Origin of the sequence: Streptomyces sp. NPDC048637 (genome assembly GCF_040650675.1) — a bacterium.
Taxonomy (GTDB): Bacteria; Actinomycetota; Actinomycetes; order Streptomycetales; family Streptomycetaceae; genus Streptomyces.
This window is the reverse complement of record NZ_JBEZHQ010000002.1, coordinates 423,548-538,890: the sequence shown is the minus strand read 5'-3', so window position 1 is coordinate 538,890 and position 115,343 is coordinate 423,548. Positions and strand designations below refer to the sequence as shown.

92 protein-coding genes, 1 tRNA gene and 1 pseudogene (1 of these 94 cut by a window edge) are annotated in these 115,343 nt (G+C 71.0%); 52 read left to right on the top strand and 42 right to left on the bottom strand.

Annotated elements, in window-relative coordinates; genetic code table 11:
• Nucleotides 1-607 carry the start of a D-alanyl-D-alanine carboxypeptidase/D-alanyl-D-alanine-endopeptidase gene (dacB, locus tag AB0C46_RS05220; protein WP_362825777.1) on the bottom strand. 968 nt of this gene lie to the left of the window's left edge, so only the first 607 of its 1,575 coding nucleotides appear in the window; it begins with the start codon at nt 605-607; the stop codon falls past the left edge of the window.
• Nucleotides 608-693: 86 nt separating this feature from the next.
• Here dacB and AB0C46_RS05215 point away from each other — a divergent pair, with 86 nt between their 5' ends.
• Entirely contained in the window at nt 694-1,188 is a 495-nt protein-coding gene (locus tag AB0C46_RS05215; RefSeq protein WP_108151010.1) for an inorganic diphosphatase, read from the top strand.
• 151 nt (nt 1,189-1,339) lie between these two features.
• Here AB0C46_RS05215 and AB0C46_RS05210 read toward each other — a convergent pair whose 3' ends face one another.
• Both AB0C46_RS05210 and AB0C46_RS05205 read right to left on the bottom strand, forming a co-directional pair.
• Entirely contained in the window at nt 1,340-3,094 is a 1,755-nt protein-coding gene (locus AB0C46_RS05210; protein ID WP_362825775.1) for a threonine/serine exporter family protein, read from the bottom strand.
• Between the two features lie 140 nt (nt 3,095-3,234).
• Nucleotides 3,235-3,942 carry a VTT domain-containing protein gene (locus AB0C46_RS05205; protein WP_362825773.1) on the bottom strand — a complete coding sequence of 236 codons (708 nt, stop codon included), beginning with the start codon at nt 3,940-3,942 and terminating at the stop codon, nt 3,235-3,237.
• 204 nt (nt 3,943-4,146) lie between these two features.
• Here AB0C46_RS05205 and AB0C46_RS05200 point away from each other — a divergent pair, with 204 nt between their 5' ends.
• The gene (locus tag AB0C46_RS05200; protein ID WP_362825772.1) at nt 4,147-4,515 is read left to right on the top strand and encodes a YbjQ family protein; all 369 of its coding nucleotides are present in this window, start codon (nt 4,147-4,149) and stop codon (nt 4,513-4,515) included.
• Between the two features lie 53 nt (nt 4,516-4,568).
• Here the strand turns inward: AB0C46_RS05200 and AB0C46_RS05195 are convergent, their stop codons facing one another.
• Entirely contained in the window at nt 4,569-5,327 is a 759-nt protein-coding gene (locus tag AB0C46_RS05195) for a MerR family transcriptional regulator (RefSeq protein ID WP_362825771.1), read from the bottom strand.
• Between the two features lie 115 nt (nt 5,328-5,442).
• On the opposite strand from AB0C46_RS05195, the gene leuE reads away from it, so the two are divergent.
• The 3 genes from leuE to AB0C46_RS05180 all read left to right on the top strand — a co-directional run bounded on the left by leuE (nt 5,443) and on the right by AB0C46_RS05180 (nt 8,306).
• Nucleotides 5,443-6,108, top strand: a complete 666-nt coding sequence (leuE, locus tag AB0C46_RS05190; protein WP_362825769.1) for a leucine efflux protein LeuE — start codon at nt 5,443-5,445, stop codon at nt 6,106-6,108.
• Nucleotides 6,109-6,250: 142 nt separating this feature from the next.
• Nucleotides 6,251-6,874: an NAD(P)H:quinone oxidoreductase gene (gene wrbA, locus AB0C46_RS05185; protein ID WP_362825768.1), complete on the top strand. Its 624-nt coding sequence runs from the start codon at nt 6,251-6,253 to the stop codon at nt 6,872-6,874.
• 16 nt (nt 6,875-6,890) lie between these two features.
• Nucleotides 6,891-8,306, top strand: coding sequence for a glutamate decarboxylase (locus tag AB0C46_RS05180; protein ID WP_362825767.1), 1,416 nt, complete (start codon nt 6,891-6,893; stop codon nt 8,304-8,306).
• A gap of 65 nt (nt 8,307-8,371) precedes the next feature.
• Here AB0C46_RS05180 and AB0C46_RS05175 read toward each other — a convergent pair whose 3' ends face one another.
• The 4 genes from AB0C46_RS05175 to AB0C46_RS05160 form a co-directional block, all read right to left on the bottom strand.
• Complete coding sequence (locus tag AB0C46_RS05175; protein WP_362825816.1) at nt 8,372-9,088, bottom strand: PadR family transcriptional regulator; 717 nt, start codon at nt 9,086-9,088, stop codon at nt 8,372-8,374.
• A 63-nt stretch (nt 9,089-9,151) separates the two neighbouring features.
• Nucleotides 9,152-9,697, bottom strand: a complete 546-nt coding sequence (locus AB0C46_RS05170) for a DinB family protein (protein ID WP_362825765.1) — start codon at nt 9,695-9,697, stop codon at nt 9,152-9,154.
• 129 nt (nt 9,698-9,826) lie between these two features.
• Nucleotides 9,827-11,284, bottom strand: coding sequence for an aldehyde dehydrogenase family protein (locus AB0C46_RS05165; RefSeq protein WP_362825763.1), 1,458 nt, complete (start codon nt 11,282-11,284; stop codon nt 9,827-9,829).
• Between the two features lie 84 nt (nt 11,285-11,368).
• On the bottom strand, nt 11,369-12,232 hold the full coding sequence (locus AB0C46_RS05160; RefSeq protein WP_362825761.1) for a helix-turn-helix transcriptional regulator: 864 nt from the start codon (nt 12,230-12,232) through the stop codon (nt 11,369-11,371).
• A 313-nt stretch (nt 12,233-12,545) separates the two neighbouring features.
• Here AB0C46_RS05160 and AB0C46_RS05155 point away from each other — a divergent pair, with 313 nt between their 5' ends.
• Nucleotides 12,546-13,028 carry an ATP-binding protein gene (locus tag AB0C46_RS05155; protein WP_362825759.1) on the top strand — a complete coding sequence of 161 codons (483 nt, stop codon included), beginning with the start codon at nt 12,546-12,548 and terminating at the stop codon, nt 13,026-13,028.
• A 154-nt stretch (nt 13,029-13,182) separates the two neighbouring features.
• On the opposite strand, the gene AB0C46_RS05150 is transcribed toward AB0C46_RS05155, so the two are convergent.
• From AB0C46_RS05150 to rpmG, 5 genes are all read right to left on the bottom strand, one after another.
• A complete protein-coding gene (locus AB0C46_RS05150; RefSeq protein WP_362825758.1) occupies nt 13,183-13,422 on the bottom strand; it encodes a DUF397 domain-containing protein in 240 nt (79 codons plus the stop codon).
• A 379-nt stretch (nt 13,423-13,801) separates the two neighbouring features.
• Nucleotides 13,802-14,038: a 30S ribosomal protein S18 gene (rpsR, locus tag AB0C46_RS05145; RefSeq protein WP_362825756.1), complete on the bottom strand. Its 237-nt coding sequence runs from the start codon at nt 14,036-14,038 to the stop codon at nt 13,802-13,804.
• Between the two features lie 60 nt (nt 14,039-14,098).
• Complete coding sequence (locus AB0C46_RS05140; RefSeq protein WP_362825755.1) at nt 14,099-15,247, bottom strand: GTP-binding protein; 1,149 nt, start codon at nt 15,245-15,247, stop codon at nt 14,099-14,101.
• On the bottom strand, nt 15,247-15,501 hold the full coding sequence (locus AB0C46_RS05135; RefSeq protein ID WP_362825753.1) for a type B 50S ribosomal protein L31: 255 nt from the start codon (nt 15,499-15,501) through the stop codon (nt 15,247-15,249). The genes AB0C46_RS05140 and AB0C46_RS05135 overlap by 1 nt, the downstream gene beginning before the upstream one ends.
• Before the next feature lie 5 nt (nt 15,502-15,506).
• On the bottom strand, nt 15,507-15,671 hold the full coding sequence (gene rpmG, locus AB0C46_RS05130; RefSeq protein WP_006604069.1) for a 50S ribosomal protein L33: 165 nt from the start codon (nt 15,669-15,671) through the stop codon (nt 15,507-15,509).
• A 73-nt stretch (nt 15,672-15,744) separates the two neighbouring features.
• Between rpmG and rpmB the strand changes: the two genes are divergently transcribed.
• From rpmB to tatA, 3 genes are all read left to right on the top strand, one after another.
• Nucleotides 15,745-15,981 carry a 50S ribosomal protein L28 gene (gene rpmB, locus AB0C46_RS05125; protein WP_362825751.1) on the top strand — a complete coding sequence of 79 codons (237 nt, stop codon included), beginning with the start codon at nt 15,745-15,747 and terminating at the stop codon, nt 15,979-15,981.
• A complete protein-coding gene (gene rpsN / locus AB0C46_RS05120) occupies nt 15,981-16,286 on the top strand; it encodes a 30S ribosomal protein S14 (RefSeq protein WP_159486954.1) in 306 nt (101 codons plus the stop codon). Before rpmB ends, rpsN begins: the two co-directional genes overlap by 1 nt.
• A 110-nt stretch (nt 16,287-16,396) precedes the next feature.
• A complete protein-coding gene (gene tatA, locus AB0C46_RS05115) occupies nt 16,397-16,594 on the top strand; it encodes a Sec-independent protein translocase subunit TatA (protein ID WP_362825750.1) in 198 nt (65 codons plus the stop codon).
• Between the two features lie 18 nt (nt 16,595-16,612).
• Here the strand turns inward: tatA and AB0C46_RS05110 are convergent, their stop codons facing one another.
• From AB0C46_RS05110 to AB0C46_RS05075, 8 genes are all read right to left on the bottom strand, one after another.
• Nucleotides 16,613-17,458 (bottom strand): nitrilase-related carbon-nitrogen hydrolase, encoded by an 846-nt coding sequence (locus AB0C46_RS05110; RefSeq protein ID WP_362825749.1) that lies wholly within the window; start codon nt 17,456-17,458, stop codon nt 16,613-16,615.
• Between the two features lie 399 nt (nt 17,459-17,857).
• Nucleotides 17,858-18,511, bottom strand: coding sequence for a chaplin (locus AB0C46_RS05105; protein ID WP_362825747.1), 654 nt, complete (start codon nt 18,509-18,511; stop codon nt 17,858-17,860).
• A gap of 141 nt (nt 18,512-18,652) precedes the next feature.
• On the bottom strand, nt 18,653-19,036 hold the full coding sequence (locus AB0C46_RS05100) for a rodlin (RefSeq protein ID WP_362825745.1): 384 nt from the start codon (nt 19,034-19,036) through the stop codon (nt 18,653-18,655).
• Nucleotides 19,037-19,508: 472 nt separating this feature from the next.
• Nucleotides 19,509-19,895, bottom strand: a complete 387-nt coding sequence (locus AB0C46_RS05095; protein ID WP_208681810.1) for a rodlin — start codon at nt 19,893-19,895, stop codon at nt 19,509-19,511.
• Nucleotides 19,896-20,181: 286 nt separating this feature from the next.
• Nucleotides 20,182-20,472 (bottom strand): hypothetical protein, encoded by a 291-nt coding sequence (locus tag AB0C46_RS05090; RefSeq protein WP_362825743.1) that lies wholly within the window; start codon nt 20,470-20,472, stop codon nt 20,182-20,184.
• 297 nt (nt 20,473-20,769) lie between these two features.
• Nucleotides 20,770-21,003 (bottom strand): chaplin, encoded by a 234-nt coding sequence (locus tag AB0C46_RS05085; protein WP_208687944.1) that lies wholly within the window; start codon nt 21,001-21,003, stop codon nt 20,770-20,772.
• A 361-nt stretch (nt 21,004-21,364) separates the two neighbouring features.
• Nucleotides 21,365-21,751, bottom strand: a complete 387-nt coding sequence (locus AB0C46_RS05080; RefSeq protein ID WP_362825741.1) for a rodlin — start codon at nt 21,749-21,751, stop codon at nt 21,365-21,367.
• Between the two features lie 242 nt (nt 21,752-21,993).
• On the bottom strand, nt 21,994-22,239 hold the full coding sequence (locus tag AB0C46_RS05075) for a chaplin (RefSeq protein ID WP_362825739.1): 246 nt from the start codon (nt 22,237-22,239) through the stop codon (nt 21,994-21,996).
• A 106-nt stretch (nt 22,240-22,345) separates the two neighbouring features.
• On the opposite strand from AB0C46_RS05075, the pseudogene AB0C46_RS05070 reads away from it, so the two are divergent.
• The 3 genes and pseudogenes from AB0C46_RS05070 to AB0C46_RS05060 form a co-directional block, all read left to right on the top strand.
• Nucleotides 22,346-22,879: pseudogene (locus tag AB0C46_RS05070) on the top strand (crosslink repair DNA glycosylase YcaQ family protein); the annotation flags it as partial.
• A 351-nt stretch (nt 22,880-23,230) separates the two neighbouring features.
• Nucleotides 23,231-24,907, top strand: a complete 1,677-nt coding sequence (locus AB0C46_RS05065) for a bifunctional 3'-5' exonuclease/DNA polymerase (protein ID WP_362825814.1) — start codon at nt 23,231-23,233, stop codon at nt 24,905-24,907.
• A 137-nt stretch (nt 24,908-25,044) separates the two neighbouring features.
• Complete coding sequence (locus AB0C46_RS05060; protein WP_362825738.1) at nt 25,045-26,133, top strand: alpha/beta hydrolase; 1,089 nt, start codon at nt 25,045-25,047, stop codon at nt 26,131-26,133.
• Nucleotides 26,134-26,310: 177 nt separating this feature from the next.
• Here AB0C46_RS05060 and AB0C46_RS05055 read toward each other — a convergent pair whose 3' ends face one another.
• Nucleotides 26,311-27,006: a TetR/AcrR family transcriptional regulator gene (locus tag AB0C46_RS05055; protein WP_362825737.1), complete on the bottom strand. Its 696-nt coding sequence runs from the start codon at nt 27,004-27,006 to the stop codon at nt 26,311-26,313.
• 100 nt (nt 27,007-27,106) lie between these two features.
• Here AB0C46_RS05055 and AB0C46_RS05050 point away from each other — a divergent pair, with 100 nt between their 5' ends.
• On the top strand, nt 27,107-27,835 hold the full coding sequence (locus AB0C46_RS05050; RefSeq protein WP_362825735.1) for a spheroidene monooxygenase: 729 nt from the start codon (nt 27,107-27,109) through the stop codon (nt 27,833-27,835).
• 639 nt (nt 27,836-28,474) lie between these two features.
• Complete coding sequence (locus tag AB0C46_RS05045) at nt 28,475-28,867, top strand: RidA family protein (protein ID WP_362825812.1); 393 nt, start codon at nt 28,475-28,477, stop codon at nt 28,865-28,867.
• A gap of 512 nt (nt 28,868-29,379) precedes the next feature.
• Here the strand turns inward: AB0C46_RS05045 and AB0C46_RS05040 are convergent.
• Together AB0C46_RS05040 and AB0C46_RS05035 are read right to left on the bottom strand one after the other, a co-directional pair.
• A complete protein-coding gene (locus AB0C46_RS05040) occupies nt 29,380-30,618 on the bottom strand; it encodes an acyltransferase family protein (protein WP_362825811.1) in 1,239 nt (412 codons plus the stop codon).
• A 362-nt stretch (nt 30,619-30,980) separates the two neighbouring features.
• Entirely contained in the window at nt 30,981-31,865 is an 885-nt protein-coding gene (locus AB0C46_RS05035) for a glycerophosphodiester phosphodiesterase family protein (RefSeq protein ID WP_362825734.1), read from the bottom strand.
• A gap of 646 nt (nt 31,866-32,511) precedes the next feature.
• Here AB0C46_RS05035 and AB0C46_RS05030 point away from each other — a divergent pair.
• From AB0C46_RS05030 to AB0C46_RS05010, 5 genes are all read left to right on the top strand, one after another.
• Entirely contained in the window at nt 32,512-33,000 is a 489-nt protein-coding gene (locus AB0C46_RS05030; protein WP_362825733.1) for a hypothetical protein, read from the top strand.
• A 12-nt stretch (nt 33,001-33,012) separates the two neighbouring features.
• Nucleotides 33,013-33,459, top strand: coding sequence for a hypothetical protein (locus AB0C46_RS05025; RefSeq protein ID WP_362825732.1), 447 nt, complete (start codon nt 33,013-33,015; stop codon nt 33,457-33,459).
• 12 nt (nt 33,460-33,471) lie between these two features.
• Nucleotides 33,472-34,149 carry a two-component system response regulator CseB gene (gene cseB / locus AB0C46_RS05020; protein ID WP_362825731.1) on the top strand — a complete coding sequence of 226 codons (678 nt, stop codon included), beginning with the start codon at nt 33,472-33,474 and terminating at the stop codon, nt 34,147-34,149.
• 5 nt (nt 34,150-34,154) lie between these two features.
• The gene (locus tag AB0C46_RS05015; RefSeq protein WP_362825730.1) at nt 34,155-35,357 is read left to right on the top strand and encodes a HAMP domain-containing sensor histidine kinase; all 1,203 of its coding nucleotides are present in this window, start codon (nt 34,155-34,157) and stop codon (nt 35,355-35,357) included.
• A 205-nt stretch (nt 35,358-35,562) separates the two neighbouring features.
• A complete protein-coding gene (locus AB0C46_RS05010) occupies nt 35,563-36,138 on the top strand; it encodes an NUDIX hydrolase (protein WP_362825729.1) in 576 nt (191 codons plus the stop codon).
• A 93-nt stretch (nt 36,139-36,231) separates the two neighbouring features.
• Here the strand turns inward: AB0C46_RS05010 and AB0C46_RS05005 are convergent, their stop codons facing one another.
• The 3 genes from AB0C46_RS05005 to AB0C46_RS04995 form a co-directional block, all read right to left on the bottom strand.
• On the bottom strand, nt 36,232-36,936 hold the full coding sequence (locus AB0C46_RS05005; RefSeq protein ID WP_362825728.1) for a class I SAM-dependent methyltransferase: 705 nt from the start codon (nt 36,934-36,936) through the stop codon (nt 36,232-36,234).
• Nucleotides 36,937-37,033: 97 nt separating this feature from the next.
• Nucleotides 37,034-38,326, bottom strand: coding sequence for an acyltransferase (locus AB0C46_RS05000; protein WP_362825726.1), 1,293 nt, complete (start codon nt 38,324-38,326; stop codon nt 37,034-37,036).
• The gene (locus AB0C46_RS04995; protein ID WP_362825724.1) at nt 38,319-39,281 is read right to left on the bottom strand and encodes an alpha/beta hydrolase; all 963 of its coding nucleotides are present in this window, start codon (nt 39,279-39,281) and stop codon (nt 38,319-38,321) included. The genes AB0C46_RS05000 and AB0C46_RS04995 overlap by 8 nt, the downstream gene beginning before the upstream one ends.
• 922 nt (nt 39,282-40,203) lie before the next feature.
• Here AB0C46_RS04995 and AB0C46_RS04990 point away from each other — a divergent pair.
• The 13 genes from AB0C46_RS04990 (at nt 40,204) to AB0C46_RS04930 (ending at nt 56,991) form a co-directional block, all read left to right on the top strand.
• Nucleotides 40,204-43,173, top strand: coding sequence for a BTAD domain-containing putative transcriptional regulator (locus AB0C46_RS04990; RefSeq protein ID WP_362825723.1), 2,970 nt, complete (start codon nt 40,204-40,206; stop codon nt 43,171-43,173).
• Nucleotides 43,174-43,270: 97 nt separating this feature from the next.
• The gene (locus tag AB0C46_RS04985) at nt 43,271-44,452 is read left to right on the top strand and encodes a cytochrome P450 (protein ID WP_362825722.1); all 1,182 of its coding nucleotides are present in this window, start codon (nt 43,271-43,273) and stop codon (nt 44,450-44,452) included.
• A gap of 113 nt (nt 44,453-44,565) precedes the next feature.
• On the top strand, nt 44,566-46,110 hold the full coding sequence (locus AB0C46_RS04980; protein ID WP_362825721.1) for a tryptophan halogenase family protein: 1,545 nt from the start codon (nt 44,566-44,568) through the stop codon (nt 46,108-46,110).
• A 148-nt stretch (nt 46,111-46,258) separates the two neighbouring features.
• The gene (locus AB0C46_RS04975; RefSeq protein WP_362825720.1) at nt 46,259-46,837 is read left to right on the top strand and encodes a flavin reductase family protein; all 579 of its coding nucleotides are present in this window, start codon (nt 46,259-46,261) and stop codon (nt 46,835-46,837) included.
• Nucleotides 46,831-48,213, top strand: coding sequence for a cation:proton antiporter (locus AB0C46_RS04970; RefSeq protein ID WP_362825719.1), 1,383 nt, complete (start codon nt 46,831-46,833; stop codon nt 48,211-48,213). The genes AB0C46_RS04975 and AB0C46_RS04970 overlap by 7 nt, the downstream gene beginning before the upstream one ends.
• Before the next feature lie 199 nt (nt 48,214-48,412).
• Nucleotides 48,413-50,917: an amino acid adenylation domain-containing protein gene (locus AB0C46_RS04965; protein ID WP_362825718.1), complete on the top strand. Its 2,505-nt coding sequence runs from the start codon at nt 48,413-48,415 to the stop codon at nt 50,915-50,917.
• A complete protein-coding gene (locus tag AB0C46_RS04960) occupies nt 50,901-51,896 on the top strand; it encodes a TauD/TfdA family dioxygenase (protein ID WP_362825717.1) in 996 nt (331 codons plus the stop codon). Before AB0C46_RS04965 ends, AB0C46_RS04960 begins: the two co-directional genes overlap by 17 nt.
• A gap of 68 nt (nt 51,897-51,964) precedes the next feature.
• Nucleotides 51,965-53,002 carry a 2,3-diaminopropionate biosynthesis protein SbnB gene (gene sbnB / locus AB0C46_RS04955; RefSeq protein ID WP_362825715.1) on the top strand — a complete coding sequence of 346 codons (1,038 nt, stop codon included), beginning with the start codon at nt 51,965-51,967 and terminating at the stop codon, nt 53,000-53,002.
• 14 nt (nt 53,003-53,016) lie between these two features.
• A complete protein-coding gene (gene sbnA, locus AB0C46_RS04950; protein WP_362825713.1) occupies nt 53,017-54,012 on the top strand; it encodes a 2,3-diaminopropionate biosynthesis protein SbnA in 996 nt (331 codons plus the stop codon).
• Entirely contained in the window at nt 54,009-54,245 is a 237-nt protein-coding gene (locus tag AB0C46_RS04945; protein ID WP_362825711.1) for an MbtH family protein, read from the top strand. Before sbnA ends, AB0C46_RS04945 begins: the two co-directional genes overlap by 4 nt.
• Nucleotides 54,245-55,228: a clavaminate synthase family protein gene (locus AB0C46_RS04940; RefSeq protein WP_362825710.1), complete on the top strand. Its 984-nt coding sequence runs from the start codon at nt 54,245-54,247 to the stop codon at nt 55,226-55,228. The genes AB0C46_RS04945 and AB0C46_RS04940 overlap by 1 nt, the downstream gene beginning before the upstream one ends.
• Before the next feature lie 39 nt (nt 55,229-55,267).
• Complete coding sequence (locus AB0C46_RS04935; protein ID WP_362825708.1) at nt 55,268-56,236, top strand: ATP-binding cassette domain-containing protein; 969 nt, start codon at nt 55,268-55,270, stop codon at nt 56,234-56,236.
• Nucleotides 56,233-56,991 (top strand): ABC transporter permease, encoded by a 759-nt coding sequence (locus AB0C46_RS04930; RefSeq protein ID WP_362825706.1) that lies wholly within the window; start codon nt 56,233-56,235, stop codon nt 56,989-56,991. The genes AB0C46_RS04935 and AB0C46_RS04930 overlap by 4 nt, the downstream gene beginning before the upstream one ends.
• Before the next feature lie 333 nt (nt 56,992-57,324).
• On the opposite strand, the gene AB0C46_RS04925 is transcribed toward AB0C46_RS04930, so the two are convergent.
• Both AB0C46_RS04925 and AB0C46_RS04920 read right to left on the bottom strand, forming a co-directional pair.
• The gene (locus tag AB0C46_RS04925) at nt 57,325-57,738 is read right to left on the bottom strand and encodes an NUDIX hydrolase (RefSeq protein ID WP_362825705.1); all 414 of its coding nucleotides are present in this window, start codon (nt 57,736-57,738) and stop codon (nt 57,325-57,327) included.
• Entirely contained in the window at nt 57,735-58,394 is a 660-nt protein-coding gene (locus AB0C46_RS04920; protein WP_362825704.1) for an NUDIX hydrolase, read from the bottom strand. Before AB0C46_RS04920 ends, AB0C46_RS04925 begins: the two co-directional genes overlap by 4 nt.
• Nucleotides 58,395-58,798: 404 nt before the next feature.
• Here AB0C46_RS04920 and AB0C46_RS04915 point away from each other — a divergent pair, with 404 nt between their 5' ends.
• The 11 genes from AB0C46_RS04915 to AB0C46_RS04865 all read left to right on the top strand — a co-directional run bounded on the left by AB0C46_RS04915 (nt 58,799) and on the right by AB0C46_RS04865 (nt 87,018).
• Nucleotides 58,799-59,308, top strand: a complete 510-nt coding sequence (locus AB0C46_RS04915; protein WP_362825703.1) for a nucleoside-diphosphate kinase — start codon at nt 58,799-58,801, stop codon at nt 59,306-59,308.
• A gap of 80 nt (nt 59,309-59,388) precedes the next feature.
• The gene (locus AB0C46_RS04910) at nt 59,389-59,688 is read left to right on the top strand and encodes a hypothetical protein (protein ID WP_362825701.1); all 300 of its coding nucleotides are present in this window, start codon (nt 59,389-59,391) and stop codon (nt 59,686-59,688) included.
• A 158-nt stretch (nt 59,689-59,846) separates the two neighbouring features.
• Nucleotides 59,847-60,431 (top strand): hypothetical protein, encoded by a 585-nt coding sequence (locus tag AB0C46_RS04905; protein WP_362825700.1) that lies wholly within the window; start codon nt 59,847-59,849, stop codon nt 60,429-60,431.
• Between the two features lie 40 nt (nt 60,432-60,471).
• Complete coding sequence (locus AB0C46_RS04900; RefSeq protein WP_362825699.1) at nt 60,472-61,236, top strand: hypothetical protein; 765 nt, start codon at nt 60,472-60,474, stop codon at nt 61,234-61,236.
• A gap of 2 nt (nt 61,237-61,238) precedes the next feature.
• On the top strand, nt 61,239-62,633 hold the full coding sequence (locus tag AB0C46_RS04895; protein ID WP_362825698.1) for a hypothetical protein: 1,395 nt from the start codon (nt 61,239-61,241) through the stop codon (nt 62,631-62,633).
• A 64-nt stretch (nt 62,634-62,697) separates the two neighbouring features.
• Complete coding sequence (locus AB0C46_RS04890; protein ID WP_362825696.1) at nt 62,698-63,435, top strand: methyltransferase domain-containing protein; 738 nt, start codon at nt 62,698-62,700, stop codon at nt 63,433-63,435.
• A 73-nt stretch (nt 63,436-63,508) separates the two neighbouring features.
• Nucleotides 63,509-64,039, top strand: a complete 531-nt coding sequence (locus tag AB0C46_RS04885) for an ATP-binding protein (RefSeq protein WP_362825694.1) — start codon at nt 63,509-63,511, stop codon at nt 64,037-64,039.
• A gap of 408 nt (nt 64,040-64,447) precedes the next feature.
• A complete protein-coding gene (locus AB0C46_RS04880) occupies nt 64,448-72,652 on the top strand; it encodes an amino acid adenylation domain-containing protein (protein WP_362825693.1) in 8,205 nt (2,734 codons plus the stop codon).
• Between the two features lie 70 nt (nt 72,653-72,722).
• Nucleotides 72,723-80,600, top strand: a complete 7,878-nt coding sequence (locus AB0C46_RS04875) for an amino acid adenylation domain-containing protein (RefSeq protein ID WP_362825810.1) — start codon at nt 72,723-72,725, stop codon at nt 80,598-80,600.
• Complete coding sequence (locus AB0C46_RS04870; RefSeq protein ID WP_362825692.1) at nt 80,600-86,263, top strand: amino acid adenylation domain-containing protein; 5,664 nt, start codon at nt 80,600-80,602, stop codon at nt 86,261-86,263. Before AB0C46_RS04875 ends, AB0C46_RS04870 begins: the two co-directional genes overlap by 1 nt.
• Nucleotides 86,260-87,018 (top strand): amino acid racemase, encoded by a 759-nt coding sequence (locus tag AB0C46_RS04865; protein ID WP_362825691.1) that lies wholly within the window; start codon nt 86,260-86,262, stop codon nt 87,016-87,018. Before AB0C46_RS04870 ends, AB0C46_RS04865 begins: the two co-directional genes overlap by 4 nt.
• Here the strand turns inward: AB0C46_RS04865 and AB0C46_RS04860 are convergent.
• Nucleotides 86,976-87,755 (bottom strand): alpha/beta fold hydrolase, encoded by a 780-nt coding sequence (locus tag AB0C46_RS04860; protein WP_362825689.1) that lies wholly within the window; start codon nt 87,753-87,755, stop codon nt 86,976-86,978. The genes AB0C46_RS04865 and AB0C46_RS04860 overlap by 43 nt on opposite strands.
• Before the next feature lie 226 nt (nt 87,756-87,981).
• Here AB0C46_RS04860 and AB0C46_RS04855 point away from each other — a divergent pair, with 226 nt between their 5' ends.
• The 6 genes from AB0C46_RS04855 to AB0C46_RS04830 all read left to right on the top strand — a co-directional run bounded on the left by AB0C46_RS04855 (nt 87,982) and on the right by AB0C46_RS04830 (nt 93,149).
• Entirely contained in the window at nt 87,982-89,181 is a 1,200-nt protein-coding gene (locus AB0C46_RS04855) for an NAD(P)/FAD-dependent oxidoreductase (protein WP_362825688.1), read from the top strand.
• Nucleotides 89,182-89,437: 256 nt separating this feature from the next.
• A complete protein-coding gene (locus AB0C46_RS04850; protein ID WP_158744766.1) occupies nt 89,438-89,572 on the top strand; it encodes a lasso RiPP family leader peptide-containing protein in 135 nt (44 codons plus the stop codon).
• Between the two features lie 38 nt (nt 89,573-89,610).
• On the top strand, nt 89,611-91,449 hold the full coding sequence (locus AB0C46_RS04845) for a lasso peptide isopeptide bond-forming cyclase (protein WP_362825687.1): 1,839 nt from the start codon (nt 89,611-89,613) through the stop codon (nt 91,447-91,449).
• Nucleotides 91,427-91,684, top strand: coding sequence for a lasso peptide biosynthesis PqqD family chaperone (locus AB0C46_RS04840; RefSeq protein ID WP_362825685.1), 258 nt, complete (start codon nt 91,427-91,429; stop codon nt 91,682-91,684). Before AB0C46_RS04845 ends, AB0C46_RS04840 begins: the two co-directional genes overlap by 23 nt.
• Nucleotides 91,681-92,112: a lasso peptide biosynthesis B2 protein gene (locus AB0C46_RS04835; protein WP_362825683.1), complete on the top strand. Its 432-nt coding sequence runs from the start codon at nt 91,681-91,683 to the stop codon at nt 92,110-92,112. The genes AB0C46_RS04840 and AB0C46_RS04835 overlap by 4 nt, the downstream gene beginning before the upstream one ends.
• A gap of 143 nt (nt 92,113-92,255) precedes the next feature.
• Nucleotides 92,256-93,149 carry a hypothetical protein gene (locus AB0C46_RS04830; RefSeq protein ID WP_362825682.1) on the top strand — a complete coding sequence of 298 codons (894 nt, stop codon included), beginning with the start codon at nt 92,256-92,258 and terminating at the stop codon, nt 93,147-93,149.
• Between the two features lie 257 nt (nt 93,150-93,406).
• Here the strand turns inward: AB0C46_RS04830 and AB0C46_RS04825 are convergent.
• The 5 genes from AB0C46_RS04825 to topA all read right to left on the bottom strand — a co-directional run bounded on the left by AB0C46_RS04825 (nt 93,407) and on the right by topA (nt 103,424).
• Nucleotides 93,407-93,480: transfer RNA gene (locus AB0C46_RS04825), tRNA-Thr, on the bottom strand.
• Nucleotides 93,481-93,583: 103 nt separating this feature from the next.
• Entirely contained in the window at nt 93,584-95,173 is a 1,590-nt protein-coding gene (locus AB0C46_RS04820; protein WP_362825680.1) for an alpha/beta hydrolase, read from the bottom strand.
• A 439-nt stretch (nt 95,174-95,612) separates the two neighbouring features.
• The gene (locus tag AB0C46_RS04815; RefSeq protein WP_362825678.1) at nt 95,613-96,863 is read right to left on the bottom strand and encodes a DNA polymerase III subunit delta'; all 1,251 of its coding nucleotides are present in this window, start codon (nt 96,861-96,863) and stop codon (nt 95,613-95,615) included.
• A 239-nt stretch (nt 96,864-97,102) separates the two neighbouring features.
• Nucleotides 97,103-100,441 carry a dTMP kinase gene (tmk, locus tag AB0C46_RS04810; protein WP_362825677.1) on the bottom strand — a complete coding sequence of 1,113 codons (3,339 nt, stop codon included), beginning with the start codon at nt 100,439-100,441 and terminating at the stop codon, nt 97,103-97,105.
• Nucleotides 100,442-100,571: 130 nt separating this feature from the next.
• Complete coding sequence (gene topA / locus AB0C46_RS04805; protein WP_362825675.1) at nt 100,572-103,424, bottom strand: type I DNA topoisomerase; 2,853 nt, start codon at nt 103,422-103,424, stop codon at nt 100,572-100,574.
• 507 nt (nt 103,425-103,931) lie between these two features.
• Between topA and AB0C46_RS04800 the strand changes: the two genes are divergently transcribed.
• Together AB0C46_RS04800 and AB0C46_RS04795 are read left to right on the top strand one after the other, a co-directional pair.
• Nucleotides 103,932-104,558: a hypothetical protein gene (locus AB0C46_RS04800; protein ID WP_362825674.1), complete on the top strand. Its 627-nt coding sequence runs from the start codon at nt 103,932-103,934 to the stop codon at nt 104,556-104,558.
• On the top strand, nt 104,555-104,995 hold the full coding sequence (locus AB0C46_RS04795) for a DUF2752 domain-containing protein (RefSeq protein ID WP_362825673.1): 441 nt from the start codon (nt 104,555-104,557) through the stop codon (nt 104,993-104,995). The genes AB0C46_RS04800 and AB0C46_RS04795 overlap by 4 nt, the downstream gene beginning before the upstream one ends.
• A 65-nt stretch (nt 104,996-105,060) precedes the next feature.
• Here the strand turns inward: AB0C46_RS04795 and AB0C46_RS04790 are convergent, their stop codons facing one another.
• The 7 genes from AB0C46_RS04790 to bldG all read right to left on the bottom strand — a co-directional run bounded on the left by AB0C46_RS04790 (nt 105,061) and on the right by bldG (nt 112,774).
• Complete coding sequence (locus AB0C46_RS04790; RefSeq protein ID WP_362825671.1) at nt 105,061-105,465, bottom strand: hypothetical protein; 405 nt, start codon at nt 105,463-105,465, stop codon at nt 105,061-105,063.
• A 233-nt stretch (nt 105,466-105,698) separates the two neighbouring features.
• On the bottom strand, nt 105,699-105,896 hold the full coding sequence (locus tag AB0C46_RS04785; RefSeq protein WP_362825670.1) for a hypothetical protein: 198 nt from the start codon (nt 105,894-105,896) through the stop codon (nt 105,699-105,701).
• A gap of 114 nt (nt 105,897-106,010) precedes the next feature.
• Nucleotides 106,011-107,549 carry a methyltransferase gene (locus AB0C46_RS04780; RefSeq protein WP_362825669.1) on the bottom strand — a complete coding sequence of 513 codons (1,539 nt, stop codon included), beginning with the start codon at nt 107,547-107,549 and terminating at the stop codon, nt 106,011-106,013.
• Between the two features lie 139 nt (nt 107,550-107,688).
• Nucleotides 107,689-108,273 carry a small secreted protein gene (locus AB0C46_RS04775; protein WP_362825667.1) on the bottom strand — a complete coding sequence of 195 codons (585 nt, stop codon included), beginning with the start codon at nt 108,271-108,273 and terminating at the stop codon, nt 107,689-107,691.
• A 218-nt stretch (nt 108,274-108,491) separates the two neighbouring features.
• Nucleotides 108,492-110,897, bottom strand: coding sequence for a sodium-translocating pyrophosphatase (locus AB0C46_RS04770; protein ID WP_362825666.1), 2,406 nt, complete (start codon nt 110,895-110,897; stop codon nt 108,492-108,494).
• Nucleotides 110,898-111,884: 987 nt separating this feature from the next.
• Nucleotides 111,885-112,322, bottom strand: coding sequence for an ATP-binding protein (locus AB0C46_RS04765; protein ID WP_362825664.1), 438 nt, complete (start codon nt 112,320-112,322; stop codon nt 111,885-111,887).
• 110 nt (nt 112,323-112,432) lie between these two features.
• Nucleotides 112,433-112,774, bottom strand: coding sequence for an anti-sigma factor antagonist BldG (bldG, locus tag AB0C46_RS04760; protein WP_018089983.1), 342 nt, complete (start codon nt 112,772-112,774; stop codon nt 112,433-112,435).
• A gap of 162 nt (nt 112,775-112,936) precedes the next feature.
• On the opposite strand from bldG, the gene AB0C46_RS04755 reads away from it, so the two are divergent.
• Nucleotides 112,937-115,300: a DEAD/DEAH box helicase gene (locus AB0C46_RS04755; RefSeq protein WP_362825662.1), complete on the top strand. Its 2,364-nt coding sequence runs from the start codon at nt 112,937-112,939 to the stop codon at nt 115,298-115,300.
• The last annotated feature ends 43 nt before the right edge of the window (nt 115,301-115,343 follow it).

The window sequence follows — 115,343 nt, the reverse complement described above, 5'->3', positions numbered from 1 at the left end:
CGGTGGTGTCGATGCGGTGGTCGGGGCCGAGCGCGGAGAGCGCGGCGACGGCGGTGGCGAGCTTGACGGTGGAGGCGGGGGTGGCGGCCTTGCCCTGGTCGGCGCCGAAGACCTCCCGGCCGGCGGCCGCGTCCAGGACGGAAGCCGTCCGCAGCGGGCCGAGCGCCGGGTCCTTCAGCAGCGGTGCGAGCGCGTCGGCCAGCCCCGCGTCGGTGGGCGCGGGGGCCACGCCACGGCCCGCGGGGCCGGGCGTGCGGCCGCCGAGCGCGGACAGCACGGGCGGTGCGCTGGGCGCCGGCCGGGCCTCCGGAGCGTGATGCTCGCCACTGGCACCGTCCATCTCGGCCGCCTCCGCACGCTCGGCCGTACGCTGACCCGAGTCCCACGGCCCGGACGCCGCCACCGCGACGATCGCGACCGCCAGACCGGTGGCTGCGGAGACCGCCGTCAGCCGCCATGTCTGCTGGGTATGGCGCGGTGTGGCCTGCCAGGCCTGCCGCGTGGCATCGACCGCCGTCTGCGCCGACCGGACCGCCGCGCGCGTCGCCGACCGCGCGGACCGTGCCGCCGACTGCCATCTGACCTGCCACTTTCCGGTCTCCGGCACCTCGGACCAGCCCCTTTCGCCACCACACACCTGCGTGGGGGACACTTAATCACCAGACGTATGTGTTGATCATGGAGGAGCCACCCGTGGAGTTCGACGTCACCATCGAGATCCCGAAGGGTTCGCGGAACAAGTACGAGGTGGACCACGAGACCGGTCGGATCCGCCTGGACCGTCGACTCTTCACCTCGACCAGCTACCCGGCCGACTACGGCTTTGTCGAGAACACCCTGGGCGAGGACGGCGACCCGCTGGACGCGCTGGTCATCCTGGATGAGCCGACCTTCCCCGGCTGCCTCATCAAGTGCCGTGCCATCGGCATGTTCCGGATGACGGACGAGGCCGGCGGCGACGACAAGCTGCTGTGCGTGCCGGCGTCCGACCCGCGAGTGGAGCACCTGCGGGACATCCACCACGTGTCGGAGTTCGACCGCCTGGAGATCCAGCACTTCTTCGAGGTCTACAAGGACCTGGAGCCCGGCAAGTCCGTCGAGGGCGCCAACTGGGTCGGCCGCACCGAGGCCGAGGCCGAGATCGAGGCCTCGTACAAGCGCCTTGAGGCGCAGGGCGGCGCGCACTGACGCAGCGTCGTCGGTCCGGCGTCCGGCGGGGTTTCCCTGACCGCCGTGCCCGGGCCCGCGCGCGCTGATTTTCGTACGCGAACGGGCGGCACCCAGTCGGGTTGCCGCCCGTTCGTGCGTGTCGGGGCCGGGCGACCGGCCCCGACGGGCCCTAGAAGCCGCGGGTGCGCTTGGCGGCCCGGCGTCCGGTGCCGGGCTCCTCGACGCCTGGCGCACGCAGGAACAGCCGCGCGACCTCGGCACCGAGGTTGACCCCCACCGCGATGGCCAGCGCCAGCGAGGCGGCCTGCACCAGGGACGTGAGGCCCTCCGGCAGATGGCCCTGGGCGAAGTTGAGCAGGCCGAAGTACGTGGCGCTACCGGGCAGCAGCGGGCCGACGGCCGCGGTGACGTACGGCAGGGCCGACGCATAGCGGTAGCGGGAGAGCAACTGGCCGAAGAGGCCGACCAGTCCGGCCCCGATGGCGGTGGCGGGCACCGGGTTTATCCCGGCCACGTAGTGCAGGGCGCCGTAGACCACCCAGGCGACGCCGCCGTTCAGGGTCGCAAACGCCACGGTGTGACGTTCCTGCTGGAGCAGCACGCAGAACGACAGCGCCAGCAGCATGGACGCGGTGATCTGCACCAGCGGCTCGTTGTACGCCCCCAGCGCCTGCTCGGGGTTGAGCCGCCGCAGGCCGGGGTTCAGCTGGAGCCCGATGTAGAGCACGCTGAGGACGCCGACGACGATGCCGACGATGAGGTAGCCGACCTCCAGCAGACGGGCGGCGGCGGTGATGTAATAGCCGGTCAGCCCGTCGTGGACGCCGGCGACCAGGGCCCGTCCCGGGATCAGCGCGAACAGTCCACCGGTGATCACCGCGGACGCCTGCACATTGAGGTGGGCCAGGCCGAAGGCGACACCCACCGCGGCGGGCGGCATCGCCGCGACCACGAACTGGTAGAACTCCGGCAGCCCGCGCCCGGACGCGAGCCAGGCCAGCCGGTCGCCGAGCATCGAGCCCAGAGCTGCCGCGAGGAACACCCGCAGCTCGCCGCCGACCAGCATCGAAGCCGCACCGGACAGCAGCCCGGAGGCCACCGTCAGCGCCCAGCTCGGGTACGGGTGGCGGTTACGGCGGATCTCGGCGAGGCCGCGGTAGGCCTCTTCGAGGGTGATGCCCTCGGAGGTGATGTCGTCGACGAGCCGGAAGACCGCGGACAGCCGGGTGTAGTCGACGCCGCGGCGCCGTACCGTCCGGCTGGCCGTGACCGGGTCGTGGACCAGCGACGGCTGGTAGGAGATCGACAGCAGGGTGAAGGTGACGGTCGGCTCGACCCGTTCCAGCCCGTAGGCGTGCCCGACGCCGAACATCGCGGCCTCGACGTCCTCCGCACCCTCACCGCCGGCGAGCAGGATCTCGCCGATACGGAGCGTCAGGTCGAGTACGCGGGGGACGGCCGGGCCGGTCTCTTCGTCGCCGCGCTCGGGGCGCTCGGGGACCGGGCGCTCGTGGACCGGCATCCGGAGCATGGTCCGCATCCGGTCCTGCCAGGGAGCTTCCTTGGTGAGGCTGACGGCGGGGATGCCGTGCGGCGGGGTGAAGGCGCTCATCGCCGTGGCGCCCACGGGGGCGGGCAGCGGAGTCTGGCCGGTGGTACTGCTCGGCTGGCTGAAGGCCGAGCCCTCCTGCTCGGCCGGCGTCTCCGGGCGCAGGCCGGCGGGCACCGCGAATTCGGAGGTGGGGTGCTCGTCCTCGGGAAGCGGCGGGTAGGGCACGCCCAGTGGCGGCGTGAAGGCGCTGTGGGCCTCGTCCGACTGGGGCTTGTGGTCCTCGGGACCGGTCTGATCCAAGGCGCCGCCGCTGCCGCTGCTGCCGTTCGTGCCGCGCTGGCCGCGCTGGCCGCGCTGTGGGTCCGACGCCACTGGTCTTCGCTCTCCTCGTAAGCCTCCTGACGGATGTCAAGGACACGATGCCTGATGAGGATGCGGGACGCTTGCACGGGGGCGAAATTTTCGGACGGCCGGCGTCTCCCGTGGCGGGTGGGGTCTTCTCCCGGCTGGTGTCAGCGCTTGGCGTGGCGGCCGCGGCGGGTGTCGGTGGGGGCGCCGTGCGGGCGGTCAGCGGGGTGCGGCGGGGCGGACTGTTCCTTCTTCGCCTTGCCGCGTGCGCGGAGGTACTCGATGGCGATCGGTACGACGGAGATCAGCACGATCGCGACGAGGATCAGCTCGATGTGCTTGTGGACGAACTCGATCTTCCCCAGCGAGGCGCCGAGCAGCGTGACACCGGCGCCCCACAAGGCGCCGCCGATGACGTTGAAGGTGATGAAGGAGCGGTAGTTCATCCGGCTCACACCGGCGATGATCGGCGTGAAGGTGCGCACGATCGGTACGAAGCGGGCCAGGATCAGCGACTTGGGGCCGTGCTTCTCGAAGAACTCGTGCGCCTTCTCGACGTTCTCCTGCTTGAAGAGGCGGGAGTCGGGGCGCTTGAAGAGCGAGGGGCCGACCTTGCGGCCGAAGAGATAGCCGGCCTGGTCGCCGAGGACGGCGGCCAGGACGATCAGGGAGCACACCATCCACAGCGGCCGGTCGAGCTTGTTCGTCGTCACCAGCAGACCGGTGGTGAACAGGAGCGAGTCGCCCGGCAGGAAGAAGCCGATCAGCAGGCCGGACTCCGCGAAGACGATGACCAGGACACCGATCAGGCCGAATGTCGCGATCAGATAGTCCGGGTCCAGCCACTGGGGGCCGAGCGCGAGAGTATTCACGGGGTGAAGGCTCCTGGGTCGAGGGCGCCGGATCGTGCGGTGCGACGGGCGAAGCGAGGGGGTGCAGGCGCGTGTGCGGCCAAAACTATCAACGCCGAGCGACCCGCCTTGGTTCCAGGCGGCCCCCGGGCCCCACCCGACGGCCCCCGACCGCTGGCCGCCCCCACCGGGCCGGGTGATCCTGGCCGTAAGGAGGTGCGCGCCATGAGCATCGAGGAATTCGGCGGTGGACAGCATGCGCAGTCCGACGTCCTGGTGGTGACGACCAACGACGTCCCGGGGTTTCACGTGGAACGGGTGATCGGCGAGGTCTTCGGCCTGACGGTGCGCTCACGGCACCTCGGCAGCCAGATCGGCGCGGGCCTGAAGTCGATGATCGGCGGCGAGCTGCGGGGCCTGACCAAGACCCTGGTGCAGACCCGTAACCAGGCGATGGAACGGCTGGTGGAGCAGGCCCGCTCGCGCGGTGCGAACGCGGTGCTGATGTTCCGCTTCGATGTCACGGAGGCCGCCGACGTGGGCACCGAGGTGTGCGCCTACGGGACGGCCGTGGTGCTCTCGCCCCAGAGCTGACCCCAGAAAAGAGCACCGTACGGGCCGGGGGCGCGCTCCCCGGCCCGTACGGATCACTGGTGGCGGTCCGCGTTGGCCCGCATCGCGTCCCGCATGTAGACGGCGAGGCCGGGCCTGATCGCCTCGTAGGTGGCGGTGAAGCGCTCATCGGTGACATACATCTCGCCGAAGCAGGTGTGGAGCTCATAGGTGCAGTCGCCGTACGCACCGACGATGAACTGCCGGTGTTCCTCGGCGACATCCATGGCCGCCTCCGAGTCCGCCGGCACACCCTGCGCGAGCAGATCCGCCATCTTGCGGTGGATGGCGTCGAGCTCCGCCGTCACCCGCTTCCAGTCGTCCTTGGTGTACGCGGCCGTCCTGCGCTGCGACTCCTTGTAGTACTCGGTGTGGCCCCAGCGCTCCTCGACCTCCGCGGCATGCTCGTCGGGGTCGAAGTCCCCGAAGACCTCGAACTTCTCCTCCGGTGTGAGCCGTACATTCATCCTGCGTGCCTCCATCGCGTGTTCGACGGCGGCGGCCATCTTCTGGAGTTTGCCGATCCGCTCGGTCAGCAGGTCGTGCTGGCGCCGCAGATGCTGCTGCGGGTCCACGTGCGGATCGTCCAGGAGGGCCGCGACCTCGTCGAGCGGAAAGCCGAGCTCCCGGTAGAACAGGATCTGCTGCAGCCGGTCCAGGTCGTCGTCGCCGTAGCGCCGGTGACCTGCGTAGTTGCGTTCGCCGGGCTGGAGCAGCCCGATCTCGTCGTAGTGGTGCAGGGTGCGCACCGTCACGCCGGCAAAGGCCGCGACCTGCCCTACCGAATAGCTCACTTCCGCTCCCTTCTGGGTACGCGTTCCACGATGTGACCTCACGCCGCGTGAGGTGCAAGTCCGCATCCTGAAAACCCGGTGAGGCGGCGGATCGGGGGGTGAGATCCTGCCGCACATGCTGGGGATAACGGATCTGTCCACGTATCTGGTGGGGCTCGCGCTGATCATTCTGCTGCCGGGTCCGAATTCGCTGTACGTCGTGTCGGTGGCGGCCCGCCGCGGCCCGCGGGTGGCGTACCGGGCGGCGGCCGGGGTGCTGTGCGGTGACACGGTGCTGATGACGCTGTCGGCGGGCGGGGTGGCCTCGCTGCTGCAGACCACCCCGGTGCTGTTCACCGTCGTCAAGTTCGCCGGTGCCGGCTATCTGACGTGGCTGGCGGTCGGGATGCTGCGCGGCGCCTGGGCGCTGTGGCGCGGCCGGGAGGCACGCCGGGCCGGGCGGGGCGACGGAGCCGCCGAGGCGCCGAAGGAGGCCGTGGAGCGGCCGTACCGCAGGGCGCTGGTGGTCAGTCTGCTCAACCCGAAGGCGATTCTGTTCTTCATCTCCTTCTTCGTGCAGTTCGTGGACCCGTCCTATGCCCACCCGGTGCTGTCGTTCCTGACGCTGGGCGCCTGGGCGCAGCTGTTCAGCTTCACGTATCTGTCGGTCCTGATCTTCAGCGGGACGTTTCTGGCGGCTACCTTCCGCCGCCGCAAGCGGCTGACGGCCGGGCTGTCCGCGGGGGCCGGCGCGGCGTTCCTCGGCTTCGCCGCGAAGCTGTCGCTGGCCAGCGCGAGCTGACGGGGGCCCGGCGGCCGGATCTGGTGTACGGGCGGGTGGCGGCCCTTCGGGGCAGCCGCCCGCCCGTTGCGCTTCCACTGGGTGAACCCTGGAGGCCACGTACCCCTTATGCCCTTATTGTCGGGCTCGAGGAGGTGCGCCGATGCCCGTGCATGACGTCCATGTCGCCGTCATCTACTACTCGTCGACCGGCACCGTCGCCGAGCTCGCCCGGCTGATCGCGGACGCCGCCGAGCACGCCGGAGCCGAGGTACGCCTGCGCCGCGCCGCGGAACTCGCCCCGCAGGCCGCGATCGACGCCAACCCGGCCTGGGCGGCCAATGCCGCGGCCACCGCCGACATCATGGAGGCCACCCACGAGGACGTGCTCTGGGCGGACGCGGCGATCTTCGGGACGCCCACCCGCTTCGGCAATGTGACCTCGCAGCTCAAGCAGTACCTCGACACCCTGGGCGGCCTCTGGCAGCAGGGCAGACTGGCCGACAAGGTCTACAGCGGCTTCACCGCGAGCGCCACCAAGCACGGCGGCCAGGAGTCCACACTGCTCGCGCTCTACCAGACCGTCCACCACTTCGGCGGCATCCTCGTGACGCCGGGCTACACCGACCCGGCGAAGTTCCACGACGGCAATCCCTACGGCACCTCCCATGTCGGCGGCCCCGATACCCCGCTCGACGACGAGGCACGCACCGCCGCCCGCATCCAGGCGGAGCGCGTGGTGAAGTTCACAAAAGCCATCAAACACGGCCTTTCGCAAGGCAGTTGACGGGTAGGCGCGACAGATGACTCTGCACAAAGGCGCATCGCCTTCCGACCGCAAGCAGTCCGGGCATCCGGTCAATCCCTTCTACGGCGAGGCCGACCCGGTCGCCGGAATGGAGACCGCGCCACCGCGGCACGCCCTGCCCGACGGCCCCATCTCCCCGCACACCGCCTATCAGTTCGTGCACGACGAGCTGATGCTGGACGGCAACTCCCGGCTGAATCTGGCAACGTTCGTCACGACCTGGATGGAGCCGCAGGCCGGCGTCCTGATGGCGGAGTGCCGGGACAAGAACATGATCGACAAGGACGAGTACCCGCGCACCGCCGAACTGGAGAAGCGGTGTGTGGCGATGCTCGCCGACCTGTGGCACGCCCCCGATCCGGCGGCCGCCGTCGGCTGCTCCACCACCGGGTCCAGCGAGGCCTGCATGCTCGCCGGGATGGCCCTCAAGCGCCGGTGGATGCAGAGGAACAAGGACCGGTATCCGGGGCAGGCCCGGCCCAACCTCATCATGGGCGCCAACGTCCAGGTCTGCTGGGAGAAGTTCTGCAACTTCTGGGAGGTCGAGGCGCGCATGGTCCCGATGGAGGGCGACCGCTTCCATCTGGACGCGGCCTCCGCCGCCGCGCTGTGCGACGAGAACACCATCGGCGTGGTGGCGATCCTCGGCTCGACCTTCGACGGGTCGTACGAGCCGGTGGCCGGGATCTGCGCGGCGCTCGACGAGGTCCACCAGCAGCACGGCTGGGACATCCCGGTCCATGTGGACGGTGCGTCCGGCGCCATGATCGCGCCGTTCATCGACCCGGAGCTGGTCTGGGACTTCCGGCTGCCCCGGGTCGCCTCCATCAACACCTCGGGGCACAAGTACGGCCTGGTCTACCCGGGCGTCGGCTGGGCGCTGTGGCGCGATACGGAGGCGCTGCCGGAGGAGCTGGTCTTCCGGGTCAACTACCTGGGCGGCGACATGCCGACCTTCGCCCTCAACTTCTCCCGCCCCGGCGCCCAGGTCGTGGCGCAGTACTACACCTTTCTGCGACTCGGCCGGGCCGGCTTCCGCGCCGTACAGCAGGCGACCCGTGACGTGGCCCGCTCGATGGCCGACCGGATCGGCGCACTGGACGACTTCAGGCTGCTGACCCAGGGCGACCAGCTGCCGGTCTTCGCCTTCACCACCGCGGACCATGTCACCGCCTTCGACGTCTTCGACGTCTCCCGGCGGATGAAGGAGCGCGGCTGGCTGCTCCCCGCCTACACCTTCCCGGAGAACCGCGAGGACCTCTCCGTCCTACGGGTGGTCTGCCGCAACGGCTTCTCCCTGGACCTCGCCGACCTGTTCCTGGCGGACCTGGGAGCGCTGCTGCCCGAACTCCGGGACCAGCCCGGCCCGATGCAGCGCCCGGAGAGCGTGGCGACGGCGTTCCATCACTGATCCCGGTCCGGTCCCGCCGGCCGGCCCCCTCGCCTGCCCGGCGCGGCAGGACGCGGAGGCTCCGTTCAACGAGCTTCCGCGGCGCCGCCGCCTTCACCCGCGCCGCCTTCACCCGCACCGCCTTCACCCGCGCCGCCGCCCCCGCCCTCACCCGGATCATCCGCGTCCTTCGTCGCGTACGGGTTCACCTGCCCGTCCGCGAGTACGCCGACGAACGGCTCCCCTTCGCCGGCGAAGACGTACGCCCCGCCCTCGATCCGCTCGATCAGTCCCTGGGTCCACTCGGCGCCGCTGTCCGCGGAGTGCACCCACATATGCATGATCTCGCCGATATGGCCGAGCTGTTCAGGCCCTCCCTCGGGGGTGTAGTAGCCGGTGACCGTGCCGCGCCACTCCTTCAGCGCCCGCACCCGCTCCTTGAGCAGTGCCACCGCCTCGGCCCGCGGCAGATCGACGACGAAGCCGATGCCCGCGCTGAGCATGTCGGCCTTCTGGTCGTGCTGCGAGAGCGCGGCGCGCAGCAGCGCGAAGAACTCCGCCTCGCCCGCCGGGGTCAGCTCGTACTCGGTCCGCGGCGGGCCGCCGACGGTGCTGGGCGCGATGTCATGGGCGCGCAGCAGCCCTTGCTTGGCCATCTGCTTGAGCGCGTGGTAGATCGAGCCGGGTTTGGCGTTGGACCACTCGTGGGCGCCCCAGTACTCCAGGTCGTTGCGCACCTGGTAGCCGTGCGCCCGGCCGTGCTGCCGCACGGCGCCCAGTACCAACAGCCGGATCGCCGACACCGTCTCCTCCATCCCTCACGCGCCCTTGCCGCCAGCCTAGAGCGCCCCGGCAGGGACCCGGCCCTACCCCTGGGCCGCGCGCTCCTCGTCCACCAGGACAAAGGCCGTCTTGCCGTCGAGGGACTCGCGGAGGATGTCGGCGTGGCCGGCGTGCCGGGCCGTCTCCTCGATCAGATGCAGCACCAGCCAGCGCATCGACTGCCGGGCCTCCGCCGGGAACCACGGCGCCGCGGGCAGCGGGAAGGTGTCGTTCAGGCTGGGCACAGAGCGGATGAACTCCTCCGTCCGCTTCGCCACGCCGTCCCAGAAGGCCAGCACCCCGGCCAGGGTCTCGCCGTCCGCCAGCTGGAAGCTCAGATGCCAGGTGTCCTGGGTCCGCTCGATGGAGTGCGGCAGCTCCTGCGCGGTCTCGACCCAGCCCTGCTCGGTCTCCGCGACATGCTTGACCAGTCCGGCCAGTGACAGCTCACTGGCGCTCGGCCGCTGGTTCGCCCGGTCGTCGGTCAGCCCCAGGACCGCCCGGCGCAGTCCGCCGCGCTGGGCTTCCAGGAAGGCCAGCAGCGCGCCGGTCTCGTCGCCGTGGGCCTCGGCAGGAACGTGAGTGGGCATGGGGTCCACCTTTCGTGACATCCTCGGCGGCCGGCATCGTCGCCGTCCGCCTTCCGACATCACTCAACGTAGGAGCCCTTGCGGTCAGCTTCTGTCCGCAACTCGCAGCGGATCCCTGGATCCGTCCGCTCAGAACGGGAACTGCGACCGCCCGTGCTGGATGGAGATCCACTTGGTCGTGGTGAAGGCCTCCACCATCGCATCGCCGTTCAGCCGCCCCACTCCGGAGCTCTTCTCACCGCCGAAGGGCACGATCGGCTCGTCGTGCACGGTGGCGTCGTTGACGTGGAACATCCCGGTGTCGATGCGCTTGGCGAACCGCACCCCGCGCTCGATGTCGCCGGTGTGCACGGCGCCGCTGAGTCCGAACGAGGTCGCGTTGGTCAGCCGCACCGCCTCCTCGTCACCGTCGAACGGCACCAGCAGCACGACGGGCCCGAAGATCTCCTGCCGCAGCAGCGGGGAGTCCTCCGGCAGACCGCTCAGCACACTCGGTGCGACCAGCGTGCCGTGGGTCTCGCCATGGAGGAGCGCCGAGGCGCCGTCCGCGACCGCCCGGTCCACCAGCGCGGCGATCGCCTCGGCCTGGCCCTCGTTGATCAGCGGACCGATATGGGTCTGCGGATCGGTGGGGTCACCCACCTTCAATGACGCGACCTTGGCGACGAACTTCTCGGTGAACTCCCGCTCCACGGCGCGGTCCACGAGCACCCGGTTGGCGGCCATACAGACCTGGCCCTGGTGGACGAAGCGGCTGAAGACGGCGGCGTCCACGGCGTAGTCGACATCGGCGTCGTCGAGGACGACCAGCGCGCTGTTGCCGCCCAACTCCAGCACGGTGTGCTTGAAGTTGGCGGCGGCGACCGTCGCGACATGCCGGCCGACCTTCTCGGAGCCGGTGAAGGAGATGGTCTTGGGCACCGGGTGCTCGATGAGCGCATCGCCGATCTCGGCGATGTCCGTGACGACGACGTTCAGCAGCCCCGCCGGCAGCCCGGCCTCCTCGAAGATCCTGGCGACCAGACCGCCGCCGCAGACCGGGGTGTTCTGGTGCGGCTTGAGGACGACGGCGTTGCCGAGCGCGAGGGCCGGCGCGACGGACTTGATCGACAGCAGGAAGGGGAAGTTGAAGGGGCTGATAACGCCGACGACACCGACCGGCAGCCGGTAGAGGCGGTTCTCCTTGCCGTCGATGGGCGAGGGCAGGATGCGGCCCTCGGCGCGCAGCGCCAGCTGAATGGCCTCGCGCAGGAACTCCCTGGCCAGATGGAGCTCGAAGCCCACCTTGGCGAGCGTGCCACCGACCTCCGCGGCGATCGCCTCGCCGAGCTCCGCCTCACGGTCGTCGATGATCCGCAGCGCCCGCTCGAAGACGAGCCGCCGCGTGTACGGATTGGTGGCGCCCCACTCCCGCTGTGCGCGCTCGGCTGCACGGTAGGCCTGGTCGATCTCCTCTACCGTGGCGACGGGTATGGAGGTCAGTTTCTCGCCGTTGTACGGATTGAAATCGACGATGTCCCACGAGCCGCTGCCGGACCGCCACTCACCGTCGATGAACTGAAACGCCAACTCGTCGAAGTAGGACATGCCATCCCGATCTGGAGAACAGGGCGCTCAGGGCGCCGCATTGGGGGGTGCTGACTCCTGATGGTGCGCCATCCTACCGACGCGTCACATCAGTTGGAGCAGCCCACGCAACAGGTCCCTGCTCTCGGCCGGATTCGGCCCTTCTTCCTGGAGGCGGTCCATCACCCGTGCGTACTGGGCCACTTCCTCGGGCTTGTCCACATACAGCGCGCTCGTCAGCTGTTCCAGATAGACGACGTCCGGCAGACCCGACTCCTGGAAGCCGAGCATGGTGAAGGCGCCGCTCTCCCCGGCATGCCCGCCCAGACTGAAGGGCATCACCTGGAGCCGCACATTGGGCCGCTCCGACACCTCGATCAGGTGCTTCAGCTGTTCGCGCATCACCGCGCGTTCGCCGTACGGTCGCCGGAGCGCAGCCTCGTCCAGCACACAGTGGAACTGCGCCGACCGCTCGGCCACCAGCAGCTTCTGGCGCTCCATGCGGAGCGCGACCCGTCTCTCGATCTCCGCGGGCCCGGCGTCGGGCATGCCGCGTCTGACGACGGCCTGGGCATAGCCCTCCGTCTGCAGCAGCCCGTGGACGAACTGGACTTCATAGACCCGGAGAAGGGACGTGGCGCCTTCCAGGCCCACATACGTCTGGAACCACCCGGGCAGCACATCGCTGTAGCTGTGCCACCAGCCGGCGACGTTCGCCTCACGTGCCAGGGAGAGCAGCGCCTCGCGTTCCTGGGCGTCTCCGACCCCGTACAGGGTGAGCAGATCCTCCACATCCCGTGCCTTGAAGCTCACGCGGCCCAACTCCATGCGGCTGATCTTCGATTCGGATGCACGGATCGAGTAGCCGGCCGCCTCGCGGGTTATCCCGCGCGATTCACGCAGCCGACGGAGCTGCGACCCGAGCAGGATTCGCCGCACCACCGACCCGCTCGACTCACTTGCGGACACCTCTCAGACCCTCCTGTGACCCCACCCCGTCCAACAGTGGGCCGCAGTCTGCCATGTTCGGGCTTCGTTGAGTGCTCATCCGGTTACTGATACGTGCGACCCCCGCAAGCCCTCCACAAGAAGCCGCAGGAAGAATCCCGAGCAAATCGGTGCGGGCAGGGGCAAACATGGCGCGTGCACGTGCATCTGCCCTTGCATCTGTCTCGCACATTGGGAACCATAGGCGTCGCACGCATGCACGCTCGTGAAAGATCCGCCAGATCCGGCTGACCGGCCAGGGTCATGACGTCCGCGAACGCCAGGAGTGCCTCGCATGGGGACCAAGGTTTTGACCATGCTCGAGCCGTTATGGCAGGGCTTTCCTCCCGTCGACCCCCTGGCCGTCTCCGGATCCGCCTCCCGCACGCTCCCACCGCGCTATGAATCGGTGCGCTGTGCACGGGCGTTCACCCGCGAGACCCTGCAGGGCTGGGAGCTGGACGAGCTCTTCGACTCGGTCGCCCTGGTCGTCTCCGAACTCGTCACCAATGCCCTGCGGCATGCGATCCTCGCGGCCCCGGAGCACGCCGACGCCACCCCGCCCGCCCGGCTCCATCTGATGCGCTGGTCCTCCCGGCTGGTCTGCGCCGTACGGGACCCGAGCGATGACTCACCGGTCGCCGGCGAGGCGGATTCCGCCGCGGAATCGGGGCGCGGGCTGTATCTCGTGGACTCCTTCAGCGACAGCTGGGGCTGGCATCCGCTGGCCGGCGCCGCACACGGCAAGATCGTGTGGGCACTCTTCCGGCTGCCGTAGCCGTTCCCACACCGGGCGCACCGTGCGAAGCGGGGCGCCCGGTTGCCCTTTGCGGGCGCTTCACCGCCTACGGGTGCCCGCTCCCCCAGGGCCGCCCGCTCCCCCAGGGCCGCCCGGCCCCGTACGGGCGCCCGGTTCCGGACGAGACGGACCCTCAGTCCCTGACGAGATGGTCGAACTCGCCGTCCTTGATGCCGAGCAGCATCGCCTGCACCTCGGCCGGCGTGTAGACGAGCGCCGGGCCGTCCGGGAAGCGGGAGTTGCGCACCGCGATATCACCCCCGGGCAGCTTGGCGAACTCCACACAGGAGCCCTGGGAGTTGCTGTGCCTGCTCTTCTGCCATGCCACATCACGGAGATCTGTGGCGGCCATGCCGTTGTATGCGTGGGGCACAGGGGTCTCCCGGTGATAAATGGTGTCAACTGCCCGGGATCATAGCTGCGTTCACATGCGGATGCATGCGCAGATGCACGTGCACGACACCGGGTGTCAATGCCGTCACAGCTCGTCGAGCACCGTCACCGGCCCCTCACGCACGGTCGTCCGCCGGACGCCGCTCGTGACACGATGCGCCGTCACCTGGTAGGGATCGACGGGGCCCAAGCCCTCACACCCGAGGAAAAGACGTGTGTCACGCCCTTCGGGTTCCGGATCCGGGCGATCCGTCCGCCCGGACGAAGGCCCTGCCCTTCAGCACACCCCCGGACAAACGAAGGAGGTTCCCTGCGCGACAGACGTAGGGAACCTCCTGTTCCTCAGCGGACTGCGGCCGTCAACGGGACGCGTAGGGGAGCAGCGCCATCTCCCGCGCGTTCTTGATCGCACGGGCCAGCTGCCGCTGCTGCTGCGCAGTGACCCGGGTGACCCGGCGACTGCGGATCTTGCCGCGGTCCGAAAGGAACTTCCGCAGCAGATCGGTGTCCTTGTAATCGACGTAGGTGATGCCCGCCGCGTCCAGCGGATTACGGCGGGGCGTGGGCGTCCGGCGCGGGTCGTGCCGTCGGGGCATGGGAGAGCTTCCTTGTGCGTACTGAGGGGGCCGGTTCCGTGCATACGGACGCGGCCGTTCTTACGAGACGGGGTCGAGGAGTGCGTCGAAGGCGGGCGGCAGGCTCTTCCAGGCCGGCGGGCCACCCGCGTACTCGGCGTCGGTGAGCAGGCAGGAGTCCAGCAGGGACCGCAGGCCCTCCCGGTCCAGGCCCGGCGAGGTGAAGACCAGATGCTGGGTGCGGTCACCGTGCTCGGGGTGCCAGTCCAGCGCGGCGGCGGCCCGGCGCGCCGGCGGCACCATCTCCCAGGCGGCGTCCGGCAGTGAGGCCAGCCACGGCCCGGTGTTCTCCACACACAGCGCACCGCCGGCCGCGTCCCAGGACAGCAGCGTGTCCGGGCGGTCGGCCAGCCAGAACCGGCCCCGGCTGCGCGCGGCCGCACAGGTCAGATCCTCCAGCGCGGCGTAGAGCCGCTCGGGGTGGAAGGGCCGGCCCTGCCGCCAGACGAGCGTGGCGACGCCCTCCGCGTCGGCCTCCTGCGGCAGCAGCGCACAGGCCGGGTGCTGGCGGTCCGCGGCCGCGGACACATCGAAGCCGGCCGTCGCGGCGGTCGCCAACTCCCCTGATTCCACGGAGACCTGACGTGCCATCGGGTGCAGCTGGTCGAGCAGCGCGAGGTCGGCCGGCTCCGCCGGCTCCTCCCCCGTCGCGATCGCCAGCACCGGCGCATACTCCAGCTGCCGCGCCCAGGTGTCGGCGACCGTGCGCTGGTCGGAGGCCGCGGCGGCGAGGCCCGCCTCCGCGAGATCGTCGCCGCACCCGAGGTAGGGCAGCAGCAGCGCCGGGTCGACGGCGGTGAGCACGCCGGTCAGCGCGAGACTCTCACTGCCGCAGGCGGTGACCACCTCGGCCATCGCCTTGGGCTCGACCGAGTCCCACAGTTCGACGATCGCCAGCCGGCAGGTCCGCCCGGCGGCCAGCCGCTCCAGCTCGGGCACCAGATCCTCGCGCAGCGCACAGCAGGCGCAGTCGTTGACCAGCGGTGCGTCCCCGGTGTCGAGGGTGCCGCCCGCGTCGCGGACGGTGCGCCGCACGGTGCCTTCGGCGGCCGAGGCGAGGTCGTGATGGAGGGCGACGCTGCCGGGAACGGTCCGCAGCAGCCGCTCGACGGCGGCCTGCCGCGCGTCCGCGTGCAGGCCGCCCACCAGGACGACGTTGAGCCGCTCCATCAGCGGGCCCCGCGTGCGCCGTAGCGGCGCTCGAACCGCTCCACGCGGCCCGCGGTGTCCAGCACCCGGGCGGTGCCCGTGTAGAAGGGGTGGCTCGCCGAGGAGATCTCGACGTCGATGACGGGATAGGTGTTCCCGTCCTCCCACTCCACCGTCTTCTCACTGGTGGCGGTCGAGCGGGTCAGAAAGGCGAAGTCGGCGGCCAGGTCGCGGAAGACGACCGGCCCGTAGGAGGGGTGGATTCCAGGCTTCACGGTGCTCAGCGCTCCTCTCGGAAGGCGACGTGCCGGCCGGCCACCGGGTCGTACTTGCGCAGTTCCAGGCGGTCGGGGTCGTTACGGCGGTTCTTGCGGGTCACGTAGGTGTAGCCGGTGCCGGCGGTGGACCGGAGCTTGACGACCGGGCGTAGTTCGTTGCGGGCCATGCGGTTAGTATACGGAAATGGTTTCCATTTTCAATAGGCCCTCGTCCGGGCCGACGACCGAAGGGATCGCACTGTGTCCGCCCACTGCCAGCTGACCGGCCGCTCGCCGGGCTTCGGCAAAGCCATCTCCCACTCGCACCGCCGCACCCCCCGCCGCTTCGACCCCAACATCCAGCGCAAGCGCTACTGGCTGGAGAGCGAGGGCCGGCACATCCGGCTCACGCTGAGCGCCAAGGGCATCAAGACCGTGGACACGATCGGGATCGAGGCGGCCGTCGCCCGCATCCGCGCACGAGGAGGAAAGGCCTGATGGCCAAGCAGAGCAAGATCGCCAAGAACGAGAAGCGCCGCGCGACGGTCGCCCGCTACGCGGCCCGGCGCGCCGTCCTCAAGACCCTCATCCGCAGCCCGCACACGCCGGAGGAGGAGCGCACCGCCGCCCGGCGTGAGCTGTCCCGCCAGCCGCGGGACGCCAGCGCCACCCGGGTACGCAACCGCGACAGCGTCGACGGCCGCCCGCGCGGCTACTTCCGCACCTTCGGCCTGTCCCGCGTACGGCTGCGCGAACAGGCACACGCGGGCTATCTGCCGGGTGTCCGCAAGTCCAGCTGGTAGCCACACCGCCGGCCGTCCGGCTCCGGGGCGCCCCCTGGACCGGACGGCCGGACCGTTCGGGTAATACTGGACAGAACGTCCGCCGTCCCCCGACGAAAGCGAGCGCGCCCATGCTCCGCAACGCCTTCGAGCCCTGGCACCTGATCCTGATCATCGCGGTCCTGGTACTGCTCTTCGGCTCGAAGAAGCTGCCCGACATGGCGCGCGGCCTGGGCCGCTCGATGCGCATCCTCAAAGCCGAGGCGCGGGCCGTCAAGGACGACGAGCCGGCCGAGGCGCCCCGCCCGGAGTCCGCCGCCCGGCACTGACGCCGGGGCGCCCGGCCCTCAGTGGTCGCCGCCCTCGTCGATCAGCCGCCGCACCTCGCGGTCGATCAGCCCCAGCCGGGCCTCGGCGACCAGCGGCACCGCACGGCGCTGCCGCCGCGCCTCGGCGAGATCGATCTCCACGGTGACCAGCGCGGACTCCCACTTCGGCGCCTGCGCCACCACGGCCCCCCGCGGGTCCACCACCCGCGAGCCGCCCCAGAACGCCGCCCCGTGCTCACTACCCACCCGGTTGACGAAGACCACCCAGCACTGCAGCATCCGCGCCGTATAGGACAGCAGGGTGTCCCAGTACAGGCCGGTGTCCATCGCCTCCGGATCCAGGCTCGCCGCGCTGTTGGTCGGGACGAACAGCACCTCGGCGCCGTCCTGCACCGCCAGCCACGGCAGCGCCGGCTGCCAGGCGTCATTGCACACCAGCGTGGCCCCCCGGCCGCCGCTGCTGGCCCGCTTCAGCTCGTACGCCCGCAGCGACTGCCCCGGACTGACGTGCTTACGCTCCTCCCAGGCCAGGTAGTTGGGGAGATACAGCTTGCGGTGCGCATGCACCAGCTCACCGCCCGAATAGTGCGCCGCGGTGTTGTACGCCCGCAGACTGGTGTGCTCGTGGAAACCGACCAGCACATCGGGGCCACGGGTGCTCAGCTCCAGCAGCCGGGGATCGTTCGCCCCGATGGACTCATCGCGCTCCAGGGCACCCAAGTGATAGCCGTGCAGGCTCAGTTCGGGGAACACCACGACGTCCGCGTCCTGCGCCGCCGCCTGCTCGATCTGCTCGCGGGCAATGACGAGATTCTCCTCGACGTCACCCAGCACACAGTCGGTCTGCGCCAGCGCAATGAGCATGTCCCCACCTCATCGACTCATCACTTTTGTGACTTTCACCCCAATTTTGCCAGAGGCCGGAGGCAGCGGCATTGCCCCGCGGAGCTTCCGGTTCCGCCCCCTTTCAAACACCCGGAAGACGGGTCCCCACCAATGAGCGAAAGAACGATCCTTCCCGTGCCGAACACGGGTTTCCCACGTTGATCCGCACGATCCGCCGTACCTCCGCGGGGCCGCTTCCAGCCGCAGCTCGCCCGGCGACACAGCGGTACGACGGCGCGCGGTCGAACCGTCCGGCGATGCCGACGGACGGCTCGACCGGGCGGCCGGGGCCGAGCGGCCCGCCGGACCCGCTCGGCCGGCCGCCGAGCCCCCGGGAACGCCAGGAGCCGCCCGGCCGCCCGTACGCGGCCCGCCCGCTCACCTGCGTCGCGTATGCGCCCGGCGCAGCAGCAGCGCTCCGCCCACCAGCAGCCCGCCGCCGACCGCGGCCACCGCGCCCAGCTCCTCCGCCCCGGTGGCCGCCAGCAGCGCGGAGCCCGCAGAGGCCCCGGCCCGCGCCACCGCACCCACCCGCGCCACCTGCGCGGGCCGCGCGGCGGACCCGGGAGCGTGCCTGGCCACCTGCCCTGGCGCGTGCCCCGGCGCGTGCTCGTCCGGCGCCGTGGCAGGGCGCTCGGCCCGCTCCGGGACCGGTCGCCGCACCGGCTCCGCGCGGTGCTCCCGCTCCGGGGCCGTCCAGTGCACGCCCGGTGCCTGCTCCGCGCCCGCCGGCCGCTGGGCCACCGGCGCCCGCTGCGCCGGCGGCGCCTGGCGAAAGGCCTCCGCGGGCGGCGCGCCGTTCCCGCACGCGTTGCCCATGGCCGGGTTGAGCGCCGCACCCGCGTCGACCGAATTGCCGCACGCGTTGACCGGCGCGTCCACGGTCACCTGGATGCTGTTCCCGGACAGCACTCCGGGAGAGTTCCTCGCTCCTCCCCCGGCGCCGGCATCCGCGTACGCCGCGCTGCCGCTCGCACCGAGCACACCCGACGCGGCCGCCACGAACACACATGCCTTCAGGCTCTGTCGCATCTCTCATCCCTCCTCTGCGGTCACGGCGTACGGGCCGCCGCCCGCACCCCCGTTCCCTCGCACGACCGGGCGGCCGACGACGCATACGCGGCGCCGACCGCCCGGAGTCGCAAGCGGTGGAACGGCCGAGACCGTTGATCCTCAGCGGTTGGCAACCCCGTTGCCGGACAGCACCGCGATGTCGTCCAGGATGTGCGACAGCGCCTCGTCGCCCTTCGCCTGGCTCGAGTTCTCGACGCACTGCTGGTTCTGCGGCGACGACAGCACGTTGATGTCCTGGGCGACCGCCGCAAGGTTGACCTTCGGAAGGCCCAGGCAGAGGTCGTTCAGGGAGCCCTGCACGAGCCCGAGCTGGGTGCTCAGATTGCCGTGCGTGGTGGAGTTGCCGTAAATCGACTTGGAACCATTGCCGTTGACCGTGGACGTGCCGTGATCGTTGCCGATCGCCATGGCCTGCGGCGCGGCCGCCGCGGTCATTCCCACGAGCGACGCCGCAATCGCCGCGCCCGCCATCATCTTCTTCATCGTGCAAACCCTTCAGGAGAAGGAACTCCCGGCACGGGAGCCCTGTTTGAATAACCCGTCACAGCCGCACGAGTTCCGCATCATCACCCGAACAGATGGCGATGGAATTCCCGAAAGATGTCACGTGCATCACTGGGCCGATATCCCCCGCACGCTCACCGAGGATGCTCCGGGCGGACGGTATGACAAAGGACCTACGCCCGATAAACGGACTAGTAGGCCCCGTCCTGCGTTTCCGGCCGGCGCGCCAATGCCCCGGCAACCCCATCAATCACACAAGGGCATTGGCGCGCTTCCCTCCACACATCATTCTTAACGATCCGGTGCACCGCATATCGGTCACGGGGAAATAACAATGCAGCGCCGAAGGCCACCGCTTCCCGCACCTGCCCCGGCTTTGCACGGCGAGGCAGCAAAAACCCGGGCCGCCCAGAAGAAGGAGGACTGGGCAGCCCGGGCCTTACTCAGCCGCTCAGCGGTTGCCGGCGCCGTTGGCGGAGAGCACCGCGATGTCGTCCAGGATGTGCGACAGCGGCTCGTCGCCCTTGGCCTGGGTCGAGTTCTCGGTGCACTGCTGGTTCTGCGGCGACGACAGGACGTTGATGTCCTGGAGGCCCGCCAGGCCGTTGATCTTGGGCAGGGCGAGGCACGGCTTGTTGAGAGAGCCCTGGATCAGGCCGATCTGCGGGCTCATGTAGCCGTACGTGGTGGAGTTGCCGTAAATCTGCCGGGCACCGTTGCCGTTGACGGTGGAGGTGCCCTGGTCGTTACCGGTGGCCATCGCCTGCGGGGCGGCAGCGACGGCAATGCCGACAATGGACACAGCCGCAGCTGCGGTCGCCAGCGTCTTCTTGATCATTGCTAGTCCTTCGTGTTTCGGGTTGCCCTTGGGACGGACAAGCTGCCCAACTCGAAAGAATTGAGTTGGGTTGTGCTGATTCACTCCAATGAGCTTTCCCCTGAATGGTCGTACCGACAGGGGAAGCGCCCGGGAGATACGGGCGGGATTCATCCGGTGGGCCGCCGCACCCCGCCCGGTGACTTCGACCGGGACCGTGAAGCATTCGGCAGCCGCGGTATCGACGGAAACGATGAGATGCGAATATCCACGCCGCGGCCGGCGGGCGAGCCCGTGCGCCCGGGAATTACTTACCGAGCGGCAGACCACCGAGCAGCGAAGTCTTCTTGGTGGCTCCGGCGACGCTCCCGAGAAGTTTCTTCGCGCTGGTCGACTTGACCTTGTCCTTCGTGGTCTTGACCATCTTGACCAGCGGTGCGATCTGGTGGCCGTCCAGCTGCTTGCTGTTCAGCGCGTCCGTCAGGCCGCCGTTGAGGCTCATGGTCGGAGCGCCGGGCTGGGCGGCGAAAGCGGGCACGGCCGCACTCAGCGCCATGACGGAACCAACAGCAACTGCGGCAGACTTCGCGTACTTCACTTTCAACTGTCCCTTCTCGGGCGGTGCTTGAAGGTCCCGCGGCACAAGTGCCGCGTGAGCACTCACTTCGCTGCTCGGATCACCGCATTCACCCTGATAACGAGTACCGCCGCACGGAGAAACTCTGAAGTTCCACCTTCTTGACAACGCCGCGCAAAAGATGCGGACTTTTGCGATTACGGCGGTCGACTACGGCGGTCGATTGCGGCGGCCGGGGCCGAACACCGACCGGCCCCGGTGCGCAGACGTCCGCGCACCGGGGCCGGATCAGATGTCACGGCTCGAAATTTCTTCGAGTCAGTGGTTCAGGCAGTTGTTGCCGAACGCCGGGTTCAGCAGAGCAACGATGTTGATGGTGTTGCCGCACAGGTTGATCGGAATGTGAACCGGCACCTGGATGGCGTTGCCGGAGAGCACACCGGGGGAGTTCTTGGCGCCACCTGCGGCACCCGCGTCGGCGAACGCCGGCGCAGCCGAGCCCACCGCCATGAGGGTTCCGGCAGTGACTGCTGCGACCTTTGCGTACTTCACTTTCAGCCCTTCCTGCAGCGGGTCCGTAGCGAACACGACCATCGTGTCGCTCGGGCGCTGATCTGCTCGCCCGTAACGCCGCTGCCGATATTGGTAACGATTTCTCCTCGTGGACGAAACTCTTCCCGAGAAGTTTTCGGAGGAATCGCCCAAACGATGCAAGACCATTTCAGGAGATTGCCACCGCGCATACGACGCGGAAAAAACACCGGAGTTCGAACGTACGAGGTATCCGCCGAATACGAATTCCTACCGAACAAGCCGCGAAAATCCTCGGCTTCACGGTTCGTAGGAGGGTGTCGCGGGCCCGGACCGCTCAGGAAGCGAAAGCCTGCGGCCGGGCCTGCAGCCGATGGCCGGTTCAGCGGTTGCCGACACCGTTGGCGGCGAGCACCGCGATGTCGTCCAGGATGTGCGACAGCGCCTCGTCGCCCTTCGCCTGGCTCGAGTTCTCGACGCACTGCTGGTTCTGCGGCGACGACAGCACGTTGATGTCCTGGGCGATCGCCGCAAGGTTGACCTTGGGCAGGGCCAGGCACAGCTTGTTCAACGAGCCCTGGATGAGCTCCAGCTGCGGGCTCATGCTGCCGCGGGTGGTGGAGTTGCCGAACGCCGACGTGGCGCCGTTGCCGTTGACCGTGGAGGTGCCCGTGTCGTTGCCGGTAGCCATCGCCTGGGGGGCGGCTGTCGCCGAGATTCCGACGACGGACGCGGCTACGGCCGTCGTGGCCAGGACCTTCTTGATCACGATTTACCCTTCTCGAAGCGGAGTGCCCGTATCCGGAGCTCCCTGGTCAACTCCCTTCTGGGGGTGCGGTTTCGCCGTTTCACCCGAATGCCACGAAACGATAGATACATATCACTACGGCCGGGCAGCATTGCGGTCCGCAGAGGTTTTGCACGGCAAAGGCCGGTACGAATTATTCGTACCGGCCTTTGCCGTGGAGCGGGCCGCCCGAATGCGGTCCGGCCTCAAGAGCTATACGTTGATCAGACGTTGAGGCAGGTGTTGCCGAACGCCGGGTTCAGCAGGGCGATGATGTTGACGGTGTTGCCACAGACGTTGACCGGCACATCGACCGGGACCTGGATGAGGTTGCCGGAGACAACGCCGGGCGAGAACTGGGCAACTCCCGCCGCGCCGGCGCCGCCGTGCGCACTGGCCACACCGGCTCCGCCCACAACGGCGACACCCGCGGCGGCGGACAGGACGGCGGCCTTGGAAACAAACTTCACGGTGAACCTCTTCACTGAGCAGCAAGCAGAAATCTGTACGCGCCCCTTAGAGCGACAAGCTGCTCAACTCATCAACCACGCCAAAAGTAGCGGTTCAATCGGGTGAATGCGCGGGCGGCAACTACGGGGCGGGAGGCATTGGCGAGAGGGAGATATCCGGTGTCCGGTGACAGCCCAACATGCGGTCGCGCAAAGGCAGATTGTCAGTTCCGTCGTGCAATGGCGTCATGAAGGTGCCCCATGCGCAGGTGGGGGCCCGGCTGTTGCGGCAGCAGAGTCCGGTGCCGCGGACGGACGCCCCGGTCTAGGAGCTGTCGGGCGGCCGGCGGGTGTGCAGGCGCAGGTCGGCTCCGCCGCCGAACTCGCGGTTGCGGTACGGCAGAAGACGCCACCCGCCGGGGCCGTGCCGTCGGCGCGCGCCGCGCGTTCGCTGGTCAGGACCTGGGCGGTGCCGGGCACGCTGCATCTGTCGCCGGCCGAGGGGATGGCGGCGTATCTGGCGCTGCTCGGGGCGGCGCGTACATGGGAAGAACCCGCCTGGCAGCGGACTTTCGGGGTGGAGCCACGGCAGATGGCGGCGCCCGGGGAGGCCGTCGACGACATCCTGGACGGTCAGGTGCTGAGCCGGCCGGAGCTGATCGCGGCGGTGTCAGCGCGCGTCGGACCGGAAGGGCTGGGCGAGCAGCTGTCCTCCGGTTGGGCCCGTCCTCAAACCGCTCGCCTGGACGGGGCGGCTGTGCCAGGGGCCGCCCCGGGGGCAGCACGTGACCTTCACCTCGTGCGTGCGGCTCAGGGCCGGTCCGTCGGGTCAGGGGCGTGTGGGCCGCGGTGGTGGGGCCTCGTGGTGCCTCGCCGGACGGCTCGGGTCCGGTCGGGTCGCGCTGTGCCCGGCCGTGATTCGGTCGGTCATGACCGGACTCCACGGGCGTCGGCATCGGGTCGTCCGTGCTGGTCAGGGCGATTGTCAGACCCTGGTGCAAGACTCAATGGCATGAGATGGGCGGTGGTGGAGACGGGCGACGGGGGTGCTCGTCTCTGCCCGCTCGCCCAGGACGGCCGGCCCGCCGGGCCGGTGCTGCAGGAGACCTCGCTCGCGGCGGCGGTGCGCTCCCGTCCCGAGGTCGAGCGGTGGGTGTGGCGGTCCACCTCGGAGATCTACCGGCGACTACTGGCGGCGGGGGTGCGGGTCGAGCGTTGCTATGACGTGGAGGCCGCGGAGGCGCTGCTGATTGGCCATGAGGAGGGCCAGTCGGGCCAGCCGCATTCGCTGGCGGCCGCCTGGGCGCGGCTGCACGGCCTGCCCGTCCCGGTGGACGCGCCGGTCCGTACGGCCGAGACCCAGCCGTCACTGTTCGATCCGGGCCCGGTGCCGCTGCCGCCCGGTACGGACGAGCTGACGGCGCTGCTGGAGGTCTACGCCGGCCATGTGGCGCGCGCGGCGAAGGCCGAACACCCGGACCGGATGCGGCTGCTGCTGGCCTCGGAGTCCGCGGGCATGCTGGTCGCCACGGAGATGGGGCGGGCCGGGGTGCCCTGGCGGGCGGATGTGCACCGCACCATGCTCGACGGGCTGCTGGGCGAGCGCTATCCGGGCGGGCTGGAGCCGCGCCGGATGGCGGAGCTGGCCGATGAGGTGTCCCGGGCCTTCGGGGCGGGTGCGCGGGTGCGCCCGGATCTGCCGAACGACATCATCAAGGCCTTTGCCCGCGCCGGGATTTCCCTCACCTCGACCCGTAAATGGGAGCTGCAGCAGATCGATCATCCGGCGGTGGCGCCTCTGCTGGAGTACAAGAAGCTCTACCGTCTGCACACCGCCCATGGATGGGCCTGGCTGCAGCAGTGGGTGCACGACGGCCGCTTCCGCCCCGAGTATCTGCCCGGTGGCACCGTCTCCGGACGCTGGACCGCCAACGGCGGCGGCGCACTGCAGATCCCCAAGGTGGTCCGGCAGGCCGTGCGCGCCGATCCGGGGTGGCGCCTGGTGGTCGCCGACGCCGACCAGATGGAGCCGCGGGTGCTGGCGGCCGTCTCCCGTGACCGGGGGCTGATGGAGGTGGCCGGCAGCGGCGAGGATCTGTACGCGGATCTGGCGGCCCGTGCGTTCGGCGGGGACCGCGCCCAGGCCAAGCTCGGTCTGCTGGGCGCCATTTACGGGCAGACGTCCGGCGACGCCCTCAAGCACATGGCCGATCTTCGCCGCCGCTATCCGGCCGCGGTGGCGTATGTGGACGACGCGGCGCGCGCCGGCGAGGAGGGCCGGCTGGTACGCACCTGGATGGGCCGCACCTGCCCGCCCGCGTCCGTGGTGCCGCCCGATGAGGCGGGTCTCCCCCAGGAGGAGCCCACGGGGTACGGCGGCAGCTCGGCGGCCGCCCGTGCCCGCGGCCGGTTCACCCGCAACTTCGTCGTACAGGGCAGCGCCGCCGACTGGGCGTTGCTGATGCTGGCCGCGCTGCGCCACTCGCTGTGGGAGGGCGGATTCCGCGCCGAACTGGTCTTCTTCCAGCACGACGAGGTGATCGTGCACTGCCCCGCGCAGGAGGCGGCGGCGGTCTCCGAAGCGATCACGGCGGCGGCCGATACGGCGGGGCGGATCGCGTTCGGGGAGATTCCGGTCCGCTTCCCGTTCACCACGGTGGTGGTGGAGTGCTATGCGGAGGCGAAGTGAGGGCGGGGCCCGTGCCGGGCGGTGTGGTGCGAAACACCGGCGGGACAGCGGCGGAGCGGGCGTGCGGAGCGCGGATCGTGAGCAGAAGGCCGGGGAGACACCTCCTAGTACGTCCGTTCTGAGCGAGGAGTGCCTGTATGACCGTCCAGCCCGAGAGGCAGGTCCGGACCGCGATGCGGGTGCATCCCGAACTCGTCCCGGTCTTCGAGTCGTTGCCGCAGTTCTCCGATCCGTACGAGGACATCGAGGGCACTCGCGAGAGATTCGACGAGATGCTGGCCGCGTTTCCGGCCGACCGTACGGGCGTGGGCAGCGAGCGGTTCGACATCCCGCGGGGGGACGGCAGTGCGCTGACGGTCGAGGTCTACCGCCCGGAGAGCGGGGCGGGCACCGGGCCGGGGCAGGACCCGCGGGGAGCCGCCCCCGAGGGGACCGGTGGCGCGCTGCCCGCCGTGCTGCACTTCCACGGTGGCGGGTACGCCTTCGGCCGGTCGCTGCCGGGGCAGGACCGCGCGGCAATCGCGCTCTGCCGCGAACTGCCCGCTGTCGTCATCACCGTCGAATACCGCCTCGCCCCGGAACACCGCTATCCCGCCGGGGTGGAGGACTCCTATCGCGCCCTGGAATGGGTGGCGGAGCGAGCCGCCGGGCTGGGCATCGATCCCGCGCGGATCGCCCTCACCGGCAAGTCCGCGGGCGGTGGACTCAGCGCCGCGGTGGCCCTGATGGCCCGGGACCGCGGCGGCCCGGCGATCGTCCACCAGTCGTTGTGCATCCCGGATCTGGACGACCGGGTCGGGGCGGACGAGACGACGGCGGATTCCGCAGGGGCCATGGAGGCGGATGCCGAGGGAGCAGTGGAGGCGGATGCCGAGGGGGCGGTGGAGGCGCGGGTGACCACCGGGCGGAGCGTCCAGCGGACATGGCGGCACTATCTGCCGGAGGGGACGGCCGGGGTGGATGCGTATGCCGCGGCGGCCCGCGCCACCGACCTGTCGGGGCTGCCGCCGGCCTATGTGCTGGTCTGCGATCTCGATCCGATGCGCGATGCGGGGCTGGCGTATGCCCGGCGCCTGATGGACGCCGGGGTGCCGGTCACGGTCCGCAATGTGCCCGGTGCGTGGCACGGCTTCGAACTGTTCGCGCCGGACAGCCGGGTGGCGAAGGAGATGACCGCGCACTGGACGGGGCAGTTGCGGGCGGCGCTGCATCCGGCGGCGGGCTGACGGCCGTGGGCTGACGGCCGTGGGCTGACGGCCGTGGGCTGACGGCCGTGGGCTGACGGCCGTGGGCTGACGGCCGTGGGCTGACGGCCGTGGGCTGAGCCGGACCGGGCGCGGTCCGGCTCAGCCCGGCCTTCCCGGTGCGTCGGGAACCGGTCCGTGCCGCGTGCCGGCCGGTGCTCAGTCCGTGCCGCCCGGTGCGCCGGAGGGGGTCGCTCCGCTCGGGCCCGGGGCACCCGGCGTCTCCGTGCCCGGGGTGCCCGGCGTGCCGGCGTTCGGGCTCTCGACGGTCGAGATCAGGCCACGGGTGATCCGCGTCATCGCCGCGACCAGCAGCTCGCGTGGCTGGTCGGGGCGCTCCAGCCACCACAGGGCGAGCCCGTGGAGCGCGCTGCGGATCGCCTCCCCCAGGGGCTCCAGCTCGGCCTCGGGGATGCCGGGCACGAACTCGCGGAGCAGCGCCATGTCCGTCTCGCGCTGCCGGCGCTGCAGCTCACGGTGGAAGGCCTGCACCTGAGCCTCCCCGGTGGTGTCCCGGAACATCATCCGCCAGGTGTACGGGTGGCTCTCCACATGTCCGAACCAGGCGTCGTACATCGCCGTCATCCGCGTGCCCAGATCGCCCTCGCCGTGCAGGAGTTCGCGGATCGGAGCGGCGGCCAGCTCGTCGCGGTGCCGCTCCAGCAGGGCGAGGTGCAGCTCCTGCTTGGAGTCGAAGTGGCGGTAGAGCATCGGCTTGCTCAGGCCCGCCTCGGCGGCGATCTCCCCGATGGTGGTGCCCGCGAAGCCGCGCTCGGCGAACAGCCTGGCCGCGGTGTCCTCGATACGGGTCCTGGCCTCGGCGCGCGCGGCACGGCTCCGGTCGATCTCGCTCATGTGATCCCCTCCCTGCGATCTGGCTCATTCCAGTGGTGAATTCGGCTCGCCATAGCCGTTGCGATGAAGGATACTGGGTCGTGTACCAATTGGTATACGCGTGAGTAAGTTCGAGATGCGGGGGCTCATCGTGATCGTTTCCGTACACATCGCCGACATCGGCTTCCGCGCTGTGCGCGCCGTGCTCCGCGAGCGCCCACGGCCGGGCCGGACCCCCGGCCTGCGGTACGCCGAGACCACGCTCACCGGCGCCATCTCGTCCGGTCCGCCCAAGCTGCGCCCCGGCCGCGCCGCGTTGCTCGCGTCATGGGACGACGATGCCGCACTCGACCGCTTTCTCGCCGAGGACCCGTTGCCGCGGCGGCTGGCCGGCGGCTGGCATGTGCGGTTGCGGCCGCTCCGGTTCTCCGGTTCCTGGGGTCCGATGCCGGTCGAGATCGCCCCCGGCGCCGCGGAGGACGAGGAGGACGGGCCGGTCGCCGTCCTCACCCTCGGGCAGCTGCGGCTGCGCCGCGCGCTGCCGTTCCTGCGCGCCAACTCCCAGGCCGCCGGCCGGGCTGCCGCTGACCCCTCGATGGCCACTTCGGTCGCCCTGGCCAGACCGCCCCGCTTCGTCGGCACCTTCTCCCTGTGGCAGAGCGCGTCGGCGATGCAGCGCTACGCCTACGGATCCGCACAGCCCGAGCACAAGGAGGCGGTCAGGGAGCACCAGGCGAAGCCGTTCCACCACGAGGCCGGGTTCCTGCGATGCCGCCCCTACGACGCCCGGGGCACGCTGGACGGCCAGGAGCCGGTGGCGGCGGCCGCCATGGCCCCGCGCATACCCTGAGCCGGCCCACGGGTCGGGCTGGGCGGCGGGCGACGCAGGTCCGGCGGGCGGCGCGGGTCCCACGGGGGTGGGCCCGCGGCGGCACAGGCCCGGCAGGCGGCACGGGCCCCACGGAGTGGACCCGCGTGCCCGCGTGGTCTTGGCCCGCGCCGCGGGCCCGTGCCCGCCCGGCCGTGCAGGGCCGTCCCGGCTGTGCGGAGCCGTGCCGGCCGTACCAGGCCGTCCCGTCAACCCTGGAGATTCGCCGGACAGGCCCTAAGCTCGCCGGAAGTGCCGACGGTGAGCGACCGTTGGCGGGCGGCGGGCGGCGGTGCGGTCCTCGCGCCGGACGGGGTTGTGAGGGACGGTGCCGGTGCGGGGGCTCGCCTCTCCGGTGCAGGGCTTCCCCAGGAGGAGCGGAACGGGCTTCAATGCCTGGACGGGCGAGATGAATTGACGGCGGAGGGAGTCGGCCGGATGAGTGCCGGGACCGGGACGAGCGCTGGATCGGAGCCGCCTGCCGAGCACGGCGCGGACACAGCCGCAGGCACGGGCGCGGAGGCAACGGCGGGCGCGGAAGCGGCGGCAGGCACTGACGCAACGGCAGGCGCGGAAGCGGCGGCAGGCGCGGAAGCACGGGCGGGGGCGGGCGGCGGCGGGCTGGAGCGCGTCAATCCGGTGCATCTCGCGCCGCCGACCGGGTTCAGTCATGCGGTGCGTGCCGCCCCGGGCACCCTGGTCTTTCTCGCCGGACAGACCGCTCTCGACGGCTCGGGCCGGATCGTCGGCGACGGCATCGTCGAGCAGTTCGAGCGGGCGCTGACGAATCTGCTGGACGTCGCGGCGGCTTCCGGCGCCGGCCCGGCCGACCTCGCCAAGCTCACCGTCTTCGCCGTCGATGTCGCGGACTACCGCCGGCATGCCCGCGAGATCGGCCGGGTGTGGAAGCGACTGGTCGGCAGCGACTATCCGGCGATGGCCGTGATCGGTGCCACCCGCCTGTGGGACGAGACCGCCCTGGTCGAGATCGAAGGCATCGCCGTCGTCCGATAGCGGACGACGCCGACCGTTCCGACGACTCGACGGCTCCGACGAATCGGCGGCTCCGACAGCTCGACGGCTCCAACGGCTCGATGGCTCGACGGCTCAGACAGCTCGGCGGACCGACGGACCGACGGACCGACGGACCGACAGCTCGACAGCTCGACAGCTCGACAGCTCGACAGCTCGACAGCTCGACAGCTCGACAGCTCCAACGACTCGACGGCTCCAACGACCCGGCAGCTCCGACAACTCGACGGCTCCAACAGCTCAGCGGCTCCCACGACTCAGCAGCTCCCACGGCTCCGGCCAGACACCGCCCCGCCGGACACCGTCCCGCCGGACACCGCGGGACGCCGTCGGCCCAGCCGGACGCCGCCCCGCCCGACGCCACCCCACACGTGCCAAGGGCGCCCGCCCCGCCGGTTTCCCGGCGGAACGCGCGCCCCTGGCACTGTTCCTGGACGTACGCCCCGTCCTGTACGCGCTGCCGCGTCACCCCGTTCGGTGCGGACCTCGGCCGTTCAGTGGCGGCTGCGGGCCATACCCACCGCGTCCTTCGTGAACGCCCAGGTCATCTTGGGCTCCATGGCGAACCGGAAGGCCCGCTGTACGGGGGGTGTGCACAGCACCGTGATGACGGTGCCCGCGGCGAGCGTCAGCAGTACCGCGCCCCAGGGCGTGTGCATCCACGGGGTGTCGTACCAGTTCCAGAAGCGCGACCCCTTGGCGAGGAAGCCGTGCAGCAGATAGCCGTAGAGGGTGCCCGCGCCCAGCGCCGTGCACCACATCGTGCGGCCCGGAATCCAGGCGAAGAAGCAGGCCACCAGCACGAGTGAACAGCCGAACATCGCCAGCGTCATGACCGCACCGCTCCACCACGGAGCGGCGAGCTCCTGTGCGGCGTCACGGTGGTAGAACCAGGCGGCGTTCATCCGCGGTGCCGCCCAGTACGCGAAGACCAGCGCGGTCGCGAAGACCGGTACGGCCAGGATCCGCGCCTTCTTGCGGCGTACGAGCTTGAAGTGCTCCGGCCGCAGCGACAGCCCGATCACGAAGAACGGCAGGAACTGCAGCACCCGTTGGAGGTCCAGGTCGTCGCCGATCTCCGGGGACAGCGACGCGAGTACGGCGATGGCCAGCGCCAGCGGGACCGGCCAGCGCACGATCTTCCACAGCGGGGTGGTCAGCCGCCAGATGAACAGGGCGGCCAGGAACCACGTCAGATACCAGGGGTCCATCAGGCTGATCGGGTAACCCGGATCGTCGTCCGCCCACCTCTTGAAGACCGTGTAGGCGACTTCGAAGAGGATGTACGGGACCGCGACTCCGGTAATCAGCCGCTGCAGCCGGTCCTTGCGCATATCGAAACTGCGCGAGAAATAACCGGAGATGATGATGAACGCCGGCATGTGGAAGGCGTAGACGGTGATGTAGAGCGCCGCCGCGGAGCGGCTGCCGTCACGCAGCGGCTCCCAGGAGTGCCCCATCGCCACCAGCACGATGGCCAGGTACTTCGCGTTGTCGAAGAAGGCATCGCGCGGCTTCGCCTTGGCGGCGGCCTTGGCATCGGCCGTGGCGTCGGTCTTCGCACCGTCCTTGCCCCGGCTCTTGGCATGGCCGCCGGGGCCGGCGTGCGCGGTGCCGGCCGCCGCCGCACCGGAGGCGGTCGCCGTCGCCGGTGCCAGCGTTGCCGTTGCCGTGGACCCGCCGGTCTCCGACGGCGCCGGTGTGCCCGTCCGACTCAGCGTGTCATGCGACATCTGCCGTTGCAGGGGAAGCGGCACCCGCCGTTCGCCGTACGCCGGAAATTCGTTCTTCAAGGAGCCTCCCGAAAGGATCCCAGGGGAGGAGCTGGACGCTGGCCCGCGCCGGGCCGCAAATCGGAACCCAAAAGCCAAATCCTGCGTCTTAGTTCTTTTACGGGGAGTGTGGCGGCGTCGAACATCTCAGGCACCTTAGCCCCGCGGCGGGAATCACGTAAATCCCTGCCGGTGGCGGCCACACGCGGCGCGTCCGCCCTCCACAGCTCCTTCACGCACTGCGGGCGGCAGGGCGGACCGCAGCGCAGCCCGACTCCCTGGGAGATCTGGACAATGCTGCCTTAATCTCCGGCCGTTGCCCGCTATTCAATAACACCTTCGACCCCTCTGGCCCGCACGGACCGGGCGGTCGTGTTCTTCGCCACGTCCCACGCATAGACCTCCAACGGGCGTCCGTGCGGCCCGCGCAGCCGGTGCACGGCCGCCAGCCAGCGTGAACTGAGCGCGGAAGCACGGGGGTTGATCTGATCTGCGAACCGCGCATAGCGCGCCAGCTTGCGCACATCGGGCGCTCCGAGAATCCCCGTACGTACCTGCGGTGCCACCTCATGGACGGTTTTTACGCACATCACACAGAAGCTCTGGACCACCAGCCGGCTCCGGACATGGGCGCGATCCAGCCACCCTCGGACCCGTAGTTCACGGATGACCTGTGCCTCGATTCCGGGATACTTCTCGGGGGCCTTGATCTCCAGCAATAGACGCTGCCCGTTATGGTCCAGGCGGCGCAAGAAGGCGGCAAGTGTGGGCACCCGCTCCCCCTTGAACCGCTTGCCGAACCAGCTGCCGGCATCCAGCCGCGCGAGCTCCGCGGCGGTGAAATCCCCGACCCGCCACGGCGCCCGCCCGGGAAACACCTTGGCGGCGTCCGTCGTCCGCCGCAGCGTGATGTCGTGCAGCACCACCAGGTGGCCGTCCTTGCTCCGCTGCACATCGTTCTCCACCCATATGAACCCGCGGCGGTGTGCGGCGTCGACGGCGGCGAGGGTGTTCTCGGGTGCGTAACGGGAGGCGCCGCGGTGGGCGATCACCCGTGTCGCCGCGGTGCCGGGACCGGCCCGCGCTCCGCTGATCACGGCGACATCCGCGAACTCGTGCGGCCCGGACGCCATCGCGGACGACGCCACCGCGGCCGTCATCAGATAGGCGATGCCGGCAGCGGGGATCCGCAGTGAGCTCCGAAGCATGCGGCAGCCTCCTGGTCCGCTCACCCGACGGCGCCGGCCGCGTCAGGCACGCCCCCTGAGGCCCTTCCTCCCGTCCAGGAATGCCGCTGTCTCCCCAACATGCCCGCGTCCCGCGTCACCCGCCACGTGAGCACCGGCCGGGCGACTCCGCCCCCACCCGCCCCGGCGGTCGCCTTTTCGCAGGTCAGCAGGGTCGGCGTCGGGTACGGAGCGGGCGGTCGGCGTGTTCCTGAGCGGCCCGCCATCCGGGCGGCCGGAATGGCCGGACGGCCGGGATGGCCGGACAGCCGGGATGCCCGGACAGCCGGACGGCCGGGATAGCCGGACGGCCGGGATAGCCGGACGGCCGGAATGCCCGGAGACGGCTCTCCGGCCGTGCGGGCGGCAAGATGGCGCGGCGCCCCGGCCCACCGGCCGTGCGTGGCCGGCCTCCGGGCGCGACCCGGGCGGGCGCCGGTATTGCCGGCAGCAACCTCCTGACCTGGCCTTCTTCTTGGCGGGGACGCTCTGCTGCCGCCGCTCTCCCCCGTATGTAGATCAGGTAACAGCGGTCGATGGGCGGCTGTTACACAGCTGTCAGACCACCGAGAAGCGCCCCTCATAGCTTCGGTTGTGCCCCAAATGATCAACAGATGGAGCGAGAGCCATGAAGCGCACCACGAGCATCGCCCGGAGCCACAAGTCGGCCTTCGGCGCGGCACTGGCCTGTGTCGCCGTCCTCGGCACGGTCGCCACCGCCACCGGAGCTCAGGCCGCTACCGCCTCGGAGCACACCGCGAGCGTCGCCCGCACCAGCAGCACCCCCTACGTCATGAACCACTACGGCGAGGAGAACGCGGACCACGGCAAGGCCGAGCGCAGCCCCGAGAAGCTGGTGCTCTCCGAGTTCACCTCGGCCAGCGACCTCAACTGGAAGTGGGGCACGCAGAAGGCAGTCGCCACCGGTAAGATCACGGGCAACTGGTGCCTCGAAACCTGCCAGGACAAGCCGCTGAAGGGGACCCTCACGCTCTCGGACCCCAAGACCGTGAACGGCAAGAAGGTCTTCTCGTCCTTCACGCTGAAGCTCGCCGGCGGCAACGGCGCGTACGAATCCGAGGACCTCCAGGGCAAGCACCCGCTCGCCACCAGCTGACGAAGGCTTCCGATGCACAAGCCCACGGCCGTCACCACCGTCTGCCTGCTGGTGGTGACGGCCGTGGGCGTCGCGGGGTGCGGCAGTCCCGAACAGCCCCATGTCGAGGGGCCCGCCCCCAGCCCCACCCAGTCCTCGGGCCCGGTCTATGTCCCTGACACCCTGGGCCACCCGCTGACCCGCCCCACCGGATTCGCCCTCACCGAGTTCTCCTCGGTCGACCGGCTGAGCTGGCGCTCCTGGGGAGCGGCGAAGGCCGTGGCCACCGGGCGGCTGCGCGGCATGTGGTGCATCCCCCACTGCCCCGCCCAGGGCTACCCGGCCACCGTCGAACTCAGCCGCCTCCAGAACCGTGAGAACGTCTCGTACTACACCCGCGCCACGGTGCGGTCCTCCCACCTCCCGCCTGATGGGGCGGACGACCTGAGCTCGGTGCGGCTGCCCCTCCCCGAGCCCTAGGAACCGCCACCGATGACCGACGTGCTGCTCGTGGAGGACGACTCCCTGTTGCGGGAGGCCACTCAACTGTCCCTGGAACGCTACGGATACCAGGTGCGTACCGCCTCCGACGGCCACGCCGGGCTGGCGGAGTTCCGGGACCGCGCCCCCGATGTCGTCGTCCTGGACGTCATGCTGCCCCGCCTCGACGGGGTCGGTGTGGTGCGCCGCATCCGTGAGGTGAGCCGGCTGCCGGTGCTGATGGTGTCCGCCCGCACCGACCCGGTGGATGTCGTCCACGGCCTGGAGGCGGGCGCCGACGACTACCTCACCAAGCCGTACGACATTCCGGTGCTCGTCGCCCGCATACGTGCGGCGCTGCGCCGCGCCACGGAGGTCGCCCGGAACCGTCCGCACGAGGACGACACGGTGCTGCGGTTCGGCGACCTCAGCGTGGACACCGCTTCCATGGATGTCCGCAGGGCGGGCCGGCTGCTCGAACTCACCCCGACCGAGCGCCGGCTGGTGCTGGAGTTCGCGGCCGAGCCGGGTGTCGTGCTCTCGCGGATCACCCTGCTGGAGCGGGTGTGGGACTACGCGTGCGGCGGTGACACCCGGGTCGTCGACGTCCATGTGCTCCGTCTGCGTGCCAAGATCGGCCACGACCGCATCGTGACCGTCCGCGGGTTCGGCTACAAGCTCGCGCCCTGACCGTCATGGGACTCCGTACCAAGACCGCCCTGGTCATCGCCGCGACCGCCGCGCTCGTCGCCACGCTCATCGGGCTGCTGGTGCATCAACTCACCGCCAGGGACCAGCGGAAGAACGCGGCCCATCTGATCGATGCCCGGCTCGTCGAGGCGGTGAGCGAATACGCCTCCGGAATCGACAACGGTGCCCTGGTGAATCCCCCGGATCTGCCCGCTGCGCTCCGCAGGACCATCACCGACCGCCCCGTGCGGGCCACCTGCCTGCAGCACTCCGGCGGCTCCGCCCCGGTGCTGTGGGCCGCCACCCGCAGCGGGCGGGACATCGTCGCGGTCCGGCGTTCCTACGGGCCCCAGGTGCGTGCCCTCGCCGATCTCGACCGGGTGCTGATCGGCTCCGGCGCGGCCGTCACCGCGCTCGGCTGTGTGCTGGGCGTCGTCGCGGCGGCCGGCGCGGGACGGCGGATCACCGCGTCCGCACGCACCGCGCAGCGGATCGCGGACGGCGATCTGACGGACCGGGTCCGGCCCCGGGGCAAGGACGAGATCGCCCGGCTCGGCGCCGCCGTCAACACCATGGCCGACGCCCTGAGCGCCCGGCTGGAGGCCGAACGACGGGTCACCGCCGATATCGCCCATGAGCTCCGCACCCCGGTGGCCGGGCTGGTGACCGCCGTCGGACTGCTGCCGCCCGGCCGCCCGGCCGAGCTGGTCAGCGGCGGTGTGGACACCCTGCGCAGCGTGGTGGAGAACGTCCTGGAGGTGGCCCGGCTCGATGTGCCGGGCGTCGAGCAGGCGCAGTGCGAGGAGGTGCTCCCGAGCGCGCTGGCGCACCGGGCGGCAGCCCTGGCGGGCGGGGACGTCGAGGTGCTCGTGCACGAGGAGACCGTCGTGGCCACCGACCACCGCCGGGTCGAACGGATCCTGGCCAACCTGGTCACCAACGCCCGGCTCCACGGCGCCCCGCCGGTGACCCTGGAGGTGGCGGGGTCGGCGGTACGGGTACGCGACCACGGCCCCGGCTTCCCCGCCGAGCTGCTGACCCACGGCCCCCAGCGTTTCCGCACCGGCGCCCGCGAGCGCGGCGCCGGGATCGGTCTGGGCCTGACCATCGTCGCCGGCCAGGCGCGGGTGCTGGGCGCCCGGGTGACCTACGAAAACCCCCCGGACGGCGGCGCCCTGGCCACTGTGGATCTCGCCCCCGAACGCTGACCGCCACCTCACCGGGCCGCCCACGAGCCCCCGGCCCCGCCCGGCTCCCTCCCCCGCTGCCGACCCTCCGAGCCGCAGGCCCTCTCCGGGACATCTGCGCGCCTGTACGCCAAGCAGCCCTACCCGACGCCCTACTGCGGTACGGGTGCGCGGACACCGCCGGGGAGTGACGCGGGTGAGCGCGGCGCGAACCTACTGTCCTGACATGACGAACCGACACCCTGCCGCCGCACGGCGCCCGGACGGACCGCCGGGCCAGCCCCGCCTGGCCACGGCGGCCCGGCACGCCGGTCAAGCGGTGACCCTGTTCCCCGCCGGTGCCCTGGCGCTCTGTTCCGCCCTCACCGGTCACCGGGAAGCCGCCCGGCGGCGGTGGCTGCGCGCCGGGCCGCTGCCGCTCGGCGCCCCCTCACCGGGCGCCGCCCGGCTGGTGTTCCACGGCGCGCTGACCATACTTCTCGGCGTCGTCGCCCTGTTGCTGGCCGGTGCGCTCACCCTGGCCATCGCCCGGGGGCTGCTGTACGGGTTCGTCGACCGGACTCCGCACGACAGTGACTGGGGCGGCCCCACACTGGCCGGCGCCTGGCTGGTGCACTTCGCCGTATCGGTGCCGTGCGTCGCCCTCGCTCTGGTCATACTGGACGGCCTCACCCGGCTGAACCGCCATACGACGGCTCCCCTGCGCGGCGAACGCCGCCCCGCCTGGGCGCTGCCCACCGCGGTCCTGGCCTGCGTACTCGGCCTGCTCTTCGTCATCGCCTTCGTGCACCAGCTGCCATAGCGGGCCGCCCGGGGAAGCACCCCCCGGCACCTCAGACACCAAAGTCCCCCACCTCGGCCGAGATGGGGGACTTCGTGGTGTGCCGCTGGAGGGTCAGCTCTGCGGGAGGTTGAAGTAGATCATCGGGTTGTGGCGGCTCTCGCGGACCGGCTCGCTGAGGTTCAGTTCCTTCTTCACCTCGGCCAGTCGCGCCGTCACCTCGGGGGCCTTCGCCACGGACGGGGTGAAGTACTCGACGTTCTGGGCGGCCAGCCACTTGATCACGACCGAGCCCTCGCTCATGGGCTTCGGGCGGCGGCCGTGGAAGACGTCATGGACGCTGGTGGGGGTCCCGGGGCGGACCACCGGGAAGAGGTTGTCGATGTACCAGCGCGCGAAGCGGGCGCCGTGGTCGGCGTCGATGAAGAGGTAGTCGGTCTCCGTCGGGACCTTGGCGATGTTGTCCCGCAGATCTCCCTTGGTGAACGTCCAGCGTCCCTCGGAGAGTTCGGCCGGCACGTTCTTCACGACGTTGTCGACGATGTCGAAGGAGTACAGGTGGCCCGTGCCGTTGTCGCGCAGCGCGCTCAGGATCCACGTGGTGGACCAGCCGCGGAAGGTACCCACCTCCACGACGACCTCCGGCCGGAGGTCCCGCAGGAGCAGGTAGGTGATCTCCGCCTCGTAGTCGTCGAGCTGGGCCTTGACCGTCTCCTTGTTGTCCCGGAGGAACGTCCGCTGCGCGTCACGCACCGCCCTCAAGTCGTCCGCGTACTTCGCGTAGAGCGTGCTTATCGATTCGAGCGTGAGGGTGGACATCAATCCTCCGGAGGGGAGACGAGTGCGGGTGGTGCTGACGAACGGACATGGGGGCTTCAACGGCCAACAGGGTGGCGAACGAGCTTCTCACATCACGTTATTGATTGATTATTGCTCGGTTGCCGCGGGCCCCCTCCCGGTCCCGGAACGCCGTACCCAGCACGACGAGGACCACCACGAACACCGGTATCCACCCGCACCTCGCCGCGATCCAGCCCAGGTCGGGGCTGGTGTGCAGACCGCGGAAGGTGTGGCCCAGGCCCAGCGGGACGACGGTGGTGGTGAGCATCGCGGTCTGGTGCCAGAGGAAGACCGTGACGGCCGAGAGGTTGAGCAGCGCCACCGCCGCCCAGAGGAACTGCGCCGGAGTCGCGCGTTCCTGGGGCGTCGTTGCGGGGTCCGTGGGGGCCGGAGCGGTCACCGTGCGGCGCAGCGGGGCGCGCAGCAGCAGTGCCGCGCCCGTCTGTGCCAGGCCGAAGGCGACCGCCGCGAGGGTGGGCGGGCTGAGGTTGGAGAGGGTGGAGCCGGGGACGCCGACCATGCTCGCGGGATAGCCGCCCCAGAGGATCAGCGCGGCCATGGCACCGCCACCGCCGAGCAGCAGCGCCACCGCGGACCGGCGGCGGGTGAACCCGCCGGCCGCCCAGACCGCGCCGAGGCAGTACGGGACCAGCCAGCCCGCCGGGATGTTCAGCAGGCGGAGGGTGTCGATCCAGCCGCTGTCCGCGAACAGCAGGCGGGAGGCGTCCAGCGCGGCCACGACCAGGCAGGCCGCCACCGCGATACGGGCCCCTGCCCGGTACACCAGCGGAGTGGCCGCGATCAGCAGCGCGTACACACCGAGGAACCAGAGGGGAGAGTAGGCCAGCCACATCAGCGTGTGGATCGTCTCGTGTGCGGTGCCGGCGAGCACCAGGCCCAGCCATACGAGTCCCCAGGTGAGGGCGAACGCCGTCGCCGGGCGGAGCAGTCTCGCCAGCCGCTGGGCCAGCCAGGTCCGGTAGGCGGTCCCGCGGGCCCGCGCCGCTTGGTAGCTGCGGGCGCCCACCCGGCCGCCCACCAGGAAGAACACGGCCAGGGGCTGCAGAATCCAGGTCACCGGGGCGAGCCCGGGAAGATGCCCCAGCGGGCTGTCGCCGACCAGATGGCCGCCGGCCTGGAGGACGACGCCGCTCACCAGCCAATGGCCCAGGACCACCCCCGTGATGGCCAGCGCGCGCAGCACATCTATCGCCCGGTCCCGTTCCGCCGGGGTCGCCGCGTCGATGCGCAGCGCCACCGTGTGGAGGGCCTGCCAGGGGGTGCGCCGCGCGGGGACGGGGCGCAACGGGCCGGTGGGCAGCGGCGGTTGCCGGACCGGAGTCGGCGGGCGCAGTTCCAGATCAGTCATGGGAGACCTCCGTGCCCCGGCCGAGCGCGATCAGGGATATGTTGCGCAGCGCGAGCCCCCCGGGGCGGAGATAGTCGCTGTGGCTGCCGGCGCCCGCGGGGAAGATCCGCGCACCGAAATCGGCAGTGACGGGGTCGGTGCCGAACCCGACCTGTTCGCCCAGCAGGTCGAGGCTGACGTGGGGTACTCCCTCGATCCAGTCGGTCGCTCCCCGGCCCGCCCACACCGGGACCCGGGTCCGCAGTCCGGCCCGGGAGCGCACGCCCGTTCCGGGGCTGCCGTAGAGCACCACGTCCGCGAGGGAGGACTCGGCCGGCGCATCCATGCGGCGCAGGGCGGTCGCGCACACCACGGATCCGTAGGAGTGGCAGAGCAGGGCCACGGGAGCCGAGGCATTCACCCTCCGCAGGTCCCCGAGCAGCCCGGCCAGGCGACGGCCGCCGTCCAGGGCGCGGTCGGTGGACACGATGTCCCGGCTCATGGTGCGGGGCGCCGGGTAGCCGTACCAGGCCACGACCGCGATGTTCCGCCCCGGCTGGAGCTTCTTCATCTCGGTGTGCAGGGCGCGGGCGCCGCCGTTCAACGAGGCGTAGACGGTGCCCAGTTCGTCAAAGGTATCGACCGTGGTGTCCGAGCCGGGCACCACGACCGCGATCCGGTCGGCGTGCGCCAGGTCGCCGAGCACCTCCACGGCCTGGCCGTCGCCACGCGGGCTGAACGAGAGGAAGTGCCGGTCCTCCCTCGCCAGCCGGCCGAGCACCTTGGCCCGGCCGGTGTCGCCCATGTCGCGGGCCGCGCGCCGGGATTCGGCGATGAAGCGGTGGTTCGCCGCGTACCGCGCCACCAGGTTGTCCGCCTGGATCGCGGGGAGCCGGGGCTGCACCGGCGTACCCGGCACGGTGGACCGTGCCGCGGCGGCGACCGTCACCACGATGGAGCATGCGGTGAGAGCCATTGCCAGCCCACGCCTGAGACGTGCAGCGCGCATCGCCGGCCTTCCTTCCTGTCCGTTCGGGGAACTGGAAAAGGAGGTTAATGAGACGACCGGCGGGAGGAATCACACTGAGGAACGGACTTTGCGGTAGCTCTCAGGTAGGGGGTCGATTACCCGGCGCGGTAGTGCGGCCCGGCAGGGCGCGGGCGGGCCGGGCGAGCGGGTTTCGGGCTCTCTGCTGCCCTGCTGTCACACCCAGTCCTGGTTGGCCCTGCGGCGCCCGGAAACGGCCTGGTGCGATACGCGGACGGCGTCGGGGAACTCTAAGGCGGCGCAGGCGATATGGGCCGGAGCGAGAGCCGGAATGACACGTTGGGCTGTGACGCCAAGTATCGCAGTCATGATTCCCCCTAGTTAATACGTGCACCAACAGTGGTCGACCGTCGGTGCCATGAAGCTTGAATTTATCCGGGCACGGCTTCACATCGTTATCGGCCTACTTTTCCGGGCGGCGGGAGGGAGCCGTGGGCCTGTCAGTCCGACAGGCCATGGCTGCGCGGCGATGTCCGGCGGGTGAACACCGGTACAACGACGCCCACGATGCGGGACGTGGTCTTCCAGGGGCGCCTTTCAGTCACGGGCTTTGATGTGCCGTCAGCGCGGTGTCGTCGGTCCGGCATCGTCCGGCCGGCTGCCCGCCCGGCGCCCGCAGGACACCCTCCCTCCATCGGGGGCAGTCCGCAACGGCGTTTCCCGGCCACCCGCCGCGCGGCTCCGATGCCCCGTTCGGCAACAAAAATCACGGCGCGAAAGCCCGCAAAGGTGGTGGAGTAGACCTCTGCCCCGGGCCGCGGCAGGAGCCACGCTCAGTGATCGCGTTACGATCCCTATAGTGGCTGGATCACGGGCCTAGCGGCCGTGCTACACGGGGGGTAACACAGCCATGCCAGAAGACCGTTCGCTACCTCGCGCAGTCAAATACTCCGTACTCCGACCGCTATTGGTCATCACCGGCAGTGGCCGGATCGTAGGGGTCCACGGTCCCCGGCAGCGCACCATTCTCACCATGCTCGTCCTCGCGTGGGGACGGGTGGTATCGGTCGACAGCCTGGTCGACGCGGTATGGGGCGATGAACCTCCGGCCACGGCCCGGACGCAGGTGGCGATTTGTATCGGGGCACTGCGAAAGTCCTTCAAACAGGCGGGTGTCGAGGGCGATGTGATTCTGACGACGCATCCCGGATATCGCCTGGAGACCACCGGCAGTGAACTCGACGCCCTGCAGTTCACCTCACTCGTCGCCGAGGCCGCCACCCACGTCAAACAGGGCCGCCACGAACAGGGCCGCGCCCTGTACCGGCAGGCGCTCGACCTGTGGAAGGGGCCGGCACTCGCGGGGGTGACCGGGCGGCCGGTCGAGGACGAGGCGACCCGGCTCGACGAGCGGCGCTACGCGGCGTACGAGGCCTGGTCCGAGGTGGAACTCGCGCTGGGGCACCACCAGGAAATCATCTCCGAGCTGACCTCGATCGCGAACAGTTCCCCGCTGCACGAACAGCTCCGGTACAACCTGATGCTCGCCCAGTACCGCGCCGGTCTCCGGGCCGAGGCCACCGAGGGATTCCGGATGTGGCGGCGCAACTTCGTCGATGAACTGGGCCTCGAACCGAGCGTGGCAATAAAGGAATTGCACGCGTCGATTCTTCAGGACGACCCGGATCTCACGCTTCCGGTGCAAGTCAAGCCGCTGGTGGTGCCCGCCCAGCTTCCGCCGGACGTGGATCTGTTCCAGGGCCGCGCGGCGGAACTCGGAAAGCTCGACCGGCTGCTCGGGGAAAAGGCCCCGCGTATGGGGCTCATCACCGGAGTGGCCGGAGTCGGCAAGACCGGCCTGATCGTGCACTGGGCCCATCACGTCGCCGAGGAATTCCCGGACGGTCAGCTGTATGCCGATCTGTCCCAGTACGAGGGCAGGCAGCCGGAGTTCGTGGCCGGGGCCCTGCTGGGGCGTTTTCTCCGGGCGCTCGGAGTGCCCGGGGACCAGATACCCTCCGATCCCGCCGAGCGCGTCTCGCTCTACCGCAGTGTGCTCGCCGACCGGAAATCGCTCATCGTGCTCGACAACGTCCGCGCGATGAGCCAGATCACTCCGCTCCTTCCGGGCAGCGGCCGCAGCTGTGTGCTCGCGGCCAGCAGGGAGCAACTGGCCGCCGATTCGGGCACGGTCCGGGTCGATCTGGGTCTGATGACCGCGCACGAGTCCCAGACCCTGATCACCAAAATCGCCGGCGAGGGCCGGGCCGCCTCGGAGAAGGCGGCGGTCAACGAACTCTGCCGGCTGTGCGACGGACTTCCGCTCGCCCTGCGGATCGCGGCGGCCCGTCTGGTCGCCAAGCAGCACTGGTCCGTACAGCATCTGGTGGACCGGCTCCGCGACGAGCACCGCCGGCTGGACGAACTCAGCACCGGCGGCCTGGAGGTGCGCGCGAGCTTCGCCCTCAGCTACCGCGGCCTGACCGAACAGGCGGCGCGGATGTACCGGCTGCTCGGGCTGCTCGACGTACCGGACTTCCCGGCGTGGGTGGGCGGCGCGCTCCTCGATGTCTCGCCGGCCGAGGCCGAGGACATGATCGAGCGGCTGGTCGACGCCCATCTGCTCACCCCGGTCGGCAGCGACGCCACCGGCACCATGCGCTACCGCTTCCACGATCTGCTGCGGCTGTACGCCCGGGAGCGGGCCGAGTCCGACGAGTCCGAGGACAGGCGCCGCGCCGCGCTCCACCGGGTGTTCCGCACCTATCTCACGCTGGCGGAGCAGAGCCATATCCGGGAGTACGGCGGCGATTTCGCGATCATCCACGGGTCGACGCCGCGCCGGCACCTCGACGCCCCGCTCGTCGGCTCGCTCCTCAGATCGCCGCTCGACTGGTTCGAGGCCGAGCGCCCGTCCCTGGTCGCCTCGATCCTCCAGGCCTGCACGCTCCGGATGGAGGAGCTCGCCTGGGACCTGGCGATGTCCAGCGTGGTGCTCTTCGAGACGCGTAATTACTACGACGACTGGCGTGCCGTCAGCGAGAAGGCGCTGGAGGCGAACCGGAACGCGGGGAACGTCCGCGGGGAGGCGGCGATGTGTTACGAACTCGCCTCCGTGGAGATGTTCCAGCAGCGCTTCGACTCCGCCATGCCGCTCTTCACCAGGGCCTTCCAGCTCTTCGACAGTGTGCGGGAGGTACACGGGCGCGCGTTGACCCTGCGCAATATGGCGATCACCGACCGGGTGCAGGGCGGTCTCCGGTCCGCCATGAGCCGGCTCGACGAGGCACGCAACACCTTCCGGGTCGTGGGCGACGCGTCCGCCGAGGCGCACACGCTGAACCAGATGTCACAGATCGAACTGGAGTGGGGGAACCCGGACGCCGCGGTCCGGCTCTCGCTGGAGGCCGTGCGGATCGCCACCGCGCTGGGTGAGACCCGCGGTGCGGCCCAGGCGCTCAACCGGCTGGCCGCCGCCTATGTGAAGCAGGGGCGTTTCGAGGCCGCCAAGCAGTCGTACGACGGAGTGCTGCGGATCGTGCGCAGCAAGGGCGACACCCGTGGTGAGGCGTATGCGCTGATGGGCATCGGGGAAACCCTCGTGGCATCGGGCCAGTACGTCGAGGCCGAGAGCATCCTGGCGGACGCCCTGGAGATAGCGGAGCGGGTCGACGACCTCTTTCTCCTCGCCAAGGTCCATCTGGCGCTCGGCAGCTGCAGCCAGCAGCTGAACCAGCTGACCCGGGCGAGCCAGCATCTGCTGATCGCGCGCAACACCTTCCACGAGATCGGCTCGGTGTGGGGGGAGTTGCAGGCGAGCGCGGACATCAGCCGGCTGTCGGCCGAGACCTGCGGGGGCCGGTCGCTGCCGGGGCGCTGACCGGGGGGAACGGCAGCGGACGCGTCGTACCGATAACGCACGGAAAACGGTGCGCGGTAGCGTCCGCTGCCCTTCGAGCCCACCGACAGAGGTTCAGATGACTGTGCACGACGCCATCGCCGTCCCGGATGCCGACGGCAGCAACGAGTTGTTCGACTGGCTCGGCAGGATGCGGGCCGGCCATCCCGTGTGGCAGGAGGGGGACGGGCCGTACCACGTCTTCCGCTACGAGGATGTGCAGCAGGTCATCTCCGACCCGAAGACGTTCTCCAACGACTCCAGTCGTGTCATGCCCCATCTGAAGCCGTTGACCGAGGGCAACATCAACTCGATGGACCCGCCGGACCACGGCAAGCTGCGCCGGCTGGTCAATCAGGCCTTCACTCCGAAGACGGTGGCCGGGCTCGAACCCCGCATCGAGGCCGTGACGAACGAGCTGCTGGCCGAGGTCGGCGCGGAGCAGTTCGACCTGGTCGACGTGCTGACGTATCCGCTGCCGGTGATCGTCATCAGCGAGCTGCTGGGGGTGCCCGCCTCGGACCGTGATCTGTTCCGGGTGTGGGCGGACCGGTTCATCGCGCTCGGCGACCAGCCGATCCCGCCGGAGGATTTCGTCGCCACGTTCCAGGCCGCGACCCGTGAGATGGACGAGTATCTGCTGGGCCATTGCCGAAAGCGCCGGACGGACCCGAAGGACGACCTGATCAGCCGGCTGGCCACGGCCGAGATCGACGGTGAACGGCTCACCGACGACGAAGTCGTGAAATTCACCGGAATCCTCTTCCTGACCGGTCATCTCACGACGACGCTGCTCATCGGCAACGCCATGCAGTGCCTCGACAGCCACCCGGACGCCGCTGCGGAACTCCGCGCCGACCGCTCCCTGATCCCGTCCGCCATTGAGGAAGTGCTGCGGTTCCGTTCGCCTTTCACCACGGTCAGCCGAGTCACCGTGACCGATGTCGAGGTGGGTGGCCATCTCATCCCGGCCGACCGAATGGTGACACCGTGGGTGATTTCGGCGAATCACGATGAGGCCCATTTCCCGGACGCGCACCGCTTCGACATCCGGCGCACGCCCAACCGGCATGTCGCCTTCGGGCGCGGCGGACACTTCTGTGTGGGCGCACCGCTGGCCCGGCTTGAGGCGGAAGTGGCACTCAATGCCCTGCTGGACACCTTCCGTGAACTGCGCGTCGGCCAGGGCCGCGACGTCTCGTATCACGCCCGTGGAATGTACGGCGCGAAGAATCTGCCGATGACGGCCCGACGCCACTAATATAGATCGCCCGTTTCCCGATAACGAAGAAAAAAGACACCTGTCTAACTTCTGTGCGTGAATCAGCCCACCCGCCCTTCTGAGGCCCGTTCACGAACAACAGGAGTCACAGCGTGATTAATTCAGTGGTCATTGTCGGCGGCGGCACTGCGGGATGGATGAGCGCCTCGTACCTCAAGGCGGCGTACGGTGACCGCATCAACGTCACTCTGGTGGAATCCGACCGGGTCGCGACCATCGGCGTCGGTGAGGCGACCTTCAGCACGGTCCGGCATTTCTTCGACTATCTCGGCCTGGACGAGCGCGAATGGATGCCGGAGTGCTCCGGCTCCTACAAGCTGGGAATCCGGTTCGAGAACTGGCAGAAGCCGGGGCACCACTTCTACCACCCCTTCGAGCGGCTGCGGACGTCCGACGGCTACACCCTCGCCGACTGGTGGCTGCAGGAGGGCGACCGCAGCCAGCCGTTCGACCGCTCCTGCTTCATCACGCCGGCGCTGTGTGAGGCCAAGCGCTCACCGCGGCTGCTCGACGGCTCCCTGTTCGCGGGCGGTCTCGACGGCTCGCTGGGCCGCTCGACGCTGGAGGAGCAGCGGGCACAGTTCCCGTACGCGTACCACTTCGACGCGGCGCTGCTGGCGAAGTTCCTGACCAAGTACGGCACCGACCGCGGCGTCCGCCATGTCGTCGACGATGTGACCGAGGTGGCCCGCGACGAGCGCGGCTGGATCAGCCATGTCGCCACCCGTGAGCACGGTGAGCTCGCCGGTGACCTGTTCATCGACTGCACCGGCTTCAAGGGCATGCTGATCAACGAGACCCTGGACGAGCCGTTCGAGTCCTTCCAGGATGTGCTGCCCAACAACCGCGCCGTCGCGCTGCGGGTGCCGCAGGCCGACCAGGCCACCACCGGGATGAACCCGTACACCACCGCGACCGCGATGGACGCCGGCTGGATCTGGAACATCCCGCTGTTCGGGCGGAACGGCAACGGCTATGTGTACTCCGATGAGTTCTGCACCCCGGAGGAGGCGGAGCGCACCCTGCGGGAGCACGTCGCCCCCGGCCAGGACGACCTGGAGGCCAACCACATCCGGATGCGTATCGGGCGCAACCGCCGCTCGTGGGTCAACAACTGTGTGGCCATCGGCCTGTCCAGCGCCTTCGTCGAGCCGCTGGAGTCCACCGGCATCTTCTTCATCCAGCACGGCATCGAGCAGCTGGTGAAGAACTTCCCGGACGAGCGCTGGGACCCGGCGCTGGCCGACGACTACAACAACCGGGTCGCCGAGGTCCTGGACGGCGTCAAGGAGTTCCTGGTCCTGCACTACAAGGCGGCGCTGCGCGAGGACACCCCGTACTGGAAGGAGGCCAAGACCCGCGCCCTTCCCGACGGGCTCGCCGAGCGCCTCGCGATCGGCAGCTCGCACCTGCTCGACGAGCGCACCATCTACCAGCCGTACCACGGCTTCGAGCAGTACTCCTGGATCACGATGATGCTGGGCCTGGGCCACGAGCCGGAGCGGCCGCGCCCCTCCCTCGCGCACATCGACCCGGCGAACGCGCGCGCCGAGCTCGCGCGGCTCAAGGCGGACGCGGACGAGCTCGTCGCCGCCCTGCCCAGCTGCTACGAGTACATCGCCTCGCTCAACAGCTGAGCCCCCGGGCTCACTTCTGCTGCCGACGCCCCTACCCCTGTCCCCCCGGCGGGTACGGGCGTCGGCGCTTCACCCGCCTGCTCGGTCGGGAGTCCGGGGACCGGGCCCCCGGGACGACCCAGCGCCCCAACCGGAGGACGACCTCACCATGGCTAGCCTTCCCCCACCCTCGTCCGCGCCGGACACGGCCACCCGCCCGGTGCCGGCCGACGACTTCCGTTCGCTGATGGGCGCCTTTCCCACCGGCGTCGCCGTGATCACCACGTACGGGACGGACGACCGGCCCCGCGGGCTGACGTGCAGTTCGCTGTCGAGCGTGACCACCGCGCCGCCGACCCTCTCCGTCTGGCTGACCACCCGGGGCGAAACCCTGGGCGCGCTGCGCGAGTACGGCGCCTTCGCGGTGAACCTCCTGCACGACCGGGGGCAGCGGGCCGGTGAGGTGTTCGCGCACCCGGTCGCCGACCGGTTCTCCCAGGTGGGCTGGCGGCGCTCGCCGGAAGCCGGGCTGCCGTGGCTGGCCGACGATGCCTTCGCGGTCGCCGAGTGCCGGGTGACGAAGCTGGTCGAGGTGAGCGACCACACCCTCGTGGTGGGCGCGGTCACCGGTGTCACCCAGCACGCCGGGACCCCGCTGCTGTACGGGGTGCGGCGCTTCGCCTCCTGGCCCGGCGGCGAGGCACCCGCCTCGCCGCTCGCCCTCGGCACCCCCCTGACGTCATGCTGAAGATCGTCGCAGGCGTCGTCCTGCTGCTCGGTGCCCTCGGGCTGTGGTGGGGCCGGCTGGGCTCCGGGGGCTCGTCGACCGAGGTCGACACGACGGCCAGGTTCCTGCTCGCCGTCATGGTGATCATTCTGCTCAGCCATCTGCTGGGCGCGCTGCTGGGCCGGCTCGGCCAGCCCCTGGTAATCGGTGAGATCCTCGGTGGCCTGCTGCTCGGCCCCTCGCTGCTGGGCTGGGTGTGGCCGTCCGGGCAGGCCTGGCTGCTGTCCGCCGATGTCGTCTCCGCCCTCAACACGGTGGCTCAGCTCGGGCTGATCGTCTTCATGTTCCTGCTCGGCTGCGAGTTGCGCATGGAGAACCCCAAGAAGGCCTTCGGGACGCTCGGGGTGAGCGTGCTCGGCGCGATGGGCCTGCCCTTCCTGGCCGGGCTCGGGCTCGCGGCGGCGGCCCCCGACATGCTGCGCGGCTCGACCTCGCACGCCCTGGGCTACCTCTGCTTCTTCGGCCTGGCCATCTCGGTGACCGCGCTGCCGGTCCTCGCCAGGATCCTCACCGACATGCGTCTGGACCGCTCCCCCGTCGGCCAGTTCGCGCTGGCCAGTGCGGCGGTGGGCGACGGCATCGCCTGGCTCGCGCTGACCGTCATCCTCGCGGCGACCGGGACCGGCGACGCCACCGGCATGGGCAGCACCATCGCGCTGGTGGTGGCCCTGGTCGGGTTCACCGTCCTCGTGGTGCGTCCGCTGCTGGCCACCGTGGTGCGGCGGGCGGAGGAACGGCCCGGCAAGGGGACGCTGCTGCCCCTGCTGCTGGTCGGCGCCATCAGCTATGCCGTGCTGACGCATCTGCTGGGGCTGCATGCCGTCATCGGGGCCTTCCTGTTCGGTACGGCCGTCCCGCGCGACTCCACGGTCACCCACCGGATGAACCAGCAGCTGCAGGGCTTCACCCTGACGGTGCTGCTGCCGCTGTTCTTCGCCGGTGTGGGGCTCAATGTCTCGGTCGGGGCCCTGGGGCGGGACCCCTGGCACTGGCTGGTTCTCGCCGGGGTCGTCGTCGTGGCGACCCTGACCAAGATCGTCGGTGCGGGTGGCGCCGCCCGGGCGATGGGGTACTCGCCGAAGGAGTCGTTGCGGTTCGGTGCGCTGATGAACTGCCGCGGGGTCACCGAGCTGGTGGTCGCCGGGATCGGCTGGCAGCGCCATCTGATCAGCACGACGGGCCTGACGGTGCTGGTCCTCATGGCGATCGGCACCACCGCGATGACCGCGCCGCTGCTCAAGCTGCTGGGGACGAAACCGCCGGAGCCCCCGCCCGGGGAGAGCGACGGATCCCGCGCCGCCACCCCACAGGGCGCTCCGCTCCCGGCGGACGCCTGAGGCAGACGTCCTCCCGGCGGAGGCCTGAGGCAGACGTTATCCCGGTCCGCCGAATATCTCCGGCCCGTGCAATACGGAGTATCGCCTGCGGTCGGCGGCGCGATATCTGGCCAATAAGCCGCCGACCTAGCGTCTTGTTCGCTCAGGGACAGCACCGAGTAATGACAACCGGCAGGGCCACAAAGGAGGTTGCGGTGTGATGGCTGCGGACCGCGTATTCTGGCAAAGAGTTCTCGGCGGCGGGTACACCCCTTTGCCCCGGTGGTCGAGGATTCCGGCGGCCCCATCTGCCGTTCGTCGCACCGCGATACCCGCCGGCACCGCCGATGCACTGCATCTCCTCGCGGAACGGCAGGGCCTTTCTCCGGACACCCTGCTGCTGACCGCATATGTCCGCGTGCTGGCGGCGGTAACGGGCGACTCTTCGGTGGTGACCGGATATCTGCCCGAAGAAGGCCAGGAGAAAAGCCCGTTGCCCCTGTGGGCCGCGCTTTCCGAGGGCTCGTGGGCGGAACTCGTCACCGCTGTCGCAGAGCTGGCGGCCGGGACCCGGCGGCACTCACTGCGGGCCCTGGACGAGCTGCGCGCCGAGACCGGACGGACGGAGCCGCTGTTCGACACCGTTCTGGTGGCCGGGCGGGCCGCCGTCACCGAGGACCTGACAGCCGGCACCGTGCTCGCCGCCGGCCTCGCCCGGACCGGGGACCGCCTGGAACTGGTGCTGAGCCACCGCCCCGACGCACTGGACGGCGAGCAGGCCGACCGGTTCGCGGGCTATCTGCTCGCCGCGCTGTCCGAGCTGGCCGAGCGGCCCGAGGCGCACCACCAGGAGTGGAGCCCGGTGTCACCGCGCGAGGCGGCGCAGCAGCTGGCGGAGTTCGCGGGCCCACACCGGGAGCTGCCCGACCGCCGGGTGCACGAACTCTTCGAGGACCAGGTGCGGTGGCGCCCGGACGACATCGCCGCCGTCCACGGCACGGAGTCCTGGAGCTACCGGGAGCTCAATGAGCGCGCCAACCGCGTCGCCCATGCGCTGCGCCGCGGCGGGCTGCACGACGAGGACGTCATCGCGGTGGTCACCGAACGCACTCTTCAGTGGCTGGTCGCCGTGCTGGCCGTGTTCAAGGCCGGCGGGGTCTATCTGCCGGTGGAGCCGCACTTCCCGGCCGACCGGATCAGCGGCATGCTGGTGCGCGCGGACTGCCGCCAGGTGCTGACCGAACGGGACGCCTCCCCGGGCCTGACGGAGGCCCTGGCCGGGCTGCCCGGCGTGCGCGCCGACCATCTGGACACCCTGCTCGCCGAGGACCACCCGGTCACCGACCCCGGTATCCCGGTGGCCGCCGGCCAGAGCGCGTACATCTACTTCACCTCCGGTTCGACCGGTGCGCCCAAGGGCGCGGTGTGCGAGCACGCGGGCTTCCTCAACCATCTGCTCGCCAAGATCGACGACCTGGAGATCACCGAGGGCCGGGTGGTCGCGCAGACCGCGCCGCAGTGCTTCGACATCTCCCTGTGGCAGCTGGTGGCCGCACTGGCCGTCGGCGGACGCACCCTCATCATCGGGCAGCCGGACATCCTGGACACCGCGCGCTTCATCGAGACGCTCGCCACCGGCGGTGTCGAGGTCCTCCAGGCCGTGCCCTCCTATCTCGAAGTGGTGCTGACGGAGCTGGAGCGCAGCCCCCGCACGCTGCCCCGGCTGCGCCATGTGTCGGCGACCGGCGAAGCGCTCAAGAAGGAGCTGGTGGAGCGCTGGTTCGCCACGTTCCCCGGCGTCGCGCTGGTCAATGCGTACGGCCTGACCGAAACGTCCGACGACACCAACCACGAGGTGATGCGCCGGGTGCCCGAACAGGCCTCGGTGCCGCTGGGCAAGCCCGTCGCCAATGTGCGGATCCATGTGGTCGACGAGCAGCTGCGGCTGGTGCCGCTCGGCTCCCCGGGCGAGATCCTGTTCTCCGGCGTCTGCGTCGGACGGGGCTATGTCAATGACGAGGAGCGCACCCGGGCCGCGTTCATGCCCGATCCGCTGCTGCCCGGTGAACGGATGTACCGCTCGGGCGACTTCGGCCGGTGGCTGCCGGACGGCCGGCTGGAGTTCCTCGGCCGCCGCGACGCCCAGGTCAAGATCCGGGGCTTCCGGATCGAGATCGGCGAGGTGGAGAACCAGCTGCTCCGGGTGGACGGGGTGCGGGACAGCGCCGTCGTCGTCACGGGCGAGGGCGAGAGCCGGCAGCTGGTGGCCTTCCACAGCGGCGAGGAGCTGTCCGACGACGCGCTCCTTACGTCGCTCGGGGCGGCGCTGCCCGGCTACATGATCCCCAGCCGGTTCCGCCGGCTCGACGTGCTGCCGCTGACCGCCAACGGCAAGATCGACCGCAAGGCGCTGACCCGGCTCGCCGGGCAGGAGGAGTCCGCGGGCGACGGCGTGGAGCTGCGCACCGACACCGAGCGGCGGCTCGCACAGCTGTGGTCCCAGGTCCTGAAGGTGCCGGCCGGCCGGATCGGCCGTGCCGCCCATTTCTTCGACAGCGGCGGGACCTCGCTGTCCATGCTGCGGCTGGCGATCGCGCTCGACCGTGTGGTGACGCCCGTCGAACTCCAGCAGCACCCGGTTCTCGCGGAATGTGCGGCGTTGCTCGACCGCCGGGCCGCCGAGGCTCCGAATCCAGGAAGGCAGCCAGTTGACAGCCACGTGTGACGGCACGGCCGTCCCCGAAACCCTCGGTGACGGCGCCGAGTTGATCCTCGGCGAAGGCCGGACCCCGGTCCTGGGGGTGACCGGCCCGGACCTCCCCGGCGAGACCGTGCGCTCCCTGGTCGACCGGCACGGCGCCCTGCTGGTCCGGGGCCTGGGCCTGGCGGCGCCCGCCGATCTGGGCCGGGCCGCGCAGGCGCTCGGGGTGACACCGATGACCGAGCGGGAGGGCTTCACCGGCCGGACCGACTTCGGCGACGGCGTGTACGGCGCCTCGGAGTGGCCGGCCGACGAGCCGATGTGCATGCACCACGAGCGGAGTTACGGCGACGAGGTGCCCGGCATCGCCCTGTTCGGCTGTCTGACGGCGCCCCGCACCGGCGGCGCCACCGCCGTGGCCGACGCCCGGACGGTGCTGGCGAAGCTGCCCGCCGGCCTCGTGGAGCGCTTCGCCCGCGACGGCTGGCGGCTGGCCCGCAACTACCGTGACATCGGGGTGAGCTGGGCCGAATCGTTCGGCACCCAGGACGCCGCGCAGGTCGACGCGTACTGCCGTGCGCACGCCCTGGACCACGAGTGGCTGCCGGACGGCTCGCTGCGCACCGTCCAGCACCGCGCGGCGGTGGTGCGCCACCCCGCCACCGGCGAGCGGCTCTGGTTCAACCAGATCGCCTTCCTCAACGAGCTGACCATGGACCCGGCGGTACGGGAGTACCTGGTGTCCCTGTACGGGCCGGACTCCCTGCCGTTCACCACCTTCCACGGCGACGGTGAGCCCGTCGCGGCGCAGACCGTCGAGACCATCAACGAGGTGTACACGGCGGCGACCGTCCGGGAGCCGTGGCAGGCGGGCGATCTGCTCGTCGTCGACAACCTGCGGATGGCCCACAGCCGCGAGTCCTACGAGGGCGACCGCGAGATCGTGGCGCTCTTCGGCGACCCGGTGCGCCTCGACGGGCACGTCCTGCCCTCCGCCACCTAGGAGGCCGGGCAGGCCCGGAAGACACGCCCCAGGTCCCTCTTCTCTTCTACGGTTCCACGGAGCTTCACATGCCCCAGCAGCACGCTGCGCCTTCGTTCTCCGTCATCTCCGGAGCCCAGGTGCACCGGGTCCTCGACGCGCACCACCAGGGCGTCGTCGACCTGATCGAGACGGCCTACCGGCTGCACGGCGGAGGCGAGACGGTGAACCCGCCGTCGTACTTCCTCCGCTTCCCCGACCGCCCGTCCTCCCGGATCATCGCGCTGCCCGCCTCGATCGGCGGTGAGCTGCCCACGGACGGCCTGAAGTGGATCTCCAGCTTCCCGGAGAACGTCGAGGCCGGCATCCCGCGCGCCTCGGCGGTGCTCATCCTCAACGACCACGACACCGGCTATCCGCTGGCGTGTCTGGAGAGTTCCATCATCAGCGCCGCGCGCACCGCGGCCTCCGCGGCGCTCGCCGCCGACCGGATCTCCGCCGCGCGCGGCACCCGGCCGGCCCGGATCGGGTTCTTCGGCGTCGGACTGATCGCCCGCTACCTCCACACCTATCTGGCGCGCACCGGCTGGCAGTTCGACGGGATCGGGGTGCACGACCTGTCGGCGGAGCACGCGGGCGGGTTCGCCGACTACCTCCGCCAGTCCGGCGAGTCCGGCCGGGTCACCGTGCACGAGTCCGCCGAGGAGCTGATCCGCTCCTGCGACCTCGTGGTCTTCGCCACCGTCGCCGGCACCCCGCATGTCACCGAGCCCGGCTGGTTCGCGCACAACCCGCTGGTACTGCATGTCTCGCTGCGCGATCTGTCGCCCGAGGTGGTGCTCGGCGCGGCCAACATCGTGGACGACGTGGAGCACTGCCTGAAGGCGGACACCTCGGTGCACCTGGCGGAACAGCGGGTGGGCCACCGGGACTTCCTCGACGGCACGCTCCATGACGTCCTCACGGGGAAGGTGCAGCCGCCGGCCGACCGGCCGGTGATCTTCTCCCCGTTCGGCCTGGGAGTGCTGGATCTGGCACTCGGCAGGCATGTCTATGAATCCGTGAAGGAATCGGGCGAGTTGCAGGTCGTCGACGATTTCTTTCACGAGATGCGCCGTTACGGCTAGGGCGGGAGGCACCCGTGCCGACTATTTCGGCTCCGCAGGAATTCAACGAGGAAGACCTGTACGTCGATCTCGACGCCGTACTCGGTATCCCACTCCACCTCAAGTGCGAGGGCTTCAACTTCACCGGATCGGTGAAGCAGAAGGCCGCGCTGGAAATGGTCGAGGCCGCGGAGGAGGCCGGGACGCTGACCCCCGGTTCGATCCTGGTGGAATCCTCGTCCGGCAATCTGGGCGTCGCGCTGAGCGTCATCGCGGCCAGCAAGGGATACCGCTTCCTCTGCGTCACCGACTCCCGGTGCAATCTGGCCTCCAAGCGTCTGATGGAGGCGCTCGGCGCCACCGTCCACACCATCGCGGAGCCCGCCGCCGACGGGGGCTTCCTCGGTGCGCGGATCGCCTACGTGCGCCAGCTGTGCGAGGAGGACGCGCGGTACGTCTGGCTCAACCAGTACGTCAACTCCGCCAACTGGCGGGCGCATTACCGGTACACGGCCCCCAGCATCCACCGGAGCCACCCCGAGCTGGACGTCCTCTTCGTCGGGGCCGGGACCACCGGGACCCTCATGGGCTGCGCCCGCTGGTACAAGGAGCACCGGCCGGAGGTCCGCATCGTGGCCGTCGACAGTGTCGGCTCCGTCGCCTTCGGCCACCCGCCGTCCCCCCGGATGATCCCGGGCCTGGGGTCCGGGGTCCGTCCGGCGCTGCTGGACGAGGACTACCTCGACGATGTGCTGCTCGTACCGGAACCCGACACCGTGCGCATGTGCCACCGGCTGGCCGGGCGCGGCTTCCTGTTCGGCGGCTCCACCGGGACGGTCGTCAGCGGCGCCGACCGGTGGCTGACGGAGCACGGCCGGCCGGCGGGGCTCTCCTCGGTCGCCATCTCGCCCGATATGGGCGAGCGCTATCTCGACACCGTTTACCACACCAACTGGGTGCAGGGCGTCTACGGCGAGGACACGCTCGGGCCCGCGCACCCCAGCCATGAGACGAGAGAGGCAATACGATGACCAACCCGTTCGAGGACACCGAGGGCCGCTACCTGGCCCTGGTCAACGACGAGGGCCAGTACTCCCTCTGGCCGGCGTTCGCCGAGGTCCCGGACGGCTGGAAGGCCGCCCTGCCCGAGACCGGCCGCGCCGAGGCCCTGGAGTACATCGCCGCACAGTGGACCGATATGCGTCCGCTGAGTCTCGTCCGTGCGATGGAGGACGCCGCCGACACCCGGAAGGCGGCCTCCTGATGACCGTGACACTCGACACCGGGGCGGCGGCGCGGGTCGCGTCGCTGACCCCGGACGAATCCGTGGACGCGGAGCGGACCGCCCGCCGGGTGATGGCGTCCGGCGGTGCCCTGGTCGACAGCGCCGGCTGGGTCGGTGCCGCGCGTTCGGGCTGGTCGGAGCTGCCGCTCGGGCTGCGCCGGCCGCTGCACGAGTTCCGCCGCGACTCCGGGCGCAGCGGGGTACTGCTGCTGCGCGGGCTGCCGGTGGACGAGGCCGCGCTGCCCGACACCCCGTCCGGCGCCGGTTCCGTGCAGCGTGCGGGCTCGGTCTCCGCCGCGATGCTGACGATGGTGGCCTGTGGTCTCGGCGACCCGGCCGCCTTCCGGCCGGAGAAGACCGGCGCCCTGGTCCAGGACGTGGTGCCGGTACCGGGGAAGGAGGCGTTCCAGGGGAACGCGGGCTCGGTCCTGCTGACCTTCCACAACGAGAACGCCTTCCATCCGCACCGCCCCGACTTCGTCATGCTGCTGTGCCTGCGCGCCGACCACGAGAAGGTCGCCGCACTGCGCACCGCCGGTATCCGCGGGGCGATGCCGCTGCTGAGCGAGGAGACCCGCGCGGCGCTGGCCGCACCGGAGTTCGTCACCGCGCCACCGCCGTCCTTCGGGGCGTCCGACGGCGGCACCGAACCGCACCCGGTGATCTTCGGGGCGCCCGAGGACCCGGATCTGCGGGTCGACTTCGCGGCCACCCGGCCGGTCACCGACCGGGCACGCCGGGCGCTCGACGAGCTCGGGGACGCCTTCGAGCGGACCGGGCAGAGCACGGTGCTCGCCCCGGGCGATCTGGCGATCGTGGACAACCGGGTCACCACCCACGGGCGCAGCGCCTTCCGGCCGCGCTACGACGGCCGCGACCGCTGGCTGCAGCGCACGTTCGTCCTCACCGATCTGCGCCGCTCCCGCGGATCCCGGTCCGGAGACGGTTACGTCCTTGACTGACAGCCTCCGTACCGCAACTCCCGAAAGGACCTGGAGTTCATGACCCCTGCCATCCGGATCGAGAATCTGGCGAAGAACTTCGGCAGTACGGCCGCGATCCGGGGGGTCAGCCTGGAGGTTCCGGCCGGCCGCGTGCTCGGTCTGCTGGGTCCCAACGGCGCCGGCAAGACCACGCTGGTGCGCATGGTCGCCACGCTCGTCCGACCGGACAGCGGGCGCATCCTGGTGCACGGGCACGATGTCGTGCGCGAGGCCACCCGGGTGCGCCCGCTGATCGGACTCACCGGCCAGTACGCCTCGGTGGACGAGGACATCTCGGGCTGGGAGAACCTCTATCTCATCGCCCGGCTGTTCAACCTGCGCGGGCGCAAGGCCCGCGCCCGCGCCGACGAGATGCTGGAACGCTTCAGTCTGACCGAGGCCGGCAAACGGCCCGTCGGCGGCTACTCGGGCGGGATGCGCCGGCGGCTCGACCTGGCGGCCAGCCTCACCGGCGACCCCCGCGTCCTGGTCCTCGACGAACCCACCACGGGCCTCGATCCGCACAGCCGCAACAGCCTCTGGGCGGAGGTGAACCGGCTCGCCGAGCAGGGCACCACCGTGCTCCTCACCACCCAGTACATGGAGGAGGCGGAGGCGCTGGCCGACTCCCTGGTGGTGATCGACAGCGGCCGGGTCATCGCGTCGGGCTCCACCGCCGAGCTGCGCGCCCGCCTGGGCGGCCAGATGCTCCGCATCCAGCCCGAGGAGCCCGGCGACCTGGCGCGGATCCACCAGGTCCTGGTGGCCGCGGGCCACACCGAAGCCACCGTCCTGGCGGGCGAGGGACGCCTCCAACTACCGCTGACCGGCGGCGGAAGCCAACTCACCGCGGTGGTCAGAGCCCTCGGCGAGACGGATATCCCGCTCGCCTCACTGGACACCCACATTCCGAGCCTTGACGAGGTCTTCCTCAAGCTCACCGGACCCGCGGCCAGGGAACCCGTCGCCGCTAGGAGCGCGGCATGAGTTCACTGGTACGTCACTCGCTGGCGCTGTCGCGCCGCAATCTGCGCAAGTCCCTCGCCAGTCCGGGTCAGGTCCTGGACACCGCCCTGATGCCGGTCGTCCTCTCCGTCATCTTCATCTACTCCTTCGGCGGCGCGATCGCCGGGAACAGCGCGGACTACCGGCAGTATCTGATGCCGGGAATCATGGCCCTGAACCACACCATCGTCTCCCGCACCGCGGGCATCGCGCTCAACACCGACTTCTCCTCCGGGGTGATGGACCGCTACCGGTCAATGCCCGTCGCCCGCTCCGCCGTCCTCATCGGCCGGGTCTCGGCAGACTCGGTACGGCTGCTGATCAGCCAGCTCGCGGTGTTCGCGTTCGCCCTGCTCATCGGCTTCCGCGCGGACAACGGCCTGCTGCCCACCCTCGCCGCCTTCGGTCTCCTTCTGCTGTACGGGATCGCGCTGTGCTGGGTGAACGCCTTCATCGGCCTGGCCGCCCGGAGCATCGACACGGTGCAGAGCGTGAGCACCATCGCCATGCTCCCGCTCCAGTTCGGCAGTTCGGTGTTCGTCGCGCCCGACACCATGCCCAGCTGGCTGCGGATCTTCGTCGAGCACAACCCGATGACCCTGGTCGTCGACGCGTCCCGCAACCTGATGATCGGCGGCCCCGTCGCGGCCTCCGCCCAGGGCGCCCTGCTGTGGATCGCCGGGCTGATCGCGGTGTTTCTGCCGCTGTCGGTGTGGAAGTACCGGGCCCGGACGTGACCGGGAGCGGACGGGCGTCGTCGGTCAGCGGCCGGCGACGGCCGGTCCGCTCTTCTGGAGCATCACGGCCGGCAGCCGGATGATCGTCTCCCGGACCCATCGGACTGCTCGCAGATTCACCTGAGCCCACACCTGCACCGCCGCCCCCGAAGCCACCAACCCGAGCCGAACTCGAACGAAGGGTTAAGGAACTGGAGAAGGAGAACGAACGTCTTCGCACTAAGCGCGGCGGCTGAATGTACTCGCGCGACGGCGCCCGGTCCGTAGAACCCCATGGCCCTCCCCGCCCTGCCTCAGGACAGCAGGGGAACATGGCCACGGGCCCAGAGCCGGTCAGGATGGAAGGGCCACGTCCAGGTACTCCTGCACCGACTCGAACAGCCCGTACGGCACGTACTCGGGGATCTCTTCGTGGGCGACCCAGGCCAGCTCGGCGAGTTCCTCGGTGTCCGCGACGTGGGCGGTACCGCCCAACACGGCGCACGCGGTGTACGACATCAGCCGGCCCGTCTTCGGGTGTACCCGCTCGCCGAGCAGCTTCACCGCCGCCACGATCAGCCCGGTCTCCTCCCGGGTCTCCCGCACAGCGGCGTCCTCGCGGGCCTCGCCGGGCTCGACCTCTCCGGCCGGAAACTGCCAGGAGAGTTGTCCCTCGCTGACACGGCGGCGCACCATCAGTACACGCCCCTCGTTCACCACAATGGCTGCGGCGATGCCCGGACGCTCGTCCGTGTTCTGGTGCGTCACGTCTGCTCCTCCAGGACGGCCAGGGTGGGTAGGAAGATCGTATCGACGGGGATGAAGCGGGGCACCGTCTTTCTGGGTACCCACATGACGTCGATGTTCTCGGCCGCGTCGCTGTTGGTGGCCTCGCCAGCCAGGTACTCGCACAGGAAGTACTCGCACAACACGCCGGTGACGGGATGGAGCCTGTCCCCGAGGTGCTGCCGGACCGCGCAGTGGACACCCGTCTCATCCAAGGTCTCCCGCACAGTGGTGCTCTCCGCCTTCCCTCCCGGCTTGATGACACCGGCCGGGAACTGCCACGTAATCCCAGCAGCGTCGTCATCTCGTCGGCACACCAGGAGGACGTCGCCTTCGCGGACGACCACCGCGATGGCCACCCGCAGCGCCTGTGCGCCGGGGGGCGGCGAGTCCGCTGGGACCCGTTCCTTCGCCAGTAGGAGGGCGAAGCGCTGTCGCGCAGCCGGAGGAGCCTGCTCATGAGCTGTGTCGAGAAGCTGTTGCATCTCTCTGCGGGGCACAACGGAGGCGTCGGAGTGCCAGGCGGCCACCGTCCTCACGGCGATGCCCAGGCGGGCGGCGAACTGTTCGTTGCCGAGCCGTAGGGCGGACTGCAGCAGGCAGGCGTACCGGCCGCTCCAGCGCTCGATCACGTCCATAAGAACTGCCCCTCGTCGCTGCCCCGGTGCAGGAATCCGCGCGCCGAAAGTGCACTCCCACTGCACTGGCACTTCATGGTCGCGCGAGAAGAGCCTCGGGAGAATCGGAGTCACCAGGGGCCAAGCAAGCACCCGCCGAACGCTCAGTCCCTGGGAGACATAGGAGAGGCGCGAATGCGCCGGACGACCACAGGGAGATTCTAGGTGCCTATCCCGAGCGGATAACGGAGACAGAGAAATTGGCCGAATCAGTCCTCTTGATCGGTTGATCGACCACACCAACCAGCGTTCACCCGTCCGTGGCATTGCCCGCCCGCCCGAACCGCCCTGCCGACGCCGGTAACCTCAGCAGCTACGGCTGATAGGCCGTCATGTTCGTTTGCTAGCAAGGCGAAAGGGAGCCAATGCCCGAGGTTCAGGCACACAATGTCGAGCGCACGCTCGTCCTGCTCAAGCCCGATGCGCTGGCGCGTGGCCTGGCAGGAAGAATCATCACGCGGTTCGAGGACGCCGCGCTGAAGATCGTCGGCACGAAGATGAAGTGGATGGACGAGGAGTTCACCCGTCGGCACTACTTCGACCTTGAGGAGCGGCTGGGTTCGGAGGTCTACAACGTCACGTCGACGTTCATGCAGCAGGGGCCGGTCATCGCCCTGGTGCTGGAGGGCTTCGATGCCATCGCTACCGTCCGCAAGATCGTCGGCAGCACCTACCCGAACCAGGCTCCGGCCGGCACGGTGCGAGGCGATCTCTCGCACTACAGCGCCGCGGCCAGCATCGCCTCGGGCAAGGCGGTCGCCAACCTCGTGCACGCCTCTGGCAACGCAGAGGAGGCCAAGCAGGAGGTGGAGCTGTGGTTCGACAAGGACGAACTGCAGGACTACAAGACGCTGGCCGAGATCTACACGTACTAGCAGCGGGTCACGGCGTCACTGCGGGGACGCCGGGGCGTTGATCACGACTGGGGCACGACCGTTTGATCCGAGAGGGCACCATGACCAACCAGACCCGCCTGGCCTCCACCGACGAGCTGGAATCGATCTTCCAGCGTGAGCTGGCGATCGACCGGTGGGCAGCCACCGAGACCGCGTACGCCCTGGCAGTGCGCCACCGAGACCTGGGCGACTGGCCCGCGTCACAGGAGTGGGCCCAGCAGTGCCTGCGTTTGCTGGAGGGCTTCCCTAGCGAGACGGAGGAGCAGGTCGCCACCGGCCGCACGTCGGTGGGAGGCGTTCAGCTGCCGACCTACCTGCACTCGAGAGTTGTCGAGAAGCGCTTCGGCACGCTCGGCTGACACCCACAGATCCACTGGGGTGATGCGGCAGGCCCCCCGTATCGGCCGCATCACCCCTGCTTGACCACCAACCCCATAGCGATCACCCCACCGGACAGGCCCCTCGCGGCAGGGTCCGGCTAACTTCGCCATGCCTGAAACGAGGAGGCAACAGCCCCGTGGCCGTCGAGATCGAGATGCGCGCCCGTTTTACCAAGGAGGCCCACGACCAGCTCGTCACCCGCCTGAAGGCGGACGGGGAGGATCTGGGCCCCGACGACAAGCACATCTACTTCTACGTGCTCCCCGACCAGCTCCTGAAGGTCACCGACAACACCGCTGCCGGCACCGCCAAGATCACACTCAAGGGGAGCAAGATCGGGCAGGGGGCGGCCTTCGCGGAGACCGAGTTCGCCATCGCACCCGCTGACGTCCCCGCCGCGGTGAAGGTGGTCAATGCCCTCGGGTTCGAGGCGGCGATGCACGAGGCGTTCAACTTCCGTCACAACTTCCGCTTCGACGGTGTCGAGATCGCGGTCAAGTGGAGTGAGGCGTGGGGCTACCACGCCGAGTTCGAGGTCTTGTTGGAGGACGGCGCATCGGACGCCGCCCGCGCCGAGGCAGAGGCCAAGATCACGGACATCGCCACGGCGTTCGGCGTGACCTTGATGACGGAGCAAGAGCTGGCCGACTTCACGGCCGCCTTCGAGGCCGCTGAGAAGGAACGCAAGGAGCGCGAGCAGCAGGCCGCGCCGATCCGGTAGGGAGCAATCACCGCGGAGACCACCAAGGGGGTGGGCACGAGTGAGCACGACCCCGTTAGCCGCAAGTCTGATCGACCTGGCTGCCCGACAGCAGCTCCCGCTCCACCAGCACATGGACCACGCCACGATCGCGTGGATCAGCCAGCACAGGCCCGAACTTCCGCAGACGCCGGTGCCGGTCTTGCGCTTGCAGTCGAAGGAACTGCTCGCGCATGGCGGACTGCCCACCCGGTGGTGGGCCGACCCGCGCCTGTACACGTCGCTCCACGGTGTCCGGCACGCCGTGAGGACGGCGGCGCTCGCCGCCGTCCTCGCCGAGGCGAACGACCTCGATGACGCCGACGCCGCCACAGCGACCCTCGCCGCCGCCGTACACGACTGCCAGCGGCGCCACGACAAGGATGACCACGGACATGGCGCCCGCGCGGCCATCTGGCTCGCCGCCAACGCCGACACCGTATGGGGCCACTTCAACCTCACCGCCACACCACGGAGCATCGTGCAGGCTGCCACCGCCATCCGTCTGCACGACATCCCGTACGAGGCGTTCACCTCAAACGACAAGACCGACCATGCCCGGGCCGAGCGCATCACCGACGTGGTCAAGGCCGCCGATGCCCTGGACCGCTACCGCCTGCCAAAGCTGAAGTGGTGGCCGGACGCCCGGTACGTTCACGAGCCCGCCTTCGACCAAATGCGCAGCCTCGCCTTCGACCTGGTGCTGATCTCGGAGCGGGCCTACCTCGCCGGGGCCGACGGCACCGCAGCCGTACGCTACGCGCTCGCCGAGAAGGGCCTGGTCTGATCATGGACTTCCTCGACGCCTACCACCTGTGGGCCGACGCCCACGCCTTCTTCGACTCCACCCTCATCCCCAGCCCCGCCGCCCAGACCGACCCCCTTGCCACCCAGGCCGCGGGCTGGGACAGACGGCTCGCCGAGGAGACCCCGAACGGCCACTTGCTTCGACAGAATGCCCTCTTCGAGGCGCTGAGCGGCAGCGGCAAGCTGCACCTGCTGCACGTCACCCACGCCCTGGAGGAGATCAGCCGGCAGGGCGTGCTCTACCCATCGGGTGGCTGCCTCGTAGGAAGCATCTACTGTGCGCCGCTCACCGCGACCGACCAGGGCTTCCGCATGCACAATCTCGGCGCCTACGTCCTGACCAAGGAAGCGCCGACCTTCCTGGCCAAGCTCGGCGTCACCGATCGCGTCCCCACCCCGCTGATCTTCGAAATCGACACCCCGCCGCAGGCGTACCGCGGTCTAGCTGGCGTGGACTACCTGCGGCTGGGCCTTATCCACCTGCAGATCTACAGCCACCTCGAATACCTGCTGAGCAAGAACGAACGGCACCAGCTACGCGAGACCGTCGTCAGCCGGGTCAAGAACTCGGCCGCGTTCCTCGCCACCGCTGCCGCCGTCGCCTACCAGGGCATCCAAGTCGGCGCCGAGCCGTTCCTCAAGCTGCTCGACGAGACGATCCCCCGCCTCCCGATCCTCGGCTACCTGTACTTCGAAGCGGTCGCCGAGTACCTGATGCTCCACTCGACTTCCCACCACACCCGGCGCCTGGCCGAACTGGGCGAGCTGAACAATTGGCTGTACAAGGAGATGCTGTTCGCCTCCTTCCCCGCCATGGCCGGCAAGTTCGACCTCGCAAGGTTCCGTTCCTGCCCGATGCAGCTGGCCGCGCTTATCCACCGAGTCGACCCGACCATCGACACCAGCCATGCGAACGCTTACCTGGTCGAGCGGATTAGCTACCTCGTCGCCGCCCGCCTCTTCGCACCCGGCGATGCCCCCGAAGCCTGGCACCACACGCGCTGGGAGTTCGACTCCCTGGCTACCCAGCTCGGACCGCTCCTGGGCCACCTCATCCACCGGGAGCTGCGCACCTTCGGCCGTTACCCCGACTTCTACTTCTACTTCGACCAGTACAAGGCGCTGCAAGCCTGGAACTACTGGAACCATATGGACATCGTCGCCCCGTTCAACGGCACGATGCCCAAGGGGGAGATCGGCATCAACCCTGCCTACCCCAACCTCGACTACCGCGTCTGGCGCGCAAAGCAGGACGATGCCGGCCACCTCCATCCGGCCGAAGAGCTCTCGCTGACCATGGCCCCGCGGCTGGTGGACATCAAGTACACCCTGATGCGCAACAACCAGTGGACCGCCCCCGCGCCCAGCGTCGCCTGATCATCGTCGCCGCCATCCGCGGCCGCACCCCACCCTGAGCAACCTCACACGCAGGAGACCCGTGATGAGCCCCTCCGGCATGCCCTCCGTCGACCTCCTTGGCGAGCAGATCAACGCTGTCCTCGCCGACCCCGCCACCACCCACGGCCTCGCCCGCACGCTCCGGGCCGCCGCCAAGGAGATCGAACTCCACCGCTACCACCACGCCAGCCGACGCGCCTGGCCCAACGGCCGGATCGACGACAAGCCCGCCAAGGTCCAGATCGGCGGCGGGGCCCACCGCGTCGACGGCTTCTTCAACATCGACCTCGTCCCGCCGGCCGACCTCCTCTGGGACATCCGCGAGGGCATCCCCCTCCAGGACGACAGCACCGACGAGATCTTCTCCGAGCACTTCCTGGAGCACATCGACTACCCGCACTCGGCAAAGCACTACGTCCGCGAGGCCCACCGCGTCCTCGTGCCCGGTGGCCGGATCATCACCGGCGTTCCCGACGCCGCCTTCGCTCTGAACCAGTACCCCGGCCACCTGAACGTCACCGATGAGACGATCGAGCGCTGGTACGCCAAGCGTGACTGCCGCTGCGACATCAACACGCGGCTCGACCTCGTGAACCTCGTCTTCCGCGACCAGGACGACGACCCCACGTACACCCCGCACCTGTGGGCGTACGACCACGAGAAGCTCGTCCAGCTGTTTACCGAGGTCGGTTTTACCACCGTCGAGCCGTGGACCTTCGACCCCGCCATGGCCAACCCGAAGCGCCGCTGGGGCAGCGTCTACGTCGTCGCCACGAAGTAGTCCCTCAATCAGCCCGTCATCCCGCCACGACGCCAGGCACCCGCCCGGCCACGCCGCCGAGGGAGCCACCCGCATGAGCCAGGTCCCCCCGTCCATCAGCGAACTTACCCTCAGTGCCACTCCCAACGCCGTCGCCTGGGCACGCCGCCACACCGTCGACATCCTCCAGCGCTGGCACTTCCCCGCCCAGGGCATCGAGGTCGCCCGACTCCTCATCTCAGAGCTGGCCACCAACGCGATCCAGCACGCCCGCCCGGCGGCACAGTCCGCCACCACGAGCGTCGAATCCGTTTCCACCGGCACGATCGTTCTCAGGCTCTGGCCCACTAACTGTGGCGTCCTTATCTCAATCAGCGACCACGATCCTCGGCCACCAACGCCCCGTGCCAGCGACAGCAACGCAACCGGAGGCCGCGGACTGCTCCTCACCGAGGCCATGGCCAACCGCTGGGGCTACTACCCGACCCAGGTGCACCCGGGAAAGATCGTCTGGGCCGAAGTGCCCACCCACCCGACGGCGGCACTCAGCGAACCTGGTGTCGGCAGTCCGGAGATCACCCCGCTCATGATGGGGCAGGTACTCACAGCGCTTCGCGATCTGTAGCCGCACCGCTTGACTACCCTCGGGGCGCTCCGATGCCCATGGCGAGGAGCGGCAGCGCAGCAGAGGCCGCACCGTGCGGGCCAGGGACGGCACCGGCTGCGGTGCGGTGGAGAAGAGATGGTTCGGGTGCCCTGACGGCGGAAGCAGGCGAGGGCCTCGGGGCGGGCCGGTGCCCGCCGTTCGCTGTGACGGCAACGCCTGGTCTGACATCGCCCCACTGGGACTACGCATCGCGGTGCGGCCTCAGCCGGGCCGTTTTCCTGAATCCGGATGCCGGCAGAGCTCTACCACACGCGGAAAACCCCAGCTCAGCAAGCGAAATGGCTTCAATAGCGCACTGAAACCCGAGGTTCTTAGCCTCCCGTCGGTGATGTGCCGCGTTTCTGCTGATGCACAAGGAGTTCCCCGATGAGTGGTCCGAAGGCCCAGGCGCAGTGGCAGGGATGGGAGCGGCCGTTCGCCGCGCTGACGCTTCCCGAGCTCTTCGAGGACCAGGTTCGGCGTACTCCTGACGCCCCGGCCCTCGGCTGTGGTGACGAGCAGCTCACCTACCGGGAGGTGAACGCCCGCGCCAACCGGCTGGCCCGGCTGCTGACGGAGCGGGGTGTGGGCCCCGAGCGGATCGTGGCGGTCCTGGTGCCCCGCTCCCTCGATCTCGTGGTGTCACTGCTGGCGGTGGCGAAGACCGGTGCCGCCTATCTGCCGATGGACACCGACTACCCGGCGGACCGCGTCGCCTTCATGCTGTCCGACGCCCGCCCGGCCTGCCTGCTCACCACGGCCGCGGCCGGTGCGGCGGCGGAGGGCTTCGACGGGCGGGCCGTGCTGCTGGACGACCCCGCCGTGGCGCAGGCGCTGTCCCGGGCCGCGGAGACGGACCTCGGTGACGGGGAGCGAATATCGCCGCTGCGTCCGGAGCACCCCGCCTACGTCATCTACACCTCGGGCTCCACCGGCGTGCCCAAGGCGGTGATGATCGAGCACCGTGCGCTCGCCGACTATCTCGGCTGGTCGCGGCGGACGTACCCGAGCGCCCGCGGCACCTCGCTGTGGCACTCGTCGGTGTCCTTCGACATGACCGTCACCTCGCTGTGGGTGCCGCTGGTCACCGGCGGCCGGGTGCTGGCGGGCCCGCTGGAGGAGGACGCGTTCGGCGGAGCGCCGGAGTGCACCTTCCTCAAGGCCACCCCCAGCCATCTGCCGCTGCTCGATGTGCTCCCGGCGGGCTTCTCCCCCACGGAGGAGCTGATGCTGGGCGGTGAGGCGCTGATCGGTTCCGTGCTGGACGGGTGGCGGCGGCGTCACCCGGCGGCCACGGTGCTGAATGTGTACGGGCCGACCGAAGTGACCGTCAACGCGGCCGAGTTCCGGCTGGAGCCCGGTGAGCCGACCCCTGACGGTGTGCTGCCGCTGGGCCGGCTGATGGACAACGCGCGCGGTTATGTCCTCGACGCCGCTCTGCAGCCGGTCGGTGAGGGCGTCGCGGGTGAGCTCTACATCGCCGGACCGGGGCTGGCGCGGGGTTATCTGGGGCGGCCGGGCCTGACGTCGGAGCGGTTCGTCGCCGATCCGTACGGAGCGCCGGGCAGCCGGATGTACCGCACGGGCGACCTGGCGCGCTGGCGGGCCGACGGCCAGCTGGAGTTCCTCGGCCGGACCGACCACCAGGTGAAGGTGCGCGGGCACCGGGTGGAGCTGGGGGAGATCGAGGCGGTGCTGATGCGGCACCCGCGGGTCTCCCGGACCGTGGTGCTGGTCCGCGAGGACCGCGAGGGCGACCAGCGGATCGTCGCCTATGTGACGGGGGTGGGGGATGCGGAAGCGCCCGACCCGGCGGCGCTGCGGGAGCTGGTCGGGGCATCGCTGCCCGACTACATGGTCCCCTCGGCCGTGGTCGTGCTGGAACAGTGGCCGCTGACGCCCAACGGCAAGGTCGACCGCGCCCAACTGCCCGCTCCCGACTACGCCTCCCACACGGAGAGCGGCGGACGGGCGCCCCGCAACTCCGCCGAGGAAACCCTCATCACGCTCTTCGCCGAGGTCCTGGGCCTGCCCGCCGTCACCATCGACGACGACTTCTTCCACCTCGGCGGGCACTCCCTGCTCGCCACCCGCCTCATCAGCCGTATCCGCACCACCCTGCACGCCGAAATCCCGCTCCGCGCGCTCTTCGAGCACCCCACCGTCGCCGGACTCGCGCCCCAGCTCGCCGGCGCACACACGGCACGCAGCCCCCTCACGGCCACCACCCCGCGCCCGCCGCACCTTCCGCTCTCCCCCGCCCAGCGCCGCCTCTGGTTCGCCTACCAGCTCGAAGGCCCCAGCCCCACCTACAACATCCCCCACGCCTTCCGGCTCAGCGGCTCGCTCGACCACCCCACCCTGGCCACCGCCCTGGCCGACCTCACCGACCGGCACGAGCCGCTCCGCACCCGCATCACCGAACACGACGGCGAACCCCAGCAGACCGTCCTCCCCGCCGGTCAGGCGCGCCCCGGTCTCCCCCTCCTCGACACCACCGAGGACCAGCTCCCCCACCACCTCGCCGAACAGGCCGCCCACGCCTTCGACCTCAGCCGCGAGAACCCGTTCCGCGCGGCCCTCTTCCGCCTGGGCGAGCACGAGCACGTCCTGCTGCTCCTCACCCATCACATCGCCAGCGACGGCTGGTCCACGGCGCCCCTTCTCAAGGACCTCGCCACCGCCTACACCGCGCGCCACGACGGCACGGCACCCACCTGGCAGCCCCTCACCGTCCAGTACGCCGACTACACCCTTTGGCAGCAGGAGATACTGGGCTCCGAAGACGACCCCGCGAGTCTCGCGAGTCAGCAACTCGACTTCTGGCGTGAGCAGTTGACGGGTCTGCCGGAGCTGCTGGAGCTGCCGCTCGACCGGCCCCGTCCCGCTGTCGCCGGCCATCGCGGCGCGAGCGTGCGCTTCGCCCTGGACGACGAGCTGCACCAGGGTGTGGCGCGGCTGGCACGGCAGTGTGATGTCACCGTCTTCATGGTCTTCCAGGCCGCGGTCGCCGCGTTGCTGTCGCGCCTCGGTGCGGGCACCGACATTCCCCTGGGCACCGCCGTCGCCGGACGCACCGACGACGCCCTCGACGACCTGGTGGGCTTCTTCGTCAACACGCTGGTGCTGCGCACCGACGTCTCCGGCGACCCGAGCTTCCGCGAACTCCTCACCCGGGTACGGGAAACCGACCTGGCCGCCTACGCCCACCAGGACGTGCCCTTCGAGCGCGTCGTCGAGGCGGTCAACCCGGCGCGCACGCTCTCGCACACCCCGCTGTTCCAGACGATGCTCACCTCGCAGAACATCCCGGACCACAGCCCCGCCCCGGCCGGCCTCGACACCGCGCCCGAGGACGTGCCCCGGCGGACCGCACGGTTCGACCTGTCCTTCCACACCTGGGAGCGGAAGGCCGCCGACGGCTCATTGGCGGGGGTGGACGGTCTGCTGGAGTACGCCACCGACCTCTTCGACCGGGCCACCGCCGAGGCGCTGGCCGCCCGGCTGGTCCGGCTGCTCGGCGCGGCCATCGCCGGGCCCGACCTGCCGGTCGGGGAGCTGAATCTGCTGACCTCCGGCGAGCGGGACCGGCTGCTGCACGAGTGGCAGGGCGAGCCGCGCGAACTGTCCGGGCGGACGGTTCCGGAGCTGTTCGAGGACCGGGCCGCGCAGCTGCCGGAGGCCACCGCCGTCGTGCACGAGGGCAGTGCGCTGACCTACCGCGAGCTGAACGAGCGGGCCAACCGGCTGGCCCGGGTGCTGGCCGCGCGGGGCGTGGGGCCGGAGAGTTATGTCGCCGTGGCGATGCCGCGGTCGGTGGAGCTGGTGGTCGCGCTGCTGGCCGTGCTGAAGGCCGGTGGCGCGTATCTGCCGCTGGATCCGTCTTACCCGGCGGACCGGCTCGGCTTCATGCTGGCGGACGTGGACCCGGTGCTGGTGCTGACCGGGCGCGGGGTGATGGAGGACGTCCCGGCTCCGTGCCCGCTGCTGCGGCTCGACGAGCCCGGTACGGCCGCCGAGGTGGCGGCGCGGTCCGCCGCCGACCTCACCGACGCGGACCGCAACGGCCCGCTGTCGCTGGACAACGCCGCCTTCGTGATCTTCACCTCCGGCTCCACCGGCCGCCCCAAGGGCGTCACGGTCCAGCACCGCTCCCTCGACGGCTATCTGTCCTGGACCCGGTCCGCCTACCCCGGCGTCGCGGGCACCGCGCTGGTGCACTCGCCCGTCGCCTTCGACCTCACCGCGACCGGCCTGTTCGCGCCGCTCACCTCGGGCGGCTGTGTGCACCTGGTCGAGCTGGACGCGTCCAGCGCGGCGGCCGACGGCCAGGAGAGCCCCAGCTTCGTCAAGGCGACCCCGAGCCATCTGCCGCTGCTGATCGAGCTTCCCGACGCCTTCTCGCCCGACGAACAGCTGGTGCTCGGCGGGGAATCGCTGATGGGCGAGGTGCTGGACGAGTGGCGGGGGCGGCACCCCGGGGCGACCGTCATCAACGAGTACGGTCCGACGGAGACCACCGTCGGCTGCTCGGAGTACCGGATCGAGCCGGGGGACACCGTCCCGGCGGGTGTGGTCACCATCGGCCGGCCCGTCTGGAACACCCAGATGTTCGTGCTGGACGCGCGGCTGCAGCCCGTCCCGGTGGGCAGCCCCGGTGAGCTGTACATCGCCGGGGACCTGGTGACCCGCGGCTATCACCGGCGTCCCGGCCTGACCTCCACCCGCTTCGTCGCCAACCCCTTCGGTCCGCCCGGCAGCCGGATGTACCGGTCGGGTGACCTCGGCAGGTGGCGGGCGGACGGGCAGCTGGAGTTCATCGCCCGCGTCGACGACCAGGTCAAGCTCCGGGGCTTCCGGATCGAGCTCGGTGAGATCGAGGGCGTCATCGGCGCCCACCCCGAACTCGCCCAGGCCGCGGTGATCGTGCGGGAGGACCGGCCCGGCGACAAACGTCTGGTCGGCTACGTGGTCCCCGCCCCCGGGTGCTCCCCGGACCCGGCGGCGCTGCGCCGGTACGCCGCCCGGCAGCTGCCCGACTACATGGTGCCGGTGGCCTTCGTCCTGCTCGACGAGCTGCCGCTGACCGTCAACCGGAAGCTGGACCGCAGGGCACTGCCGGTGCCCGACTACGGCTCGGCGCGTGCCCCGGGCCGGGGTCCGCGCACCGCGCACGAGGAGATCCTGAGCGGCGCGTTCGCCGAGGTCCTGGGCCTGCCGCGGGTGGGCGTGGACGACAACTTCTTCGATCTGGGCGGCCATTCGCTGCTGGCGACCCGGCTGATCGCCGGGCTGCGCGGCACGCTGGGCGTCGAACTGTCCATCCGGGCGGTGTTCGAAACGCCCACGGTGGCGGGGCTCGCGGCCCGGCTCGCCGAGGCGGAGCGGGCCCGTCCCGCGCTGGTGGCGGCGGACCGCCCGGAGCGGGTGCCGCTGTCGTTCGCCCAGCGGCGGCTGTGGTTCATCCACCGTCTCCAGGGCTCCAGCGTCACCTACAACATCCCCACCTGGATCCGGCTGACCGGTCCGCTGGACCACGACGCGCTGCGGGCCGCGGTCGCGGACGTGGTGGCGCGGCACGAGGTGCTGCGCACCGTCTACCCGGAGGAGGCCGGTGAGCCGTATCAGCAGGTCCTGCCGGCCGGTGAGCTCACCCCGGAGGTGACCTTCGTCCCGGTGGCGGGGGAGGCGGAGCTGACCGAGGCGCTCGCGCGGGCGGCCCTGCATCCCTTCGGGCTGGTCGGTGAACTCCCGCTGCAAGTCAGGGTGTTCTCGCTGAACGAGCGGGAGCACGTACTGGCGGTGGTGATGCACCACATCGCGAGCGACGGCTGGTCCATGGCGCCGCTGGCCCGCGATCTGTCGGAGGCGTACGGCGCGCGCCTCGCGGGCGAGCGCCCGGTGCGGGCCGCGCTGCCCGTCCAGTACGCGGACTACGCGCTGTGGCAGCGGGAGCTGCTGGGATCACAGGACACCCCGGGCAGCGTGCTCTCGCAGCAGCTGGCGTTCTGGGAACGTGAGCTGGCCGGCGCTCCCGAGCTGATCGCACTGCCGCTGGACCGGCCCCGCCCCGCGGTGGCCAGTCACCACGGCGGCAGTGTGCAGCTGGAGCTGGACCCCGAGCTGCACCGTCAGCTGGTCGCGCTGGCCCGGAGTTCCGGCGCCACGCTGTTCATGGTGCTGCACGCGGCGATCGCCGCGCTGCTGTCGCGGCTCGGGGCCGGCAGTGACATCCCGGTCGGTACCGCCGTGGCGGGCCGTACGGACGAGGCGCTGGACGATCTCGTCGGGTTCTTCATCAACACGCTGGTGCTGCGCACCGATCTGTCCGGGGACCCGACGTTCCGCGAGCTGCTGGCCCGCGCGCGGAAGACCGACCTGGCGGCCTACGCCCACCAGGATGTGCCCTTCGAGCGGGTCGTCGAGGCGGTCAACCCGGACCGGGTGCTGTCCCATTCACCGCTGGTCCAGGTCGTGACGACGCTCCAGAGCTACCAGCAGGGCGCCCTGGACTTCCCCGGCGCGGAGGCGACCGCCCCGAAGGTCACCAACGAGATCGCCAAGTTCGACCTGATCTTCTTCTGGGAGGAGCGGCAGGACGCGGACCTGGTCCCGGACGGGATCGGTCTCGAAGTGAAGTACGCGACCGACCTGTTCGACCACCGGACCGTGGTGAACGTCGCGGACCGGCTGCTGCGGGTGCTGCGGGCGGCCGTCGCCGACCCGGACCGCCCGGTCGGACAGATCGAGATCCTCGCTCCGCAGGAGCGCGACCAGCTGCTCTCCGGCTGGAACGACACCACCCGCGGCGGGGCCGGGGCGACCCTGCCCGCGCTCTTCGAGGCACAGGTGGCCGGCGCTCCGGACGCCGCGGCGCTGGTCCACCGGGACGGTACCTACAGCTACGCGAAGGTGGCGGAGCGGGTGAACCGGCTGGCCCGGCTGCTGGTGCAGCAGGGCGTGGGCCCGGAGCGGGTGGTGGCGCTGGCGCTGCCGAAGTCGGCCGACCTGATCGTGGCCATGCTGGCCGTGGTCACGGCGGGCGGGGCGTATCTGCCCGTCGACCCGGAGTACCCGGCCGAGCGGATCGCCCACATGCTCGACGACTCCCGCCCCACCTGCCTGATCACCCTCACCCACACCCCCCTCCCCGAAACCGGCTGCCCCCGCCTCCTCCTGGACGACCCCACCGTCATCGCCGACCTCAACGACCAGCCCACCGCACCCCTCGGCGCCCGCGCCCACCTCCACCACCCCGCCTACGTCATCTACACCTCCGGCTCCACCGGCCGCCCCAAGGGCGTCGAGGTCACCCACGCCGGTGTGGCCGACCTGTCCGCCTCCGCGCGGGAGAACTACCTGCTCGACGGCGACAGCCGGGTGCTGCAGCTCTCCTCGCCCAGCTTCGACGCCTCGGTGATCGAGCTGGTCATGGCGCTCACCACCGGCGCCGCCCTGGTGGTCCCGGACGGGCAGCCGCTGGCCGGTGAGGCGCTGGCCGAGGTCCTGCGGGACGCACGGATCACCCACACCCTGATCCCGCCGGCCACCCTGGCGACCATCCCAGACGGTGACTTCCCGGACCTGCGCACGCTGGTGACCGGCGCCGACGCGGTGAGCGTCGAGCTGGCGGGCCGCTGGGCCACCCGGTACCGCATGATCAACTCGTACGGTCCGACCGAGTCCACCGTCGCCGCCACGATGAGCCGCCCGCTGTCCGGCGAGGGCGTCCCGCCCATCGGTGTCCCGGTCGCCAACACCCGGGTGTATGTGCTGGACGCGGGGCTGCGGCCGGTGCCGGCCGGGATCCCCGGTGAGCTGTACCTCGCCGGGCACGGCCTGGCGCGCGGCTACCGGAACCGGGCGGCGCTGACCGCGGAGCGCTTCGTGGCGAACCCGTACGGGGCGCCCGGGGAGCGGATGTACCGCACCGGGGACCTGGTGCGCTGGCGCGCCGACGGCGAGCTGGAGTACGTCGGCCGGACCGACGCCCAGGTGAAGGTGCGCGGCTTCCGCATCGAACTCGGTGAGATCGAAGCGGTGCTCGACGCCCATCCGCGGGTCAAGCAGACGGTGGCGCTGGTCCGCGAGGACAGCCCCGGCGACAAGCGCATCGTGGCCTACACCGAGCTGCTCCCGGAGCTGTCCGGCCCGCTGCCCGCCGAAGATCTGCTGGAGCAGATCTCCGGCAGCCTGCCCCGGCACATGGTGCCGTCCGCGGTCGTCGTGGTGGAGCAGTGGCCGCTGATGCCGAACGGCAAGGTCGACCGCAAGGCGCTGCCCGTTCCGGGCCGGCCGGCACCGTCCGCCGGGCACCAGGCACCGCGGACACCGCGCGAGGAGACGCTCTGCGCGCTCTATGCCGAGCTGCTCGGGCTGCCGGAGGTCGGCATCCACGACAGCTTCTTCCGGCTGGGCGGGCACTCCCTGCTGGCGACCCGGCTGATCAGCGGGGTCCGGGCCGCGCTCGGCGCCGAGGTCACCGTCCGGACGATCTTCGAGAATCCGACGGTCGCCCAGCTCGCGCAGCAGCTCGACGGCGCCCGCAAGGCGCGTCCTTCGCTCCGTTCCATGCGCCGCCGCCCGTCCTGAACCTCCGGTGGTGCAGTCCGCCCGGCCGGTCCCTTTTTGTCAGTTCCTGGAGGAGTCCGCTTTGTTCCCCATGTCGTTCGCCCAGCGCCGGCTGTGGTTCGCGTTCCAGCTGGAGGGACCCAGCCCGACGTACAACTGCCCCCTGTACGTCCGCCTGGCGGGCGAGCTGAACCGGGACGCGCTGGTGGCGGCGGTCGCGGACGTGACCGGCCGGCACGAGGTGCTGCGGACCCGGTTCGCGGAGCAGGCCGGTGAGCCCTGCCAGGTCGTACTGTCCCCCGAGGAGGGGCGCCCGGAGGTCCGGCTCGTGGAGCTGGCCGGGGAGGCGGAGCTGACCGAGGCGCTGGCCGGGCAGGCGCGGCACTGCTTCGACCTCACCACCGAGATCCCGCTGCGCGTCACGCTCTACCGGGTCTCCGAGCGGGAGCACGTACTGCTGCTGCTGATGCACCACATCGCGGCCGACGGCTGGTCGATGGGGCCGCTGGCCCGCGATCTGTCGGAGGCGTACGCCGCCCGGTGCGCGGACGCCGGGCCGGAGTGGGAGCCGCTGCCGGTCCAGTACGCCGACTACGCGCTGTGGCAGCAGGACGTCCTGGGCTCCGAGGACGACCCGGAGAGCCTGCTGTCGGAGCAACTCGGCTACTGGCAGCGTCAGTTGGCGGGCGCACCGGAACTTCTCGAACTGCCGCTGGACCACCCGCGTCCGGCGGTGGCCGGCCATCAGGGTGCGACCGTCCGCTACACCCTGGACGCCGGCCTCCACCAGCGGCTGGTGGAGCTGGCCCGCGCCTGCGACGCCACGGTCTTCATGGTCGTCCAGGCCGGACTCGCGGTGCTGCTGTCGCGGCTCGGTGCCGGCAGCGACATCCCGGTCGGTACCGCCGTGGCGGGCCGTACGGACGAGGCGCTGGACGATCTCGTCGGCTTCTTCGTCAACACCCTGGTGCTGCGCACCGATGTCTCCGGCGACCCGACCTTCCGGGAGCTGGTGGCCCGGGTCCGGGACACCGACCTGGCGGCCTACGCCCAGCAGGACGTGCCCTTCGAGCGGGTCGTGGAGGCGGTCAACCCGAGCCGGTCGCTGTCCCACACCCCGCTCTTCCAGGTGCTGCTGACCCTCCAGAGCAATGCGGACAGCACCTTCTCCCTCCCGGGCATCGAGGCCTCCTTCGGTGATGTGGCAACCGGGGTCGCCAAGACGGATCTCACCTTCTACCTGGAGGAGCGGTACACCCCGCAGCAGGCTCCGGCGGGCATGGCCGGCGAGATCCAGTACGCCGTCGACCTGTTCCGGGAGGAGAGCGCGGAGATCCTGGCACAGCGTCTGATCCGGGTGCTCGAAGCGGTGACCGCCGCCCCGGACCGCGCCGTGAGCCAGGCTCCGGTCCTCGACGCGGCCGAGCACCGGCAGCTGGTCGTGGTGCGCAACGCGACCGACCGCGCGGTCCCGCAGGCGACGATGCCGGAGCTCTTCGACACCTGGGCCGCCGGCGATCCGCAGGCGCCCGCCGTGGTGTTCGAGGACCTCGTGCTGAGTTACGCCGAGGTGGCGGAGCGGGCGAACCGGCTGGCCCGGCTGCTGGTGCAGCAGGGCGTGGGCCCGGAGCGGGTGGTGGCGCTCGCCCTGCCGCGCTCACCGGAGATGGTGGTGGCGGCGCTGGCGGTGCACAAGGCGGGCGGGGCGTATCTGCCCGTCGACCCGGAGTACCCCGCCGAGCGGATCGCCTACATGCTCGACGACGCCCGTCCCACCTGCCTGATCACCCGTACCGGCGTCCCCCTCCCCGAAACCGGCTGCCCCCGCCTCCTCCTGGACGACCCCACCGTCATCGCCGCCCTGAACGAGCAACCCGCCACACCTCTCGGCCCCCGCGCCCACCTCCAGCACCCCGCCTACGTCATCTACACCTCCGGCTCCACCGGCCGCCCCAAGGGCGTCGAGGTCACCCACGCCGGAGTGGCGTCGCTGGCGGCCACCCACGCCGAGGCCTTCGCGGTGGGGCCCCGGTCCCGGGTGCTCCAGTTCGCGTCGCTGAGCTTCGACGCGGCGGCCTGGGAACTGATCATGGCGCTCACCACCGGCGCCGCGCTGGTGGTGGCACCCGCGCCGCGGCTGGCACCCGGCGAGCCACTGGCCCGGCTGCTGGCGGAACAGCGGGTCACCCATGCCACCCTGCCGCCCGCCGCGCTCGGCGTCATGGCGCCGGACAGTCTGCCGGCCGGGATGACGCTGGTGGTGGCGGGCGAGGCCTGCGCCCCGGAGCTGGTTGGCCGCTGGTCGGCCGGGCGACGGATGGTGAACGCCTACGGCCCGACCGAGGCCACGGTCTGCGCCACCATGAGCGAGCCGCTGACGGGCGCCCAGGTGCCGCCGATCGGCGGCCCGATCCTCAATGCGCGCGTCTATGTCCTGGACGCGTCGCTGCGTCCGGTGCCCGCGGGGGTCGCGGGCGAGCTGTATGTCACGGGCCCCGGGCTCGCGCGGGGTTATCTGGGGCGTCCGGGGCTGACCTCGGAGCGGTTCGTCGCCGATCCGTACGGCGCCCCGGGCAGCCGGATGTACCGCACGGGCGACCTGGCACGGTGGCGCGCCGACGGCCAGCTGGAGTTCCTCGGCCGCACCGACCACCAGGTCAAGATCCGGGGCTTCCGCATCGAACTCGGCGAGATCGAGGCGGCGCTCAGCGCCACCGGGCTGGTGGCCGAGGCGCTGGTCACAGTGCATGACGCGGCTGCCACCGGGCGCCGGCTGGTGGCCTATGTGACGGGTGCGGGGGATACGGAAGCGCCCGACCCGGCGGCGCTGCGGGAGCTGGTCGGGGCAGCACTGCCCGACTACATGGTCCCCTCGGCCGTGGTTGTCCTGGAGCAGTGGCCGCTGACGCCCAACGGCAAGGTCGACCGCGCCCAACTGCCCGCTCCCGACTACGCCTCCCACGCGGAGAGCGGCGGACGGGCCCCGCGCAACGCCACCGAGGAAACCCTCAGCACCCTCTTCGCCGAGGTCCTGGGCCTGCCCGCCGTCACCATCGACGACAGCTTCTTCCACCTCGGCGGGCACTCCCTCCTCGCCACCCGCCTCATCAGCCGCATCCGCGCCGTCCTGCACGCCGAGATCCCGCTCCGCGCGCTCTTCGAGCACCCCACCGTCGCGGAACTCGCCCCCCAGCTCACCACCGCACACACGGCCCGCACCCCCCTCACCGCCACCACCCCCCGCCCCGCACACCTCCCGCTCTCCCCCGCCCAGCGCCGCCTCTGGTTCGCCTACCAGCTCGAAGGCCCCAGCCCCACCTACAACATCCCCCACGCCCTGCGCCTGACCGGGCCGCTCGACCACACCACCCTCACCCAGGCCCTCGCCGACCTCACCGACCGGCACGAGACCCTGCGCACCCGCATCACCGAGCACGACGGGGAGCCCCGGCAGACCGTCGTCCCCGCCGAGCAGGCACGCCCCGAACTCCCCCTCGTCCCCACCACCGAGGACCAACTCCCCCACCACCTGGCCGAACAGGCCACCCACGCCTTCGACCTCACCCACGAGAACCCGCTCCGCGCCACCCTCTACCGCCTGGGCGACCAGGACCACGTCCTGCTGCTCCTCCTGCACCACATCGCGGGCGACGGCTGGTCGATCGCCCCGCTCCTCAACGACCTGTCCACCGCCTACCGCGCGCGCCACCAGGGCACCGCCCCCACCTGGCAGCCCCTCACCGTCCAGTACGCCGACTACACCCTCTGGCAGCAGGAGATCCTAGGCTCCGAAGACGACCCGGAGAGCCTGATATCAGGCCAACTGGACTACTGGCGTGAGCAGTTGGAGGGCGCTCCGGGGCTTCTGGAGCTGCCGCTGGACCACCCCCGCCCCGCCGTCGCCTCCCACCGGGGCAGCACGGTCGAGCTGGCCGTCGACGCTGAGGTCCACCAGGGGCTGGTCGCGCTCGCGCAGGCCACGGACTCCACGCTGTTCATGGTGGTGCACACGGCGGTCGCCGCCCTGCTGTCGCGGCTCGGTGCGGGCACCGACATCCCCCTGGGCACCGCCGTCGCCGGACGCACCGACGACGCCCTCGACGACCTCGTCGGCCTGTTCATCAACACCCTGGTGCTGCGCACCGACGTCTCCGGCGACCCGACCTTCCGCGAACTTCTCGCCCGGGTAAGGGAAACCGATCTGGCCGCCTACGCCCACCAGGACGTGCCCTTCGAGCGCGTCGTCGAGGCCGCGCAGGTCTCCCGGGTGCTCTCGCACATCCCGCTGGCCCAGGTGATGCTGCACCTCCAGAACAATGCGGACGCGCCGATCGGCCTGCACGACGACGTGCGGATGGTGACCGAGCCGACCACGCTGGAGGCGGCCAAGTCCGATCTGTCCTTCGGCCTGCGCGAACGGTTCACCGAGGCCGGTGAACCCGCGGGCCTGACCGGCTCCCTGGAGTATGCCGAGGATCTCTTCACGCGTGAGGGGGCGCGGGCCCTCACCGAGCGGCTGGTACGGATGCTGACGGCCGCCGCGGCCGCACCGGACCGCGCCGTGAGCGAGGCCGACCTGCTGGCGCCCGGCGAGCGGCACCGGCTGCTGGTGGAGTGGAACGGCGACGCCGGCGAGGCGCCCCCGGCGTCGCTTCCGCAGCTGTTCGAGGCCCAGGTGGCACGTACCCCCGACGCCGTGGCCGTGGTGTACGAGGGGGCGTCGCTGACGTACCGCGAGCTCAACGCGCGGGCGAACCGTTTGGCCCGGCTGCTGGTGGCGCACGGTGCCGGCCCGGAGCGCTTTGTGGCGCTCGCGCTGCCGCGCACCGCCGACCTGGTTGTGGCGCTGCTGGCGGTGGTGAAGTCCGGGGCGGCATATGTGCCGTTGGACCCGTCCTACCCGGCGGACCGGACCTCCTACATGCTCGCCGACGCCCGCCCCGAGCTGCTGCTGAGCACCGCCGGGTCCGCGGCCGGACTGCCGGACGCCCGGCCCCGGACCCTGCTGCTGGACGACCCCGGCACCGTCCGGGCGCTGACGGAGTACGACGCGGGCGACCTGACCGACGAGGACCGCGGCGGCCCCCTGTCGCCGTCGAACGCCGCATATGTCATCTACACCTCGGGCTCGACCGGCCGCCCCAAGGGCGTCGTCGTACCGCACCGCAATGTCGCGCGGCTGTTCGCGGCGACCGAGGAGTGGTTCGCCTTCGGCCCGGACGACGTGTGGACGCTGTTCCACTCGTACGCCTTCGACTTCTCCGTGTGGGAGCTGTGGGGGCCGCTGCTGTACGGCGGCCGGCTGGTCGTGGTGCCGTACGCGGTGAGCCGTTCCCCGGAGGACTTCCTGCGGCTGCTGGCCGACGAGCGGGTGACGGTCCTCAACCAGACGCCGTCGGCGTTCTACCAGCTGATGCAGGCCGACGCGGAACATCCCGACCTCGGTGCCCAACTGGCGCTGCGCCGCGTCGTGTTCGGCGGCGAGGCGCTGGATCTGGGCCGGATGGCCGAGTGGTACCGCCGCCACGGGGACACCGCTCCGGTCCTGGTCAACATGTACGGGATCACCGAGACCACCGTGCACGTCAGCCATCTGCCGCTGGACGAGCGGGCGGTGGCCGGCCAGACGCGGAGCCTGATCGGCCAGGGCATCCCAGATCTGCGGGTCTACGTGCTGGGCGACCGGCTGGAGCTGCTGCCGCCCAACGTGCCAGGTGAGATGTATGTGGCGGGCGCCGGACCGGCCCGCGGCTATCTGCACCAGCCCGCCCTCAGCGCCGGACGGTTCGTGGCCGACCCGTTCGGCCCGCCGGGCTCCCGGATGTACCGCACCGGTGACGTGGCGCGCTGGACGGCCGACGGGCAGCTCGAATATCTCGGCCGGGCCGACGACCAGGTGAAGGTGCGCGGCTTCCGCATCGAACTCGGCGAGATCGAGGCGGCGTTCGAGTCCCACGCGGCGGTGGCGCAGGCCAGGGTCATCGTCCGGGAGGACGGGCCCGGTGAGAAGCGGCTGGTCGCCTACGCGGTCCCGGAGGCCGGGTCCGGCCCGCTCCCCGCCGCGGGCGTGCTGCGGGCGCATGTGTCCGGCGCGCTGCCGGACTACATGGTCCCGGCCGCCGTCGTAGCCCTGGACGCCCTGCCGCTGACCGCCAACGGCAAGCTCGACCACAAGGCGCTGCCCGCGCCCGAGTACACCGGCAGCACCGGCGGGCGGGCCCCGCGCACCGCCCGCGAGGAGACCCTGTGCCGGGTCTTCGCGGAGGTGCTCACCGTCGCGCACGTCGGCATCGACGACAGCTTCTTCGAGCTCGGCGGGGACAGCATCAGCTCCATCCGGCTGGTCTCCCAGGCCCGTGCCGCGGGTCTGGACGTGACGGTCCGGCAGGTCTTCCAGTGCCGTACGGTCGCCGCGCTCGCCGCCGTCGCCACGGAGATCACCGGGGACACCGCGCCGCGCCCGGCGGACGACGGGGTGGGCGACTTCCCCCTGACGCCGATCATGCACTGGCTGTACGCGCAGGACGGGCCCACGGCGGGCTTCAACCAGTCGGTGACGGTCCGGGTCCCGGCCGGGCTCGGGGAGCAGCGGCTCACCGACGCGGTACAGAGCTGGCTCGACCACCACGCGATGCTGCGGCTGCGGATGGCACGGACCGAGGACGGCTCGCCCCGGCCGGTGACCGGCCCGCCCGGGTCCGTCCCCGCGGACTCCGTCGTGCGCCGGGTGGAGATCGCCGGACTGCCGGACGGCGAACGGGACCTGGCACTCACCGAGCACGGGGAGAAGGCCCGGCTGCGGCTCTCCCCGCACGACGGGTCCGTGGTCCAGCTCGTCTGGTACGACGCCGGGGACGCGGCACCGGGACTGCTCCAGATCCTGATCCACCACCTCGCGGTGGACGGCGTCTCCTGGCGCATCCTGCTGCCGGATCTGCGGACGGCCTGGGAGGCCGCGGCGGACGGCCGGACGCCGGCGTTCCCCGAGGTGCGCACCTCGTTCCGCCAGTGGGCACAGCGGCTGGCCGAGAGCGCGCAGGAGCCCCGGTGGGAGGACGGCCTGGCGCGGTGGACGTCGGTCCTGGGCGATCCGTCGGCCGCCGGCACACTGCCCGGCGTACGGCCGCTGGACCCCCGGACCGACACCGCGGAGACCGTGCGGCATCTGACGCTCAGCCTGCCGTCTGCACGCCTCGAACCGCTGCTGACGACGGTCCCGGCGTCCTTCCACGCGAACGTGAACGATGTGCTGCTGACCGGCTTCGCCCTCGCCGTCCTGGAGTGGCGCCGCCGGCGGGGGGACCGCTCGGCCACGGGTGTCCTGGTCGACCTGGAGGGCCACGGCCGCGAGGACATCCTGGAAGGCGCGGACCTGTCCGCCACCGTCGGCTGGTTCACCAGTCTCTACCCGGCGCTGCTGGCCCCCGCGGCCCTCGACTGGGCGGAGCTGCGGGCGGGCGGCCCCGGCGTGGGAGCCGCGCTGAAGGCCGTCAAGGAGCAGCTGCGCGCGTTGCCCGGCAACGGCGTCTCGTACGGCATGCTCCGCCACCTCAACCCGCGTACCGCACCACTACTCGCCCAACTCCCCACCCCACAGCTCGGGTTCAACTACCTGGGCCGGTTCACGGCGGCGGGCGACGCCGGCGGCGGGCTGTGGACCATGGCGAGCGGTCTGCCCTCCCCCGCCCCGCGCGACACCGGGGCCGCGGCGCCGCACGCGCTGGAGGTCAACGCGATCACCGAGGACCTGCCCGGCGGCCCGCGGCTGAACGCCACCTGGTCCTGGCCGGCCGGCCTCCTCCCGGAGCCGGACGTGCAAGAACTCGCCGAGCTCTGGTTCGAGGCGCTGGACGCCCTGGTCGTCCACACCGCCGGCGCCGAAACCGGCGGCCACACACCCTCCGATCTCTCCCTCGGGCTCTCCCAGGACGAGATCGACGCACTTGAAGCAGAACTGGGGATGCTCTGATGAAAAAGCAGTCCGCGCTGGAAGACGTCCTTCCGCTGACGCCTCTCCAGGAAGGCATGTTCTTCCACTCCTGGTACGACGACGAGGCGGTCGACGTCTACGGCGTCCAGATGGTCCTCGCCCTGGAGGGACCGCTGCGCCCGGACCTGCTCAAGGCATCGGTGGCGGCGCTCCTGAAGCGGCACCCCAACCTGCGGGCGGGCTTCCGGCAGCGGGCCAACGGGCAGCCGTTCCAGGTGATCCACCGCGAGGTGCCGCTGCCCTGGGAGGAGCTCGACCTGGCGGCCCACGACGACGCCCCGCAACGGCTGGCGGAGTTCCTCACCGCCGACCGGGCCCGTCGTTTCCCGCTCGACCGTCCGCCGCTGATGCGCTTCACCCTGGTGCGGCTCGGGCCGGACCGGCACCGGCTGGTGGTCTCCAACCATCATCTGCTGCTGGACGGCTGGTCCACCCCGGTCCTCGTACGGGAGCTGTTCACCCTCTACGAGCACGGGGGCGACGACCGCGCCCTGCCGCCGGTCGTGCCGCACCGGAACTACTTCAGCTGGCTGGCCGCCCAGGACGACGCCGGCTGCGAGCGGGCGTGGCAGCAGGCGCTCGACGCCCTGCCCGGTCCCTCGCTGGTGGCGCCCGCCGACCCCGGCCGGGCGCCCGTCGCACCGGAGCGGGTGGTGGCCGCGTTCCCCGAGGGGTTCGGCGGTGAGCTCGACCGGTTCGCCCGGCAGCGCGGGCTGACCGTGAACACCCTGGTCCAGGGCGCCTGGGCGGTGGTCCTCGGCCGGCTCACCGGCCGCGACGACGTGGTCTTCGGGACCCTGGTCTCCGGCCGCCCGCCGGAGATCGCCGGGATCGAGACGATGGTCGGGATGTTCATCAACACCGTCCCGGTCCGGGTACGGCTCGCCCCGGGCGCCCCGGTGGCGGACAACCTCGAACGGCTCCAGGACGAACAGACCGCGCTGCTCAGCCGGCACCACCTCAGCCTCGCGCGGATCCAGCGGCTGGCCGGGACCGGCGATCTCTTCGACACCTTCATGGTGTTCGAGAACTTCCCCGGGGACGACGGCACCCGGCCCTCGTACGCGGGCGTGCGGGTCGATGTCGTCGAGGGCTATGACTCCGCGCACTACCCGCTGCGGGTGGTCGCCGGTCTCACCGGGCAGCGGCTGCAGATCGAGCTCGAATACCGTCCCGACCTCTTCGACCGGGACGAGGCCGAGGCCGTACTCGGCGCGCTGGAAGGGGTGCTGGGCCAGATCCTCGCCGGTCCCGGCCACCCCGTGGCCGACCTCGCATGCCCGCTGCCGGCCGCGTTCCGCCGGCTGGACGCCGGCGCCCCGGCTCCGGAGACCGGCACCGCCGGCGAGGCCGAGGTGCTGCCCCCGGTCGCCAGGACGGCGTACTCGGCCACCGAGGAAATCCTCCGCGGTCTCTTCGAGAGCGTGCTGGGCCGCCCGTGCCCGGGTGTCGACGACAGCTTCTTCACGCTGGGCGGGCAGTCGCTCACCGCGATCCGCCTGCTCAGCCGGATCCGCGCGGCCTTCGGCGTGGAGCTGCCGGTGCGGTCCGTCTTCGAGTCGCCGACCGTGGCCGGGCTGGCCGCGCGGCTGGCGCAGGCGGACACCACGCGCCCGGCCCTGGTGCGGGCCGCGCGCCCGGAGCGGCTGCCGATGTCGTACGCCCAGCGCGGTCTGTGGTTCGCCTTCCAGCTGGAGGGCACGAGCCCGACGTACAACATCCCGCTGCCGCTGCGCCTTCGCGGCGCGCTGGACCGGGACGCGCTGCGGGCCGCCGTGGCGGACGTGGTCGAGCGGCACGAGTCGCTGCGCACCCGGTTCGCGGACCTGGCCGGTGAGCCGTGCCAGGTGGTGCTCCCCGCCGGGGACGCCCGCCCGGAGCTGGAGTACGTCACGCTCGACGGCGAGGAGCAGCTGACCGCCGCCCTGGCCGAGCGGACCCGGTACGGATTCGACCTGGCCGCGGAACTCCCGCTGCGGGTGACGCTGCTGCGGATCTCGGACCGTGAGCATGTGCTGCTGCTCCTGATGCACCACATCGCGAGCGACGGTTCCTCGCTGGCGCCGCTGGTCCGGGACCTCTCCGTGGCGTACGGGGCGCGGCAGCGGGGCGGCGCGCCCCGGTGGCAGCCGCTGCCGGTGCAGTACGCCGACTACGCGCTGTGGCAGCGTGCGCTGCTGGGCTCCGAGGACGATCCGGAGAGCGTGCAGGCGCAGCAACTCGCCTACTGGCGCGACCAGTTGGCGGGTGCCCCGGAGCTGCTGGACCTGCCGCTGGACCGTCCTCGTCCGGCGGTCGCCAGTCACCGCGGCACGACGTCGCCGTTCGCCCTCGACGCCGCGACCCACGAGCAGCTCGTCGAGCTGGCCCGGCGGTCCGACGCCACGGTCTTCATGGTGCTCCAGGCCGGACTCGCCCTCCTGCTGTCGCGGCTCGGCGCGGGCAGTGACATTCCGGTCAGCACCGTGGTGGCGGGGCGCACCGACGAGTCGCTGGAGGAGCTGGTCGGCTACTTCGTCAACAACCTCGTGCTGCGCACCGATGTGTCGGGCGACCCGACCTTCCTGGAGCTGCTGACGCGCGTCCGCGAGACCGACCTGGCCGCGTACGCGCACCAGGACGTGCCCTTCGAGCGGGTCGTCGAGGCGGTCAACCCCACCCGGACGCTGTCCCACGCGCCGCTCGCCCAGGTGGCGCTCATCCTCCAGAACACCGGCAGCGCCACGCTGGAACTGCCGGGCCTCGACGTCTCCTTCGAGGGCGAGGCCGAAGGGGCCGCCAAGGTCGACCTCGCGTTCAACCTGAGCGAGTCCCGTACGGACGAGGGCCGCCCGGCGGGTATCGGCGGCATGCTCGAATTCGCCGCGGACCTCTTCGACCCGGCGACCGCGCGGCTGCTCACCGAGCGTCTGGCGCGGGTGCTGGCCCATGCCTGTGCCACCCCCGATCTGCCGGTCAGCCGCCTGGAGGTGCTCTCCGCCGAGGAGCGTGCCGCACTGCTCCAGGACGGGCCGCACCGGCGCACCGCCCCGCCCGCGGCCACCTTCCCCGAGCTGTTCGAGCGCCAGGTGCGCCGCGGCCCGGACCGTCCCGCGCTGGAGGCGGACGGCGTCCTCAGCTACGCGGAACTCAACGCGCGGGCCAACCGGCTGGCGCGGCTGCTGATCGCGCGCGGCGCCGGTCCCGAGCGGGCGGTCGCGGTCGCGCTGCCGCCGTCCGGGCATCTGGTGGAGGCCGTCCTCGCCGTGCAGAAGGCCGGTGCGGTCTATCTGCCGCTGGACCCGGGCTATCCGGCGGAGCGGCTGGGCGCGATGGTGTCGGACGCCGGTCCCGTCCTGCTGCTGACCACGGCCGCGCTCGCCGGGCGGCTGCCGGAGACCGGTGCGGTGCCGGTGCTGCTGGTGGACGACGCCGATGTCGCGGCCGGGTGCGCGGAACTGTCCGGCGCGGACCTCACCGACGCGGAGCGGACCGCTCCGCTGCGGCTCGCCCACCCGGCGTACACGATCTTCACGTCCGGCACCACGGGCCGCCCCAAGGGCGTCGTGGTCACCCACTCCGGCCTGGCCGCGTTCGCCGCCAACCAGGCCGCGCACTACGGCGTCGGGGAGGGCAGCCGGGCGCTGCAGCTCGCCTCGCCCAGCTTCGACGTCTCGGTGGCGGAACTCTTCTGGTCGCTGCTGTGCGGCGGGTGCCTGGTCGTGCCGGAGGGCACTCCCACGGGCGCCGAGCTGGTCGGGGTCCTCCGCGAGCGCCGGATCAGCCATCTGATGATCCCGCCGTCGGTCCTGGCCGAAGTGCCCCGGGCCGCGCTGCCGGAGCTGCGCGTGATGATCACCGGCGCGGAGGTGCTGCCCGGGGAGCTGGCCGCGTTCTGGGGCCGGGGCCGGATGCTGATCAACGCGTACGGCCCCACCGAAGCGACCTGCGATGTCAGCTTCGCGATCCGCGACCCGCGGGCCGCGGACGGGGCGGCCGACGGGGCGGCGGTCATCGGGCGTCCGATCGACGGCGCCCGGGTGTATCTGCTCGACCCGGCCCTGCAGCCGGTTCCGGCCGGTGTGGTCGGCGAGTTGTACGTCTCCGGTACCGGGGTGGCCCGCGGCTATCTGCACCAGCCGGCGGTGACCGCGGACCGCTTCGTCGCCGACCCGTTCGGCACCCCCGGGTCCCGGATGTACCGCACCGGTGACCTGGCGTACTGGGACGGCGCGGGGCAGCTCCGGTTCTGCGGCCGGGCCGACAGCCAGGTCAAGGTGCGCGGCTTCCGGATCGAACTCGGCGAGGTGCAGGCGGCGGTGAGCCGGTGCGCCGGGGTGGGCCGCGCCGTGGTGACGGTCCGCGAGGACCGGCCCGGCGACCGCCGTCTGGTGGCCTACGTCCAACAGGCCTCCGGCGAACCGCCGTTGAGCCCGGCCGCCGTACGGGACGAGACCTCCGCGCTGCTCCCCTCATACATGACGCCCTCGGCGTTCGTCGTCGTCGACAGCTGGCCGCTGACGCCCAACGGCAAGCTCGACCACCGGGCGCTGCCGGCGCCCGCCCCGGTCACCGGACAGCCCACCCGGCCGCCGGCCTCCCCGCAGGAGGAGCTGCTGTGCCGGCTCTTCGCGGAGGTCCTGGGCGCCGAACAGGTCGGCGTGGACGACAACTTTTTCGAGCTGGGCGGCCATTCGCTGCTGGCCACCCGGCTGGTGAGCCGGCTCGCGGCGCTCCTGGGAGGTGCCCCGGCGCTGCGGGACGTCTTCGCCGCACCGACCCCGGCCCGGCTCGCCGCCCAGCTCGACGGCGGCGGCACCAGCGCCTTCGAGGTGATGCTGCCGCTGCGCACGGCGGGCACCACGGCGCCGCTGTTCTGTGTGCACCCGGTCGCCGGATTCAGCTGGCGCTACTCGGCGCTGCTCGGCGCGCTGAGCAGCGAGCACCCGGTGTACGCCCTGCAGTCCCGGGGTTTGGACGGCACGGAGGCGCCCGCCCGCTCCCTCGACGAGATGGCCGGGGACTACGTCCGCGAGATCCGGCAGGTGCAGCCCGAGGGCCCGTACCACCTGCTGGGCTGGTCGCTCGGCGGGATCATGGCGCATGCGGTGGCCACCGCGCTCCAGGCGCAGGGCCAGGAAGTGGCGCTGCTCGCCGTGCTCGACGCCTACCCGGCGCCGGCCGACGGCCCCGGCACGGGCGGGCCGGCGGAGATCCTCACGCAGATGTACGAGGGCTACGCCGGGATCTACGGCCTGCCCGAGGGCGCCTCGCCGGAGCTGCCGGACACGGACGTGATGCGGGCCCGGATCACCGACTGGCTGGGCCGCGGCGAGAGCGAGCTGCGGCATCTCGACGACGGACAGCGGGCCGTGGCGCTGGACATCATGGTGAACAACGTGACGCTCACCAACGCCCGCCGGCTCGACCGGTTCCGCGGCACGATGCTGCTGGTGGTGGCCACCCGGAAGCAGCAGGAGTGGACCAGCCCGCAGGCGTGGAAGGAGTTCCTCGACGGCGAGCTGGAGATCCACGAGGTGGACTGTGAGCACGCCAGGATGCTGGAGCCGGAGCCGGCCGCCGAGATCTGCGCCGCCCTCGCGCCGCGGATCACCGGGCCGGGCAGCGCCCCGGCCGGCGCGACGGCGGGAAGCGCCCGATGACCACCTCGGTGCTCCCCGCCGCGGCGGTCCTCGGCGTCCTGGGCGGGATGGGCCCGCTGGCCTCGGCCGAGTTCCTGCGGACGCTGTACGCGGGCGAGTGGCACGGGCCGGAACAGTCCCGTCCGCGGGTGCTGCTGGACTCCGACCCGGCCTTCCCCGACCGCACCGAGGCCATCCGGCAGGGCCGGGCCCGGGAGATGACCGAGCGGCTGGAGGACCGGCTGTCCCAGCTGCTGGAGCGGGGCGCCGACCAGGTGGTCGTGGTGTGCTTCACCGCGCACCACTTCCTCCCGCTGGTCGATCCGGTGCTGCGCGGGCGGGTGGTGTCCCTGGTGGAGACCACGGCGGCGGAACTGGCCGGTGCCACCGGCCGGTTCCTGATGCTCTCCACGGAGGGCAGCCGCCGGGCGCGGATCTTCGAGTCGCAGCCCGGCTGGGACACCGTGGCCCACCGGGTGGTCCGCCCCGACGAGGACGATCAGGCCCGGGTCCACCGGCTGATCTACCGGATGAAGCGCTACGGTCCGCTGCCGCAGGAGGCGCTGCCGGAGGTGGAGCGCCTCATGCAGCGCCACGACTGCACCGGCGTCGTGCTCGGCTGCACCGAGTTCCACCTGGTGTCGCGGGACCTGACGGAACGGTACGGCCCGGACCGGACGGTGGACGCCCTGCGCACCCTCGCCGTCCGCTTCTCGGCGGGTCTGCCGTCCCCTCAGCGGCTGGTGAGCAGCCTGCCCACCTCGGCCACCAGATAAGGGGCCTGCTCCAGCAGGTAGAAGTGGTCACCGGACAGGATCTGCAGCCCGAAGTCCCCGTCCGTCACCTCCGACCAGGCCCGCATGTCCGCCTCGTGGACATGCGGGTCACGGTCGCCGAGCAGGGCGGTCACCGGCACCCCGAGCCGGGGCGGCGGATCAGCCGGCCGGTAGTCGTCGATCAGCCGGTAGTCGGAGCGGATGGCGGGCAGCAGCAGCTCCCGCAGATCGGGATGGTCGAGGGCGGCGGAGAACGTACCGCCGAGCTCCATGACATCGCGCACCAGCACCTCGTCGCTCTCCCGGGAGAGCCCGGTGGGCCGCAGCCGGGACGGTGCGCTGCGGCTGGAGACCAGCAGTCTGCTCAGCACCCGCCCGTGGCGCCGCTCGATCCGCATCGCCACCTCGTGCGCGACCGACGCCCCCATGCTGTGCCCGAAGAACGCGAGCGGCCGGTCCAGGGCGGGCACCAGCTCCTCGGCGATGCGGTCGGCGAGCTCGTCCATCGCCTCGACGGAGGGCAGCGCTATCCGGTCCTCCCGGCCGGGATAACAGACCGCGGCCAGTTCGATGTCCGCCGGCAGCCACTGCGGCCAGTCACGGAAGAAACTGGCCGCGCCACCGGCGTGCGGAAAGCACACCAGCCGCAGCCGGGGGTCCGTCACGGGCCGGGGACGGCGGAACCAATCCTGGTCAAGGGCGCGGTGCGGCCCCCTCGCGGCGCGGGAAACAGTCATGTTCAACCCTTCGGGGAGATACGGCACAGGGGAGGTACGACCGGGGCCGGACTCGGCCGGGGACGATAGCGGACACCCCTATCGACGCCGTATCAAGATCCGCCGACGGCACGGAAACCGGCCAGGAATAACGACTCAATGACGCGGCGATTGCCGCCCTCCCTAACGTCCCGATCAGGAACTCGGCCCGCCAACTGCGGGTCACGAGCAGGTCAGGGAGTCGACTGTGTACGACGTCATCGTGGTCGGGGCGCGCTGCGCCGGGGCTTCCACCGCCATGCTCTTCGCACGTGCCGGATACCAGGTGCTGATGGTGGACCGCGCCGAGTTCCCCCGGGACACCCTCAGCACGCTCTACATCCACCAGCCCGGTGTGGCGCTGCTGCGGCGCTGGGGTGTGCTCGACAAGGTGATCGCCACCGGCTGCCCACCGCTGGACCGGGCCGTCTACCGGATCGCGGACATCCGCATCGAGGGGTGCTCGATCCCGGTCGACGGCCACCGCGCGGCATACGCCCCCCGCCGCTATCTCCTGGACGAGATCCTCGCGGACGCCGCGGTCGCCTCGGGCGTGGAGTTCCGCCAGGGCTGCACCGTGACCGACGTGCTGTCCGACGACGAGGGCCAGGCCATCGGGGTGCGCTTCCGTACCTCCGACGGCCAGGCCACCGAGGAGCACGCCCGCCTGGTGGTCGGCGCCGACGGGATGCGCTCCCGTTTCGCCACGATGGTCGACTCGCGCATCACCACCGAGGACCCAGCCGCGACCTGCGCCTACTACACGTACTGGGAAGGCATCACCGACCGCTTCGAGCTCTACGAGGCACCGGGCCGCTGGGTCGGCACGGTGCCCACGAACGACAACGCCACGCTGATCGCGGCGTACTTCCCGCAGGACGAGTTCGAGCGGGTCCGCAAGGACGCGATGGGCGCCTACCTGGCGGCGGTCCGCGACACGGCCCCGGAGCTGTACGCGAAGATCGAGTCGCAGACCCCGCTGGAGCGGCTGCACGGCACCGGCGACCAGCGGAACTACTTCCGCGAGCCGGCCGGGCTCGGCTGGGCCCTGGTGGGGGACGCCGGCCACCACAAGGACTCGATCACCGCCCGCGGTATCACCGACGCCTTCCGCCAGGCGCAGCTGCTGGTGGACTGCATCGGCACCGGTCTGCGCGACCCCGGGAAGCTGATCGACGGGCTGGAGGAGTACGCCTACCAGCGCGACGAGATCCTCGTCGACGCCTACCACTCGACGCTGTCGGTGGCGGCCCTCGAAGTGGCCGAGCACCGGCTGTCCATGCTGCGCACCGTCGCCGGGGACCAGGAGCTCATGGACCGCTACTTCGCCACGCTGGCGGGCGTCATCGGGGTGGAGGAGTTCTTCACCCCCGACCTGCACGCGCGCGAGGAACTCACCCGCCAGTAGGAGCCCACCAATGGGAGCCCGCCAGCAGGAGCCCGTCCCCTGGCGGCCGCTCCCCCACAACGTCCGTCCGCGCAATGCCCGTTCGCATACCACGGGCCCAACCGGACGGCTGCTCAACCGTCTTGCCCCCGCACCCAGCGGGACGCGGACGGGACACCTCGACGCGATCGATCAACACTTCGATCACGTCGTCCGCAGAGGTGTCAGCTTGTCGCAGGTGGCCGGATGACCACCTGTTTCACCGAAGGAGGCTGTGATGGAAGAGCAGAACGAGCTGTCGACCGTGGAGCCCTACGCCGCCCCGATGCTGATCGAGGTCGGCGAGTTCAACGAGGACACGCTGGGCTTCATCGGCTGGGGCAAGGACATCTTCGGCCACTACGGCGGCTGATCCGTCCCGTCCCTGATCACTCTCAGGAGTATGTGTAGATGACCGGTGCCGGTTTCGTGGTTCTGCCGGACACGGCGGCCGCAGACGAGGTTCGCGCGGTGACGCCCTGGGCGGCTCCGCGGGTGCTCTCGCATGCGTCAGGGCGGCCGTGGCTGGTGGGCCGGTGGTCACCCGGGGAAATACGGGTGGCCACAGCGGGCCCGGTGCAGGTGGCGGTGGCCGGGGTCTGCCCGGTCACCGCCACCCGGTTGTCCGAACTCACCGCGCGGATACGGACGGTGTCCGATGTGGACGCGCTGGCCGCCGCTCTGCCGGGCTCCTGTCATGTGGTGGCCTCGGTCGGCGGACAGGTCCGCGTCCAGGGCAGCCTGACCGGACTGCGCCGGGTGTTCCACACCCGGATGAACGGGGTGGGCATCGCCGCGGACCGGGCCGATGTGCTCGCCGCGATGACCGGTGCCGGAATCGACACCGGCGCCCTGGCCGTCCGCGTCGCCTGCGGCGGCCTCATCCCGTCTCCACTGGCCGATCAGCCCCTGTGGTCCGGCATCGCCCCCCTGGCCCCGGACCACTGCCTGGTGTGGGACCGCGAACGCGCCCGCGAGCTGCGCTGGTGGCGGCCGCCCGCCCCCGAACAGCCGCTGTCGGCAGGCGCAGCAGCCGTGCGGGACGCGCTCACCACGGCACTGCACGACCGTACGCCCGACGGGGGCCGGCTGAGCAGCGACCTCTCCGGAGGCATGGACTCGACCTCCCTCTGCTTCCTCGCCGCCCAAAACACCCCCGATCTGCTGACGTTCCGATGGGGCGAGGCCGAAGCGGGCAACGACGACGCCGCCTTCGCCGCCCGCTCCATCGACGCCCTCGACCGCGCCGAGCACCTGGTGGTCCCGCCCGCCGAACTCCCGTCACTGTTCGCCGACCCGGACGCGCTCATGGACACGGAGGAGCCCTACCCGTTCGTCCGCACCGCCGCGCGCACCCGTCACACCGCCCGCCTGCTCGCCGACCGTGGCGCGCGCCGCCATCTCGCCGGCCACGGCGGGGACGAACTCTTCACCCCCTTCCCCGGCTATCTGCACCCCCTGCTCCGGCGCCATCCGCTCACCGCGCTACGGCACGTCCGCGGCTACGCCGCCCTCAAACGCTGGCCCCTGCTGCACACCCTGGCCGCCCTGGCGCGCCCCGGGGACGAGGCGGCATGGTGGCAGGCCCAGGCCGACCACCTCACCGACCCGCCCCTGCGCAAGCGCCGGCCCAGCCTCGGCTGGGGCCTGTGGCCACTGCGCGCACCGTCCTGGGCCACCAGCACGGCAACCGACGCGGCCCGCGAGGCCCTCCGGCAGACCGCCGCACAGGCGCAGCCGCTCTCCACCGACCTGGGCCAGCACCAGACCCTGGTCGCGCTGCGCACCAGCGCACCCTGGTACCGCCTGCTGGCCCGCCCGTTCGCCGGGGCCGGTGTGCAGCTGGATTCCCCGTTCTTCGACGACCGGGTCGTCGAAGCCGTCCTGGGCGTCCGGGTGCACGAGCACGCCGGCCCGTGGCGCTACAAGCCGCTGCTGGCCGACGCGATGCGCGGCATCGTCCCCGCGAACGTGCTGGGCCGCGGCACCAAGGGCGAGTTCAGCGATGAGGCCAGCACCGGGCTGCGCCGCAACCTCCCCGCCGTCCTCGACCTGTTCACCGATTCCGCCCTGGCCGCCCAAGGCCTGATCGACCCCGGGAAACTGCGCACCCAACTGCTCTCCCCCCAGGCCGACAACGCCATGGGCATCGCGCTGGAGCCACTGATCGGCTGCGAACTCTGGCTGCGCGCCGCCACCCGCCCCACCCCTGCTTGGAGGTCCGACGATGCCCATACGCCTGCACCCTGACGTGGTGGCCACCGACACCGACGACGGCACCGTGCTGCTCAACGAACGCACCGGCCGCTACTGGCAGCTCAACTCCACCGGCGGCCAGGTCCTGCGCCAGCTCCTCGACGGCCACGAGCCCGCACGGATCGCCGCCGATGTCGCGGACCACCACCGGATCGACCTTCACCGGGCCGAGCTCGACGTCACCGCGGTGATCGGCCAACTCCGCACCGCACACCTGGTGATCACATGAGCCTGCCCGTCGCCCTGTCCGAGCGGCGCACCTTGCCTCTGCACCGCCGCCTCATCCCCCTCCTGGCCGTCGGCATCGCCCGGCTGCTGGCCAAGGCCAAACCCGCCCGCCTGCGCAAGGTCCTGGAATTCACCCGCCGCGGCGCCCGGCCGGCCACCCCCGACCAGGCCCTCGCCGCCCGCGAGGCCGTCGTCTCCGTCAGCCTGCGCTGCGCCGGCCAGGGCTGCCTGCAGCGTTCCATCGCCACCGCCCTGCTCTGCCGCGCCCGCGGCACCTGGCCCACCTGGTGCACCGGCGTCCGCACCCACCCCTTCGCCGCCCACGCCTGGGTGGAAGCCGACAACCACCCCATCGGCGAACCCCACCCCAAGGGCCACTACAAACCCCTGATCGCCATACCGCCGGTGGGGGCGGGGGACGGCCGCTGAGCCGGGGGCCAGTGAGCAGAGCATCGACGCGAAAGGAGCCCCAGGCGCCTCGGGGTGACGATTGGTCAAACGCATCCACCCGTCCAGCCACCTCGTTACAGTGACCCCTCCGCCATGACGACCACAGGACGGGGAAGCGACAGATGCAGGCCGCTTATCTTGCGGAACAGAGTTCCCACGCCCTACCGGGGTGGGCGCCTCCGGCACTCGTGGGTTCGGCGATCACCGCTTGCGTCACCTTGCTCGTCTGGTATCTGAATTCCCGGCGCGAACCGGTCAAGCGAATCACCTGGGAAGCCCGCACTCAATCCAGCATCGTATCCATTGACCGGGACTTCCAGCAGAAGGTTGGAATATCCTACGGCGGACAGAACGTCAGCGACCTGTGCGCCATTAAAGTCAAACTCAAAAACACCGGCAACAAGGTCATCAAAGACCATAAGATCCGTTTCCGGTTTCCCGGCGATTCAGAAGTTCTGGAATCTCACTTCTCCCCGGAACCCGAGGAGGAACTCGGCGCCTCCCTCCTGGCGCACGACACCGGGGACGACAGCGCGGGCTTGCTGTGTCTCGTCGCCCATCTTGAGGTTGACCAGGAAGTTTCCATAGAGCTCCTGGTTGCCGGAAACGAAGCCAAGAACTGGAAACGTCCACACTCGCACAATGAAGAGGGCGACGTACAGTTCCGCGAGAAGTCACCCGAGGGCACGGCGAGTGACGCCCAGCTGGTGACGGTTTTCCTCGCGCTCACTCTCTCACTCTTGACGGCTCCCTCGATCCTTTCAGTATTCGACGGCCTCGGCGCCTTGGCGGCATCTGCCATCCAGATCATCCTGCTTGCCTCCACCCTGCTGATTCTCCCCGTCGCCACCCGCGCCCTCATCAGGGAATTCAGAAAGACTCTCACCGGCGACTCCGCGACCATGAACCTGCACGGCACGAACAGTTCGGTGATCTACAACGCTCGATCGGCTTCCATCGGCACCGCCCGAATCCACCCGGACACACCGGCAGCCGAAGACACCACCCACGTCTAGCGCCGCGGCACTTCGCCCCTGCGAGGGCAGCCCGGCCACGCCGAAGATCGCCACTGAGGCCTCCGAGGCGACCGGCCGGAGGGCCCCGGGGGACCCCGCGTCAGCCCCGCCCCGGGGCACACTGCGGCGCCAAGTCGAGCCCGATGGCCACACCATGGCCACACCCGGGCGCACGAAGATCATCGCGCTTCCGCCCCGCAGTGTCAGCGCATAAGAAAAAGCCCAGGTCACGGTTTAGGTGTCCTGGGCTTCCCTTGAGCCGCCTTCGGGATTCGAACCCGAGACCTACGCATTACGAGTGCGTTGCTCTGGCCAACTGAGCTAAGGCGGCGTGGTGCGCGGCCCAGTCTACACATGGCGGAGGGGTGCTCTGTAACGCGTTCAGGGGCTGGTCAGAGGGCGGCGGGGCGAGAGGGAGACGGGTGTGGTGCGGGTCACTTGCAGTGTTTGCCCTTCGGGGGGACGGTGCCCTTGAGGAGGTAGTTGTTGATCGCGGTGTCGATGCACTTGCTGCCGCGGCCGTAGGCGGTGTGGCCGTCGCCCTCATAGGTGAGGAGGGTGGCGCTGGAGAGCTGGGCGGCGAGGGCCTTGGCCCAGGTGTAGGGGGTGGCCGGGTCGCGGGTGGTGCCGACGACGAGGATCGGGGCGGCGCCCTTGGCCTCGATGCGGTGGGCCGTGCCGGTGGGCTTGACCGGCCAGTACGCGCAGTTCAGGGCGGCCCAGGCGAAGTTTTCGCCGAAGACCGGGGAGGCCTTGCGGAAGCTGGGCAGGGCGGCGCGGACCTGGGCGGGGCTGGTGAAGGCAGAGGGAAGGTCGAGGCAGTTGACGGCGGGGTTGGCGTACATCTGGTTGGCGTAGGTGCCGTTCGGATCGCGCTCGTAGTAGCTGTCGGAGAGGGTGAGCAGCCCGCGGCCGTTGCCGGCCTTGGCCTGGGCGAGGTATTCGCGCAGGACGGGCCAGGCGCGCTGGTCGTACATGGCGGCGATGACGCCCGTGGTGGCGAGGGACTCGGTGAGCTTGCGCTCCTCGCCCGTCGCCACCGGGTGGGCGTCCAGCTTCTTGAAGAGGGCGGAGAGCTGCCGGCCGGCGTCCTTGACGCTCTGGGTGCCGAGCGGGCAGTCCTTGTGCTTGATGCAGTCCGCGGCGAACGCGCTGAAGGCGGTGTTGAAGCCGGTGGTCTGGTCGATGTTGACGGTGCGGGAGTCGAGCACCGGGTTCATGGCGCCGTCCAGGACCATGCGGCCGACGCGGGAGGGGTAGAGGCCGGCGTAGGTCGCGCCGAGGAAGGTGCCGTAGGAGGCGCCCACGTAGTTGAGCTTCTCGTCGTCCAGGACGGCGCGCAGCACGTCCATGTCGCGGGCCGCCTCGATGGTGGAGACATGGGAGAGGAGCTTGCCGGCGCGGGATGCGCAGCCCTTGGCGAAGCTGCGGTAGGCGCTGGTGAGCTTGTTGACCTCGGCCGGTGAGTCCGGGGTCACATCGGTCTGGGTGTAGCGGTCCATCTGCTTGTCGGTCAGGCACTCGACCGGTTCGCTGCGGGCCACACCGCGCGGGTCCATCGCCACCAGGTCGTAGCGCGCGCGGACCGGGGCGGGCTGGGGCGCGTACTGCTGGAGGTAGTCGATCGCCGCACCGCCGGGGCCGCCCGGATTGACCAGGAGGGAGCCGATCCGGCTGCCGGGGCCGGTGGCCTTCTTGCGGGCCACCGCGAGCTTGAGGTCGGTGGCCGCGCTGGGTTTGGCGTAGTCGAGGGGCGCCTTCATCGTGGCGCACTCGAAGCCCGCCACCCGACAGGGATGCCAACTCAGCTTCTGGTCGTAATACGGGCGAAGGCCGGATGGGGTGGAAGCCGGGAGGGGCGCGAGGGAGGCGGGCTCCGCGGGGCGCTGGGCGCCGGCCTCCGTTCTGTGGCCCGGGGACGCCTCACTGCCGGGGGACGAACTCCCCGAGGAGCAGCCGGAGATCAGCAGAGCGGTGGCCGCGAGAACAGCGGCAGAGGTGCGGAGCAGGCGGCTGGTGGCCATGGGCGGTCCCTTGGTCTCGGTCCCTGAGTGTGGAGTGTGGAGTGCGGCGTGGGTCCCTGGATGTGGAGTGCGGTGGGGTGCAGTGGGGTGCGGTGGGGTGCAGGTACTGCGCGGGTCAGGCGTGCCGTGCGGTGTAGCCGGTGCTGGCGGCGCCGGCAGTGCGGGCGGTGCTGGTCGGTGTTGGCGCTGAGCGGTGGGGCCGGTCCGGGACCGGTCCGGGGCCGGCTCCCGGCAGGGAGTCGGCTTCAGTACCGGAAGTCGGCTTCGGTAGGGGACGGCGGCGGGCGGATGGCGGATGGCGGATGGCGGATGGCGGATGACAGGTGACGGGGGGGACGCTCCCGCACGGAGAGTATCCGGGTGAGGACGTGGTGTGTGCGGCTCCTGGAGTCGGTGGCCGGGGACCGGCGGGGGCCGGTGCCCTGGGCGGTGGGGGTGGTCAGCCGGCGCGGAGCGCCACCGTCATCGCCTCGACCGCGAGGAGGGGGGCCACATTGCGGTCCAGGGCCTCACGGCAGGCGATGACGGCTTCTATCCGGCGGAGGGTGCGCTCGGGGGTCGAGGCGGTGGCGATGCGCTGGACGCTGTCGCGTACCTCGTCGTTGGCGAGGGGTACCGACGCGCCCACCTGGAGGGCGAGGACGTCGCGGTAGAAGCCGGTGAGGTCGACCAGGGCCAGATCGAGGCTGTCGCGCTGGGTACGGGTCGAGCGGCGCTTCTGCTTGTCCTGGAGTTCCTTCATGGCACCGGCGGTGCCGCGCGGCAGCCGTCCGCCGGTGCCGGCGGCGGCGCCGAGCGCGGCGCGCAGCTCCTCGGTCTCCTTGGTGTCGACCTCCTCGGCGACCTGCTTGGCGTCCTCCCCCGCGGCGTCGATCAGCTCCTGGGCGGCCTTGAGGCAGCCGCCGATGTCGTCGACGCGGAGGGGGAGTTTCAGCACGGCCGTCCGGCGGGCGCGGGCACGCTCATCGGTGGCCAGGCGGCGGGCCCGGCCGATGTGTCCCTGGGTGGCGCGGGCGGCCCGGTCGGCGGCCGCCGGCTCGATGCCGTCCCGGCGGACGAGCACGTCGGCGACCGCGTCGACCGGCGGCGTACGCAGGGAGAGCAGGCGGCAGCGCGAGCGGATGGTGGGGAGGACGTCCTCCACGGAGGGGGCGCAGAGCAGCCAGACCGTACGGGGCGCGGGCTCCTCGACGGCCTTGAGGAGGACATTGCCGGCGCCTTCGGTGAGGCGGTCGGCGTCCTCCAGGACGATCACCTGCCAGCGGCCGCCGGACGGGGAGAGCGAAGACCGGCGGACCAGGTCGCGGGTCTCCTTGACGCCGATGGACAGCAGGTCCGTACGGACGATCTCGACGTCGGCGTGGGTGCCGATCAGGGCGGTGTGGCAGCCGTCGCAGAAGCCGCAGCCGGGGGCGCCGCCGAGGGCGCGGTCCGGGCTGACGCACTGCAGGGCGGCGGCGAAGGCGCGGGCCGCGGAGGAGCGGCCGGAGCCGGGCGGGCCGGTGAACAGCCAGGCGTGCGTCATCTGGGAGGCGCCGCTGCGGTCCGCGGACGGCGGCTCCGGCCGCTCACCGCGCGGGGGCTCCTGCCCCGCCTGGTCCGCGGAGACCAGGGCGTCCGCATCGCGCGCGGCCGCGGCCAGCTGCGCCGTCACCCGGTCCTGGCCGACCACGTCGTCCCATACCGCCATCGCTGTCCGCCGTTCCTGTTCCGTTCCGTCCTGCCCGTGCCACGCGGAGTGCGTGTGCGCCCGGCCCCGCACACCGCGCAGTGCTCCGCGCCTGACCCATTGTGGTGCAACCCACTGACAAACGAATCCGGAAGCCGGCGCCGGGCGGCCGGACGGCGCCCTCCCGAGACGGACAACGGCCGTGGCCGCAGCTCTTTCCGCTGCGGCCACGGCCGTTCGTACGGGGGCGCCCCGACCGGCTAGCTGCGCCGTCCCTGGCCGCCGCGGCGGCCGTCCTCGCCCCTGCCGTCGTCCGCGTCCTCGTCCCCGCGCGGGCCCAGCAGCTCGTCGGCGAGCGTGGGCAGATCATCCAGCGGGGTCTCCTCCGCCCATTCGGGGCGGCGGCGGTTGCGCTGCGGGCTCTCCACCGGGTGGCCCGTCGCCGGGTCGATCTGCGGGAGTTCGCGGGTGCGCTCGACGCGCGACTCCCCGGGGGCGGACGGCTGCCCCGGCGCGGCGCCGTTCCTCCCGGCCGCCGCGTCGGGCGTCTCCTTGCGGAACATCCACGGCGGCACCCGGTCGGCGGGGTCACCGCTGCGCCCGTCGTCGCCGCGTACATCGCCCCGTACGGGCGGCAGCACCGCGGTCTCCTCGACGTCCGCGCCGGCGCCGCGGCCGTGCCAGGCGTCCTGCGCGTGCTGTACCGGAGGCAGTACCGCCGTCTCGTCCGCCGCACGGGAGACCTCATCTCCCGGCGTCCCGGGCCGCGGCAGCGACTCCTCGGTCCGCTCGCTGTCCGAGCCGGAACCGGACGAGGGCGAGGACGCCGACGCCGACGAGTCGTCGGGCGTGCCCTCCCCCAGCCGCTTCCGCAGGTCCGCGACGTAGGTCTCCGCCGTGGGCGCGTCGGCCGCCTCCGCCGCCTCAGCCGCGGCCTTGGCCTCCGCCGCGGCGGCCGCCTCGGCCGCCGCCACCCGGGCCTCCTCGGCGCGCACCAGGGCCGCCTCGGCCTTGCGCTGCTTCTCCAGGCGGCGCTCCTCGGCCTCCTTGCGCAGCCGCGCCTCCTCCTCGTGCTGCTTGCGCAGCCGCTCCTGCTCGGCCTGGCGGGCCCGTTCCTCCGCCTCGCGGCGCGCCTGCTCCGCCTCCGCGGCCTGCCGGGCCTCCTCCGCGCGCTTGCGGGCCTCCTCGGCCTGGCGGGCCTCCTCGCGTGCCCTGGCCTCCTCGGCCTCGCGGCGCTTGCGCTCTTCTTCCTCGGCGCGCAGCTTGGCGAGCTGCTCCTGGCGCTCGCGCTCCAGGCGCGCCTCCTCCGCCTTGCGCGCGGCCTCTTCCTCGGCCTTGCGGCGGGCCTCATCCTCGGCGGCCTGACGGGCCTCGGCCTGCGCCTGGAGCTCGGCCTCGGACAGCGGGAGCGCCTGGTCGAGGCGGTGCCGTACGACGGTGGTGACGGCTTCCGGTTCCTGACCGGCGTCGACGACCAGGTAGCGCGCGGGATCGGCGGCGGCCAGTGTGAGGAAGCCGGCCCGCACCCGCTGGTGGAATTCGGCGGGCTCGGACTCCAGCCGGTCCGGGGCCTCGGTGAAGCGCTCTCGTGCGGTCTCCGGGGAGATGTCGAGCAGCACCGTCAGATGGGGGACGAGCCCGTCGGTAGCCCAGCGCGAGATCCGGGCGATCTCCGTGGGAGCGAGATGGCGCCCGGCGCCCTGGTAGGCGACCGAGGAGTCGATGTACCGGTCGGTGATGACGACCGCGCCCCGCTCCAGAGCCGGCCGGATGATGCTGTTGACGTGCTCGGCCCGGTCGGCGGCGAACATCAGCGCCTCCGCCCGGTCCGAGAGCCCGGACGTCGAGACGTCCAGGATGATCGAACGCAGCCGCTTGCCGATGGCGGTGGCACCCGGCTCGCGGGTCACCACGACCTCGTGGCCCTTGCTGCGGATCCACTCCGCGAGCGCCTCGACCTGGGTGGACTTGCCGGCCCCGTCGCCGCCTTCCAGGGCGATGAAGAAGCCGGTGGGGGCGGGCGCCTGCGCCGGGTCGCCGCCGCGCAGCGCGTCCCGCAGATCACGCCGCAGCGGTACGCCCTGCCGGTCGTCGGCCTTGCCCAGCACCAGGGCCGCGACCGGCAGCAGCAGCGCACCGACCAGCATCAGGGTGTAGGCGGCGCCGCCGTAGGAGAAGCTGAAGGCGCCGTCGCCGACGTGGTGCGGGCCGATGACGGCCGCGAGCAGCGGCGCGACGATGGCGGCCAGCGCGATGGAGAGCCGGACGACGGCGTGCAGATGCTCGGTCGTCCGGGCGGTCCGGGATTCCCCGGACTCCTGGTCCAGCAGGACGTGTCCCGTATTGGCGGCGATCCCGGCGCTGATACCGGCCAGCAGCGCGAGCAGCAGCACCGTCGTCGGATCCGGGACCAGGCCCATGGCCAGCAGCGCGAGGCCGGTGGCGGCCACCGCGAGGGCGAGCAGCCGGCGCCGGGAGAGGGTGGGCAGCACCCGGTGGGCACCGCGGATGCCGACGGCCGCACCGCCGGTCAGCGCGAGCACCAGCAGCGCGAACGCGGCCGGCCCGCCGGCCAGGTCGTAGCCGTGCAGGACGGCGAGCGAGACGGCCGCGGCGAGGGCTGCGGCCACGGCGGCGCAGGCCGCCACCAGCAGCGGGATCGCGCCCGTACGGCCCTTGTCGACGGCCGGGCCGGCGGTGCCGTTCTCCGCCTTCCCGCCCACTGCCGGCTGTCCGGTTTTCGCTCCGGCGGCCTTGGGACGGCGCAGCCCCTCCAGAGGGGAGCGCGGCCGCGGCGTCGGCACACCGGGGAACTCAATGAAGTAGAGGATCGACACGGAGGCGGCGAACAGCCCGGCGGCGACATACGAGCCGAGCGCGGCCTGGTGGAGGTGGAACCAGTCGATGCCGGTGCCCAGCAGCTTGCTGATGAGCGTGACGACGACCAGTGCGGCGGCCGCGATGGGCAGCGAGACGAAGCTGGTGCGCAGCGAGAGGCGGCGCAGGGCGTCCATGTTGTCGGGCAGCGGGCGGACCGCGGCGCCCTCGGGGGGCGGGGTGGGCAGCAGCCCGGGTGCGGCACTCTCCCGTGCGACGGTCCAGAAGCGTTCGGCGACACCGGTGACGAAGACCGTGACCAGCAGCCAGGCCAGTGCGTCGTCCGGCGTCCAGTCGATCCAGAGGGGCGCGATGACCAGCAGCGCGAGCCGCAGCACATCCGCGCCGATCATCGTCCAGCGCCGGTCCAGCGGTCCGGCCGGCGCCGTCAGCGCGGACAGCGGTCCCAGCAGGACGGCTCCGAAGACCAGCATCGCCAGCATCCGGGCCGCGAAGACCACGGTGACCGCGAGGGCGGCTCCCCGATAGCCGCCGCCGAAGACGGCCTCGCCGCCCAACGGGACGTACAGCGCCGCCTGCAGGGCGAGCAGTACGAGGACAAGCATGGACAGGGCATCGCCGATACCCCCGACAAATTGGGCGCTCCACAGTCGCTTCAGTGGGGGGAAGCGGAGCAGGGCTCGCACGGCGCGCTCGCGGGAATCCGCCGCTAGGGCGCCTGAAGTGGGGGTCACGACCGTTGGCTGCTCGGCACGCGTCATCTCGCCAGCCTATCGATACGGTGCGGGGCGTCGAGCGCCTGCCCGAACAAAGGGGCGGGCCCGACGGAACGTGTCCGTCTTGCCCGCCCTTGTCCTGCGGTTTTGCCGGCCGGGACCGGCCGGTGCCGCCTCAGTCCTCGGCCGACGCCGCCGTCTTCTTCGCCGCCGCCGTCTTCGCGGTGGTCTTCTTGGCCGTCGTCTTCTTGGCTGTCGTCTTCTTCGCCGCGGTCGTCTTCTTCGCCGCGGTCTTCTTGGCGGTCGTCTTCTTCGCGGCCGTCTTCTTGGCCGGCGCCTTCTTGGCCGCCTTCTTCGCGGTCTTCTTCGCCGGCCCCTTGGCGCGCTTCTCCGCCAGCAGCTCGTAGCCCCGCTCGGCGGTGACCGTCTCGACGTCGTCGTCCCGCCGCAGCGTCGCGTTGGTCTCGCCGTCGGTGACATACGCACCGAACCGGCCGTCCTTGACCACCACCGGCTTACCGCTCACCGGGTCCGTGCCCAGCTCCTTCAGCGGCGGCTTGGCGGCGGCCCGCCCGCGCTGCTTGGGCTGGGCGTAGATCGCCAGCGCCTCGTCGACGGTGATCGTGAAGAGCTGCTCCTCGTTCTCCAGGGAGCGCGAGTCGGTGCCCTTCTTCAGATACGGGCCGTAGCGGCCGTTCTGCGCGGTGATCTCCACGCCCTCGGGGTCCTTGCCGACGACGCGCGGCAGCGACATCAGCTTGAGCGCATCCGCCAGCGTCACCGTGTCCAGGGACATCGACTTGAAGAGCGAGGCGGTGCGCGGCTTGACCGCGTTCTTGCCGGTCTTCGGGGTGCCCTCGGGCAGGATCTCGGTGACGTACGGGCCGTAGCGGCCGTCCTTGGCGACGATCTGGTGGCCGCTGTCCGGGTCCATGCCCAGCTCGAAGTCACCGCTCGGCTTGGCGAGCAGCTCCTCCGCGTAATCCACGGTCAGCTCGTCGGGCGCCAGGTCGTCGGGGACGTCGGCGCGCTGGTGGCCCTCGGCGTCCTTCTCCCCGCGCTCCACGTACGGGCCGTAGCGGCCGACCCGCAGCTTGATCTCGTCGCTGACCGGGAAGGACGAGATCTCCCGGGCATCGATCGCGCCCAGGTCCTCGACCAGTTCCTTGAGCCCGCCGAGGTGGTCGCCGTCGCCGTTGCCGGCGTCCGCGGCACCGCCCTCGCCGTGGCCCTTGCCGAAGTAGAAGCGCCGCAGCCACGGCACGGACTGCGCCTCACCGCGGGCGATGCGGTCGAGATCGTCCTCCATCTTGGCGGTGAAGCTGTAGTCGACCAGCCGGCCGAAGTGCTTCTCCAGGAGGTTGACCACCGCGAAGGACAGGAAGGACGGGACGAGCGCGGTGCCCTTCTTGAAGACATAGCCGCGGTCGAGGATCGTGCCGATGATCGACGCATAGGTCGACGGGCGGCCGATCTCGCGCTCTTCCAGCTCCTTGACCAGCGTGGCCTCGGTGTAGCGGGCGGGCGGCTTGGTGGCGTGCCCGTCGGCGGTGATCTCCTGCGCGGTCAGCGCATCGCCCTCGGCGACCTGCGGCAGCCGGCGCTCGCGGTCGTCGAGCTCGGCGTTGGGGTCGTCGGCGCCCTCCACATAGGCCTTGAGGAAGCCGTGGAAGGTGATGGTCTTGCCGGACGCGCTGAACTCGACATCCCGGCCGTCGGCGGCCCGGCCACCGATCTTGACGGTGACGGAGTTACCGGTCGCGTCCTTCATCTGGGAGGCGACGGTCCGCTTCCAGATCAGCTCGTACAGCTTGAACTGGTCGCCTCTCAGACCGGTCTCGGCCGGGGTGCGGAAGCGGTCGCCGGAGGGGCGGATCGCCTCGTGCGCCTCCTGCGCGTTCTTGACCTTGCCGGCGTACGTGCGCGGCTTGTCCGGCAGATAGTTCGCGCCGTACAGATGCGTCACCTGCGCCCGGGCCGCGGCGACCGCGGTGTCCGAGAGCGTGGTGGAGTCCGTACGCATATAGGTGATGAAGCCGTTCTCGTACAGCTTCTGCGCGACCTGCATCGTGGACTTGGCGCCGAAGCCGAGCTTGCGGCTGGCCTCCTGCTGGAGGGTGGTCGTACGGAACGGGGCGTACGGCGAGCGGCGGTAGGGCTTGGACTCGACCGAGCGCACCGCGAAGTCGGTGTTCTCCAGGGCGGCGGCGAGCGCGCGGGCGTTCGCCTCGTCCAGGTGGAGGACGTCGTTCTTGAGCTGCCCGTTGGGACCGAAGTCACGGCCCTGGGCGATACGGCGGCCGTCGACGGTGTTCAGCCGCGCGGTCAGCGTCGACGGGTCGCTCGCGTCACCCGCCCGGCCGGTGGAGAAGGTGCCGGTCAGGTCCCAGTACTCGGCGGAGCGGAAGGCGATGCGTTCGCGCTCCCGCTCGACGACGAGGCGGGTCGCGACGGACTGCACCCGGCCGGCCGACAGCCGGGGCATGACCTTCTTCCACAGGACCGGCGAGACCTCGTAGCCGTAGAGGCGGTCGAGGATACGGCGGGTCTCCTGGGCGTCGACCAGCTTCTGGTTCAGATCGCGCGGATTGGCGACGGCCTCACGGATCGCGTCCTTGGTGATCTCGTGGAAGACCATCCGGTGGACGGGGACCTTGGGCTTGAGGATCTCCTGGAGGTGCCAGGCGATGGCCTCGCCCTCGCGGTCCTCATCTGTGGCGAGGTAGAGCTCGTCGGACTCGGCCAGCAGCTCCTTGAGCTTCTTGACCTGGTCCTTCTTGTCACTGTTGACGACGTAGATCGGCTGGAAGTCGGCGTCGACATTCACACCGAGGCGGGCCCAGGGCTCGCCCTTGTACTTCGCCGGGACCTCTGCGGCGCCGTTGGGCAGATCGCGGATGTGTCCGACGCTGGCCTCGACCACGTAGCCAGGGCCGAGGTAGCCCTTGATCGTCTTCGCCTTGGCAGGCGACTCGACGATGACGAGTCGGCGGCCGCCGCCGTCTGTGGTCTCGCTGGTCGGGGACAACTTCGCTCTTCTCTCCGGTCGACGCTGGGAATGCTCCCCGGCCGGACGCCGGGACGCACTGCGGTGACGCTTGACGCTGCGGAGTGTGACGGTACCTCCCGGCCCCGTGTCAAACGGAAAAACCCCGCAACGCCACTCGAACGGTAACCCGACTACATGCCTTCATGCCGCCCGGACCGCATCAGGCGCTCGCCACGGGCCCCGGGGCCGGCCCTATGGATCATGACGGGGCCGCTCCGCTCCCCGGTGTCCACGCCGGCCGTTCCCGGCGCGCCGCAGCCCCGGCACCTCCGGTGATTCCACACAGTGACGGATCCCCGACGGTTCATCGCTCGCCCGGGGCCGCGCACCGCTCCGCCCGCCGGCCGGCGACTGTCACAAGGCGGCGCCGGATGCCGTCATTGCCTTGATACAGCACGTGAGCGGGCTGGCAGGATGGACACGGCACGGCTCGCCGTTCGAGCCGAGTACTGCCGTCATCACGCACTCTCGGGGGGAACACCACCCATGGCGAACCAGTACCCCGGACCGCCTCCGGAACAGCCGCCCGGCCAACCCGGCCAGAACCCTTACGCCACGCCGGAGAGCAGCCGGCCCGCCGACCCCGGTTACGGCTATCCGCAGGGCGGCCGCCCCGGGGACCCCGGATACGGCTATCCGCAGGCCGGCTCGCAGCCGCAGCCCGTTTACGGCTATCCGCAGGGCGCCGTGCAGCCGACGCCGCCGCCCGGTTTCCCGCCGAGCGCGCCGCCGCAGCCGGCACCGGGCGGTTTCCCCGGGGCCCAGCCCGGCGGAATGTCCCTGTCGCTCGGCGATATCGCGGTGAGCGGCGACACCATCATGACGCCGGCCGGGCCGATGCAGCTGAAGGGCGCAGTGTGGACGGCGACCGATATGTCGCGGACGGAGGAGAGGATCCCGGCGCACGCGGTCGTGCTCGCCATCGTCTTCTTCCTCTTCTGTCTGCTCGGCCTGCTCTTCCTCCTGATGAAGGAGCGGGTGACGACCGGGTTTGTGCAGGTCACGGTGAACAGCGGGGGCCGGCACCACGCCACGATGATCCCGGTGCAGTCACGCGAGCAGGTGATGTGGGTGCTCAACCAGGTCAACTACGCCCGGTCGCTGAGCGTGTGAGCACCGGGGAGTCCTGGGGTCCCGCCGAGCCTGCGGGCCCCACTGGGGCATCGGTCCGGACGCGCACCCTCCGCCGGGCGTCGGTCACGCTCGGCATCGGTGCGGCGGCCGCCGTCTACCTCTGGCACACCGATCCGCACCAGCCGGGGCAGCTGCTGATCCCCTGCCCCTTCAAATGGACCACCGGACTGTTGTGCCCACTGTGCGGCGGAACCCGGATGGCGTACGACCTGATGCACGGCGAGGTCCTGACGGCCTTCCACGACAACGCCGTGCTGCTCCTTCTGGGCGGGCCGGCCGTGGCGTACGCCGTCGCGCGCTGGCTGGTCGCCGGCCTCCGCGGGCGGGTCTACCGGCCCCGGCTGTCGGGCCGCGGCAATGCCGTGGTGCTCGGCATCGCCGCGGTGTGGATGCTCGCCCGCAATCTCGTCGGCTAGGGACGGTCCGGCCGCGGTCCGGACCGTCCGGCCTCAGTGCGTCAGTGCGTCAGTGCGTCAGTGCGTCAGCGCACGGTGACCGTGACGACCGGCGAGGTGGTGCTGCCGGTGGCCATGCGGAGCTGGTTGACGCCCTTGATGCCGAGCTTGACCCGCACCGAGTAGGCACCGCTGGAGTTGACCGGCGTCTGCGCGGGCAGCGAGACCCACTTCGCGCCCTGCTTCTGCTGGACGGTGAGCTTGGTGCCGGCCTTGATGCCCTTGGCCACGCCGGTGATCCGGAACTGCTCCCAGGCCTTGACCGTCGTCGCACTGGCCTTGGCCGTCAGGGTGGCGGCGGCCGGTGCGGCGGCGACGACCGGCTTGGGCGAGTGGAGGTCCTGCGGTGCGGCGAAGGCCGCGGCCGAGCCGCCGGCCAGCAGGGAGACGGCGATGACGCCGACGGAGGCGTAGCGAAGTGCACGGTTCATAGGGGTTCCTCACGGAAGGGGCCGGCCCGTTGGCCGACCGGCCTGTTGGTGACCTTCACTGAGGAACATGCCCTGACAGCACCGGATAGTTCCCACGTACCGGCACACACCGGCCATTTATGACAGAACTGGCTGGAAGTGAACGTAGCACCTTCCGGCGGCAGTTGAGGAAGACGCCCGGCACCGATGGTGCCGAACCGACGACCGACGGGACAACAGGGCGACGCCTGCGGCTACAACGCCGCCAGCAGCCAATAACCCGTGGCCAGGAACACCACCCCGGACAGCAACGCCGTCACGGTGGCGACCGGACGGCTGACACCCTCGGCGACCGGGGTACCGGTCCGCGCGCAGACGCCCGTCCACACCAGAAGTCCGGCGCCGAACAGCGCGAAGGCCACACCGGCGAATGCCTCGGGTCCACTCTCCATGCGCGCAGCGTGGCACCCCGGCGCGGCATCCCGGCGAACGCGGGATGAACGCCGTCCGCATGTCGCCCACCGCTTCCCCCCGCCCTCGTCAGCCGCCCGCGTCAGCCGCCCGCGTCAGCCGCCCGCGGCCACCGGCTCCAGGAACCCCTGCTCGACCAGCATCCGGATCGAGGCCGGGGTGCGGTCCCGCAGCAGGACCGGGTCCTCGCCGACGAGTTGGGCGATGGCGTCCAGAATCCGCCCGGCGGGCATCGAGCCGTCACACACCCCGGCGAAGCCCGCGCCCACCGTGTCCACCTTCGTGGCCCGCCGCATACCGCGGTTCTGCCGCAGCACCACATGCTCCGGATCCTCCGCCCCGGGCAGCCCGACCTGCTCCTGGACCACCTCGTCGGCGAGCCGGAAATGGCCGGCCAGCAGCGCCGCGTCGTCCGTGGCCCGCAGATAGTCCTGACGGTCGAAGTGCCGTACGACCGACTCCCCCAGCGGCTGCTCGACCGGATGCGGCCATTCCTCGACGGTGAGGGAGGGAGCGTCCGAACCGGACTTGCGCAGCGTGATCCACCCGAAGCCGATGGCCTTGGTCTTGCGTGCCTCGAACTCGTCGAGCCAGGCGTCGTACCGCGCCGTGTACGCCTCGTCGCCCGCCCGGTGATCGCCCGCGTCGCGCAGCCACAGCTCGGCGTACTGGGTGATGTCCTGCACCTCGCGCTGCACGATCCAGGCGTCACAGCCGCGCGGCACCCAGGACCGCAGCCGGTCGTGCCACTCCTCGCCCGCCACATGCTGCCAATTGGCCAGCAGCTGGCAGTAACCGCCGTCGTTGAGATGCGCGGCGGACTGCTGGACGAGCGTCCGGCACAGGTCGTCGCCGCCCATGCCGCCGTCCCGGTAGGTGAGGCGGGCGCCCGGGGAGATCACGAACGGCGGGTTGGACACGATCAGGTCGTACGTCTCGTCACCGACCGGCTCGAACAGCGAGCCCTCCCGCAGGTCCGCCGTCCCCGCTCCGGAGAGCGCCAGCGTCAGCGCGGCGATCCGCAGCGCCCGGGGGTTGAGGTCGGTGGCCGTGACGCGGGTGGCGTGCTGGGCGGCGTGCAGCGCCTGGATGCCGGAGCCCGTACCGAGGTCGAGCGCCTTGGTGACCGGCCGGCGCGTGGTGATCCCGGCCAGGGTCGTGGACGCACCGCCGACGCCGAGCACCAGCTGTGCCCGGTCCGCCTCCCCGACGCCCCGGATACCGCCGGCCCCGCCGACCGCGCAGCCCAGGTCGGAGACGATCCACCAGTCCTGCCCCTCGGGGCCGCCGTACGGGCGCACATCCACACTGGCGCGCAGCTCGTCGCCGTCCTGCACCAGCCAGCCGTCGGCGAGGCAGTCCGCGACCGGCAGCGCGGCCTGCGCGCGCCGCGGCTCCACCGGGCGCTGCAACAGGAACAGCCGCACCAGGGTCTCCAGCGGGCTGTCGCCGCGCGTGGCCCGCAGGGCGGGAACGGTCTCGCTGCGCGCCAGCGCGGCATAGGCCGGTGCGCCGAGCAGGTCCAGCAGCCCGTCGGCGGTGAAGGCGGCGGCCAGCAGCGCTTCGCGCAGCCGGGCCGTGCGGGCGTTGCTCTCGGGGTCCTGGGCATCTGCGGTGGGGAGGTGCGTACTCACGCCCACCATTGTCGGCCCTGCCACTGACAAACGGCGACGGCCCGGCGCCACACCCTTCTCGGGCGCGTCGCCGGGCCGTCGGAGCCGTTGCCGGTTCGCGGATGCCGCGGCTCACCGGCTCGGCCGGCTCCCGTGGCCGCTACGACTTCTTGGACTGCGTGGGCGCCGGGGCACCGGACGCAGCGGGGTTCTGGCATCCCTTCTGGGCGGCCATCGCCGTGCCGACGTCACCGGCCTCGAGGTTCTTGAAGGCGGCCTCACTCTGCTTGTTGAGCTTGTTGATGCCGTTGGAGAGGTCGCGCAGACCGTCCGCGAACTTGAGCTTGTCCGAGGTATCGAGGCTGTCGACCTGCTTCTGGAGGTTCGCGTAGCCCTTGGAGAGCGAGTTGAGCTCCTTGACGGCGTTCTGCTGGGCCTGCTTGCCCTGGTCGGTCGGCGGGGGCCCGGCCTTCTCCAGGGACTTGGCCAGCGAGGCGTAGGCGCCGGAAATCTTCTGGAAGGCGGCCGAGTCGGTCTGCTGGACCTTCTTGGAGTCCGTGCTGCCGTTGTCGGCCGTCTGCATGGCGCCGTTGGCGTCCTGGATCTTCTTGAACTGAGCCTGCGCAGGGTCGCAGAAACTCTTCGCCCAGTCATTGAGCTTCTTGCTGCTGTCGTCGCTGCAGCCGGTCAGCGCGAGCACCAGTGCGGCACCGCCGGACAGTGCAGCCACAAGCTTCTTGTTCACCGGATTGGTCCCTTCCATGGCTCTCGGCCCCGGAACATACACGTCCAAAGGGCCTGGGCCACCGGTCGGGCATCCCGCCCTGCCCTCATTGCAGCCATTTGCACCAAGGACCGCAGGGCCACCCGAGCACGCGGAAGGCGGGTGGCCGGCGCCTGCAAAATACGCCGTCCACCCGCCCAGTTGAGCGGTCCGCGAGCCCTTTCGGTGGTCCTTTCCGGCTAGGACGCCACCGCTGTCTTGGCCGACTTGGCGATACTTTCCGGATCTTCGGAGTTGTCTTCGTCACCCACGGCGATTCCACGCCGCTTGGAGACGTAGACCGCCCCGACGATGACGGCGATCGCCAGCGCCGCGACCACGAGCCGGACGCCCGCGCTCTTGTCCTGGCCGTATGAGAACTTGACCACAGCGGGCGCGATCAGCAGCGCCACCAGGTTCATGACCTTCAGCAGCGGGTTGATCGCCGGGCCCGCGGTGTCCTTGAACGGGTCGCCGACGGTGTCACCGATGACCGTTGCGGCATGCGCCTCGCTGCCCTTGCCGCCGTGATGCCCGTCCTCGACCAGCTTCTTGGCGTTGTCCCACGCGCCACCGGAGTTGGCGAGGAAGACCGCCATCAGCGTGCCGGTGCCGATCGCACCCGCCAGGAACGAGCCGAGCGCGCCGACGCCCAGCGAGAAGCCGACCGCGATCGGGGTGAGCACGGCCAGCAGCCCGGGGGTGGCCAGCTCACGCAGTGCGTCCTTGGTGCAGATGTCCACGACCCGCCCGTACTCGGGCTTCTCGCTGTAGTCCATGATCCCGGGGTGCTCCCGGAACTGCCGGCGCACCTCGAAGACCACCGCTCCCGCCGACCGCGAGACCGCGTTGATCGCCAGCCCGGAGAACAGGAAGACCACCGAGGCGCCGAGGATCAGCCCGACCAGGTTGTTGGGCTGCGAGATGTCCAGGCTGAGGCCCATCCCGGTGGCGGCGTTGCCGACCTCCTGTACGGCGGTGGCGATCGCGTCCCGGTACGAGCCGAAGAGCGCGGCCGCGGCCAATACGGCCGTCGCGATGGCGATGCCCTTGGTGATGGCCTTGGTCGTGTTGCCGACCGCGTCCAGGTCGGTCAGCACCTTCGCGCCGTCACCGGTGACATCGCCGGACATCTCGGCGATGCCCTGCGCGTTGTCGGAGACCGGGCCGAAGGTGTCCATCGCCACGATCACGCCGACGGTGGTCAGCAGGCCGGTGCCGGCCAGCGCCACCGCGAACAGCGCCAGCATGATGGAAGCGCCGCCCAGCAGGAACGCTCCGTAGACGGCCAGGCCGATCAGCACCGCCGAGTAGACGGCCGATTCCAGGCCGATCGAGATACCGGAGAGGATGACGGTGGCCGGGCCGGTCAGCGAGGTCTTCCCGATGTCCTTCACGGGCCGCCGGTTGGTCTCGGTGAAGTAGCCGGTCAGCTGCTGGATCAGCGCGGCCAGCACGATGCCGATGGCGACCGCCACCAGTGCCAGCATCCGCGGGTCGCCGCTGCGGCTGAGGATCTCGACGTCGGTGACACCCTTCAGGCCCTGGTAGTTGGACGGCAGGTAGGCGAACACGGCGACGGCCACCAGGACCAGCGAGATGCCCGCGGAGATGAAGAAGCCGCGGTTGATGGCCGTCATGCCGCTGCGGTCGCTGCGCCGGGGCGCGACCACGAAAATGCCGATCATCGCGGTGAGGACACCGATGGCCGGAACCAGCAGCGGGAAGGCGAGCCCGGCGTCGCCGAAGGCCGCCATGCCGAGGATGAGCGCGGCGACCAGGGTGACCGCGTACGACTCGAAGAGGTCGGCGGCCATACCGGCGCAGTCACCGACGTTGTCGCCCACGTTGTCCGCGATGGTCGCGGCGTTGCGCGGGTCGTCCTCGGGAATGCCCTGCTCGACCTTCCCGACGAGGTCGGCGCCGACGTCCGCGGCCTTGGTGAAGATGCCGCCGCCGACCCTCATGAACATCGCGATCAGCGCGGCGCCGAGGCCGAAGCCCTCCAGCACCTTGGGCGCGTCGACCGCGTACACGAGCACCACGCAGGAGGCACCGAGCAGGCCCAGCCCCACGGTGAACATTCCGACGACGCCACCGGTACGGAATGCGATCTTCATCGCCTTGTGAGAGACGGCCGTAAGATCCCTTTCCCGGGTATCGCCGTCTTCGGGAGTGGCTTCCCGGGCGGCCGCCGCGACGCGCACATTGCTGCGCACGGCAAGCCACATGCCGATATAGCCGGTGGCCGCCGAGAATCCGGCGCCGATCAAGAAGAAGGCGCTGCGTCCGGCGCGCTGCGTCCAATTGTCCGCAGGCAGCAGCATGAGCAGGAAGAACACCACGACGGCGAATACGCCGAGGGTCCGCAACTGCCGTGCCAGGTAGGCATTTGCGCCTTCCTGCACGGCCGCCGCGATCTTCTTCATACTGTCGGTTCCCTCACCGGCCGCGAGCACTTGGCGGACCAGCACCGCCGCGACTGCCAGCGCCGCCAGGGCGACCACGGCGATCACCAGCACGATGCCGCGGTTGCCCGCCGTAAGTGACGGCCCGGCCAGAAAAGTGGGGGTGTCAAGCAACTGAGGGGTGTAAGGCCCCGCCATTCGTCCTCCTTGACGTTTGGCACATGGGCGCGCGGAAGCACGCTCAGGCGTCCTGAGCAAGATGTGGACGGATTGTAGGGAGCCGCGGTTGATCAAAACAGTACGCGTCAAAGGGAATTCGCCGGTAGCTGGGAAGATCAAAAGGCCGACGGGCTACGGAATTCGCCCGGACGAAGGAAAGCGGCGAATTCGCTGACCACTGCCCGATGATCTCTCTGTCGTACTGATCGCCCACGGGTCGCCCGCTGATCGCCGCTGCTCAAGGACGCCGCCTCGGAGCCTGCGCCGATTGAGGTGTGCGTGACGCCGGAGAGAATTGATCCGCCCGGCTACGGCCGAACGGGTGACCCATGGCGCGCGAACCGCTCCCCGCCACCCGATGAAGAGCCGTCAGATCGAGTCCGGATCGCAACGCATGAGACGGGAGCGGAGACCGGGAACATTCGGTACGGCGAAGCTGAGGCGGTCCGGCGAAGCTCCGGCGAAGCCCCCGTACCGCGGTCAGCGACGCTCCTCAGCGCCATCGGGAGCCGAGGCGGTCCGCCCGTGGTGGGGCAGGCCGCCCCCTCCCCGGCCCGTGCCGGCGCCGGACCGGGCCCCGCCGGGGGGGCACGAAGTCAGCACACGTCGGTGTGCACGGGGTCAGCACACATCGGTGCGCAGGGTCAGCGCACGTCGGTGTGCGCAGGGTCAGCGCCTCACGGGGCCGGAGCCATCACGGAGGTGGGAGACCGGCAGAACGCCGTACGGGCGCCCTCTCCGGCGATCTCGCGGCCGACCGGCGCCGCTCTCGTGCGCGAGCCCGCCACAGCCGCCGTCATCGCCCTCGGAGCGTCGGTGCGTGGAAGGACTGCGGACGTGACGGTTCATGTGGAAGGACTGCGGAACGTGACGATTCATGCCGCGCCACCTACGACGGACAGCGCGGCTCGGAGGCATCCCCCGGAAAGGCTTCGGAGGCGTTCCCCTGAAGAGACGGCGGAAGCGCTACGGCAGGACCGCGGCCGTCGTGGTGGGCCAGGTCATGCGGATCAGCCCGCCGTCCTTGCCGGCGGTCACCTCGACATCGTCGACCAGCCCGCTGATCACGGCGAGACCCATCTCGTCCTCGCCCTCGGCATCGCTCTCCGCGACGCCCTCGGCTTCGTCGGCGCCGTGCGCCGTACCGGAGTCGCCGGTCACCCCGTCGCCCACTTCGATGGAGAACTTCTTCTCGTCCTCGATCAGCAGGACCCGCACCGGTGCCGCGATCTCATGGCTCTCGTGCAGGCCCACGGCCCGGCTGCACGCCTCACCGACGGCGAGCCGCACCTCGTCCAGCACGGCCTCGTCCACCCCCGCGCGCCGTGCCACAGCAGCCGCGACCAGACGCGCGGTGCGGACATGCTCGGGAAGGGCGCTGAAACGAAGTTCGACGGTGGCCATGCCATCCCCCTCGATATGCGGGCGTGCGACGCAGGGGGCCGGACCTCCGTCCGGTACCCCCCACTTCTTCCTCCCCCCGCGCCTGAGGGCGCGGGGGACCGGCAAAACCGTCAGTCAGTCGCCGAGACGGCTTCCTCGACCGAGGTGTGAATCGGAAACACCTTGGTCAGTCCGGTAATACGGAAGATCTTGAGAATGCGCTCCTGGTTGCAGACCAGGCGCAGCGAGCCCTCATGGGCACGCACCCGCTTGAGCCCGCCGACCAGTACGCCGAGCCCAGTGGAGTCCAGGAAGTCGACACGTTCCATGTCCACCACGAGGTGGTAGCTTCCGTCGTTCACAAGCTCGACCAGCTGCTCCCGCAGCTTGGGCGCGGTGTATACATCAATCTCGCCACCGACCTCGACGACCGTACGGTCGCCAACGGTCCGGGTCGACAGGGACAGGTCCACGGATCCTCCAGCACCTTGCTATCGAGCGGTCGCCCCCCTGGGGCCTCCCCACCGAAGGTAGGGGCGGATCTGGCAGCCGCCATGGCATTCAATCACTTACCAGTAGGCGTGCACGACGCCCTTTAAGCATTGTCCGTCACTCCGGTGACACACTCGGTGCCGATGGCCTCCAATCCACTCCCGCCGGATGCGGGTGCGCGCCCGTCCCCAGGCATGATTCTCGAACGTCTCGCCAGGGGCGCGACCCGCGCTGCGCGCATCACTCATACGGAGCACTTGCCCCCGCGCATCGGCAGCCATGCCGACTGGCCGGAACAGATCCGGCCGGAAGTGATCGACGCCATCCGCTCGGCCGGAATCGATCGTCCCTGGGCCCACCAGGCACGGACGTCCGAACACGCACTGCGCGGCGAATCGGTCGTCGTCGCCACCGGCACCGCCTCGGGGAAGTCCCTGGCGTATCTCGCACCGGTCCTCTCCACGCTCCTGGACGGCTCCGCGGCCCCGAACGGGAGAGGGGCCACGGCCCTCTATCTGGCCCCCACGAAGGCGCTGGCGGCCGATCAGCGGCGTGCCGTACGTGAGCTGGCCGCCCCGCTGGGCCCGGCCGTACGGCCCGCGGTCTACGACGGCGACACCCCCGTCGAGGAGCGCGAGTGGGTCCGTCAGTACGGCAACTACGTCCTGACCAACCCCGACATGCTGCATCGCGGCATCCTGCCGTCGCACCCCCGCTGGTCCTCCTTCCTGCGCGCGCTGCGCTATGTCGTCATCGATGAATGCCACAGCTACCGCGGCGTCTTCGGCTCCCATGTCGCGCAGGTCGTCCGCCGGCTACGTCGTATCTGCGCCCGCTACGGCTCCGAGCCCGTTTTTCTGCTCGCCTCCGCCACGGCCGCGGAGCCGGGACAGGCCGCGACCCGGCTCACCGGCCTGCCCGTGGTGGAAATCACCGAGGACGCCTCGCCGCGCGGCGAGTTGGTCTTCGCGCTGTGGGAGCCGCCGCTGACCGAACTCCACGGCGAGCAGGGCGCCCCGGTCCGCCGGACCGCCACCGCCGAGACCGCGGATCTGCTCACCGACCTCGCCGTCCAGGGCGTACGCACCGTCGCCTTCGTCCGCTCCCGGCGCGGTGCCGAACTGATCGCCCTGATCGCGCAGGAACGGCTCGCGGAGGTGGACCGCTCGCTGCCCGGACGGGTCGCCGCCTACCGGGGCGGATATCTGCCCGAGGAACGCCGCGCCCTGGAACGCGCCCTGCACAGCGGTGAGCTGCTCGGCCTGGCCGCCACCACCGCGCTCGAACTGGGCGTGGACGTCTCCGGGCTGGATGCCGTGGTCATCGCCGGCTATCCGGGGACCCGGGCGTCCCTGTGGCAGCAGGCCGGCCGGGCGGGCCGCTCCGGGCAGGGCGCGCTCGCCGTGCTCGTGGCCCGCGACGACCCGCTGGACACCTATCTCGTCCACCACCCCGAGGCGCTCTTCGACCAGCCCGTCGAGTCCACCGTCCTCGACCCCGACAACCCGTATGTGCTCGCCCCGCACCTGTGCGCGGCCGCCGCCGAACTCCCGCTCACCGAATCGGACTTCCCGCTCTTCGGGCCCGCGGCCGGCGGTCTGATGCCGCAGCTGGAGGCCGCGAGCCTGCTGCGCCGGCGCGCCAAGGCCTGGCACTGGACGCGCCGGGAGCGCGCCGCCGACCTCACCGACATCCGCGGGCAGGGCGGCTCGCCGGTACAGATCGTGGAGGCCGGCACCGGGCGGCTGCTGGGCACCGTGGATGCCGCCGCCGCGCACACCGCCGTCCACGACGGCGCGGTCCACCTCCACCAGGGCCGTACCTATGTCGTGCAGCAGCTCGACCTCGCCGACGATGTGGCACTCGTCGAGGAGGCCAGCCCGCCCTATTCCACGACTGCCCGCGACACCACGGCGATCTCCGTCCTCGACACCGACACCGAGATCCCCTGGGGCGACGCCCGGTTGTGCTTCGGGTCCGTCGAGGTCACCAACCAGGTCGTCTCCTTCCTGCGCCGCAAGCTGATCACCGGCGAGGTCCTGGGCGAGACCAAGCTCGATCTGCCGCCCCGTACGCTGCGCACCCGCGCGGTGTGGTGGACGGTCACCGAGGACCAACTCGACGCCGCCCGCGTCAATCCCGAGCAGCTGGGCGGCGCTCTGCACGCCGCGGAACACGCCTCCATCGGCATGCTGCCGCTCTTCGCCACCTGCGACCGCTGGGACATCGGCGGCGTCTCCGTGCCCCTCCACCCGGACACCCTCCTGCCGACCGTCTTCGTCTACGACGGCCACCCGGGCGGCGCCGGATTCGCCGAGCGCGCCTTCCACACGGCCGCCGACTGGCTCACCGCCACCCGCAGCGCCATCGCCTCCTGCGAATGCGAGGCCGGCTGCCCTTCCTGCATCCAGTCGCCCAAGTGCGGCAACGGCAACGACCCGCTCCACAAACGGGGCGCCATCCGGCTGCTGGGCGAGCTGTTGCGCGGTGCGCCGCAGGGGGCGTAGCGAGGTGCGCAGCAGGGGGCGCAGCGGGGGTGCCGCCGCGGGC

What these genes read in the sequence shown, in the direction of transcription:
- AB0C46_RS05200 (WP_362825772.1), top strand. Translation starts at nt 4,147, where the DNA reads ATGAGCATCGAGGAATTCGGCGGTGGACAGCATGCGCAGTCCGACGTC.
- leuE (WP_362825769.1), top strand. Translation starts at nt 5,443, where the DNA reads ATGCTGGGGATAACGGATCTGTCCACGTATCTGGTGGGGCTCGCGCTG.
- wrbA (WP_362825768.1), top strand. Translation starts at nt 6,251, where the DNA reads ATGCCCGTGCATGACGTCCATGTCGCCGTCATCTACTACTCGTCGACC.
- AB0C46_RS05180 (WP_362825767.1), top strand. Translation starts at nt 6,891, where the DNA reads ATGACTCTGCACAAAGGCGCATCGCCTTCCGACCGCAAGCAGTCCGGG.
- AB0C46_RS05170 (WP_362825765.1), bottom strand. Translation starts at nt 9,697, where the DNA reads ATGCCCACTCACGTTCCTGCCGAGGCCCACGGCGACGAGACCGGCGCG.
- AB0C46_RS05165 (WP_362825763.1), bottom strand. Translation starts at nt 11,284, where the DNA reads ATGTCCTACTTCGACGAGTTGGCGTTTCAGTTCATCGACGGTGAGTGG.
- AB0C46_RS05155 (WP_362825759.1), top strand. Translation starts at nt 12,546, where the DNA reads ATGGGGACCAAGGTTTTGACCATGCTCGAGCCGTTATGGCAGGGCTTT.
- rpsR (WP_362825756.1), bottom strand. Translation starts at nt 14,038, where the DNA reads ATGCCCCGACGGCACGACCCGCGCCGGACGCCCACGCCCCGCCGTAAT.
- AB0C46_RS05140 (WP_362825755.1), bottom strand. Translation starts at nt 15,247, where the DNA reads ATGGAGCGGCTCAACGTCGTCCTGGTGGGCGGCCTGCACGCGGACGCG.
- rpmG (WP_006604069.1), bottom strand. Translation starts at nt 15,671, where the DNA reads ATGGCCCGCAACGAACTACGCCCGGTCGTCAAGCTCCGGTCCACCGCC.
- rpsN (WP_159486954.1), top strand. Translation starts at nt 15,981, where the DNA reads ATGGCCAAGCAGAGCAAGATCGCCAAGAACGAGAAGCGCCGCGCGACG.
- tatA (WP_362825750.1), top strand. Translation starts at nt 16,397, where the DNA reads ATGCTCCGCAACGCCTTCGAGCCCTGGCACCTGATCCTGATCATCGCG.
- AB0C46_RS05110 (WP_362825749.1), bottom strand. Translation starts at nt 17,458, where the DNA reads ATGCTCATTGCGCTGGCGCAGACCGACTGTGTGCTGGGTGACGTCGAG.
- AB0C46_RS05105 (WP_362825747.1), bottom strand. Translation starts at nt 18,511, where the DNA reads ATGCGACAGAGCCTGAAGGCATGTGTGTTCGTGGCGGCCGCGTCGGGT.
- AB0C46_RS05100 (WP_362825745.1), bottom strand. Translation starts at nt 19,036, where the DNA reads ATGAAGAAGATGATGGCGGGCGCGGCGATTGCGGCGTCGCTCGTGGGA.
- AB0C46_RS05095 (WP_208681810.1), bottom strand. Translation starts at nt 19,895, where the DNA reads ATGATCAAGAAGACGCTGGCGACCGCAGCTGCGGCTGTGTCCATTGTC.
- AB0C46_RS05065 (WP_362825814.1), top strand. Translation starts at nt 23,231, where the DNA reads ATGAGATGGGCGGTGGTGGAGACGGGCGACGGGGGTGCTCGTCTCTGC.
- AB0C46_RS05060 (WP_362825738.1), top strand. Translation starts at nt 25,045, where the DNA reads ATGACCGTCCAGCCCGAGAGGCAGGTCCGGACCGCGATGCGGGTGCAT.
- AB0C46_RS05055 (WP_362825737.1), bottom strand. Translation starts at nt 27,006, where the DNA reads ATGAGCGAGATCGACCGGAGCCGTGCCGCGCGCGCCGAGGCCAGGACC.
- AB0C46_RS05040 (WP_362825811.1), bottom strand. Translation starts at nt 30,618, where the DNA reads ATGTCGCATGACACGCTGAGTCGGACGGGCACACCGGCGCCGTCGGAG.
- AB0C46_RS05035 (WP_362825734.1), bottom strand. Translation starts at nt 31,865, where the DNA reads ATGCTTCGGAGCTCACTGCGGATCCCCGCTGCCGGCATCGCCTATCTG.
- AB0C46_RS05030 (WP_362825733.1), top strand. Translation starts at nt 32,512, where the DNA reads ATGAAGCGCACCACGAGCATCGCCCGGAGCCACAAGTCGGCCTTCGGC.
- AB0C46_RS05025 (WP_362825732.1), top strand. Translation starts at nt 33,013, where the DNA reads ATGCACAAGCCCACGGCCGTCACCACCGTCTGCCTGCTGGTGGTGACG.
- cseB (WP_362825731.1), top strand. Translation starts at nt 33,472, where the DNA reads ATGACCGACGTGCTGCTCGTGGAGGACGACTCCCTGTTGCGGGAGGCC.
- AB0C46_RS05015 (WP_362825730.1), top strand. Translation starts at nt 34,155, where the DNA reads ATGGGACTCCGTACCAAGACCGCCCTGGTCATCGCCGCGACCGCCGCG.
- AB0C46_RS05010 (WP_362825729.1), top strand. Translation starts at nt 35,563, where the DNA reads ATGACGAACCGACACCCTGCCGCCGCACGGCGCCCGGACGGACCGCCG.
- AB0C46_RS05005 (WP_362825728.1), bottom strand. Translation starts at nt 36,936, where the DNA reads ATGTCCACCCTCACGCTCGAATCGATAAGCACGCTCTACGCGAAGTAC.
- AB0C46_RS05000 (WP_362825726.1), bottom strand. Translation starts at nt 38,326, where the DNA reads ATGACTGATCTGGAACTGCGCCCGCCGACTCCGGTCCGGCAACCGCCG.
- AB0C46_RS04995 (WP_362825724.1), bottom strand. Translation starts at nt 39,281, where the DNA reads ATGGCTCTCACCGCATGCTCCATCGTGGTGACGGTCGCCGCCGCGGCA.
- AB0C46_RS04990 (WP_362825723.1), top strand. Translation starts at nt 40,204, where the DNA reads ATGCCAGAAGACCGTTCGCTACCTCGCGCAGTCAAATACTCCGTACTC.
- AB0C46_RS04985 (WP_362825722.1), top strand. Translation starts at nt 43,271, where the DNA reads ATGACTGTGCACGACGCCATCGCCGTCCCGGATGCCGACGGCAGCAAC.
- AB0C46_RS04975 (WP_362825720.1), top strand. Translation starts at nt 46,259, where the DNA reads ATGGCTAGCCTTCCCCCACCCTCGTCCGCGCCGGACACGGCCACCCGC.
- AB0C46_RS04970 (WP_362825719.1), top strand. Translation starts at nt 46,831, where the DNA reads ATGCTGAAGATCGTCGCAGGCGTCGTCCTGCTGCTCGGTGCCCTCGGG.
- AB0C46_RS04965 (WP_362825718.1), top strand. Translation starts at nt 48,413, where the DNA reads ATGGCTGCGGACCGCGTATTCTGGCAAAGAGTTCTCGGCGGCGGGTAC.
- sbnB (WP_362825715.1), top strand. Translation starts at nt 51,965, where the DNA reads ATGCCCCAGCAGCACGCTGCGCCTTCGTTCTCCGTCATCTCCGGAGCC.
- AB0C46_RS04945 (WP_362825711.1), top strand. Translation starts at nt 54,009, where the DNA reads ATGACCAACCCGTTCGAGGACACCGAGGGCCGCTACCTGGCCCTGGTC.
- AB0C46_RS04940 (WP_362825710.1), top strand. Translation starts at nt 54,245, where the DNA reads ATGACCGTGACACTCGACACCGGGGCGGCGGCGCGGGTCGCGTCGCTG.
- AB0C46_RS04935 (WP_362825708.1), top strand. Translation starts at nt 55,268, where the DNA reads ATGACCCCTGCCATCCGGATCGAGAATCTGGCGAAGAACTTCGGCAGT.
- AB0C46_RS04930 (WP_362825706.1), top strand. Translation starts at nt 56,233, where the DNA reads ATGAGTTCACTGGTACGTCACTCGCTGGCGCTGTCGCGCCGCAATCTG.
- AB0C46_RS04920 (WP_362825704.1), bottom strand. Translation starts at nt 58,394, where the DNA reads ATGGACGTGATCGAGCGCTGGAGCGGCCGGTACGCCTGCCTGCTGCAG.
- AB0C46_RS04915 (WP_362825703.1), top strand. Translation starts at nt 58,799, where the DNA reads ATGCCCGAGGTTCAGGCACACAATGTCGAGCGCACGCTCGTCCTGCTC.
- AB0C46_RS04910 (WP_362825701.1), top strand. Translation starts at nt 59,389, where the DNA reads ATGACCAACCAGACCCGCCTGGCCTCCACCGACGAGCTGGAATCGATC.
- AB0C46_RS04895 (WP_362825698.1), top strand. Translation starts at nt 61,239, where the DNA reads ATGGACTTCCTCGACGCCTACCACCTGTGGGCCGACGCCCACGCCTTC.
- AB0C46_RS04890 (WP_362825696.1), top strand. Translation starts at nt 62,698, where the DNA reads ATGAGCCCCTCCGGCATGCCCTCCGTCGACCTCCTTGGCGAGCAGATC.
- AB0C46_RS04885 (WP_362825694.1), top strand. Translation starts at nt 63,509, where the DNA reads ATGAGCCAGGTCCCCCCGTCCATCAGCGAACTTACCCTCAGTGCCACT.
- AB0C46_RS04880 (WP_362825693.1), top strand. Translation starts at nt 64,448, where the DNA reads ATGAGTGGTCCGAAGGCCCAGGCGCAGTGGCAGGGATGGGAGCGGCCG.
- AB0C46_RS04875 (WP_362825810.1), top strand. Translation starts at nt 72,723, where the DNA reads ATGTCGTTCGCCCAGCGCCGGCTGTGGTTCGCGTTCCAGCTGGAGGGA.
- AB0C46_RS04870 (WP_362825692.1), top strand. Translation starts at nt 80,600, where the DNA reads ATGAAAAAGCAGTCCGCGCTGGAAGACGTCCTTCCGCTGACGCCTCTC.
- AB0C46_RS04865 (WP_362825691.1), top strand. Translation starts at nt 86,260, where the DNA reads ATGACCACCTCGGTGCTCCCCGCCGCGGCGGTCCTCGGCGTCCTGGGC.
- AB0C46_RS04860 (WP_362825689.1), bottom strand. Translation starts at nt 87,755, where the DNA reads ATGACTGTTTCCCGCGCCGCGAGGGGGCCGCACCGCGCCCTTGACCAG.
- AB0C46_RS04850 (WP_158744766.1), top strand. Translation starts at nt 89,438, where the DNA reads ATGGAAGAGCAGAACGAGCTGTCGACCGTGGAGCCCTACGCCGCCCCG.
- AB0C46_RS04845 (WP_362825687.1), top strand. Translation starts at nt 89,611, where the DNA reads ATGACCGGTGCCGGTTTCGTGGTTCTGCCGGACACGGCGGCCGCAGAC.
- AB0C46_RS04840 (WP_362825685.1), top strand. Translation starts at nt 91,427, where the DNA reads ATGCCCATACGCCTGCACCCTGACGTGGTGGCCACCGACACCGACGAC.
- AB0C46_RS04835 (WP_362825683.1), top strand. Translation starts at nt 91,681, where the DNA reads ATGAGCCTGCCCGTCGCCCTGTCCGAGCGGCGCACCTTGCCTCTGCAC.
- AB0C46_RS04830 (WP_362825682.1), top strand. Translation starts at nt 92,256, where the DNA reads ATGCAGGCCGCTTATCTTGCGGAACAGAGTTCCCACGCCCTACCGGGG.
- AB0C46_RS04820 (WP_362825680.1), bottom strand. Translation starts at nt 95,173, where the DNA reads ATGGCCACCAGCCGCCTGCTCCGCACCTCTGCCGCTGTTCTCGCGGCC.
- AB0C46_RS04815 (WP_362825678.1), bottom strand. Translation starts at nt 96,863, where the DNA reads ATGGCGGTATGGGACGACGTGGTCGGCCAGGACCGGGTGACGGCGCAG.
- tmk (WP_362825677.1), bottom strand. Translation starts at nt 100,441, where the DNA reads ATGACGCGTGCCGAGCAGCCAACGGTCGTGACCCCCACTTCAGGCGCC.
- AB0C46_RS04800 (WP_362825674.1), top strand. Translation starts at nt 103,932, where the DNA reads ATGGCGAACCAGTACCCCGGACCGCCTCCGGAACAGCCGCCCGGCCAA.
- AB0C46_RS04790 (WP_362825671.1), bottom strand. Translation starts at nt 105,465, where the DNA reads ATGAACCGTGCACTTCGCTACGCCTCCGTCGGCGTCATCGCCGTCTCC.
- AB0C46_RS04785 (WP_362825670.1), bottom strand. Translation starts at nt 105,896, where the DNA reads ATGGAGAGTGGACCCGAGGCATTCGCCGGTGTGGCCTTCGCGCTGTTC.
- AB0C46_RS04770 (WP_362825666.1), bottom strand. Translation starts at nt 110,897, where the DNA reads ATGGCGGGGCCTTACACCCCTCAGTTGCTTGACACCCCCACTTTTCTG.
- AB0C46_RS04765 (WP_362825664.1), bottom strand. Translation starts at nt 112,322, where the DNA reads ATGGCCACCGTCGAACTTCGTTTCAGCGCCCTTCCCGAGCATGTCCGC.
- AB0C46_RS04755 (WP_362825662.1), top strand. Translation starts at nt 112,937, where the DNA reads ATGGCCTCCAATCCACTCCCGCCGGATGCGGGTGCGCGCCCGTCCCCA.